This window comes from Arthrobacter sp. P4_F10, assembly GCF_056401435.1.
This window is the reverse complement of record NZ_JBFUJJ010000004.1, coordinates 115,344-228,967: the sequence shown is the minus strand read 5'-3', so window position 1 is coordinate 228,967 and position 113,624 is coordinate 115,344. Positions and strand designations below refer to the sequence as shown.

Sequence of the window (113,624 nt, the reverse complement as noted above, 5' to 3'; positions counted from 1 at the left end):
TCCAGGCCGCGCGGGGCGTCGCGGACGCCCCGGCGGAACCAGACGGTGAGGAACGCCGGCAGGGAGGCAGCGCAGGCCCCGGCCGTCAGCAGCCCGGCCGGAACCCAGCCCGGTCCTTCGGCGAGGCGCGCCTGCCCCGCCGCAGTGACGCCCAGGACGGCAAGGAATACGAGGAGCGCCAGGACAGCCGTGGTCAGCAGAGCGGGGCTGGCCGGTTGCCGAGGCCAGCCGCGCGGCGCTTCGGGACTTCCGTAGTTGCGCTGCAACAGGAACTCGCCGGCGGCAATGACCAGCAGTACGGAAGTGGCCGTCAGCGTCACGAAGCCTGCAAAACCGTAGCTGGCGGCAGCCATGAGGAGCTGGGAAAGGAAGGCGCCGGCGACCAGCGGCACAGCGGCCGCCAGCCCCAGCAGCGCCCCGAGGGAGGAGACCAGCCTGGCGGCCGGGTGTTGGCGGCCGGTGGCGAGCCCTGATTCCGGTCGGTTCCGGACGCCCAGCCTGGCGGCCGCGAGCCGCGGGGGCCGCCACCACCACATGACGAGGAGGACCACGGTTGCCGCGAGGCCGGCGAAGTTCGTCCACGACGTCATCCCTTGGGCGGGATCGGGACGGGACGCGAAGTTCCCCGCGATGACTGTCAGCCCGGCAGCCACCGTGGACACTGTGCGCAGCAGCCTGTTCATCGCGATGGTCCGCAGCAAAGCGTTGTCCGCCGGGTCGAGGGACTCCAGTTGGCGGCGGCGGGCGATCAGCCACAAAACCAGCCACGTCCCGGCGGCCAGCACCAGCAGGGCGCCGCCGAGCCAGGTGGCCGCTTCCGGTCCGGGGATGCGGCCGTCGCCTCCGCCGTTGTAATAGTTGTACTGATCGTCGCTGACCGTGGTGGGGGCCACGGCCGCGAATCCGGGCAGCGTGGCAACCCGGGCGATGGCCGCGGCGGCCGAGACGAAGATCGCGGCCGTGGTCAATGCCAGCCTGCGGGGCAGGAAGTCCTTGATACGCCGCACAGACAGCATGGCCTCCCGCCGCATTCGCCGCGGTCCCGGGTAGCTGACCTGGCCCAAGGCGTGCACGGCCAGGCAGCCCAGGACCGGCCACGCCAGGGCCGGGACGATCGACTCGGCGCTCACCAAGGAGACGGCCGCTGACGGATTGGCGGGGATGATGCCTAGAGTCATGGCGCCCTGGAGCGAGCTCGCCAGCCAGCCGATCACACCCACCCACAGCCCGTGCTCCGACACGCTCTGCGGCGAGGTTCCGGCCCCGGGGGCCCAGATCACCCATCGCAGCACGGCATAGACGAGCAGTGCTGCGATCGCCGGGCCGAGCAGCAGCATCGGCGGCAGGTAGAACAGGGCCGGCATGGAATCCCCCAAGATTCAGCAGTAATGTACCAAGCTATTGATACAAACTAGGCGTGGGGGCCCCGGGGGTCAACGACCTCAGTCGTCGAACGGCTTAAACCGCTCCACCGCAACTATTTTGTTCTTGCTATGGTGCGCCACGTGGCACACGATGATCTCGCCCGGCGCCAGAAACGGGTCCGAGGACGGCAGCAGATCCCGGAGGCGGGAGTTCATGTGCTTTGCGAGTTGCTTCAGGACGGTCGGCAGGGCCGGGCGGTGCGTACACACAGCCACGGCGCGCTGCTTGTCGAACAGCGCCTCGACGACGGCGGCCGTCTTCTGCGGGCTGCGGCCGTGCCGGTGCTCGGTGAGGGCCTCGTTGAGCTTTACCTTGGCGTCGGCCGCCTTTGCGTACGGGGCGATGGTGGCCACGCACCGCCGCCAGGGGCTTGAAACGATCCGCCCGGGCTTCCACGCCTGCAGGAGCCGCCCCACCGACTGCGCCTGCCGCATGCCGGTAGYAGCCAGCGGGCGGTCACCCTCGGCCTTGGACCACGAAGATCGGGGCTTGGCCTTCGCATGGCGCACGATCAGCAGCGGCCAGGTCTCCAGTTCCCCGCGGTCGTGGGCGTTCACGAGGTGCTGGAGTGGTTCGATGTCGCCCGGGTTGCTCAGGAGGCGGGCGGCCTTCTCGGGCGGGCACCACATGACGCTGTCGACTTCAGTGCCGTCCGGCAACAAGGCAGCGCCGTCGACGTCGACCGCCCAGTAGTGGACCACCTTCAGCCCGGCCGGCACATGGTAGTGGATGGGCGGAAGCGGGATCCCCAGGGGCGCGATGAGCCCGATCTCCTCCTCCACCTCGCGGACGGCGCACTCCGGGATGGTCTCGCCCGGGTCGATCTTGCCCTTCGGCCAGGACCAGTCGTCATACCGCGGGCGGTGAATCAGCAGGACCTCGAGCTGGTCCTTGGTTGCCGAATTGAGGCGCCACGGGATGGCGCCTGCCGCCGTGACGGCAACCTCTTCGCCGGGCTGGTCGGCCTGGTCCTCAACCAGTTCATCGCTGCTCACACTCACGGTCCCTACCGCAGGCTGGTCGAGCGCTGGCGGGAGCGGGAAGCGAGCAGCCAGGACTGGACGTCCTTGAGGTTCTCGCCGTCTTCTGCCAGGTGGTGGCGGGTCCATTCGCCCTGCTTGTCCAAGTGCCAGCTGGCGGTTTCGGGCACCATGTAGCGGTTGAGCAGGTCCAGGACATAGCTCGTGTCGTCGCCGCTGGTCAGCTGTACCAGGGCCTCCACCCGGCGGTCGAGGTTGCGGTGCATCATGTCGGCAGAGCCGATGTAGACCACCGGGTCGCCGGCATTGGCGAAGGCGAAGACGCGGGAGTGCTCCAGGAAACGGCCCAGCACGGAGCGGACCGTGATGTTCTCGCTCAGGCCGGGAACGCCGGGCCGCAGGGAGCAGATGCCGCGGACAATGACGTCCACCTGCACCCCGGCCTGGGACGCGCGGTACAGGGAATCGATGATGGCCTCGTCCACCATCGAATTGACCTTGATCTGGACGCGGGCGGCGATGCCGGCCCGGGCGTTCCTGATCTCGGTTTCGATCCTGTCGATCAGACCGGACCGCACCGAGCGCGGCGCTACGAGCAGCCTCTTGAACGTGGACTTCGGTGCGTAGCCGGAGAGCTGGTTGAACAGCTTCGAAAGGTCTTCGCCGACCTGTTCGTTCGCCGTCAGCAGGCCCAGGTCCTCGTAGTAGCGGGCCGTGCGCGGGTGGTAGTTGCCGGTGCCGATGTGGCAGTAGCGGCGCAGGCCGTCCACTTCCTGGCGGACCACGAGGGAGAGCTTGCAGTGGGTCTTGAGGCCCACGATGCCGTACACCACATGGACCCCGGCCTGTTCCAGTTTCCGGGCCCAGGAGATGTTGGCCTGCTCGTCGAAGCGGGCCTTGATCTCCACGAGGGCCAGGACCTGCTTGCCGGCCTCAGCGGCGTCGATCAGTGCATCGACAATCGGGGAGTCCCCGGAGGTGCGGTACAGGGTCTGCTTGATGGCCTGGACTTTGGGGTCCGCGGCCGCCTGTTCCAGGAACGCCTGGACGGACGTGGAGAAGGAATCATACGGGTGGTGCAGGAGGATGTCCCGTCGCCGCATGGCGGCAAAGACGTTGGCCGCCTTGGAGGTTTCCGATTCGTTGAGGTACCGCGAGGTGTGCGGGACGTGCTTGGGGTAGTGCAGGTCTGCCCGGTCGATCCCGGCAATCACCGAGAGCCCGCGCAGGTCCAGCGGTGCCGGAACGGAGTAGACCTCGGATTCCTCGACGCCGAGCTCGCGGATCAGCAGGGCACGGATGTTCGGGTTGATGTCGTTGGTGACCTCCAGCCGGACCGGCGGGCCGAACCGGCGGCGCAGGAGTTCCTTCTCCAACGCCTGCAGGAGGTTCTCGGCGTCGTCCTCTTCGACCTCGACGTCCTCGTTGCGGGTCACGCGGAAAGTGTGGTGCTCCAGGACCTCCATGCCGGCGAACAGCTGGTCCAGGTGCACGGCGATGACTTCTTCGAGCGCGATGAACCGGGCCACACGCCCTGGGACGGAGCCGGCGCGGGCGCCGTCGATGGAGATCAGGCGGGGGAGCTGGTCCGGGACCTTGACACGGGCGAAGAGTTCCTTGTCGCTGACCGGGTTGCGGACCACCACGGCGAGGTTCAGGGACAGCCCGGAAATGTAGGGGAACGGGTGCGCCGGATCCACGGCCAGCGGCGTCAGGATCGGGAAGACCTTTTCCGCGAACATGGCGCTGAGCTGGTCCTTGGCCTGCGAGTCGAGTTCCTCCCAGTGCATGAGGTGGATGTGCTCGTACGCCAGGGCGGGACGGATCTGCTCGGCGTAGACGCGGGCGTGGCGCTGCTGGAGCCGGTGGGCCTCCTCGCCGATCTGCTCCAACACCTGCATGGGGCTCAGCCCGGCGGGGGAGGGGACCGCGAGGCCTGTGGCGATCCGTCGCTTCAGGCCGGCCACCCGGACCATGAAGAACTCGTCCAGGTTGGAGGCGAAGATGGACAGGAAGCTGACCCGCTCCAGCAGGTACAGGTTGGGGTCCTCGGCCAGTTCCAGGACCCTGGCGTTGAAGGATAGCCAGCTCAGCTCACGGTCCAGGAACCGGTCCGGGCGGATGTCGCCTTCAGGTTCCAGGTTCGGCGCGAACTCCGGAATGTCGATCCGGTCCTGGGTGGCGCGTGAGGCCGGCACTTCGGAGGAGCCAAAGCGGGCTCGTACCGGACGCGCCCCCTTTTCCGACGTAGCTGGTTCAGACGTGGATGTCCGGGCAGTATCCCGTGGCATGGGGTCTCCTCAATGCTGGCGCGATGTAGCTTCAACCTTACAAGCAATCATGGCCGGATGACCCCAGATTTCGGCCCGGCCGCGGTGGTCATCCGCCGACTTGACTAACGCCGTCCGGCGCGGGAGTCACGGCCGGTGGTTGCTGCTGCGCCAGCGGCGCGTACATGACATCGACATCCCAGCGCGTGAATCCGAGGCGGCGGTAGAGGGCGACGGCGGGCGCGTTGTCGGCATCGACGTAGAGCATCACGGCGCGGAGCCCGAGGTCCTGCAGGTGCCTGATGCCGGCGACCGTGAGGACCTTGCCCAGCCCGGCGCCCTGGGCATCCGGGGTCACGCCCACCACGTAGACCTCGCCGATCGCGGGGTGATCGCCGTGCCGGGGGTGCACCTTGGTCCAATGGAACCCCAGGAGCCGGTCCGCCGGGTCCACGGCCAGCAGGAAACCCGCAGGATCAAACCAGGGTTCGGCCATCCGGGCGTCCAGATCGGCGCGCGTCATGTTGCCCTGTTCCGGGTGGTGGGCGAAGGCGGCCTTGTTTGCGGCCAGCCAGGCGTCCTCGTCCCGGCCCGCCACGAAAGTGCGGAGCTGTACGCCCTCCGGGAGTTGGACCTCCGGCAATGCCGCTGCCGCCGTCATCAGCCGCATCTTCCACAACTCGCGGACGGCGCCGTAGCCGTAGCGGGCCGCGAGGTCCGCCGCGGCCTCGTGGTTTCCGTGGGACCAGGCTTTCAGGCCTGTAAAGCCGCGGACGCTTTTAAGTTCGCTCACCAGGCGGTCGCCCACGCCCTGGTTGCGGTAGCTGGGGTGGACGGCAATCTCAAGGACCCCTGTGCCGTCGGGCTCCTCGATGACGACGGCGACGCCGGCGAGGTCCTGCGCCGTCGCGGGATCCAACTTGTCGTCCGGGGCGTAGAGGGCCAGGGCCAATACCGAATGCTCGCCCGCGTCGGCGGCGCGCAGCGTGACAAGGGTCTGTTCGGACAGCGGCGGATTGCCGTCGGACTCCTCCGCCGCGGCGACCAGGGCGGCGACGTCCCGCAGCAGCCTGCCGCCCACGGTTCCTTTGACGGCAAGTACGGGCCAGTTTTCCGGGTGCGCAGGGCTCATGGTGCAAGGCTATCGGGTGCATGGCTGTCAGCGGCCGATTTTGTTGAACTCCGGACAGCGGCGTATAGTCGTTATCTCGTCCGGCGTTGAGCCAGATGCGAGGGGGATCCACCGCTGGGGTGGCCTCGATACGTTCGACCCGTATGTCCTCCACTGAGAATATTTACTGAGAGTATTTGCGCCGATGGATTGGTGCACCACGAAGGCCCCGGACTCCAGAGTCCGGGGCCTTCTGTGTTTAGTGCTATTTGGGTTTCAGTGCTGCTGGGTTCGGGCGGCCTTGGTGCTCAGGCCTCGGTGAGTTCGTCCTCGGGCTGGCGGACCAGGGTCAGGCGGTAGCCGACGTTGCGGACGGTGCTGATCAGGTTCTCGTGGTCGGCGCCCAGTTTGGCGCGCAGCCGCCGGACGTGGACGTCCACGGTGCGGGTGCCGCCGTAGTAGTCGTAGCCCCAGACTTCGGTCAGCAGCTGCTGGCGGGTGAAGACCCGGCCGGGGTGCTGGGCGAGGTATTTCAGCAGTTCAAATTCCTTGAAGGTCAGGTTGAGCGCGGCGCCGTTGACCCGTGCGGTGTAGCTGGCCTCGTCAATTACGACGCCGGCGGCCCGGATTTCGGTCGGCACGTCCTCCTTCTCCGGAACGGCGCGCGCGACGCCGAGGCGGATCCTGGCTTCGACTTCTGCCGGGCCCGCGGATTCCAGGAGGATGTCGTCGACGGCCCACGCCGAGGAGACGGCGGCCATGCCGCCTTCGGTGAGGATGAGCATCAAGGGGGCGCTGAGGCCGGTGGCCTTGAGCAGCTGGGTGAGGGAACGTGCGCCGACCAGGTCCTTGCGGGCATCCAGCAGGACGATGTCGCAGGGGTCGGTCTCGAGCAGTGCGGTGGGCTCGGCCGGCAGGATATGCACCCGGTGGTTCAGCAGTTCCAGAGCAGGCAGGACGTCCACGGATGTTCCGGTGCTGTTCGTCAATAGCAGGATGTGCGACATTGTTCCTCCAAGGGGTGTCCGCGCATCGTTGGGCGTCTTGTTGCTGATCCCGAGTATACCTAAAGGCCCCATTCCGGCCATGGTCCCGTCACCTCCGCCCACTGCTTTTGCGACACAAATCGTTCATATAAGGCAGGATTGAACCGTCAGGGCCCGCGGCCCGTTGAAATTGAGCCGAGTCGAATTGGGGTCCGCAGTGAGCGAAGATACGGCCATGGTGGGTCTGCCGATGGCGAGTAGACCGTGAAGCCGTGGAGCGTCGGGATCATTGGCCTGGCCGGCCTGGCGGCCATTGTTGCCGGCGCCTATTCCTCGCCCGAGGTCCTCCTGGCCGTCGCGGCCCTCTTCGCGGCCGGCATCGGCATCGGCTGGCCCTACTTTCTCGGCATCCCCGCCAAGAAGACCCTCGCAGCCTTGATTGGCCTGCCAGGTGTGGGGTCGGCGGTGGCCGCAACCTATCTTCCGGCTCCCGGCTTCCTGGACTGGACGCCGTCGTTCATGGCGGTCGGGGTCATGGCCATCTTCGTCATGCAGCTGATCCGGGGCACCGGGCAGGCCCAGCGCCTCGAATCCACCCTGGGCTCCTGCGCGGGTGTCCTGCTGTCCTGCCTGGGCGCCGGCTGGATTGCGAGCTCGCGCTTCAACGGAGTCCGCGAAATGATCCTCGTGGCCGCCGTCAGTGCAGCCATCGCCCTGATGGCGGGGTTGATCCGTTTACCTGACCGGATCGTTGCGCCGCTGGGCATCGTCAGCGCGGGGCTCGCCGGGCCGCTCGCCGGCCTGGTGTTCTCCGACATTGCCGTGCTTCCGGCCGCCCTCGCCGGCGTCGTAGTGGGGGCGGTGCTGGTGAGTTTCCGCCGCCTCGTCATCCTCAGCGGTGAGAGCCTGAACGTTTTGGCGGCCGTGGGCATGGGGCTGGGGCCGGTGTCGGCGGTCGGTTCCCTGGCCTACTTCATAGACAAACTACTCATCTACTAAGGGTTAGGATGGCATCATGTCCGTACTTGCATATGAGATCTTTTTCCTTGTCCTGCTTGGCGTGGCCAGCCTGTCCATGGCGTGGTTTGCCGGCTTTGTCGTGTACCGCCTCTTCAAAGGCCAGAAGTAACACGTTCCAGACCCCGTAGCTTCCAGAGGTAGATGCTGTGCCGATTGAAATCCCTACTGATCTGACCCCCGAAATCGTTCCGCTGTCCTGGCTCATTGGTGAGTGGGAGGGCAGCGGCCGGTTGGGGGCCGGGGACGAGGACTCCGAGCACTTCCTGCAGCACGTGTCGTTTACGCACAACGGCCTGCCGTACCTGCAGTACCGTGCCGAGAGCTGGCTGACGGACGACGAGGGCACCAAGCTGCGTCCCCTGACCGTCGAGACCGGCTTCTGGGCCCTCGAGCGCAAGCAGCGCGAGGAGGACGGTGGCCCCGGCCTGATCCCGGCGGACATCGTCCCCGTGCTTAGGAGCGCCGACGAGGTGGAGGCCCTGCGTAACAGCGACGGCGGCTTCGACATCTCGGTCTCCATTGCCCACCCCGGCGGGATCTCGGAGCTGTACTACGGTCAGATCAAGGGACCCCAGATCCAGCTCAGCACCGACATGGTGATGCGCGGCAGCCACTCCAAGGAGTACACGGCGGCCACCCGGATCTTCGGACTCGTGGAAGGGAACCTGCTGTGGCGCTGGGACGTGGCCACCGGCAAGGATTCGGCGTCCGGGGGCGGCCTGGAAGCCCACGCATCGGCCATCCTCGCCAAAGTAGGCTAAAGGCGCGGTCTCACTGATTTTTCCATTGTCAGCATCGACCTAGGAGAAACGCCGTGACTGACGAAGTCAGCAACACAGTCACCAGCTCAGCCCCCAGCCAAGCCCCTGGTAGCACCAGCTACGCCGACCTCAAGGCCGTGTACTTCAACGGCACCCTCAAGAAGTCCCCGGACGTGTCCAACACCCAGGGCCTGATCGAGGTCAGCCGCCGGATCATGGAAAAGCAGGGCGTCACCACCCGCGTGATCCGCACGGTGGACCACGACATTGCCAGCGGCGTCTACCCGGACATGCGCGACCACGGCTGGGCGACCGATGAATGGCCGGAAATCTACCCGGTCGTCCAGGAAGCGGACATCGTCGTCGTCGCCGGGCCCATCTGGCTGGGGGACAACTCCTCGCAGACCAAGAAGCTCATCGAGCGCCTCTATGCCCACTCCGGGCAGCTGAACGCGAAGGGCCAGTGGGCTTACTATCCCAAGGTGGGCGGCTGCCTCATCACCGGCAATGAGGACGGGATCAAGCATTGCGCCATGAACGTCCTGTACAGCCTCCAGCACGTCGGCTTCACCATCCCGCCGCAGGCCGACGCCGGATGGATCGGCCCCGTGGGTCCCGGGCCGAGCTATCTCGACGAGGGGTCCGGGGGTCCGGACAGTGATTTCACCAACCGCAACACAACCTTCATGACCTGGAACATGCTGCACCTGGCCCGGATGCTCAAGGACTCCGGCGGCATTCCCGCCTACGGAAACCTCCCCGACGCCTGGAAAGCGGGCACCCGCTTCGATTTTGAAAATCCGGAATACCGCTAGGGCCGGCCGGCCCCACGGTCCGACAAAGGCCGGCCGGCACCGGCACTGGATGCCGGGGCCGGAATACGCGCAGAGCTAAGGACGTTCCTTTCAATATGACTATCAAAAGCCCCCTGTTGTCGCGCCCGGCCGCGGTTGAGGCCAGCGGTGCCGACGCCGGCGTCGCCGCCCACTACGGCGAGCCGCTTCGGGAGCAGCGGGCGCTGGCCGCAGGCACCGCCGTCGTCGATCTCTCAAACCGCGGCGTGGTCACGGTCAGCGGACCGGACCGCCTCAGCTGGCTGAACACCCTGTCCTCCCAGCAGCTCACGTCCCTGGCCCCGGGCCAGTCCACCGAACTGCTGTTGCTGAGCGTTCAGGGCCGGATCGAGTTCGACGCCCGGGTGGTGGACGACGGCGCCACCACCTGGCTGATTGTTGAGGGAGCCGAAGCCGGCCCGCTCGCCGAATGGCTTAACAAGATGAAGTTCATGCTCCGGGTCGAGATCGCCGATGTCTCCGCGGACTGGGCCGTGCTCGGCTCCACCCAGCCCATCCCGGAGTGGTCGGCGCTGCAGGTTTGGGAAGACCCGTGGCCGCATGTCGGTGCCGGCGGCTACTCCTACGCGGTGGTGGGCGAGGACGCCCACCCCGGACTGGAACGGCCGTGGTTCGAGTACCTTGTTCCCGCGCCTGAGCTGGTCGCAACGGTGGGCGAGCGTGCCCTCGCCGGCACCATGGCGTCCGAAGCGCTGCGGATTGCCGCGTGGCGGCCCCGGTGGGGCGCGGAAACCGACGACAAGACCATCCCGCACGAGCTCGACCTCCTCCGCACCGCCGTGCACCTGGCCAAGGGCTGCTACAAGGGCCAGGAGACGATCGCCCGCGTCCACAACCTGGGCCACCCGCCGCGGCGGCTCGTGTTCCTCCAGCTCGACGGCTCCCAGCACACCCTGCCCGCGCCCGGCAGCGAGGTGCGTGCCGGCGACCGTAAGGTGGGCACCGTGACGTCCGTGGCGCAGCATTACGAAATGGGCCCCGTGGCCCTGGCCGTGATCAAGCGCTCCGTCGCCCCGGACGATGTCCTGACCGTGGTGGACGGTGACGAGCCCTATGCCGCGGCCCAGGAAGTCATTGTGGCTCCCGACGCCGGCCAGGTAGTGGGCCGCCAGACCGGCTTCCTGCGGGGCACCCGATGAGCGGCGAGTCGCCGCTGGGTTCGTCCCCGCTGGAAGGTGGCGCCGCGCCCGACGACGAGACCCTGGCGCTTGCCCACGCGCTCTTCGACGCCGCCCGCGAGGGCAACTCCGCGCTGCTGGGCGGCTATCTCGCCGCCGGCGCGCCGGCCACGCTGACCACGGCCTCCGGCGACTCACTGCTCATGCTGGCGGCCTACCACGGTCACGCCGGCACGGTCCGGCTGATCCTGGAGCACGGCGGCGACGTTAACGCGCCTAATGACCGCGGCCAGACGCCGCTGGCCGGCGCTGTCTTCAAGGGCTACACGGACGTCGCCCGGGAGCTGTTGGAGGCCGGTGCCGACCCCGACGCCGGCACCCCCACCGCGCGGGCCGCCGCGGAAATGTTCGCCCGCACGGAGATCCTGGCCCTCCTCGGCTGACGAGACCCGGTCCGGGCCCGCTGGAGGCCCGGCCGGCGCGGATCCGGGACGATTGCCCCCAAATACTCCACGTGGAATAATCTTAAGTGGACTAATCGCAGTCTAGACCGAAGAGGACAGTTTTAGACCGAAGAGGACAGCGCCATGGCCCGGGCAACCGCACTGACACCGCTGGGTGTCGCCGCACTCTCCCTGCTCGTTGAAGAGCCGATGCATCCCTACGAGATGTACCAGCTCCTGATCGCCCGGCACGAGGACCGCCTGGTCAAGGTCCGGCCGGGAACTCTCTATCACGCCGTCGGGCGGCTCGAAGAGCAGGGTCTCGTCGCAGCAACGGGAACGGACCGGGGAGGCAACCGCCCGGAGCGCACCACGTACACGATCTCGGCGGCCGGCCGCGAAGCGTTCACGAAGTGGCTGCAGGACATGCTCGCGGCCCCGGTCAACGAATACCCGTCCTTCCCGCTGGCCATCTCCGAGGCCTACAACCTGCCCGCCGGCGTCGTCGTCGAACTCCTCGACCGCCGGCTCCAGGTGCTGCAGGAGCAGCTCGACTTCCTGGTCTCCGGCGAGGAACTGCTCAAGAAGAAGGGCGTGGAGCGCAAGTACTGGATCGATGTCCAGTACCAGCAGTGCACGCTGCAGGCCGAAATCGCCTGGATCCGCGGCCTTCAGGACCAGCTCCGCTCCGGCGAACTGCCGTGGTGAGCCCTTGCGCCCCCGGCCGGGACCCGGCCGCCCCAACACTTAGCCCGTCCAACGTTCACACCAGCCCCTAAGGAACCCCATGGAAAACGTAGCCCGGCCATGGCCGGCACTCTGGTCCCTGGTGATCGGCTTCTTCATGATCCTGATCGACACCACCATCGTCTCGGTGGCCAACCCGAGCATCATGGAGGGCCTGAACACCGACATCAACTCGGTGATCTGGGTGACCAGTGCCTACCTGCTCGCCTATGCCGTGCCGCTGCTTATTACCGGCCGGCTCGGTGACCGCTTCGGACCAAAGAAGCTCTACCTCTCCGGACTCGTCGTCTTCACCATGGCATCGCTGTGGTGCGGCCTCTCCGGCGACGTCCAGACCCTCATTGCGGCCCGCGTGGTCCAGGGCCTCGGTGCGGCCATGATGACGCCGCAGACCATGGCCGTCATTACCCGGATCTTCCCCCCGGACCGCCGCGGGGCGGCCATGGGCATCTGGGGCGCCACTRCCGGCGTCGCCACCCTGGTCGGCCCGATCCTCGGAGGCGTGCTGGTGGACGGCCTCGGCTGGGAGTGGATCTTCTTCATTAACGTCCCCGTCGGGATTGCCGGCTTCATCCTCGCCCAGCGTTTCGTCCCCTCGCTGACCACCCACCCGCACAAGTTCGATATTCCCGGGGTTCTGCTCAGCGCCCTCGGCCTGTTCCTCTTGGTCTTCGGCATCCAGGAGGGCGAGACGTACGACTGGGGCACCATCGCCGGCCCCATCACCGTCTGGGGCCTGATCATCAGCGGCATCGCCGTGCTGGTGGTCTTTGTCCTGTGGCAGAAATTCAACAAGGGTGAACCGCTGCTGCCCCTGTCCCTTTTCAAGGACCGCAACTTCTCGCTCGCCAACATTGCGATCACCACGGTGGGCTTCACCGTCACAGCGTTCAGCTTGCCGCTGATCTTCTACTACCAGATCGTCCGCGGCCTGACCCCGACCCAGTCGGCGCTCATGATGGTGCCCATGGCGCTAATCTCAGGCGGCCTCGCGCCCGTGGTCGGCCGGATCATTGACAAAGTCAACCCGAAGTTCATCACAGCGACCGGCCTGGTTCTGATGTCTGTGGCGCTGTTCTGGAACGCCCTGCTCATGCACCCGGACACCCCCATCTGGCTGTTCCTGCTGCCGAGCGCAGTGCTGGGCTTCGCCAATGCGGGCATTTGGGCGCCGTTGAGCTCCACCGTCACGCGCAACCTGCCGCCGCGGCAGGCCGGAGCCGGCTCGGGCGTCTACAACACGACCCGCCAGATCGGCGCCGTGCTCGGCAGCGCCGCCATCGCCGTGCTCATCCAGGCGCGGCTGGCGGCAGAGCTCCCCGCCCGGCCCGGAGAAGGCGCGGAGGCCAGCCCGATGGGCTTCGGCGGCGCCCTGCCCGAGGCACTTCATGAGGGATTCTCGACGGCGATGGGCCAATCCATCCTGCTGCCGGCGGCGGTCATCCTGCTCGGTGCTGCCGTGGCGCTCTTCTTCGCCAAACCCAAGCCGGTCCAGGGCTGGGGAGAACCGGGCCCCGCCGCAGCTGCCGGCGCGGACATGGACAAGGCCGCCGCGGAACGTGGCTAGCCTGGCGGGCATCCGGATCAGCCCAGCAGCACGCTGGTCTGGATGCCGCCCGCGGAGAAGCCCAGGCTCCGGGCCAGGGCCAGCGAACCCTTGTTGCTGACCTCTGAACGCCACTGCAGCGTCAGCCCGGCGGCGAGGGCCTCGTGGGCGGCTATCGATGCGGCCAGCTTGCCCAGGCCGCGGCGCCGCCATTCGGGCGCAACCAGCACGCCAAGATGGGCCAGGAGCCCTTCCCATTCGGCGTAGGCCCCGCAGGCCACGGGGGTCCGGCGGCCGTCTTCCAGATGCAGGACAGTGAAGCGGTGTGCCAGGCCGGCGAGGCCCACTTCATTGACGTCATCGGGCGGGCAGAACGTTTCCAGCTCGATCGCTTCCGGGTTCCCATGCGAGACGGTCAGCTCCTCGGAAGGCTGCTGCAGGGGGAGGTCGTCGGCGAAGAAGAGTGCGGCTGCGCCCAGGCCGTGGCCGCCGTGCCCGCGGGTGATGGTCAGCAGTGTCACGTGCTGGGCCAGTTCCTCGTCGGAGAGCCCGACGGCGGCGTCCAGCGCCCATTGCGGGCCCACCAGGGCGGAGTTGCCGAACAGGCGGACGAACTGCACCGCCCGGGCAGTCTCGTCCGCCCGGGTGAGCCGCACGCCGGCGGCGGCCGCGAAGGCGCCGTCGTCGAACCCCAAGCGGCGCGCCCAGGCAAGCTGGACTATTTCAGCGGAACCGGGCTCAAGAGTCATGAATCAACCCTACCCACCGCGCGGCCCACGGACCGCTTAGCCGAAGAGGCCTCTTAGCCGAAGAGTACAGCGGCCTCGTCATAGCGGCTCTGCGGTACGGATTTGAGGTTGCCGAGCGCGGCGTCGAAACCGACGTGCACAATGTCCGTGCCGTGCAGCGAGACCATCGTGCCCCAGCGCTTCTCCACCACCGAATCGATGGCCGCCATGCCCAGGCGGGTGGCCAGGACACGGTCAAACGCAGTCGGGACGCCGCCGCGCTGGATGTGGCCAAGGACGGTCGCACGGGTCTCGATGCCGGTGCGTGCCTCCAACTCGGGCGCCAGCATTTCGGCGATGCCGCCGAGGCGCGGGCGGCCAAAAGTATCGAGGCCGCGCTCCGAATGCGGGGACTCCTGGCCTTCGGGCACAAACCCCTCGGCGACGACAAGCAGCGGGGCGCGGCCACGGTCGTGGGCGGAGACCACCCACTCGGCGATCTGATCCATGGAGGCCTTCTGCTCCGGGATCAGGATGGCGTGGGCGCCCGAGGCCATGCCGGCGTGCAAGGCGATCCAACCCACATGCCGTCCCATGACCTCCGCAATCATGCAGCGGTGGTGGGACTCTCCAGTGGTGCGCAGCCGGTCGATTGCCTCGGTGGCGATTTCCACGGCGGTGTCGAAGCCGAAGGTGTAGTCCGTGGCGTCTAGATCGTTGTCGACCGTCTTGGGCACGCCCACGATCTTGAGGCCGGCGTCGGTAAGTCGCTTTGCGGCGGCCAGGGTGCCTTCGCCGCCGATCGCGATGATGGCGTCGATCCCGAGCCGGTCCATGTTGGCCTTGATGACCTCGGGACCGCCGCCGTTCTCGAACGGGTTGGTGCGGGACGTGCCGAGGATGGTGCCGCCCTGCTTGGCGATGCCGCGGACCATGGTGCGGGGAATTTCCACGATGTCGCCCTCGACAACGCCGCGCCAGCCATCCCTGAATCCTACGAACTGCTGGCCGTGGACCGCGATTCCCTTGAGGACGGCGCCACGGATGACGGCGTTCAGGCCGGGGCAGTCTCCGCCGCTGGTGAGGATTCCAATTTTCATATCTCGGCTCAAATCCTGGTTTGAAGGGGTACAGGCAGAGCGCCACGCTGAGCTCACCTAGAGTCTAGTGGCGCGTGTGGGGCAGGACACAAACGGTTACAAAAGGGTGCCCCCGCCGTGAAGGCAGGGGCACCCTTTTCGTGGTGTGGCGCTACTACCGGACGCCGAATGCCGCCCGGCCGGGACGGCCTGTGATGGCCGGCCTCTGTGATCGAGGTCAGGGCCGGGAGGAACGCTTCGAGAGGAAGCTTTCGAGGACGATTGCGTTGCGCTGGTCCGGGAGGAGCAGCCACGCCACGACGTAGAACACGAACGCCGGCCCGGGGAGCAGGCTCAGGAGCAGGTAGGCGATCCGGACATACGCCACATCAACATTCAGTTTGGCGGCAATTCCGCCGCAGACGCCGCCAAGCCAGCGCTGCGGACCACGTTTCAGGCCGAAGCCCCGGATGGTGTCGAAGAATTTATCCATGGTTCAAGACTTCCCTGTAGTTGACTTATTGTCACGCCTGCGCGCCGAGACCAGTCCGCCCACTATCAGGGCGGCCCCGGCCCCGATCATCAGGCCGATCAGGACGTAGGTGCCGTTGAGGGCCACAATGCCGAGCCCGGAAATGATGATCAGCGCGGCCAATGCCACCACTGTCAGCCCCCAGACCACTGTGCCCACCCGGGCGGGGGAACCCGCCTCGGGATCCTGCCAGGCCGCGGCGGGCCGCGAGTCGTCATAGCTGCTCATGTCAGTTGCCTTCCTTGATGGTCACGTTGCTGACGGTGCCGGAGATCTTCAGGACCAGCCGGGCGCCTGGCATCGAGGTGTTGTAGTCGCTTTGCTGCTTCGTGATGCCGCCGCGGTCCTGGTTGCCGTCGTGGATGTTGCCCATGGTCATGTCCGCCTGGACCTGGACCGGGACGGTGGCGGGGATGACGACGGTGAGGTTGCTGGCCGTCGCGTCGATCGGAACGACGACGTCGGAGCCCAGGGGCGGATTCAGCGCCAGCTTGGTCAGGTCCACGGTTCCGGCGCCGCCGGTGATCTCGAAGCCGCCATTGGCCTGTTCAATGCTCGTCGGCGTCCAATCGGCGTTCTGGAAGCGGAACCGGTCCCCATGCGGGACCACGCTGAAGATTGCGCCGATCAGCAGTGCGACGACCGCGAAGAAGCCCAGGATTCCGGAAGTCCGGCCCCGCAACCCTACGAACAGGATCCCGAGACCCAGGATGGCCGCGCCGAAGGCCCAGACCAGCGCGTTGCCGGCGTCGCCGAGATCGATCACATTGGCGGCGTCGAGGGCCTTGATGCCGCCGCCCACCAGGAGGGCGGAGCCGACGGTGACGAGGACAGCCGGAGTGCCAGGGCCAAGGTTGCGGGGCGCAGCGGGAGGAGGCGGGGTGGCCCCGGATCCCGGGCCATAGCCGCCGGGGGGAACAGGGCCGGGCGGGATGGGGCCGGACGGCGGGGGCGGACCCCAGAGCGGGCCGGTTCCGAAGCCGTCGTCGGGGTGGCCATAGGCCGGCCCGCCGCTCTGCGGGAAGCTTTCGGTGGACTGCTGCCCGTCACCGGTGCGGGAGCTACCCGCGAATGCCGCGGCGCCGGCCGGGCTGCTGGACTCGTAACGCGGTGGCATGGGAGTGGCTCCGTTCCGGATCTTATTGCGTTGGGTCAGGTAGTAGACGAGGTAGATGGCGCCGCCCACCCAGAAGACGGTCCAGACGAAGGCGCCAAAGCCGAACCGGTCCCAGCCCCAGACACCGTTGCCCAGACTGGGGAAACCGATAACCGAGGTGATGAGGGCGCCGGTCATGCCGGCCGTCCACCGCCCTGCGGCGGCCTCCTGGACGTGAATGCGGCCGTCAGGCTCGGGCAGCAGTGCCCAGGCCAGGCCATAGGCGAGAACGCCAATTCCGGCGAAAACGGTCAGGACGATCAGGACGCCGCGAATGATCAGGGGGTCGACGCCGAGCCGGTGCGCTATGCCACTGGCCACGCCACCGATCCAGCGGTCGCGTCCGCGGTAGATGCCCTGGCTGCGGATCCAGTCGAAGAAATTTTGCCCCTGTCGGCCGGGCAGCGGTCCATTCGGGTCGCCCGGCGCGTAAAGCGGCGGCGGCTCCGTCGGCAGCGGCTCCGTCGGCGGCGCTCCTGCCGGCCCGGAGCCGGCCGGAGAGGCATCGGACTGGCCTGTGCCTGGAAGTTCTGTGTCCGGAAGCTCGGTGTCAAGTTCTGAGTCCGGAGCTTTTGAGTCCGGAAGTTCAGGGTCTGGACGTTCTGTGTCCGGAAATTCTGCGGAGGGTCGATCCGTGGCCGGCCGGTCTGCGGAGGCCTGGCCTTCATCGGGGTGCGGAGTGTGCGGGTTCATACTTCGATCCTTCCCGTTCCAGGCGCCGGGCTCTACTGGGGAATACCCTGAACGGCCCCTGAGTGGCCCCCGGTTGGGCCCCCAAACGCGTCCGGGGAACCCCGATCCGTGCTTGGATTGATGCATGACAACCGTGCCCGCCCGCCCGCCGCTGGTCCGCAGCAGCGATCGCGTGATTGCCGGCGTTTGCGCGGGCCTCGCCAACCATCTGGGCTGGCCGGTGCGCATGGTCAGGATCGGCATGGTGGTGGCTGCGCTCGCGGGCGGCGCCGGAGTGGCCTTTTACGCCTGGCTCTGGATCATGGTCCCCACGGCGGATGAAAGCGCCCGGCGCAACGCCCGCCGCCCGGCGTCGCCCATCGCTCCGGCAGTCAGCTCCCCGGACATCCTTGGAGTCCCCGGCACCCCGGCAGCCCCCGGCGTTCCGGGAGGCCCCGGAACCCTTGGCGCGTCCGGGACCCCAGCCCCGGGGTCCTGGTGGTCCAAGGTGCCGGGCATGCCCTTCGGCAAGGAGATCCTGCTGGGCGCAGGCCTGTTGCTGGCCGCCGGGATTCTGATCGCCCGGCTTCTCGGCGTCGACGTGCCCCTCGGCACGCTGATCCCGGTTGCGGCGATCCTGGGCGGCGCGGCGATCGCCTGGATGCAACTGGACGAGACCCGCCGGGCGGGGCTGGTGGACAAGACCAAAGCGGACCAGGCCGGCGGCTGGGCGCGCCTCGCAGCCGGGCTCGCCCTCGTCGTGGCCGGCGTCCTGGTCATGGTGTCCGGCTCGGGGTCCTGGGAACAGACCTGGCTGGCCCTCCTGGCCTCGGTGGCCGTGCTCGGCGGCGTGGCCCTGGTGCTGCTGCCTTGGGGGCTGAAGTTCTGGCGCGACCTGGAAACGGAGCGAGCGGGGCGGGTGCGCGCCACCGAGCGTGCCGAGATCGCAGCCCACCTGCATGACTCCGTGCTGCAGACCCTCGCCCTGATCCAGCGCCGCGCCGGCAACGAGCACGACGTCATCCGGCTGGCCCGCGCGCAGGAGCGCGAACTTCGGGGCTGGCTGTACCGGGACGCCGACAAGGAATCCGGGCAGCTGTCCGAAGGCATCACGGCCGCCGCCGCAGAGGTCGAGGACGCACTGGGCCACGCGGTCGAAGTGGTCAGCGTGGGGGACTGCGTCATGACCCAACGCCACGAGGCCCTCGTCCAGGCAGCCCGCGAGGCCATGCTCAACGCCGCCCGGCACGGCGGCGGTGCCGTGTCCGTGTACCTGGAAGTCACGGACGCCGCCGCAGAAGTTTTCGTCAAGGACCGGGGCCCGGGCTTCGATCCGGATTCGGTCCCCCCGGACCGGCTCGGTGTCCGGGAATCGATCATCGGCCGGATGAACCGCCACGGCGGCACCGCCGCCATCATCAGCAGCCCGGACGGCACCGAAGTGCGGCTCCGGCTGCCCGCCGCCGCATCTGCCGGAACTGCGGCGGCTGCCGCCAACCACGCCAACGGAGAGGCCAAGCCGTGACCAGCCCAGCACCAGGAAACCAGTCACCAGGAAGCCACACACCAGGAAACCCTGCCCCGGTTCGGGTGGTGATCGTGGACGACCACGCCATCTTCCGCTCCGGGTTGAAGGCGGACCTGGACGCGGACATCGTCGTCGCGGGGGAGGCCGGAACCGTGGAGGAGGCAATCGCCGTCATCGCGGCCCAGCTGCCTGACGTCGTGCTGCTTGACGTCCACCTCCCAGGCGGCCGGGGAGGTGGCGGACGCGAGGTCCTGGCCGGCTCGGCGCCGCTGCTGGGCACCACACGGTTCCTGGCGCTGAGCGTCTCCGACGCGGCGGAAGATGTCGTGTCCGTGATCCGGGCGGGCGCGCGCGGCTACGTCACGAAGACAATTTCCGGCGCGGAGATCAGCGGTGCCGTCCGCCGCGTGGCCGGCGGCGACGCCGTCTTCTCGCCGCGGCTGGCGGGCTTCGTCCTGGACGCGTTCGGAACGGCCCCCGCGGACATCGCCGACGACGAGCTGGACAAGCTATCGGCGCGGGAGCTCGAAGTGATGCGCCTGATCGCCCGCGGCTACAGCTACAAGGAGGTGGCGAAGGAACTGTTCATCTCGATCAAGACCGTTGAAACCCACGTCTCGGCCGTGCTGCGCAAGCTCCAGCTCTCCAGCCGCCACGAGCTGACCCGCTGGGCCGCCGAGCGCCGCCTCCTCTAGCCAAGGATGCGCTATCACTTAGGGTCCTTATCGCACTGGAATAAGGACCCTAAGTGATAGCGCATCGGGGGTTGGGGGGTGCTACTTCGCTTTGCCGAGGAAGTCCTGCAGGCGGGCGACGCCCGTGGCCAGGTCGTCGTCGCCCAGCGCATAGGACAGGCGCAGGTAGCCGGACGGGCCGAACGCCTCGCCGGGAACCACAGCGACCTCGACCTCGTCCAGGATCAGCGCCGCGAGTTCGGCAGAGGTGGCCGGCCGCACCGGACCGTTTGCTGACGGGAACTCCTTGCCCAGCAGCGCGCGGACGTCCGCGTACACGTAGAAGGCGCCCTTCGGCGTCGGGCAGTCAACGCCCTCAATCGCGTTCAGGCCCGCGACGATTGCCTTGCGGCGGCGGTCGAATGCCACCTTCATCTCATCGACGGCGGTCAACGGCCCGGAGACGGCCGCGAGGGCGGCGACCTGGGGGATGTTGGAGACGTTCGACGTCGCGTGGGACTGCAGGTTGGTGGCGGCCTTGATGACGTCCGCCGGCCCGATCATCCAGCCCACCCGCCAGCCGGTCATGGCATAGGTCTTGGCGACGCCGTTGAGGATGACCACCTTGTCGCCGAGCTCGGGAACTGCGGTGGCGATAGAAGTGAACGGCACGCCGTCGTAGGTCAGGTGTTCGTAGATCTCGTCGGTGACAACCCACAGGCCCTTGGACGCTGCCCACTGGCCGATCTCCTTGACCTGCTCGGGCGAGTACACGGCACCGGTGGGGTTCGAGGGGGAGACGAAGAGGAGGATCTTGGTGCGCTCCGTGAGGGCCGCTTCCAGCTGGTCCACGGTGACCAGGTAGCCCTGCTCCGGGCCCGCGAAGACCTCCACCGGCACGCCGCCGCCCAGCCGGATGGCCTCGGGGTAGGTGGTCCAGAACGGGGTGGGAACAATGACCTCGTCGCCCGGGTCCAGGAGGGTGGCGAAGGTGTTGTAGACGGCCTGTTTGCCGCCGTTGGTCACCAGCACCTGGGATGCCTCGGCCTTGTAGCCGGAATCCCGGAAGGTCTTGTCCGCGATGGCCTGCTTCAGCTCGGGCAGCCCGCCGGCGGGGGAGTAGCGGTGGTACTTCGGCTGGCTGGCGGCCTCGATGGCGGCCTGCACAATGTAGCCGGGCGTCGGGAAATCGGGTTCCCCGGCACCGAAGCCGATGACCGGGCGGCCGGCTGCCTTCAGCGCCTTCGCCTTGGCATCGACGGCCAGAGTGGCGGATTCGGCTATGGCGGAAATGCGCTGGGAAATGCGGGCAGCAGACATGGGCGGGTCCGTTCTTCGCTGGCAGCTGGAAGGCTGGATGTGGGATTCGACGAAATCTACTCTATGCTGTTCAGCGGATCCCCCGGGGTGCCTGAACGCGAATATGACTGACGGCTGTCAGTTGATTTGCGAAGGCACGCAGGGGTCCGGAAGAGGGCCGGTTCGACGTAGGCGCAGTTGTTGCGTAGACTGGTTCTCCGGTGTTGAAAACACGATGATGGCCTGCGCCTCAGGGAAGCCTGGGGTTGCGTCGGCCGGAGCGGATTTTCTCCCTGAAGGGTAGTGGCGCAATTGGTAGCGCAGCGGTCTCCAAAACCGCAGGTTGCAGGTTCGAGTCCTGTCTGCCCTGCGCATGCTGTTCCGGGTCATCCGGAACAAGCGCAGCAACCATGGTTCAGTTCAGAGCCGGGTATCCGATCATTGCGAGGATGAGTGAGGACCAGGTGACCGAAACAGCTGCCAGCAGCTCCAAAGGCCGCCCCGCCAAGAATGCCGCCAAGCCCGGCTTCTTCGCTCGCATCGCGATCTTCATCCGCCAGGTCATTGGCGAACTGAAGAAGGTCGTCGCACCGACCCGTAAAGAACTGATCAATTACACGCTCGTGGTGCTGGTGTTCGTGTCCATCATGATGGTGATCGTCACCCTGCTGGACTTGGCCTTCGGGACCGCGGTCAGCTGGGTCTTCGGCGGCAGCGGCCCCACGGACAACTAAGGCGACCGGTCCGCAGACTGCGTGGATGCCCCGGGAAACCGGAGATTCCGCGGGGTGTGCGGAATTGAGTCATTTAAATAGGCATGTTAGGCAATGAGGAAGCAGGAGACCAAGTGTCTGAGCAGGAGCTCGAGGTAACTGAGACTGAGCTGGATAAGAGCCAGGGCGCCGCGGTGGAAGCTGCGGAAGAGTCCGAGGCTGTGTCTGCTGCGCCCGAATCCGACGTCACTGACGAGGCCGAAGCCACAGAAGAAGTAGCCTTGGAAGAAGACGCAGAGGCAGCAGTTGCCGAAGCCGTCGACGCCGAAGAATCCGACGCTGAAGATGCTGAAGACGCCGACGCGCTGGCAGCCGCGGCCGCCAAGGCCGACGTCGACCCCGCCGACGAGTTCAAGGCCAAGCTGCGCCGCCAGGAGGGTGACTGGTACGTCATCCACTCCTACGCAGGCTACGAGAACCGCGTCAAGGCCAACCTTGAGACCCGCATCCAGACCCTGGACATGGAAGATTACATCTTCGAAATCCAGGTTCCGATGGAGGAAGTCGTTGAGATCAAGAACGCTCAGCGCAAGGTCATCAACCGCGTCCGCATCCCCGGTTACGTCCTGGTCCGCATGGACCTGACGGACGCTTCCTGGGGCGCCGTCCGCCACACCCCCGGCGTCACCGGCTTCGTGGGCAATGCCCACAACCCGGTCCCGCTGCGCCTCGATGAGGTCTTCTCCATGCTCGCGCCGGTCTTCGAAGAAGAGCAGGCCGAGAAGGGCAAGCCGGTCAAGCACGCCGCAGCGCAGGTCGACGTCGACTTCGAGGTTGGCGAGTCGGTCATCGTCAAGGAGGGCCCGTTCGAGACCCTCCCCGCCACGATCTCCGAGATCAAGATCGATTCCCAGACCCTCGTGGTGCTGGTGTCCATCTTCGAACGCGAGACTCCGGTCACCCTGGCGTTCAACCAGGTCAGCAAGATCTAGCTTTTCCCTAAGAATTCGCCCCGGGCTGCCCGCTTAGCAGCCACGGAGCGGCAGGCCGCCTTGCCATGGCGGCCACCAACCTGAGGCACGCTCCTGTGCCCCAGGACGTATTTGAGAGAAGGACCTACATTGGCTCCCAAGAAGAAGGTCACCGGCCTCATCAAGCTGCAGATCCAGGCAGGTGCCGCTAACCCGGCCCCGCCGATCGGTCCTGCGCTCGGCCAGCACGGTGTCAACATCATGGAATTCTGCAAGGCGTACAACGCTGCGACGGAAGCCCAGCGCGGCAACGTTATCCCCGTGGAGATCACGGTCTACGAAGACCGTTCCTTCACGTTCATCACCAAGACCCCGCCGGCTGCAGAGCTCATCAAAAAGGCTGCAGGCGTCGCCAAGGGTTCGGCTACCCCGCACACCGTCAAGGTTGCCAAGCTGACCCAGGCCCAGGTCAACGAGATCGCCACCACCAAGATGGAAGACCTCAACGCCACGAGCCTCGAAGGCGCAGCGAAGATCATCGCCGGCACCGCCCGCTCCATGGGTATCACCGTCGAAGGCTAATAGCCTTCCCCGCCGGGCAACCGGCACCACCTAAACATTGAGATGTTGGGAACCCGGCACGGACAAACCGTTCGGAATCCCGACTGTGGCAGGGCCCAGCGCGGTCCGCAGACCACAACTGCACAAGGAGAAATAAGCAGCATGGCAAAGCGCAGCAAAGCATATGAGGCAGCCGCGGCCAAGATCGACGCGGAGAAGTTCTACGCGCCGTTCGAGGCAGTGACGCTCGCCAAGGACACCAACCCGTCCAAGTTCGACGCCACCGTTGAGGTCGCTTTCCGCCTGGGCGTTGACCCTCGCAAGGCTGACCAGATGGTCCGCGGCACCGTCAACCTGCCCCACGGCACCGGTAAGGTCGCCCGCGTCCTCGTCTTCGCAACGGGCGACAAGGCTGAGGCTGCAATCGCAGCCGGCGCCGACTTCGTTGGTTCCGATGACCTGATCGAAAAGATCGCAGCCGGCTGGACCGACTTCGACGCCGCCGTTGCCACCCCTGACCTCATGGGCAAGGTTGGCCGCCTCGGTAAGGTCCTGGGTCCGCGTAACCTGATGCCGAACCCGAAGACCGGCACCGTGACCGCTGACGTCGCGAAGGCTGTCAACGACATCAAGGGCGGCAAGATCGACTTCCGCGTCGACAAGCACTCCAACCTGCACTTCATCATCGGCAAGGTTTCGTTCGACGCCATCAAGCTGGCCGAGAACTACGCGGCAGCACTGGAAGAGGTCCTTCGCCTCAAGCCGTCCGCTTCCAAGGGCCGCTACATCCAGAAGGCCACCGTCGCCACCACGTTTGGCCCGGGCATCTCGGTTGACCCCAACGTCACCAAGGTCCTGACCGAGGTCTAGTCCACACCGGATCCACGGATCCTCGGCGTCGCCAGCAACACGGGCGTCACCGGTTTCCAGCGAAAGGCCGTCCCGCAACCGCGGGACGGCCTTTTCGTCGTCTCTGCGCCTGACATTCTTGGCGCCTGAATAGCGGATGCCCGTACATCATCGGCGTCCCGACGCCCCAAAGCCCCAAAGTCCCGAAGCCTTGGAGCCGCCGGACTTGCCGGTTAGGCTGTGCCGGTGACTACGCCGTCGTACCTCATCGAGCAACTCTCCCTGCCCGGCAGCCTTGATGCTGACGCAGCGGAGTTCCTGGAATTCATGGAACTCTGCGACGAACTCGAGTTGCAGACCTGGGGCAACCTTGACCGGGCTTCGTCCGCGGCGGCACGCCTTCAGTACTGGCGGGACACTGCCTACACCCGCACGCGGCTCTTCTTCGTCCGTGTCGACGGGCGCATGGCGGCCAGATCCTGGGTCCGCTGCGAATTGCAGGAGAATCTGGGCAGTGCGCTCTTGCACGTAAGCGTCTTGGATTCCTTCACCGGCGCAGGGATCGGCCGGGCCCTGCTGGAGCACGCCGAGGCGCTGGCCGCCGCCGACGGGCGGACCATACTGCAGACCTTCACTGAGCACCCGGCCGGCTTCGACGTCGACGCCCCGTTTCTCATCAAGCCCGCCACGGGAACCGGAGCGCTGCCAGCCGGCGCGCGCGGCGTCCGCTTCGCCGGTCTGGCCGGCTACCGGCTGGAGCAGGTCGAACGGTTTAGTTCGCTCGACATCCCGCCCGTTGCCGACCTCGACAGCCTGGAACGGGACGCCCTGGCTAAGGCGGGGGAGTACGAACTGCTGCACTGGACCGATTCATGCCCGGAGGACCTTGCCGCCCAGCTCGCGGTGCTGATGTCGCGCATGAGCACCGATGCCCCCGCTGGTGCCCTGAGCTATGAGCCGGAGATCTGGGACGTCGCCCGGGTCCGTCACGTCGAGGACACCTGGCGTCGGGCCGGCCTGTCCGCCCTGGTGGTCGCGGCACGGCACCTGGCCACCGGTGAACTTGCCGCCTATACCGTCCTCCAGACAACAGCCGACAAACCATGGTTGGCCAGCCAGGACGACACCCTCGTCGCGGCGGGCCACCGCGGCCACCGGCTCGGCATGCTTATCAAGATCCTCAACCTGCGCCTGCTGCAGGAGGCTTACCCGGCTGTGCGGCGCGTCCTGACCTATAACGCCGCCGAAAACGATCACATGCTCAGCATCAACATCGCGCTGGGCTTCAAGCCGGCGGGCTACGACGGCGAGTGGCAGCGGACCGCGGCCGGTGACGGCACCGTGAGTGACGGCACTGTGAACTGACGGCACCGTGAACTGACGGCCCTGTGAACTGGCGACCGTGTGAACAGGCGCCTGCGGCGCCAGGGCGCCGGACGGGGCGGAAACTGCCCGGCGTCACCAATGGAACAGCGGCCCAAACCAGCATATGCTGGCGGTTGAAAGCCCGGTTTGAGCCGGGCCGTACCGACGGTGGGTGGCACAACGGCTGAAATGATGCCCTCTATGGCAAACGATGTACGGATTGAGCAGGTGTGGATCCCCGATTCCCTTGACGCGCCCGATGCCGCCGATTTCCTCGCCGCCATCGAAGTGGGGCGGCGGGTCCGGATGCAGACCTGGGGCACGGACGATCTTGCCTACGCGCCGCAGGAGAAGCTACTTGAGATGGCGGACCCCTACGAACGCCAGGTGATCCTGGTGGCCAAGATCGACGGCGTGATTGTCGGGACGGCAGACATTGCCTTGCCGCTCGTGGACAACCTCGACCTCGCCGAATTCACGCTCGACATCCTTCCGGAATTCCGGCGCCAGGGCGTGGGCAGGCATCTGCTGGAGGCCGCGGAGCACTTCGCCCGGGACGAGGGCCGCCACACGATCCTGATCGACACCAACCATCCGGGATCAACCCTGACGGACCCGGATGCCGAACAGCTCGTGCCCGGCAGCGGCGTCGGGTTTGTTCCGATGGGAAGCCGTGACGTGGAATTTGCCCGCCACGCCGGCTACACGCTCCAGCACATCGAACAGTTCAGTTCCTGCGCACTGCCGCTGGACACCAAACTCGTCGCCGCACTTGAGGCCGAGGCCGAGGAAGCCAATGCCGGCCGCTACCGTCTGCACCACTGGACGGACCGGTGCCCTGACCGGTGGCTGGAGGCCGTCGCCGCCCTGGAGAACCAGGCAGGCGAGGACGAAGTGCCGGGACCGGATGCCCAGGAAATGGTGTTCGACGGCGGCATCCTCCGGGAGGCGGAGGAGGTCACCATTGCCCAGGGCCGGCGCACGGTGGTCACCGCCGTCGAGCACATCGCCAGCGGAACGCTCGCGGGCCTGACCACCATCAGTGTCCTTGCCCTGCGCCCGGACGTCGTCTTCCAGGACGACACCGTGGTGCTGCAGGAACACCGCGGCAACAAACTCGGGCTGCTGATCAAGGTCGCCAACATGGAACGGCTGAGCGAACAGTTCCCGGACGCCCGCGTCCTGTACACCTGGAACGCCCCTGAGAACCGCTACCTCCTGAAGGTCAACCAGCAGCTCGGATTCACCACGGCGGGCGTGACGGGTCTCTGGCAGAAAGAACTCCCCAACTTCGGCCCGGCGGTCAGCTGAGGGCTGTTCGCCTAACCCTGCCCGCTGGGCCCGATTTGGAACAGGCGCGCCGCGTCCCGTAAGCTTGAAGGACCAAAGACCGTCGGTTGTTGGAAATCCACTCTCCCAAGCAAGACTCACTTCTGCAGTCGCGCCGGGAGAGCGCAGTGGATTTCCGGACGAAGGACCCTGAACATAGGGCGGCCGGCGCAGGTGAACGAAGCAAAGCTCCGCGGTCATGGACCGCGTCGAGACAAGCCCCGTGCATCTGCGCGGGGCGTTTTTTAGTTTTAGCTCTTTTTGAGCGGGGACCCGGACACACCGGCACTATCCCCGGAAGGAGGGTTATGGCAACGCCTAGCAAGGTTTCAGCAGTAGCTGAGATCACTAACGATTTCAAGGAATCGAACGCCGCTGTCCTGACCGAATACCGTGGGCTCACCGTTGCACAGCTCAAGCAGCTGCGTGTTTCTCTCGGCCAGGAAACCAAGTTCTCGGTCGTCAAGAACACCCTGACCGCTATTGCAGCCAAGGAAGCTGGTGTCGAAGCATTCGACGGTCAGCTCGCCGGCCCCACTGCAATCGCGTTCATCAAGGGTGACGCAGTTGCCGCTGCCAAGAGCCTGACGGATTTTGCCAAGGCTAACAAGCAGCTGGTCATCAAGACCGGTTACTTCGAAGGCAAGGCACTGAACGCCAGCGAAGTTGCTGCCCTGGCAGCACTCGAGTCCCGTGAGCTGCAGCTCGCTAAGGTTGCAGGTATCCTCAAGGCTCCTGCTGCCGCTGCTGTACGCATCATCGACGCACTGCGCCTCAAGCTTGAAGAAGAGAACGGTGCCCCGGCAGCAGCCGAAGCACCCGCCGCTGAAGAAGCTCCCGCAGCAGATGCAGCAGCCGAGGCCGAAGCACCGGCCGAAGCCGCAGCCCCCGAAGAGAACTAGTCCTCTTCTCCATAAGACTCCGGTGCGACAGCGAGCCTCAGGGCCGCCGCGCACCACTATAGGAAGGACGCCACACCATGGCGAAGCTCACCAACGAAGAGCTCATTGAAGCTTTCAAGGAACTGACCATCATCGAGCTCTCCGAGTTCGTCAAGCTCTTCGAAGAGACCTTCGAAGTTACTGCTGCTGCTGTTGCCGTTGCCGGCCCCGCCGCTGCTGCAGAAGAAGCTGAAGAGAAGACTGACTTCGACGTCATCCTCGAAGCTGCTGGCGACAAGAAGATCGCAGTGATCAAGGAAGTTCGCGCCATCACCTCCCTGGGCCTCAAGGAAGCCAAGGACCTGGTTGACAGCGCACCCAAGGCTGTTCTCGAAGGCGCCACCAAGGAAGCTGCCGAGAAGGCAAAGGCTCAGCTCGAAGAAGCTGGCGCCCGCGTTACCCTCAAGTAACTCTCGCCGTCCGGATCCATCGCGATCCGCACTGCTCGAAGGAAACCCCGTCCACTCAGGTGGGCGGGGTTTCCTGCGTTCCCGGGACCGGACACCCGAAACCCCCGGGCCGGGAGCCGGCGCCGGTGAACGGTACCCAAGGATTCGGCAAAGTTTTTCTGATACCCCTGTCGCACTTGATGGCGCGACCCTAGACTTTGGATTTGTGCCCACCGGCCCCCAACGTTCAGGAGTTCACCCACAATGACGGACCCAAACACTTCCCCCTCCCGCCGCGCCATGCTCGCGGCAGCCCTCGTGGGCGGCGGCGCGGCCGCCGCCGCGCTGGCCGGAGCCCCGGCGGCGCAGGCCATCCCCGGCGAAGCCAGTGGCAGGGCGACTGCCAAGAAACAGTTCACCCTGACGGTGCTCGGCACCACGGATCTGCACAACAACGTCTTCAACTGGGACTACTTCAAGAACGTCCCCTATGCCGACGCCGCCGGGAACAAGATCGGGATTGCCCAGGCCGCGACCCTGATCAACGCCATGCGGGCCGAGCGCGGCGCGGCCAGCACCCTGACCATCGACGCCGGGGACACCATCCAGGGCACGCCCCTGGCCTACTACTTCGCCAAGATCAACCCCATCTCGGCAACCGTGAAACACCCCATGGCGCTGGCCATGAACGCGATCGGTTACGACGCCGTGGGGCTGGGCAGGGCTGCCCGTATTGTCCATTGCGGCGGCGTTCTCCCGTGCTGTGGACGTCAAGGCCGGACCGCTGACCATCCGCGATGTCGCAGGACTGTACATCTTCGACAACACCCTGCTCGCCATCAAGGTCACCGGCGCGCAGGTCAAGGCATACCTGGAGTGGTCCGCCCAGTACTTCAAGCCGGTGACCGCCACGACGGCCAGGGCCCAGGACGTCACCAACGCTGTGACGGCCAGGGCCCCGAACGGCACGCCCGACTACAACTACGACGTCGTCTACGGACTCGACGCGCCGCTGAACTATGAGATCGACCTCGCCCGGCCGGCGGGGGACCGGATCGCCAAGCTCAGCTACGGCGGCCAGCCGCTGGCGCCCGAGCAGGAATTCGCTTTGGCCATCAACAACTACCGGCAGAGCGGCGGAGGCAACTTCCCGGCCGTGAAGAGCGCGCCGGTGCTCTCGAACAGCCAGCAGGAGATCCGGCAGCGCATCATCGACTATGTCGTGGACCGCGGAACCCTGGACGTCGCCGTGTTCAGCCAGGCCAACTGGCGGCTCACCGTCAACGGGACGCCACTGACGGTCACCGCCTAACCCGACTCCAACAACAACGCGGGCAACAACAAAGACGGGGTCACTCAGGGCCCATCCCGGCCGTCGGGATGGGCCCGGGAGTGAGCCCGCGTTGCTTTTAACCCGGGCGGGCTAGTTTGGTTCGGTGATGTCGGCGACGACGGCGCCCAGGGCCGCCGTCAGGGCGTCCGCGTCCACGAACGCGCTGTAGCCATGTTCCCCGGCGCCCATGGAGATCCGCCGGCCCGTGATGGTCTGGTCGGCGTAGACAGGCCAGGGGCGGGTGCTGCCGAGCGGCGTGATGGTCCCGCGCTCGTACCCGGTGGCCTCGAAGGCGGTATCCGCCGCGGGCAGCGAGAGCTTGTTGACGCCCAGCAGCGCCCGCAGCTTGGGCCAGGAGATCTGACGGTCGCCCGGGACCAGGGCGAACAGGAAACTGCCGTCCTTGTGCTTGACCACGAGCGACTTCACGATGTCCGCGGGCCGGATCCCCAGGATTCCGGCCGCCTCCTCCAGGCTGCGGGCGGCGAGGCGTTCCACGATCTCGACGTCCAGGCCGCGGGCCGCGGCGTCGGCCAGGAACCTCTCGCGGCCACCGCTGGTTGCGCCCTGCTCCGTCATCCCCGTCAAACCTTTCCCTGGCTCCTCGTGGCAGCTCCTCGTTCCCTGTGCCGCGCGGTGTCGCGCGGTCCCCCCGGTTTCCTGTGTCGCGCGGTTTCCCGGTTCGCCGGGTGCCGGTTCAGTCGCGGTACAGCAGCAGCGCCTCGCCCTGGCCGCCGCCGCCGCACAGGGACACGGCCGCCTTGCCGGTGCCCCGGCGTTTGAGTTCGTGGGCCGCGTGCAGGGCCAGGCGGGCGCCCGAGGCCCCGATCGGGTGGCCCAGGGCGATGGCCCCGCCATGGATGTTGCACTGCTCCAGCGGATAGTTGAGGTCCTTCAGGGACTGCACCGCGACGGAGCCGAAAGCCTCGTTGATTTCGATGAAGTCCAGGTCCGCGGCGGACCAGCCGGCCTTGTCCAGGGCGTTCTTGATGGCGTTCGACGGCTGGGAGTGCAGTGAGTTGTCCGGCCCGGCGACCTGGCCCGGCTTGCCGACCACCGCCAGGTACTCGAGGCCGTTGTCCTCGGCGAACTGCCGGCTGGCCAGCACCAGGGCGGCAGCGCCGTCGGACAGGGGAGAGGAATTGCCCGCGGTGATGGTTCCGTCCGTGACGAATGCCGCTCGCAAACCGGCCAGCGATTCGACTGTCGTGTCCGGCCGGATGCCCTCGTCGGACGTGACGGCGATCGGATCGCCCTTGCGCTGCTTGACGTTCATCGCGGCGATCTCGCCGTCGAAAACGCCGTCCTTGGCAGCCCGGGCGGCACGCTGGTGCGACTGGGCCGCCACCTCGTCCTGGGAGGCCCGGTCGATGCCGAGGGTCAGGTTCTTGCTCTCGGTCGAGAGTCCCATGGACTGCCCGTCGAAGGCATCGGTCAGGCCGTCGTGCGCGGCCACGTCGAGGGCCTGGACCGTGCCGTACGCCCAGCCCTGCCGGGAACCGGGCAGCACGTGCGGTGCGCGGGTCATGGACTCCTGGCCGCCGGCGACCACCACCGTGGCGTCGCCGCTGCGGATCATCCGGGCGGCGTCGATCACCGCGGTGAGACCGGAGAGGCAGACCTTGTTGATGGTCACCGTGGGAACGTTCCAGCCGATGCCGGCGCCGATGGCGCTCTGGCGCGCCGGGTTCTGGCCCGCTCCGGCCTGCAGGACCTGGCCCATGATTACGCTGTCCACCTGGTCGGCTTTGACGCCGCTGGCGGCAAGGGCCGCCCGGATGGCGTGCGTGCCGAGTTCGACGGCGGTGAAGCTGGCCAGCTGTCCGTTCAGGCGCCCCTGGGGGGTACGGGCGGCTGCGAGGATGACAACATCGTTGTTGTCCGCGGGATTGCTCATGGTGTTTTCTTCCGATCTACTTTCGACTTATGTCTACGTTATCGTGAGCCCCGTCACCTATCCATTCGGCGGCCCCGGCCACGGTCTCGGTCAGGTTCCGCCCACTGTCTCGGGCGCCGTCCGGCGGGACTTCGCCAGCAGTCCAGCAGAACTCCGGCAGAACTCCAGAAAAACCCCGGCAGAACTTCGTGCTTGCAATCCCGCCGGAAGTGGGGTAGACAAGTAGGTTGCTTTGCCGTATCGTAGATATTTGCGTCTTCCCTGTTTACCTTCAGCCTTCATATAGCGGTGGGCTTAGCCTGACAGCTGTTCCATCAATGTGCCGTCTACAACGTGCACCAGCATGGACAGCGCGGGTCCCGGGTCATATAGCGGAACCGGACTGGTAGCGCTGCGGAGTCATTCTGCAGAGTGCATAACGGGGGAGATCTGACAACGCCTGAAGGTCTGTGGAAGGATCCCTCTTGGTCGCCTCGAGCACCTCTAATGTAAACAACGCTACCGCTATCAATGCCGACAGCACCGACGGTGCAACCCGCCGGCTCTCATTCGCAAAGATTCACGAACCTCTTGATGTTCCGAATCTGCTCGCCCTGCAAACCGACAGCTTTGACTGGCTGGTCGGAAACGAACGCTGGCAGGCGCGCGTTGCGAAGGCCGTCGAAGAAGGCGACCTCAGCGTCGCCACCTCCTCGGGTCTGTCCGACATCTTCGAAGAGATCTCCCCGATCGAAGACTTCCAGGGCACCATGTCCCTGAGCTTCTCCGAGCCGGAGTTCGCTGACCCCAAATACACCATGGCCGAGTGCAAGGACCGGGACGCAACGTACTCCGCTCCGCTGTACGTCAAGGCCGAGTTCATGAACAACAACACGGGCGAAATCAAGCAGCAGACCGTGTTCATGGGTGACTTCCCGCTGATGACCGAGAAGGGCACCTTCGTCGTCAACGGCACCGAGCGTGTCGTCGTCTCCCAGCTGGTCCGCTCGCCGGGCGCCTACTTTGAGCGCACCGCCGACAAGACCAGCGACAAGGACATCTTCACCGCGAAGATCATCCCGTCCCGCGGCGCCTGGTTCGAACTCGAAATCGACAAGCGCGACCAGGTCGGCGTCCGTCTTGACCGTAAGCGCAAGCAGTCCGTCACCGTGCTGCTGAAGGCCCTCGGCTGGACCGAAGGCCAGATCCTCGAGGAATTCGGCCAGTACGACTCCATGCGCGCCACGCTGGAGAAGGACGCCACCGAGACCCGCGAAGACGCGTTGCTGGACATCTACCGGAAGCTGCGACCGGGCGAGCCGCCCACGGTTGAGGCTGCCCAGTCCCTGCTGGACAACCTGTACTTCAACTCCAAGCGCTACGATCTGGCCAAGGTTGGCCGTTACAAGATCAACCGCAAGCTTGGCATCGACCGCTCCCTTGGCGACAAGGAAGCTTCGGTCCTGCACGTTGAAGACATCGTGGCCATGATCAAGTTCCTGGTTGCACTGCACGCCGGCGAGAAGACCCTCACGGGCAAGCGCGACGGCCAGGACCACGAGCTGCGCGTCGAGATCGATGACATCGACCACTTCGGCAACCGTCGCATCCGCGCCGTCGGCGAGCTCATCGAGAACCAGGTCCGCACCGGCCTGTCCCGCATGGAGCGCGTTGTCCGCGAACGCATGACGACCCAGGACGTCGAGGCCATCACGCCGCAGACCCTGATCAACATCCGTCCCGTCGTGGCAGCCATCAAGGAGTTCTTCGGAACTTCCCAGCTGTCCCAGTTCATGGACCAGAACAACCCGCTCTCGGGTCTGACCCACAAGCGCCGCCTGTCCGCGCTTGGTCCGGGTGGTCTGTCCCGTGACCGTGCCGGCATGGAAGTTCGTGACGTGCACCCGTCCCACTACGGACGTATGTGCCCCATCGAAACTCCTGAAGGCCCGAACATTGGTCTGATCGGTTCGCTGGCTTCCTACGGACGCATCAACCCGTTCGGTTTCATCGAGACCCCGTACCGCCTGGTCGCCGAGGGTGTCGTCTCCGATGAGGTCAAGTACCTCACGGCCGACGACGAGGCCGAGGTCCTGATCGCTCAGGCCAACGCCCCGCTCGACGAGAACAAGCGTTTCGCGGAAGAGACCGTCCTGGTCCGTGCCCGCGGTGGTGGAGGCGAGCCCGTGCTGGTTCCCGCCGCCGACGTCGAGTTCATGGACGTTTCCCCGCGCCAGATGGTGTCCGTGGCTACCGCCCTGATCCCGTTCCTCGAGCATGACGATGCCAACCGTGCACTCATGGGTGCCAACATGCAGCGCCAGGCCGTGCCGCTGGTCCGTTCCGAGGCACCGTTCGTCGGTACCGGCATGGAGCGCGCCGCTGCTGTCGACGCCGGTGACGTCACCATCGCCAAGAAGGCCGGTGTGGTCACCGAGGTCTCCGCTGAGCTCGTCATCATGCTTAACGACGACGGTACGGAAACCAACTACCGCATCAACAAGTTCGCCCGCTCCAACCAGGGCAACTGCTACAACAACCGTGTCCTGGTGAACGAAGGCCAGCGCCTGGAGGTCGGCGGCATCATCGCTGACGGCCCGGCAACGGACCAGGGCGAGCTCGCCCTCGGTAAGAACCTCCTCGTGGCATTCATGTCATGGGAAGGCCACAACTTCGAGGATGCCATCATCCTGTCCCAGCGCATCGTGGCCGAGGACGTCCTGTCCTCCATCCACATCGAGGAGCACGAGATCGATGCCCGCGACACCAAGCTTGGTGCCGAGGAAATCACCCGTGACATCCCCAACGTGTCTGAGGAAGTCCTGGCAGGCCTGGACGAGCGCGGCATCATCCACATTGGTGCCGAGGTTGAAGCCGGTGACATCCTGGTCGGCAAGGTCACCCCCAAGGGCGAGACCGAACTGACCCCGGAAGAGCGCCTGCTGCGCGCCATTTTCGGTGAGAAGTCCCGCGAAGTGCGCGACACCTCCCTGAAGGTGCCGCACGGYGAGTCCGGCACCGTGATCGGTGTCCGCGTCTTCGACCGCGACAACGACGACGAGCTGCCCCCGGGCGTCAACCAGCTGGTGCGCGTTTACGTGGCTGCCAAGCGCAAGATCACCGACGGCGACAAGCTCGCCGGCCGTCACGGCAACAAGGGTGTTATCTCCAAGATCCTTCCGATTGAGGACATGCCCTTCCTTGCCGACGGTACCCCCGTTGATATCGTCCTGAACCCGCTGGGTGTTCCGGGCCGTATGAACGTCGGCCAGGTGCTGGAAACGCACCTCGGCTGGGTTGCCAAGACCGGCTGGAAGATCGAGGGCGAGCCCGAGTGGGTCAAGCAGCTGCCGAACCTGCCGCGCGAGAGTGGCCAGACCACTGTGGCGACGCCGGTCTTCGACGGTGCGCGTGAAGAGGAAATCACGGGCCTGCTCGATTCCACCAACGTCACCCGCGACGGCGACCGCCTGATCAACTCCTCCGGCAAGACCCGTCTGTTCGACGGCCGCTCCGGCGAGCCGTTCCCGGATCCGATCTCGGTCGGCTACATGTACATCCTGAAGCTCCACCACCTGGTGGACGACAAGATCCACGCCCGCTCCACCGGCCCGTACTCCATGATCACGCAGCAGCCGCTGGGTGGTAAGGCACAGTTCGGTGGCCAGCGCTTCGGTGAAATGGAAGTGTGGGCGCTCGAGGCTTACGGCGCCGCTTACACGCTCCAGGAACTGCTGACGATCAAGTCGGATGATATCCACGGTCGTGTGAAGGTCTACGAAGCCATCGTCAAGGGCGAGAACATCCCCGAGCCGGGCGTTCCTGAGTCCTTCAAGGTCTTGATCAAGGAAATGCAGTCGCTGTGCCTGAACGTGGAAGTGCTTTCCACGGACGGAACCACAATTGAAATGCGTGACTCTGATGACGCAGTCTTCACGGCTGCGGAAGAACTGGGCATCGATCTGTCTCGTGCAGAGCCCAGTTCCGTAGAAGAGGTTTAGCAGGGGCCCGGAGAGAAGCAGGCGGCCCACCGGCCCAACCTGCTTTTCTCCGGCTCCTCCCTCTTCCCGTAACCCAAGACTTCAGAATTTAGAGAACAAGAGAGAACAGGGACCATATGTCCAGCGAATCCTCCTTCGGCCTCATGCAGATCGGCCTCGCCACCGCGGAAGACATCCGTGGCTGGTCGTACGGCGAGGTTAAGAAGCCGGAAACCATCAACTACCGCACGCTCAAGCCCGAGAAGGACGGCCTCTTCTGCGAGAAGATCTTCGGCCCGTCCCGCGACTGGGAATGCTACTGCGGTAAGTACAAGCGCGTGCGCTTCAAGGGCATCATCTGCGAGCGGTGTGGCGTTGAGGTCACCCGCGCCAAGGTCCGCCGTGAGCGCATGGGCCACATCGAGCTCGCCGCCCCCGTTACGCACATCTGGTACTTCAAGGGTGTTCCCTCCCGCCTGGGCTACCTCCTTGACCTGGCACCGAAGGACCTCGAAAAGGTCATCTACTTCGCCGCCTACATGATCACGAGCGTCGACGCCGACAGCCGCCACGAAGAACTGCCCAACCTCCAGGTTGAGCACGACATCGAGAAGAAGCAGCTGATCGACAACCGCGACTCCGACATCGCCACGATCGCCCGCGACCTTGAGAACGAGCTCGCCCGTCTCGAAGGCGAAGGCGCCAAGGCTGCCGACAAGAAGAAGGCCCGCGACTCCGCTGACCGCCAGATGGCGAACGTCCGCAAACGCGCCGACGCCGAAATCGAGCGCCTCGAGCAGGTTTGGGACCGCTTCAAGAACCTCAAGGTCGCTGACCTCGAAGGTGACGAAGGCCTGTACCGCGAACTGCGCGACCGTTACGGCATGTACTTCGAAGGCTCCATGGGTGCCGAGGCCATCAAGAAGCGTCTTGAGAACTTCGACATGCAGGCCGAGTCGGACATGCTGCGCGACATCATCGCCAACGGCAAGGGCCAGCGCAAGACCCGCGCCCTGAAGCGGCTCAAGGTGGTCAACGCGTTCCTGACGACCAACAACAGCCCGCTCGGCATGGTGCTGGACGCCGTCCCGGTGATCCCGCCGGAACTGCGCCCGATGGTCCAGCTGGACGGTGGCCGCTTCGCGACCTCCGACCTCAACGACCTCTACCGCCGCGTGATCAACCGCAACAACCGCCTCAAGCGCCTGCTTGATCTCGGTGCTCCGGAGATCATCGTCAACAACGAGAAGCGCATGCTTCAGGAAGCTGTTGACAGCCTCTTCGACAACGGCCGCCGCGGCCGTCCGGTCACCGGACCGGGCAACCGTCCGCTGAAGTCCCTGAGCGACATGCTCAAGGGCAAGCAGGGCCGTTTCCGCCAGAACCTCCTTGGCAAGCGCGTCGACTACTCCGGCCGTTCGGTCATCGTCGTCGGCCCGCAGCTGAAGCTGCACCAGTGTGGTCTGCCGAAGCAGATGGCCCTGGAGCTCTTCAAGCCGTTCGTGATGAAGCGCCTGGTTGACCTCAACCACGCCCAGAACATCAAGTCGGCCAAGCGCATGGTGGAGCGTTACCGTCCGCAGGTCTGGGACGTCCTCGAAGAGATCATCACCGAGCACCCGGTGCTGCTGAACCGTGCACCTACCCTGCACCGTCTCGGCATCCAGGCGTTCGAGCCGCAGCTCGTTGAAGGCAAGGCAATCCAGCTGCACCCGCTGGTTTGTGGCGCGTTCAACGCCGACTTCGACGGCGACCAGATGGCAGTTCACCTGCCGCTGAGCCCCGAAGCCCAGGCCGAGGCCCGCATCCTGATGCTGTCCTCGAACAACATCCTGAAGCCGTCCGACGGCCGCCCGGTGACCCTGCCGTCGCAGGATATGATCATCGGTCTTTACCACCTGACCACCAAGCGTGTCGGTTCAGCTGGCGAAGGCCGGATCTTCTCCTCGGTCGCGGAAGCCATCATGGCCTACGACCTCCACGAGCTGCACCTGAACTCCAAGGTCAAGATCCGCCTCGAGGGCTTCGTGCCCTACGCAGGCTGGGAAGCCCCGGAGGGCTGGGAGCCCGGTCAGACCGCACTGGTCGAGACCTCCCTCGGCCAGGTCATCTTCAACCAGACGCTGCCCGCGGACTACCCGTGGGTTGAGGATGTTGCCGACAAGGGCGAGCTGTCCCGGATCGTCAACGACCTCGCCGAGCGCTACCCGAAGGTGATCACGGCGGCAACGCTGGACAACCTGAAGGATGCCGGTTTCTACTGGGCCACCCGGTCCGGCGTCACCGTTGCCATCTCCGACATCGAGGTGCCCACGGACAAGCCGCGGATCCTCGCCGGTTACGAGACCATGGCCGCCAAGATCCAGGGCCAGTACGACAAGGGCCTGATCGACGACGACGAGCGTCGCCAGGAACTGATCGAGATCTGGAACAAGGCAACCAACGAGATCGCCCAGGCGATGCGTGACAGCCTCTCCCCGATGAACACCATCAACCGCATGGTGTCCTCGGGCGCACGTGGTAACTGGATGCAGGTCCGTCAGATCGCGGGTATCCGTGGCCTGGTGGCCAACCCTAAGGGTGAAATCATCCCGCGTCCGATCAAGTCCTCCTACCGTGAGGGCCTCTCGGTGCTGGAATACTTCATCGCCACGCACGGTGCCCGTAAGGGTCTGGCTGACACCGCCCTGCGTACCGCCAACTCGGGTTACCTGACCCGTCGTCTGGTGGACGTTTCGCAGGACGTCATTGTCCGCGAAGAGGACTGCGGCACCGAACGCGGCCTGATGACCGCCATCGCGGTGGCCGACGCCAACGGCGTCCTCGTCCTGGACGAGAACGTCGAGAACAGCGCCTACGCCCGCACCCTGGCCGTGGACGTCGTCGACTCCAAGGGCAAGGTCCTGGCAGCGGCCGGCACCGACTGCGGCGACGTCGTCATTGCCGAACTGTTCGCAGCCGGCATCACCGAGGTCAAGGTCCGCTCCGTACTCACCTGTGAGTCCAGCGTCGGCACCTGCGCCCTGTGCTACGGCCGTTCGCTGGCCACTGGCAAGACCGTCGACATCGGTGAGGCCGTGGGCATCATTGCCGCGCAGTCCATCGGTGAGCCGGGCACCCAGCTGACCATGCGTACGTTCCACACCGGTGGTGCTGTTTCCGCCAGCGGCGGCGACGACATCACCCAGGGTCTGCCCCGTATCCAGGAGCTCTTCGAAGCCCGTACTCCGAAGGGTGTCGCACCGATTGCTGAAGCAGCCGGCCGCATCACCATCGAAGAGTCCGAGCGCCAGATGCGCCTGGTCATCACCCCGGATGACGGATCCGAAGAGATCGCTTACCCGGTGCTGCGCCGTTCACGTCTCCTCATCGAAGACGGCGATCACGTCAGCGTCGGCCAGAAGCTCATCAACGGCCCGGTCGACCCCAAGCAGGTGCTGCGCATCATGGGCCCCCGTGCCGCGCAGAAGTTCCTGGTGGACGAAGTCCAGGGCGTGTACCGCAGCCAGGGCATCGGTATCCACGACAAGCACGTCGAGGTTATCGTCCGCCAGATGCTGCGCCGCGTCACGGTCATCGAGTCCGGCGAATCGGATCTGCTGCCCGGCGAGCTCGCCGAACGCAGCCGCTTCGAAGAGGCCAACCGCCGCGTTGTGTCCGAGGGCAAGACGCCGGCCTCCGGCCGTCCCGAGCTCATGGGCATCACCAAGGCGTCCCTGGCGACCGAGTCCTGGCTGTCCGCAGCTTCCTTCCAGGAAACCACCCGCGTCCTGACGCAGGCGGCCATGGAAGGCAAGAGCGATCCGCTGCTCGGCCTCAAGGAAAACGTCATCATCGGTAAGCTCATCCCGGCCGGCACGGGTCTCCCGCGCTACACCGAGGTCACCGTGGAACCCACTGAAGAAGCAAAGGCCAACCTGTTCACCGGCCCCAGCGCATTCAGTGACTTCTCCTACGACACGCTGGGCGGCGACGGAGCTCCCGAGTTCCACGCCATCCCGCTGGATGACTACGATCTCGGCAGCGACTTCCGCTGAACTGAGTGACTGACAGGCCCCGTTCCCACCTCGGTGGGGGCGGGGCCTTTCCAGTGGTAAACCCCGCCGATTAAGGGCTGGGAGCCGTCCGTGTTAGACTTGAGACTAATTGTTATTGTGGCAGTGGATGAGTGCGCCGGTTGCAGCTGAAAGGTTCAACCAGGACGACGTTTCCGGTTTGCAGGGTTCTTGTGCAACGTATGCCACATTTTCGCATGCCTAGGGGCAATTCAGGTCGAAAGTCCTTGGACCCCGGCGTGCGGTCCGACTATTAAGGCTTCGCCTCAGCTGCTCTGGAGAGAACTTCAAAGCTCGGGCGGCGAGGCGCAGCGACAAGAGAGCGGCCGCCAACGGCCGCTCCGGATAAAACGGAGAACACGAGAGTGCCTACGATTAACCAGCTGGTCCGCAAGGGCCGCACGCCTAAGGTCAAAAAGACCAAGGCTCCCGCGCTTAACGGCAGCCCGATGCGCCGCGGTGTTTGCACCCGCGTTTACACGACGACCCCGAAGAAGCCGAACTCGGCTCTGCGTAAGGTTGCTCGCGTGCGCCTCAACGGCGGCATTGAAGTCACCGCATACATCCCCGGTGTAGGCCACAACCTGCAGGAGCACTCCATTGTGCTCGTCCGCGGCGGCCGCGTGAAGGACCTTCCGGGTGTCCGCTACAAGATCGTCCGTGGCGCCCTCGATACCCAGGGTGTCAAGAACCGTAAGCAGGCTCGCAGCCGCTACGGCGCAAAGATGGAGAAGAAGTAATATGCCTCGCAAGGGTCCGGCCCCCAAGCGGCCGCTAGTTCTAGATCCCGTTTACGGCTCCCCGCTGGTCACCCAGCTCATCAACAAGGTGCTGGTTGACGGCAAGAAGTCCACCGCAGAGCGCATCGTTTACGGTGCACTCGAGGGTGCTCGCGCCAAGTCCGGCGGCGACCCCGTTGCAGCCCTCAAGAAGGCCATGGAGAACGTCAAGCCTTCGCTTGAGGTCCGCTCCCGCCGCGTTGGTGGCGCCACCTACCAGGTTCCCGTTGAGGTCAAGCCGGGCCGTTCCACGGCCCTCGCCCTCCGCTGGCTGGTTGGCTACTCCAAGGCCCGCCGCGAAAAGACCATGACCGAGCGCCTCCAGAACGAAATCCTGGATGCCTCGAACGGTCTCGGTGCCGCTGTGAAGCGTCGCGAAGACACCCACAAGATGGCCGAGTCCAACAAGGCCTTCGCACACTACCGCTGGTAATACTTCCCGGACGCCGCCGGCTCGACTGAGCCGGCGGCGAACGTGCAGTCCATCCGAAAGGGAGACACCGTGGCACAGGACGTGCTTACCGACCTTAGCAAGGTCCGCAATATCGGCATCATGGCCCACATCGATGCCGGCAAGACCACTACTACCGAGCGCATCCTCTTCTACACGGGTGTGAACCACAAGATCGGCGAAACGCACGACGGCGCTTCGACGACTGACTGGATGGAACAGGAAAAGGAACGCGGCATCACCATCACGTCTGCCGCCGTGACCTGCTTCTGGGAAAACAACCAGATCAACATCATCGACACCCCCGGCCACGTTGACTTCACGGTCGAGGTTGAGCGCTCCCTGCGCGTCCTCGACGGCGCAGTCGCAGTGTTCGACGGCAAGGAAGGCGTGGAGCCGCAGTCCGAGACTGTTTGGCGCCAGGCCGACAAGTACAACGTTCCGCGCATCTGCTTCGTCAACAAGATGGACAAGCTCGGCGCTGACTTCTACTTCACCGTCGACACCATCATCGGCCGCCTCGGTGCCAAGCCGCTGGTCATGCAGCTGCCGATCGGCGCCGAGAACGACTTCATCGGCGTAGTCGACCTTCTCTACATGCGCGCGCTGGTCTGGCCCGGCGACGCCAAGGGTGACGTCACCATGGGTGCGAAGTACGAGATCCGCGAGATCCCGGCTGACCTCCAGGCGAAGGCCGAAGAGTACCGCGCAACTCTCGTTGAGACTGTTGCCGAGGCCTCCGAAGAACTCATGGAGAAGTACCTCGAAGGCGAAGAGATCAGCATCGATGAGCTCAAGGCCGGCATCCGCAAGATGACGATCAACTCTGAGCTGTACCCGGTCTTCTGTGGTTCCGCATTCAAGAACCGCGGCGTCCAGCCGATGCTCGACGCAGTCGTGGACTACCTGCCGAACCCGCTCGACGTCCCGCCGATGATCGGTCACGATCCCCGCGACGAAGAGAAGGAACTTACCCGTAAGCCCTCCTCTGAAGAGCCCTTCTCCGCACTGGCCTTCAAGATCGCCGCGCACCCCTTCTTCGGCCAGCTCACCTTCATCCGCGTGTACTCCGGTCACGTGGAAGCAGGCTCGCAGGTGGTCAACTCCACCAAGGGCAAGAAGGAGCGCATCGGCAAGCTGTTCCAGATGCACGCCAACAAGGAAATGCCCGTCGAGGGCGCTACCGCCGGCCACATCTACGCAGCGATCGGCCTGAAGGACACCACTACCGGTGACACCCTGTGCGATCCGGCCAACCAGATTGTCCTCGAGTCCATGAGCTTCCCGGAGCCCGTGATCTCGGTTGCGATCGAGCCGAACACGAAGGGTGACCAGGAGAAGCTCTCCACGGCCATCCAGAAGCTCTCCGCTGAGGACCCGACCTTCCAGGTCTCCCTCAACGAAGACACCGGCCAGACCATCATCGCCGGCATGGGCGAGCTCCACCTGGACATCCTGGTGGACCGCATGCGCCGCGAATTCAAGGTTGAGGCGAACGTTGGCAAACCGCAGGTTGCTTACCGCGAAACCATCAAGCGTGCTGTAGAGCGTCACGACTACACGCACAAGAAGCAGACCGGTGGTTCCGGCCAGTTCGCAAAGATCCAGATCGCGATCGAGCCGCTGGACACTGCGGAAGGCGAGCTGTACGAGTTCGAGAACAAGGTCACCGGTGGCCGCGTTCCGCGCGAGTACATCCCGTCGGTTGACGCCGGCATCCAGGATGCGCTGAACGACGGCGTCCTGGCCGGCTACCCGGTTGTCGGCATCAAGGCAACGCTGATTGACGGCGCCTACCACGATGTTGACTCCTCGGAAATGGCGTTCAAGATCGCCGGCCGTATGGCTTTCAAGGAAGCCGCACGCAAGGCGAACCCTGTCCTGCTCGAACCGCTGATGGATGTCGAGGTCCGCACCCCTGAGGAATACATGGGTGAAGTTATCGGTGACCTCAACTCCCGCCGTGGCCAGATGCAGTCCATGGAAGATGCCCAGGGCGTCAAGGTTATTCGCGCACACGTCCCGCTGTCCGGCATGTTCGGCTACATCGGCGACCTGCGCTCGAAGACCCAGGGCCGCGCTGTGTACTCCATGACGTTCAACAGCTACGCCGAGGTCCCGAAGGCAGTTGCCGACGAGATCATCCAGAAGAACCGCGGCGAGTAGTCCCTAGGACGCATCGCAGCAGCAAGAACTCGGATGCGTCTCCGCCAACGGAGATTCATCTGGTGCAAGTGGCCGGGCTCCGGTCCAGACCGAAGTCCGGCCGCCTGCACGAACAGGCTCTAGGCACTAGCATTAGTACCTGAATCTGCAATTTCACCAATCCAAAGCCCCCCAAGTAGACTTACTGGAGTTTCTGCCGCGACAAGCGCGGCCGAAGGGTAAGTCATTTGAAAACGTTCTAGGAGGAACCTGTGGCAAAGGCAAAGTTCGAGCGGACTAAGCCGCACGTTAACATCGGTACCATTGGTCACGTTGACCACGGTAAGACGACGCTGACGGCCGCCATTTCCAAGGTGCTGTACGACAAGTACCCGACTCTCAACGAGAAGCGTGACTTCGCGTCGATTGACTCTGCTCCCGAAGAGCGTCAGCGCGGCATTACCATCAACATCTCCCACGTTGAGTACCAGACCGAGAAGCGCCACTACGCACACGTAGACGCTCCGGGTCACGCTGACTACATCAAGAACATGATCACCGGCGCTGCTCAGATGGACGGTGCAATCCTCGTGGTTGCCGCCACTGACGGCCCGATGGCTCAGACCCGCGAGCACGTTCTGCTCGCCCGCCAGGTTGGCGTTCCCTACCTGCTGGTCGCGCTGAACAAGGCTGACATGGTCGATGACGAGGAACTCCTCGACCTCGTCGAAATGGAAGTTCGCGAGCTGCTCAGCTCGCAGGGCTTCGATGGCGACGAAGCACCGGTCATCCGCGTTTCGGGCCTGAAGGCTCTGGAAGGCGACCCGGAGTGGGTCAAGTCCATCGAGGACCTCATGGAAGCTGTCGACAACTCGGTTCCGGACCCCGTACGTGACCGTGACAAGCCCTTCCTGATGCCGATCGAAGACGTCTTCACGATCACCGGCCGTGGCACCGTTGTTACGGGCCGCGCCGAGCGTGGAACCCTCGCCATCAACTCCGAGGTCGAGATCGTCGGCATCCGTCCGGTCCAGAAGACCACGGTTACCGGTATCGAGATGTTCCACAAGCAGCTCGACGAAGCATGGGCCGGCGAGAACTGTGGCCTCCTGCTCCGCGGTCTGAAGCGCGACGATGTCGAGCGTGGCCAGGTTGTCGTCAAGCCGGGTTCCATCACCCCGCACACCGACTTCGAGGCTAACGTCTACATCCTCTCCAAGGACGAAGGCGGACGTCACAACCCGTTCTACTCCAACTACCGCCCGCAGTTCTACTTCCGCACCACGGACGTAACCGGCGTTATCACCCTGCCGGAAGGCACGGAAATGGTTATGCCCGGCGACAACACTGAGATGACCGTTGCGCTCATCCAGCCGATCGCAATGGAAGAGGGCCTCGGCTTCGCTATCCGCGAAGGCGGCCGCACCGTTGGTTCAGGACGCGTCACCAAGATCGTCAAGTAATTACTTGCTGATCTGATGCTTGACCACTGATCGGCCGGCCGTCTGGCAGCTGTTCAGAGGACCGGGAACAGCCCCGCTGCACTTGCAGCGGGGCTGTTCTTTTTAAGTTCCTGATACCTTTGCAGGAAGGGAAAGGAGCTCACTATGGGCTGGTTCATTTTTCTACTGATCGTCGTGGCGGTTGTCGTCGCATTCTTTTGGGCGAAGAGGCACTTCCGCCAGGAGATCGAGCGCGCCAAGCGCATCAATCGGGCAAACCGGAACCAGTAGGCCCGGGCCGGGCGGGACTCAGGGCCGCCGGGCACGCGCGAGGGCCTGGTACCAGTAGTACGAGTCTTTCGGCGTGCGCTGGAGGGTCGTGAAATCCACATGTACCAGGCCGAAGCGCTGGGAATAACCGGCCGCCCATTCAAAGTTGTCCATGAGCGTCCAGACGTAGTAGCCGAGCAGATCGACGTCGTGGRCCACGCCCCCGGGGGCGGTGGCCTCCACCGCCTGGCTGAGGTGGGCGGCGAGGTAGCTGATCCGCCCGGCGTCGGGAATAGGACCGCTGACGTGGTCCGGTTCGGGGAAGCTCGCCCCGCTCTCGGTGATGTAGAGCGGGGGCAGTGACTCGCCGTACCTGTCCTTCAGTTCCCGGAGCAGGATCCCCAGATGGTCCGGGGCAACCGGCCAGCCGAATCCCGTGAGTTCGTACTCCGGGAACGCGGCCATGTGGAACGGGACTTTCAGCATCGCCGCCGCGGTTGCGGCAGGGCTGTCGATGCCGCCCCCCGTGGCCACCTTCACGGGGTAGTAATAGTTCAGGCCGTAGAAATCCAGCGGTTGGTGGATCGTGGCCAGGTCCGCGTCGGTAATCCTGCCCAGCGAACGAAACCATGGCCGGGCGATCAGAGGCGGCCGGGGAAAGCGGCCCAGGAGGATCGGGTCCGCGTAGAGCCGGTTCAGCACGAGGTCGAAAACCCCGGCCAGCAGCCTGTCGGTTAGCGAGCCGGACGCCGGGCGGACGGGGGAATGCAGGTTCGAGACGCCAACGGCGCCGGACACGCCCGCCGCCCGCAGCGCCTGCACCGCCAGGCCGTGACCCAGGAGCTGGTGGCGCACCGACGGCAGGGCCTCGAAGAGCAGGCCATGGCCGGGCGCGTGGACGCCCAGGGCGTAGCCGTTGAGGGTGACCGAGGCGGGCTCGTTCAGCGTCACCCACTGCGCCACGCGATCGCCGAACCTCTTGCCGGCGGCCGCGCTGTACTCGGCAAACCGTTCCGCCGTCGAACGGTTCATCCAGCCGCCGCGCTGCTCCAGGGGGAGCGGCGTATCCCAGTGGTAGAGAGTGGCCATGGGCGAGATGCCGGCGGCGAGCAGCCGGTCGATCAGGCGGTCGTAGAAGTCCAGCCCCGCCGCGTTGAAGCGGCCGGTGCCCTCAGGCTGGACCCGCGGCCACGAGATCGAGAACCGGTAGGAATCGATCCCGAGCTCGCGCATGAGCGCGATGTCTTCCTCCGCGCGGTTGTAGTGGTCGCAGGCCACTGCGGGGGAGTGTCCGTGCAGGATGTTGCCCGGCTTTTCGGCGAACGCGTCCCAGCCGGAGGGCCCACGGCCGCCGGCCGCGAGGTTCCCCTCGATCTGGAACGCCGCGGAGGCCACGCCGAGGGTGAATCCGGGGCTCAGGCGTGCGGCGAGGGCCTGAACTGTTACAGAGTCCTGCACAGTCATGCCCTAATCATCCATTCGACGGCGATTCAGGACAATGGGCCCACCGGCCCCTTCGGTGGGCTGATTCGCTTCTGCCCGCAAATTCCGGCATACTAGATGAGTTGTTCAAGCGCTCTTTCGCGTCCCGATCCGGATAATGCCGGGTGCCAGGGTCCAAGTGAGAGACCAAACATAACCCACTCCCCATGGAATTGCGGACGCGTACGTGTGAAAACGTACGACACGCCCGACCGCGGGGGTCGGTTACGTCGGCAGGTTGAGGAACCCGGATCCTTCCGGATTCAGCTTGTGCGGCGGGTGGTAGTCACGACTTCAAATGCTTCGGCAGCCACATACAACAGGCAAGTAAACAGAGCAGCATTTACTGAAAGAGAGTCAGGCGACATGGCGGGACAAAAAATCCGCATCCGGCTGAAGTCATACGACCACGAGGTCATTGACGTTTCAGCACGGAAGATCGTTGAGACGGTCACGCGCGCAGGCGCAACTGTAGTTGGCCCCGTGCCGCTGCCGACGGAGAAGAACGTTTACTGCGTTATCCGCTCTCCGCACAAGTACAAGGACAGCCGCGAGCACTTCGAAATGCGCACGCACAAGCGTCTTATCGACATCATCGATCCCACGCCCAAGGCTGTTGATTCGCTCATGCGTCTCGACCTGCCGGCCGACGTGAACATCGAAATCAAGCTGTAGGGAGGTGCTGAGAGACTATGACCGCAACCCGTAACGTAAAGGGCCTGCTGGGCACGAAGCTCGGCATGACCCAGGTCTGGGACGAGAACAACAAGCTCATCCCCGTCACTGTGGTCCAGGCTGACTCGAACGTCATCACGCAGCTGCGCAACGCAGAAACTGATGGCTATGTCGCCGTTCAGATCGGCTACGGCCAGATCGATCCCCGCAAGGTCACCAAGCCGCTGGCTGGTCACTTTGAAAAGGCAGGCGTCACGCCTCGCCGCCACGTCGTAGAACTGCGCACTGCAGATGCTGACTCTTACGAGCTGGGCCAGGAGCTCTCCGTAGAGCTCTTCGAAGCCGGCCAGAAGATCGACGTCGTTGGCACCACCAAGGGTAAAGGCTTCGCCGGTGTTATGAAGCGTCACGGCTTCCACGGCGTTGGAGCTTCCCACGGTGCCCACAAGAACCACCGTAAGCCCGGTTCAATCGGTGGCGCATCCACCCCGAGCCGCGTCTTCAAGGGCATGAAAATGGCCGGCCGCATGGGCGCCGTTCGTCACACCACGCTGAACCTCACGGTCCACGCGGTTGACGTCGAGAAGTCGCTGCTCCTGATCAAGGGCGCCGTCCCCGGCGCCCGCGGCCAGGTCGTACTCGTACGCACCGCCGTGAAGGGAGCCTAGTTCAATGACTAGCACTGTCAAGGTTGACCTGCCTGCAGAGATCTTCGACGTACAGACCAACGTGCCGCTGCTGCACCAGGTTGTCGTTGCCCAGCTCGCTGCTGCTCGCCAGGGTACCCACAAGACCAAGACCCGCGCCGAGGTTTCCGGTGCAGGTCGCAAGCCGTTCAAGCAGAAGGGCACCGGCCGCGCCCGTCAGGGTTCCATCCGTGCTCCTCACATGACCGGTGGTGGCGTTGTCCACGGCCCCACGCCGCGTGACTACAGCCAGCGCACCCCCAAGAAGATGATTGCTGCTGCACTGCGCGGCGCACTCTCGGACCGCGCCCGCAACGGCCGCGTCCACGTCATTGCTGACCTGGTTGCCGGCTCCAAGCCGTCCTCCAAGGAAGCACTGGCGACCCTGCGCGGAGTCTCCGAGCGCAAGAACCTGCTCGTTGTCATTGAGCGCGCCAACGATGTTGCTGCACTGTCCGTGCGCAACCTCGAGGAAGTTCACGTTCTGTACGCAGACCAGCTGAACACCTACGACGTTCTCGTTTCCGACGACGTAGTCTTCACCAAGGCTGCCTACGAAGCATTCGTTGCTGACAAGGTTGCAAAGAACGAGGAGGATGCCAAGTGAGTGCAGCCACCATCAAAGACCCGCGCGACGTCGTGCTTGCACCCGTCGTCTCGGAAAAGAGCTACGGCCTGATCGATGAGGGCAAGTACACCTTCCTGGTGGACCCCCGCTCGAACAAGACCGAGATCAAGCTGGCCGTGGAGAAGATTTTCTCCGTCAAGGTCGAATCGATCAACACCATCAACCGTGCCGGTAAGCGCAAGCGCACCAAATTCGGCTGGGGTACCCGCAAGAACACCAAGCGTGCCATTGTGAGCCTCAAAGAAGGCACTATCGACATCTTCGGCGGTCCGCTTTCATAAGCGGAGACCACTTTAACGAGGAAATAAATTATGGGAATCCGTAAATACAAGCCGACTACCCCGGGCCGTCGCGGCTCGAGCGTAGCGGACTTCACTGAAATCACGCGGTCGACGCCGGAAAAGTCGTTGGTACGTCCCCTCCCGAAAAAGGGTGGCCGTAACAACTCCGGTAAGATCACGACCCGTCACAAGGGTGGTGGACACAAGCGCCAGTACCGTCTGATCGACTTCCGTCGCCACGACAAGGACGGCGTCAACGCCCGCGTTGCCGAAATCGAGTATGACCCGAACCGTACGGCTCGGATCGCGCTCCTGCACTACGTTGATGGCACCAAGCGTTACATCATCGCCCCGAACAAGCTGTCCCAGGGCGACTTCGTAGAGGCCGGCGCCGACGCTGACATCAAGCCCGGCAACAACCTTCCGCTGCGCAACATCCCGGTCGGTACCGTAATCCACGCAGTCGAACTGCGTCCGGGTGGCGGCGCCAAGATGGGCCGCTCCGCCGGCGCATCGATCCAGCTCGTTGCAAAGGAAGGCCGTTTCGCCCAGCTGCGTCTGCCTTCCGGCGAAATCCGCAACGTTGACGTGCGCTGCCGCGCAACCGTCGGCGAGGTCGGCAACGCCGAGCAGTCGAACATCAACTGGGGCAAGGCCGGCCGTATGCGCTGGAAGGGCGTTCGCCCGACTGTCCGTGGTGTCGCCATGAACCCGGTTGACCACCCCCACGGTGGTGGCGAGGGTAAGACGTCCGGTGGACGTCACCCCGTCAACCCGAACGGTAAGCGCGAAGGCCGCACCCGCCGTCCCAACAAAGAGAGCGACAAGCTTATTGTTCGTCGCCGTCGTACTGGCAAGAACAAGCGATAGGAGCCTGGACACATGCCACGCAGCCTGAAAAAAGGTCCTTTCGTTGACCAGCACCTCTTTGTAAAGGTAGCCAGGGAAAACGAAAAGGGCACCAAGAACGTCATCAAGACCTGGTCCCGCCGTTCGATGATCGTCCCCGACATGCTCGGCCACACGATCGCCGTACACGACGGACGCAAGCACATCCCCGTGTTTGTCACTGAGTCGATGGTCGGGCACAAGCTCGGCGAATTCGCTCCCACGCGGACATTCCGCGGCCATGTCAAGGACGACCGTAAGGGCAAGCGCCGCTAGGCGCCTGCACTTACGTCAAAGACGAGAGAAGGAAAGCAATGGAAGCCAAGGCAATTGCGCGTCACATCCGCGTAACGCCTATGAAGGCCCGGCGCGTCGTCAACCTTGTTCGTGGTAAGCAAGCGAATGAGGCTCTGGCAATTCTGAAGTTTGCCCCCCAGGCAGCTTCGGAGCCGGTATTCAAGGTAGTTCAGTCGGCAATCTCCAACGCCCGGGTCCTCGCGGACCGCGACGGCGTTGCGTTTGACGAAGGTGACCTCATCATCAGCGAAGCGTTTGTTGATGAAGGCCCGACCATGAAGCGGTTCCAGCCGCGAGCCCAGGGTCGTGCATTTCAGATCAAGAAGCGCACGAGCCACATCACCGTGGTAGTCGCTACCCCGGAGAAAGAGGAGGCTCGCTAAGTGGGACAGAAAGTTAACCCGCACGGGTTCCGACTCGGCATCACCACCGATCACGTATCGCACTGGTTTGCTGACAGCACCAAGGCCGGCCAGCGGTACAAGGACTTCGTTCGCGAAGACATCCGTATCCGCCAGCTCATGTCCACGGGCATGGAGCGCGCCGGTATCGCCAAGGTCGAAATCGAGCGCACCCGCGACCGTGTCCGCGTGGATATCCACACGGCACGTCCGGGCATCGTCATCGGCCGCCGCGGCGCTGAAGCAGACCGCATCCGCGGCGAGCTTGAGAAGCTCACGGGCAAGCAGGTCCAGCTGAACATCCTCGAGGTCAAGAACCCCGAGATGGAAGCCCAGCTTGTTGCCCAGGGCGTTGCAGAGCAGCTGACTTCCCGCGTGGCGTTCCGCCGTGCGATGAAGAAGGCCATGCAGTCCGCACAGCGTGCCGGTGCCAAGGGCATCCGGATCGCTTGCTCGGGTCGACTGGGCGGCGCAGAAATGTCCCGCTCGGAGTTCTACCGCGAAGGCCGTGTGCCCCTGCACACCCTGCGTGCGAACATCGACTACGGCTTCTACGAGGCCAAGACCACCTTCGGCCGCATCGGCGTGAAGGTCTGGATCTACAAGGGCGACGTCACTGCCAAGGAACTGGCTCAGCAGGCAGCTGCTGCTCCGTCCCGCGGCCGTGCCGGCGACCGCCCGGGCCGCCCGGGTGGCGCCGACCGTGGTGACCGCCGCCGTCGTACCGACCGCCCCGCAGCTGAGGCAGCACCTGCTGCTGCCGAAGCTCCGGCTGTCGAAGCAGCTGCACCGGCAGTAGAAGGAGGACAGGCTTAAATGCTTATCCCACGTCGAGTCAAGCACCGTAAGCAGCACCACCCGGGTCGTTCCGGCGCTGCTACGGGCGGCACCCAGGTCTCCTTCGGTGAGTGGGGCATCCAGGCTCTGAGCCCGGCCTACGTCACGAACCGTCAGATCGAATCTGCCCGTATCGCGATGACCCGCCACATCAAGCGTGGCGGAAAGGTCTGGATCAACATTTACCCGGACCGTCCGCTGACGAAGAAGCCGGCCGAAACCCGCATGGGTTCCGGTAAGGGTTCTCCGGAATGGTGGGTCTCAAACGTCAAGCCGGGCCGGGTTCTCTTCGAACTCTCCGGTGTCAGTGAAGAGGTAGCTCGCGAGGCCCTGCGCCTGGCAATCCACAAGCTGCCGTTGAAGGCACGCATTGTGCGTCGCGAAGGTGGTGAGTAGAAATGGCAGTAGGATCCAAGGAACTTGCATCCGCACAGCTGGACGGTTTCGACAACGAGCGACTCGTTGAAGAACTCCGCAAGGCCAAGGAAGAGCTGTTCAACCTGCGTTTCCAGTCCGCCACCGGTCAGCTGGAGAACCACGGTCGTCTGCGCGCGGTAAAGAAGGACATCGCCCGCATCTACACCGTTCTCCGTGAGCGCGAGCTGGGCATTCGTGCCGAGGTTGCCGCACCGGTTGTGGAAGCCAAGGAAGAGAAGAAGTCCAAGAAGGCTGCAACCAAGAAGGCCGAGAAGGCTGAAACGGTTGAAACCGAGGAGGATGCCAAGTGAGTGAAAAGGACGAGAACGTGACGGAAACTGTTTCCGACGCAGCCAAGGCTGACGAGCGCGGTTACCGTAAGACGAAGCGCGGCTACGTCGTCTCGGACAAGATGGAAAAGACCATCGTTGTCCAGGTCGAAGACCGCGTGAAGCACGCCCTCTACGGCAAGGTCATCCGCCGCAACGCCAAGATCAAGGCTCACGACGAAGAGAACAGCGCCGGCATCGGCGACCTCGTGCTCCTCGCCGAGACCCGCCCGCTCTCCGCTACCAAGCGGTGGCGTCTGGTCGAGATCCTCGAGAAGGCCAAGTAACACCTGCACTTGTTGCCTGGTGATACAGCAGAAGCCCTCGTTCCCCTTTGGGGGAGCGGGGGCTTCCGCGTTGCCGGCAGCCGTACCAGCGGCGTCGCCCGTCACGCAGAGCAGTCTTTGGGGAGTCCTTCGACGCCGGCCGGCCGGGTTCCGCAGGTGCCCGGCGGCAGGCGGGCCCACAGCCTGTCCTGAGTGACGCCGCCGCCGGGAGATGCGGTCAAGTGGTGCGTGGCGCCGCCGTGTGATGCCACCGCGGGCGCGGGCTAACGTGTGCTGGCGCCAGGGCTGTGATATGGGTATACGCCCAAAACGTGCTAAGATTTTGAGTTTGTATGGCGCCTTTAGCGCGCCGTCATCAACCTCGTAAACAATCGTGCCACGGCATAGTGCCCCCTTGCGCCCCGACCCGTCGGGAACCGCCTGGGAAGCAAATGTTTTTGGCACGGGCGTTTAGGCCTGGTCTGGCAAAATCCAGGCAGGTCAAGAGACACCCCGATCAACCGTTCCGCAAGGCTCATTCCGTAGGAAGATTTTCGGTCTGAGAACCAGCGCGACGCAAGGAGTAAATAGTGATTCAGCAGGAGTCGCGACTCAAGGTCGCCGACAACACGGGTGCTAAGGAAATCCTTACCATTCGCGTTCTCGGTGGATCTGGCCGTCGCTACGCAGGCATTGGCGACGTAATCGTCGCTACCGTCAAGGACGCAATTCCGGGCGGCAACGTAAAGAAGGGCGACGTCGTCAAGGCTGTCATCGTCCGTACCAAGAAGGAACGCCGCCGTGCGGATGGTTCCTACATCAAGTTTGACGAGAACGCAGCCGTCATCCTGAAGAACGACGGTGACCCCCGCGGTACCCGTATCTTCGGACCGGTTGGTCGTGAACTTCGTGACAAGAAGTTCATGAAGATCGTTTCTCTGGCTCCGGAGGTGCTCTAGTCCATGGCTAAGATCAAAAAGGGTGACCTCGTTCAGGTCATCACTGGCGCCAAGGCTGAGCGCGGCGGCGACAAAGGCAAGCAGGGCAAGGTTCTGCGCGTATTCCCGGAGACCAACCGCGTGTTGGTTGAAGGCATTAACCGCGTAACCAAGCACACCAAGGTCGGTCAGTCGCAGCGCGGCACCAAGACCGGTGGCATCGAGGTCGTCGAGGCTTCGATCCACATCTCCAACGTGGCTCTGGTTGACCCGTCCACCAAGAAGCCCACCCGCGTCGGTTTCCGCACCGAGACCGTTGAGCGCGATGGCGTGAAGCGTGAAGTGCGCGTCCGCGTGGCCAAGAGCTCAGGGAAGGACATCTAATGACTGAGACTCTCGAGACTCCGGCAAGCAAGATCGTTCCTCGTCTGAAGACCAAGTACGCCGATTCCATCAAGAACTCGCTGACTGAGGAATTCAAGTACCAGAACGTCAACCAGGTTCCCCGCCTGGTCAAGGTCGTTGTGAACATGGGTGTTGGAGATGCCGCCAAGGACTCCAAGCTGATCGACGGCGCTGTCCGCGATCTGACCCTGATCACCGGCCAGAAGCCGCAGGTAACCAAGGCCCGCAAGTCGATCGCACAGTTCAAGCTGCGCGAAGGCATGCCGATCGGTGCACACGCAACTCTGCGTGGGGACCGCATGTGGGAATTCCTGGACCGTCTGGTCACGCTGGCTCTGCCGCGTATCCGTGACTTCCGTGGCCTCAGCGGCAAGCAGTTCGACGGCAACGGCAACTACACCTTCGGTCTGACCGAGCAGGTTATGTTCCACGAGATCGACCAGGATTCCATCGACCGCGTTCGCGGTATGGACATCACCGTCGTGACCACTGCCAAGACCGACGACGAAGGCCGTGCGCTGCTCAAGGCGCTTGGCTTCCCGTTCAAGACCGAAGACTAATCTAGCTACGTAAAAGGTCCGCCCGCTGGTTCCGAATTCTGTTCGGGACAACCGGCACGGCGGAAACCGTTATGAGGAAGGGCAAGAGCCCACATGACAATGACAGATCCCGTCGCAGACATGCTTACGCGTCTGCGCAACGCTAACTCGGCATACCACGACTCCGTGACCATGCCGTACAGCAAGCTCAAGGCACGCGTTGCCGACATCCTGAAGGCTGAAGGTTACATCGCCTCCTGGAAAGAAGAAGACGCTGAGGTTGGCAAGAAGCTGACCCTCGAGCTCAAGTTCGGTCCGAACCGCGAGCGTTCAATCGCTGGCGTTCGTCGTATTTCCAAGCCGGGACTGCGCGTTTACGCAAAGTCCACCAACCTGCCGCACGTGCTCGGTGGCCTGGGTGTCGCAATCCTGTCCACCTCTTCCGGCCTCTTGACTGACAAGCAGGCCGGCAAGAAGGGCGTGGGCGGCGAAGTCCTCGCTTACGTCTGGTAACGGGAAAGGAAGAGAATAATGTCACGTATTGGACGTCTCCCCATCACCGTTCCTGCCGGCGTTGAGGTCAAGGTTGACGGCTCTGTCGTCAGCGTCAAGGGTTCCAAAGGCGAGCTGAGCCACACTGTGGCCAGCCCGATCGAGGTTTCCCTGGAAGATGGCACCCTGACTGTCGCCCGCCCGAACGACGAGCGCGCCTCACGTTCGCTGCACGGCCTGACCCGCACCCTGATCGCCAACATGATCCAGGGTGTCACCGCAGGCTACGAGAAGAAGCTTGAGATTGTCGGTACTGGTTACCGCGTCCAGGCCAAGGGATCTGACCTGGAGTTCGCTCTGGGCTACAGCCACCCGGTCAACGTCTCGGCACCGAACGGCATCACCTTTGCAGTTGAGACCCCGACCAAGCTCTCTGTTTCAGGTATCTCCAAGCAGCAGGTCGGCGAGGTTGCTGCCAACATTCGCAAGCTGCGGAAGCCGGACCCCTACAAGGGCAAGGGCATCCGTTACGCAGGCGAAGTCATCCGCCGCAAGGTCGGAAAGGCTGGTAAGTAACCATGGCGATCGCAATTAACAAGAAGCGTACGAACAAGAGCAAGTCTGCCCAGCGCAGCCGCCGCCAGCTTCGTATCCGCAAGCGCATCTCCGGTACGGCTGTACGCCCGCGTCTGGTCGTCAACCGCTCCGCACGTCACGTATTCGTCCAGGTTGTCGATGACACCAAGGGCCTGACCGTGGCAAGCGCCTCCACACTGGAAGCCGACCTTCGTGCATTCGACGGTGACAAGACCGCCAAGGCCAAGCGCGTTGGCGAACTGGTCGCCGAGCGTGCCAAGGCTGCCGGTATCGAAGCAGTTGTCTTCGACCGCGGTGGTAACAAGTACCACGGCCGGATCGCCGCCGTCGCTGACGGCGCACGTGAAGGTGGGCTGGCACTGTGACCGAAAATAACGAAAAGGACATTCAGGTGACTGAAGCTGTAGCTGCTCCGGCAACTGAGACCGCTGCGCCTGCTACCACTGACGACCGCCGTGGTGGCGCCCGTCGTGGCGAGCGTGGCGACCGCGGCCAGGGCCGTGGCGACCGTGGCGGCCGTGGTGGCCGTGACGGCGGCCGCGAAGCCGAGAAGAGCCAGTTCGTAGAGCGCGTTGTAACCATCAACCGTGTTTCCAAGGTCGTCAAGGGTGGTCGTCGCTTCAGCTTCACCGCCCTCGTCGTCGTCGGTGACGGCAACGGCATGGTCGGCGTCGGCTACGGCAAGGCCAAGGAAGTTCCCGCCGCCATCGCGAAGGGCGTTGAAGAGGCCAAGAAGTCCTTCTTCCGCGTTCCCCGCATCGGCAGCACCATCCCGCACCGCGTTCAGGGTGAGGCCGCCGCAGGCGTCGTCATGCTGCGTCCGGCTTCCGCCGGTACCGGTGTTATCGCCGGCGGCCCGGTCCGTGCAGTACTTGAGTGCGTGGGCATCCACGACATCCTCTCCAAGTCGCTCGGTTCCTCCAACGCCATCAACATCGTTCACGCGACCGTTGATGCCCTGAAGCGCCTCGAAGAGCCGGCAGCAGTGGCAGCACGCCGCGGCCTCCCGCTCGATGAGATCGCTCCGCCGGCAATGGTGAAGGCTCTCCTGAACCAGAAGGCAGGTGTCTGAGTCATGGCTAAGAACGTGCTTGTCTCCGATGCAAAGTTGGAGATCACTCAGATCAAGTCCGCCATTGGCGGCAAGCAGAACCAGCGCGACACCCTGCGGTCCCTCGGCCTGAAGCGGATTGGACACACCGTTGTCCGCACCGCCGACGCCGTGACCGTCGGGATGCTCAACACGGTTCCGCACCTGGTAAAGGTAGAGGAGGCGAAGTAAATGGCAGAGAAGAACACCGCCGAAAAGGCACAGGGCGCCGCTGAAAAGCAGAACGCACTGAAGGTTCACCACCTGCGTCCCGCCCCGGGTGCCAAGACCGCCAAGACCCGTGTTGGTCGTGGTGAAGGTTCCAAGGGTAAGACCGCTGGCCGCGGTACCAAGGGTACGAAGGCCCGCTACCAGATCAAGGCTGGCTTTGCCGGCGGCCAGCTGCCGCTGCACATGCGCCTGCCGAAGCTGCGCGGCTTCAAGAACCCGTTCCGGGTTGAGTACCAGGTTGTAAACCTGGACAAGCTCAACGAGCTGTTCCCGGAAGGTGGCGCAGTCACCGTGGAGAACCTGGTCGAAAAGGGTGCCGTTCGCAAGAACCAGCCCGTCAAGGTGCTGGGCACCGGCGACATCACCGTCAAGGTTGACGTCACCGTCCACGCATTCTCGGCCAGTGCCGCTGAAAAGATTGCCGCAGCAGGCGGAAGCACCACCGCCCTCTAACGAGGCGGCGGGGCAGTTGCCCGTTGTTGAAAACTCCCGGCACCAGGGGCCCAGGCCCCCGGTGCCGGGAGTTTTTTTCATTTTCCTGGCCCTGCCGATTGTTCGCCGGGCGCATCCACCCGTTAGACTCGGTTGTTGGGTTTATTTGACCTGTCTCACACGACTTTACTTATTACTCAGGAGGACGCTTGCTTAGCGCATTTGGCCGGGCCTTTCGCACGCCTGATCTGCGACGCAAGTTGTTGTTCACGCTGGGAATCATCACAATCTTCCGCTTGGGTGCCTTCATCCCCTCGCCTGGTGTGAGCTACCAGAATGTCCAGCAATGCTTGCAGAACGGTCAGACCTCGGGCGGGATCTACCAGCTCGTCAACCTGTTCAGCGGCGGTGCATTGCTGCAGGTATCCATCTTTGCCCTGGGCATCATGCCCTACATCACCGCCAGCATCATCGTCCAGCTGCTCCGGGTGGTCATTCCCCGCTTCCAGCAGCTGTATGAGGAGGGCGCATCCGGGCAGTCGAAGCTGACCCAGTACACCCGGTACCTCACGATCGCGCTCGGCCTTCTCAACGCCACGACACTGGTGTCGCTGGCACGGTCCGGCCAGCTGCTGCCTAACTGCCAGCTGCCGATCATCCCGGACACCTCCATCGTCACCACGGTCCTGATCATCATCACGCTCACGGCCGGTACCGGCCTGATCATGTGGATGGGCGAGCTCGTGACGGAGAAGGGCGTCGGCAACGGCATGTCCCTGCTCATCTTCACGTCCATCGCGGCAGGCTTCCCGGGCTCGCTCGGTGCGATCTGGAAGGCCCAGGGCCCCGGCACCTTCTTCCTGGTCCTGGTTATCGGCCTGCTCACCGTGGCCCTCGTGGTCTTCGTGGAGCAGTCCCAGCGCCGTATCCCGGTGCAGTACGCCAAGCGCATGATCGGCCGCCGCACAGTCGGCGGGACCAGCACGTACATCCCGATCAAGGTGAACATGGCCGGCGTCGTGCCCGTCATCTTTGCCTCATCCATGCTGTACCTGCCGGGGCTGATCTCTCAGTTCAACCAGCCGAAGGCCGGCGAGCCGATGCAGCCCTGGGTTGAGTGGATCAACAACAACCTGACCAAGGGCGACCACCCGATCTATATGGCACTGTATTTCGCCATGATTGTGTTTTTCACCTACTTCTATGTTGCGATTACATTCAACCCCGAAGAGGTCTCGGACAACATGAAGAAGTACGGCGGCTTCATTCCGGGCATCCGCGCCGGCAAGCCGACCGCGGATTATCTTCAGTACGTCCTATCCCGGATCACCCTGCCCGGAGCCTTCTACCTCGGCTTCGTGGCATTGATCCCGCTGGTTGCACTTGTCCTGATCAACGCGAACCAGAACTTCCCGTTCGGCGGCACCTCGATCCTGATCATGGTGGGCGTCGGTCTGGAGACCGTGAAGCAGATTGATGCGCAACTACAGCAACGTCACTACGAAGGGCTTTTGCGATGACGAGAATGTTGATTATCGGACCTCCCGGCTCCGGCAAGGGAACGCAGGCGGAACGCATTTCCGAACGCCTCGGCGTCGTTGCGATCTCCACCGGAGATATCTTCCGCGCCAACGTCAAGGGTGAGACTCCGCTCGGCGTCGAAGCCAAGAAGTACATGGACGCGGGCGACTTCGTCCCGGACAGCGTCACCAACAAGATGGTGCGCGACCGGCTCAGCGAAGACGACGTCGAGGCAGGCTTCCTGCTGGACGGCTACCCCCGCACCACCGCACAGGTGGATTACCTCGATGAGATCCTCGCCGGCGCCGACCAGAAGCTCGACGTCGTGCTTCAGCTCACCGCGGACGACGAGGAACTGGTCACCCGCCTCCTGGGCCGTGCCAAGGAAACCGGGCGCAGCGACGACAACGAAGGCGTTATCCGTCACCGGCTGGACCTGTACCACGAGCAGACCGAACCCGTCGTGGCCAAGTATGCCGAGCGCGGCATCCTGACCCAGGTGGACGGCATCGGCGGCATCGACGAAGTCACCGAGCGTGTCATGGAAGCGATCAAGTCGGCCCAGGCCGCCTGAACCACGCTTGTGCACTGCAACTGAAGCAGTACAGAAGGGCGTGTTCCGTACCATCGTGTACGGGACGCGCCCTTCGCTGTTGGGCGGGCCCGCCCAACAGCCCGTTCCTGGCCACTGTGCCGGTGCGGGAGAATAGAGCTTGAAGACTTGGGTTGATGACCCATGGTGGAGGCCCGGGTTGAAGCGCCACCGGACCGCGAGAGAAAACATTGAGGTACAGATGGCATTCGGCCAGGCACGCATTGAATACAAGACCAACGCCCAGATGCGCACGATGCACGAGGCCGGGCTTGTCCTGAGCCGGGCACTGGACGCAGCGGTGGCCGCCGCGGCCCCGGGCGTCACCACGGCCCGGCTGGACGAGGTCTTCGCCGCCGTGCTCCAGGACGCCGGCGCCAAGTCCAACTTCCTCGGCTACCACGGATTCCCGGCCACGATCTGCACCTCGGTGAATGAAGAAGTGGTCCACGGCATTCCCGGCGGCCGGGTGCTGCAGGACGGCGACATCATCTCGATCGACGGCGGCGCGATCGTGGACGGCTGGCACTCCGATTCTGCGCGGACCGTGATTGTCGGCACCGCCGATCCCGAGGACGTGCGCCTGTCCGAGGTCACCGAGGAAGCCATGTGGCGAGGCATCGCAGCCCTGGCCACCGGCAAATTCGTGGGCGACGTCGGCAACGCGGTGGACGACTACGTCTCCTCCGTTCCCGGCAAGCCGCTGGGCATCCTGGAGGACTACGTGGGCCACGGCATCGGCTCCGAGATGCACATGGCCCCGGACGTGCTGAACTACCGCACCAGCCACCGCGGACCGAAAATCCGCCCGGGGCTGTGCCTTGCAATAGAGCCCATGCTGGTCCGCGGGAGCATCGACACCGCCGTCCTTGACGACGACTGGACCGTTGTCACCACTGACGGCAAGCGCTCCTGCCAGTGGGAGCACTCCGTCGCCGTGCACGAGAAGGGGATCTGGGTCCTCTCGGCGCCGGACGGGGGAGCGGCGAAACTGGCGCCCCTCGGCGTCGTGCCCGTCCCGATCCCCTAGGCCCATTGCACACGGCGACTCGCAAGTCTTCTGGATCCACGCAGAATCCCTGGCGACACCGGAATACCGGTAGCGCCAGGGATTTTGCGTGTCGCCAGCAAAGCTCAGGAACGTGGCGGCTGCGAGCTGGACTTCCTTGCTGACAAGGATGCGGGCAGTGGCCCGCACCCGGGCGCACAATAGAGCCATGGGAGCAACAGGAGCGATCACCGACGTCGCCGGGATCCGGATAGGACATGTCCAGAAATCCGGCGACGGCTGGCTGAGCGGCGTGACGGTGGTCCTCCCGCCACCGGGCACGGTGGGCTCGGTCGACGTCCGGGGCGGCGGGCCCGCGACGCATGAGACGGACGCGCTGGATCCCACCACGCTGTCCTCGAGAGTGGACGCCGTGGTCCTGACCGGGGGCAGCGCCTTTGGCCTCGCCGCGGCGCACGGTGCCCAGCGCTGGTGCGAGGAGAACGGCCGAGGCTTTCCCGTCCCCGGCGGGCTCGTTCCGATCGTGCCGGCGGCCGCAATTTTCGATCTGGGCCGCGGCGGCGATTTCTCCGCCCGCCCCGACGAGGCGATGGGCTACGCGGCGACCGCCGCCGCCGCCGCGCAGCCGGAAGGGCACGACGTCGAACGCGGCAATGTCGGCGCCGGCACGGGAGCAGCAATCGGCCGGGGAACCTACAAAGGGGGAGTAGGCACAGCCTCCATCACCCTGGAGAACGGGGTGACCGTTGGCGCCATTGCGGTAGTCAATGCGCTGGGACTCCCATTTGGCACTTCGCCTGATGCGGCGAAAGCCGCGCAAGTCTCCGAGCCGGCGCCGTCGCAAGCACCGCCCCCGCTCAACACCACCCTCGTTGTCGTCGCCACCGATGCCGTCCTGGACAAGGCGGACTGTAAGCGGACGGCCTCGGCGGCCCATGCCGGACTGGCCCGGGCGCTGGCGCCTAGCCACACCCTCGCCGACGGCGACACCGTGTTCGCCCTGGCGACGGGCGCCGTCGCGCTGGACCGCAGCACCCAGACGGCCCGGCAGATCAGCCTCATTACACTGCAGAGCGCGGCCGCCGACGTCGTCCGGCTTGCCATCCTTGACGGGATCTCGCGGGCGGAGGCAGTGACGACGGCGGCCGGGACGTTAGGTGCGTACGGGCGCTGAGTGCGCTACGATAGGCGGATTTAACTCCGGATTTAACAATCGGACCGCAATGGCGTAGTGTTGTCTGTTGGTTGTCTGCCCCGTTGTGCCCTTTTGTGGTCGGGTGGCACCAACCAACCAATCAAAAACGTCCGCGGTCATGACCGGTGCAAACCGGGAGGCTGCGGCAACAACAGTTAGCGGAGGGTATGGCCAAGAAGGACGGGGTCATTGAGATCGAGGGCGTTGTGACCGAGGCGCTGCCTAACGCGATGTTTCGCGTTGAGCTCACCAACAAGCACATCGTTCTGGCACACATCTCTGGAAAGATGCGCCAGCACTACATCAGGATCCTCCCCGAGGACCGCGTAGTGGTGGAGCTGAGCCCTTACGACCTGACACGTGGTCGTATCGTCTACCGCTACAAATAAACACTGGGCGGCCAGAGCAACAGCCGAGGGCCGGTCCAGCTGACCAACTGCAACACGCAAAGGAACGCCATGAAGGTCAAGCCGAGCGTCAAGCAGATCTGCGAAAAGTGCAAAGTGATCCGCCGTAATGGCCGGGTCATGGTGATCTGCGAGAACCCGCGCCACAAGCAACGCCAGGGCTAATTTCCCTCACGGGAAACCCTGGGTTGCTAACCCACGCAAGTAAATAAAGGCAGCACAAGCTGAACTGGGACGTATTGAGCCCGGACAGCTAACCCCCGGTCGGAGGCTGGGGCCGCAGTGAAACTGCGGGTGTACTGCCTACGACCTCCGGTTTATACAAGGAGTACTGCCAATATGGCTCGTCTCGCTGGCGTAGACATTCCCCGCGAAAAGCGGTTGGAAATTGCGCTTACTTACATCTACGGCGTGGGCAAGACCCGTGCACACGAAACCCTGACTGCCACCGGCATCAGTGCTGACGTTCGGGTCAAGGACCTGACCGACGCACAGCTGGTTGAGCTGCGTGACTACATTGAAGGCAACTACAAGGTTGAGGGTGACCTTCGCCGCGAAGTGGCCGCTGATATCCGCCGCAAGGTTGAAATCGGCAGCTACGAAGGTATTCGCCACCGCAAGGGCCTGCCAGTGCGCGGACAGCGTACGAAGACGAACGCACGTACCCGCAAGGGTCCGAAGCGCACCGTCGCAGGCAAGAAGAAGGCCCGTTAATCCCTGAGGGATTAACGAGGCTTTCCCCCAATAACTTTCTGTAGGAGAAAAAATGCCCCCGAAGACTCGTGGCGCGGTTCGCAAGCCGCGTAAGAAGGACAAGAAGAATATCGCGCTGGGCCAGGCGCACATCAAGAGCACCTTTAACAACACCATCGTGTCCATCACGGACCCGAACGGTGCTGTCATCTCCTGGGCTTCGTCCGGTGAGGTTGGCTTCAAGGGCTCGCGTAAGTCCACCCCGTTCGCTGCCCAGATGGCCGCCGAAGCCGCCGCAAAGCGTGCACAGGAGCACGGCATGCGCAAGGTTGACGTGTTCGTCAAGGGACCGGGTTCCGGACGCGAAACCGCCATCCGCTCGCTGCAGGCCGCTGGCCTCGAGGTTGGCTCCATCCAGGACGTCACCCCCAGCGCCCACAACGGCTGCCGTCCGCCGAAGCGCCRCCGCGTCTAAGGCTTTCCAGCGCCCAGGAGCTTGCCCGGACCCTCACCGGTCCGGGCAAGCCCGGCCGCGTTGAGTCTTCAGACCGATCTTTCCACCACCTGTGTTGCGTCATATAGCGGATGCTCGCCGAAAGGAAACCTAAGTGCTCATTGCACAGCGCCCCACCCTCTCCGAAGAGGTCGTCTCCGAAAACCGCTCCCGGTTCATCATCGAACCGCTGGAGCCGGGCTTTGGTTACACCCTCGGAAACTCCCTCCGCCGTACCCTGCTCTCCTCCATCCCCGGTGCCTCTGTAACGAGCATCCGGATCGATGGCGTGCTGCACGAGTTCACCACGGTTCCGGGTGTCAAGGAAGATGTCACCGAGATCATCCTGAACATCAAGAACCTGTCGGTTTCCTCCGAGCACGACGAGCCGGTTGTTGCTTACCTGCGCAAGCAGGGCCCGGGAGTCGTCACCGCCGCGGACATTGCTCCGCCGGCCGGCGTCGAATTCCACAACCCGGATCTGCACATTGCCACGCTGAACTCGAAGGGCAAGTTCGAACTCGAACTGACCATCGAGCGCGGTCGCGGCTACGTTTCGGCAGCTCAGAACAAGTCCGGCGACTCCGAGATCGGCCGCATCCCGGTCGACTCGATCTACTCGCCGGTCCTGAAGGTTACTTTCCGCGTGGAAGCTACCCGTGTTGAGCAGCGCACTGACTTCGACAAGCTCATTGTCGACGTCGAGACCAAGCAGGCAATCGCCCCGCGCGACGCCGTTGCTTCGGCAGGTACCACCCTGGTGGAACTGTTCGGTCTGGCCCGCGAGCTGAACACCGCAGCTGAAGGTATCGAGATCGGCCCGTCGCCGACGGACGCTGCCCTGGCAGCCGACATGGCCCTGCCGATCGAGGATCTGGACCTGACGGTCCGTTCCTACAACTGCCTCAAGCGTGAGGGCATCCACACCGTGGGTGAACTCGTTGCCCGCTCCGAGGCTGACCTCATGGACATCCGCAACTTCGGTGCGAAGTCCATCGATGAGGTCAAGGCCAAGCTGGTCGAACTGGGCCTGTCCCTCAAGGACTCCCCTCCCGGTTTCGATCTCGCAGCACGTGCCGCAGCCATCGAAGAGGACGACGCCGCGTTCAGCGACGACGAGCTCTAACCAACAGATCTTGGCCGGCTGGCTGGATGCACCCTGGTGTGCGCAGCCCAACGGCTTCCATATGAGGAGAAACTATAATGCCTACCCCCGCTAAGGGTCCGCGCCTCGGAGGCGGAGCGGCTCACGAGCGTCTTATGCTCGCGAACCTGTCCGCCGCACTTTTCGAGCACAAGCGGATCACCACCACGGTGACCAAGGCCAAGCGCCTGAAGCCGTACGCCGAGCGCCTGGTGACTTTCGCCAAGCGCGGCGACCTCGCTTCCCGCCGTCGTGTACTCGGCCTGATCAGCAACAAGGGCGTCGTCCACGAGCTGTTCACCGACATTGCACAGGCAGTGGAGAACCGCGATGGCGGCTACACCCGCATCACCAAGATCGGCAACCGCAAGGGCGACAACGCTCCCATGGCTGTCATCGAACTGGTTCTCGAGCCGGTTTCCGCGAAGCAGGCAGTCGTAGCCGAGGCTACCTCCGCCGCCAAGCGCGATGCAGACAAGAAGGACGCCGAGAAGGCCGAAGCAGCTCCGGTTGCCGAGACCGAAGAGGCTCCTGAGGCTGAGGTCACTGAGACTGAAGCTGCAGCTACCGAAGAGGCTCCGGCTGCTGAGGAAGCACCTGCTGAGTCCGAGAAGGACGCGAAGTAATTCGCTAAAACCTTCTTATAGACTTAAGTCTATGAACGAGCTCAAACCCGCTGCCCCCGTCTTGGGGGGCGGCGGGTTTTTGCGTATCCGGATGGATGTGGCCTACGACGGCGGACCGTTTAGCGGGTGGGCTGTCCAGCCGGGACTGCGCACCGTCCAGGGCGTCCTGGAGGAGGCCCTGGAACTGCTGATCCGCCGCGCCATCCGAGTCACGGTCGCCGGCCGCACCGATGCCGGCGTGCATGCCCGCGGCCAGGTGGTCCACCTCGACCTCCGCGAGGCGGAGTGGCTGGGCTTGAACCGGGGCGCTGAATTGGATCCCGCCGTTGCCCTGCTGCGCCGCATCCGTGGCGCCTTGAGCCGGGGCCTGGGCGAGCTAAGCGGGGCGATCGAGGTGCACAGCGTGAGCCTGGCCCCCGTTGGCTTCGACGCCCGCTTCTCCGCTCTCTGGCGCCGATATTCCTACCGGATCGCGGACGGCCCGGCGTTGTGGGATCCGCTGGGACGCGCCTCGACCTTGTGGCATAAGGAACGGCTCGATGTCGGGCTCCTCAACGAGGGCGCGGCACCGTTGCTCGGGCTGCAGGATTTCCGCTCGTACTGCAAGCCACGCGAGGGCGCCACGACCATCCGCGAACTGCAGCGCTTCGAATTCGCCCGCGGCAGCGATGGGGTAATTGTCGCCACCGTCCAGGCCGATGCGTTCTGCCACAACATGGTCCGCTCCCTGGTGGGCTCGGCGTTGTACGTGGGGGAGGGCGTGGAGGCCCCGGGCTGGCTCTATGAGCGGCTCCTCGCCCGGCAGCGCGACGCCCGCTCCGTGCTGGCAGCCCCGCATCCGCTGGTGCTTGAGGAAGTGGCTTACCCAACTGAGAGCGGCATGCTGGCCAGGGCCGAACTGACCCGGGCCATGCGCGCGTAGATCCAGAGCGGGAGTGCGGCTACGGGAATGCCTGCTGCGAGTAAGCCGGCGCGGCGCCTTCCGCGGGGAGCTCCAGCGTGAAGGTGCTTCCGGATCCCAGGTGCGTGTTGCAAGAGATGGAGCCGCCATGGCGCTCCACGATCGCCTTCGTGATCGACAACCCGAGCCCGGCCCCCGGGATGGAACCGTCCCGCACCGCCGGGCTTCGGAAGAACCGCGTGAAGACTTGTTCGGCGTCGGTGGCTGTCATCCCCAATCCGTCATCTTCCACGTGCAGCAGCACCCGGTCTCCCTCCGTGCTGGCGGAGACGCGCACACTGCCCCCGTTGGGGGAATATTTGATGGCGTTGGAAATGAGGTTATCCAGTGCCTGGTTGATCCGGAGCGGGTCCACGTGCGCCCATAGCGGCGCCGGCACTTCCATCGAGAGCGTGACCTGGGAAGCCTCGGCGTGGGCGTGGGCCGAACCGAGGCTCGCCTCCACAAGGCTCGCCAGATCGGTCCTCAGCGGATGGATGTGGACAGCCGAGTTGGCGGACATCAGCAGATCCGAGACAAGGGCGAGGAGCCGTTCGGCGTTTCGTTGCGCAACCTCGAGGCGGCGGAGGGCCTGGGCGGACAACTGTTCCGAGTCGCTGAGGGCTAGATCCAGATTGCCGATGATCGATGTGAGGGGGGTCCGGAACTCATGGGAGACGGTGGAGACCACGTCGTCCTTGGCCGCCAGGGCATCGATCAGACCGGACACCTCGTCATTGAGCAGCCGTTCGCGTTCACGGCCGGCGTGGAGCTGGGTTGCCAAGGGCCCAGTCAACTCCTGCCGCGCGAATCGCAGGACAACGGAGACGGCCAATGTGATGAACGGCAGGAGGACGGCGGCCGCGATTCGGTCCGGGGGGGAGCCGGCGTGGAGCAACCACGGCAGGCCGGTCAGCAACGGCCCGAAGAAGCTGATCGAGAGGATGGCCGGACCGGACAAACGTGAGACTGTGATCCAGAGGACCGGAAGAACGGCCAAGATGCCGAGGTCCGGCAGGCCTTCGACGCTGTCAGTGCGGATGAGGCAGATCGCGGCCAAGTCGAGCACGGGGATTGCTAGCGGAGCGAGCAGCCCGAATCGCTGCCAGGGCAACAGAAGGCAGGCGATAAAGAGTGCCAGTTGGAGCGCCAAGGCAGCCCGCCACAGGCCACTCTCGAAGAGGCCGGGCCAGCCCCAGGGCGCAGCAAGCACCACAGCAGTCATCGCCAGCGTGAGCGGGAGCTGGCATAGGGCCACCCGCACACGCCGCGGGAACCCCGCAAAGGTACCTTCCTGGTTCCGGACCAGTTGCTGTTTACTCAATGCAGCCGCGCCCCTTCCTCACTGCTCCAATTTAACGGCATTCGTCACGCTAACTTGACAAGTTACGAAATTATATTGCGGTGGCTGTGCCTAAACGGTCATTGGCGCTATAGCGTAGGTAATCTAGCAATGCTGGCGAATCATCATTGCACAGCAGTACCGACGCGGCAGCTATGGGGGTAGGTGCCGCATCAGATGTGAGGGGGGGCCATGACTGACTTGGGAGTCGCCGTCGTTGTGGAAGACGACGACGATGTGCGTCATCTCGTCGAAGCCGTGTTGAGCCAGGCGGGATTTGACGTCCACGGCGCAGCGAGCGGTCGCGAGGGGGTCGAGGTCGTACGGAATGAGAAGGCCAATGTTGTCACCTTGGACGTTGGCCTCAACGATATTGACGGCTTTGAAGTCCTGCGTCGAATTCGGCAGTTCAGCGATGCCTACGTGGTCATGCTGACGGCGAGGACGGACGAGTTGGACACATTGACCGCACTGCATACCGGCGCCGACGATTTCATGACCAAACCGTTCCGGCCGCGCGAGCTCCGAGCCCGGGTCTCTGCGATGATGCGCCGGCCTCGGCAGGACGGCCCCGCTGCCGAGTCCGTGGACCCGGGAACGGCTCCGTCGAAGGCCGTTGTCCTGTCCCACGATTCGGAATTCCGGCACAACGGCCTGGTATTGAACCCGCACACCCGTTCGGTCACCGTTGACGGCATTGCTGCCAGTCTCACGCGCAGTGAGTTCGATCTCCTGCATGCTCTGTTGAAGGGGGCGGGTGCCGTCCGGTCGAAGACCGATCTGGTGCGGGTAGTGCGGGGTGAGCATTACAGCGCGGATGCCTACATCAGTGAATCCGACGAGCGTGCCGTCGAAGTGCACATCGGCAACATGCGTCGCAAGCTGCGGGAGGATCCGCTGCACCCTCGTTGGCTCCAGACGGTCCGTGGCGTTGGGTACCGGCTCACGCCGGCCTCGGACTAGCTGTCCCCGAGGTTGTGCCTGAGCTGCAGTTCGTCCACTGTGTCGTTTCCACTCTCTGCAACTTCACGCAGGAGCAACCGCGCCAGGCGAGCGTCGCGGACGCGGATGGCGTCCTCAAGCTCTCTGGCGAGCTCGGCCAGACGGACGCCGCCGACCATCGCTGAGGACGTCTTCAGGCTCAGGACTGCGTCCAGCGCGGCCGTCTCGTCACCGCTATCAAGGGACGTCGCGAGGGATTGATAGCGATGGTCCCACATCCTTGCATAGTCCCTCGCGAATACTTTGGCCACTGCAGGGCTGTCCAGCTGTGATCCGAGTTCCTTGAGGGCGGAGGGGTCCACGAGGGACGTCTCCACTTTGGACGCGGCGTTGGAATCTCTGGCGTCTTCGGCCGCCGTTGCGGCCACGCCTGCACCGGACGGGGAGCTGTCGGCGGAGGAGCCAGTGTTTGCATCGCCGTCATCTGGCGCACCTTGGAAGGACATGTGCCCACGCTACTGCCTGGTCTGGCCGATGCCCGGCGCACCGTGTGATCCTGCGGAAACCTTTCGGCTATCCCGATGGCTTCCTGAGGGTTTGCCGTGAAGGCGCCATGGGCCGGGGTTACTGGCCGCTGAACGTCTCGATCGTGTTGATGACGGCGGGACCCAGGATGGCAATGAACAGGACCGGAAAGATGAAGAAGAGGAGCGGAAACAGGATCATCACGGGCAGCTTCATGGCCTTCTCTTCTGCCCGCTGCCGGCGCTTGACGCGCATCACCTTGGCCTGGACGCGCAGGACGCGGCTAATGGCGATGCCGTACGTATCCGCCTGCACCACTGCCTGGACGAAGCTCCGGAGTTCGGGGATGTTGGTGCGTTCTGCGAGGGCGAGGTAGGACTCGCGGCGGCTGCGTCCCACCTGCATGTCCTGCAGGGTGCGCACGAGTTCCTCCGCCAGCGGCCCTTTGCCGTTCTCGCCGGCGCGGGCCATGGCACCCTCGAAGCCGAGGCCGGCTTCCACAGAGATCAGCATCTGGTCCAGGGTGTTGGCGAGCTCCAGCTGCATGGCCTTCTGCCGTTCCTGCCCCTTGCTGTAGAGCATCAGATCGGGGATGAAGTAGCCCAGGAACACTACGAACACCCCGACCAGCTTGATGATCGGCGTCGACCCGATGGAACTGAGAAACAGTCCGAGCAATCCGCCCACAACACCCAGGGCAGGTTTGGCTGCCAGCAGCCGGCCCAGGGGCATGTTTGCCGGGCGGCCAGCCAGGGACAGCAGATGATCGAGTTTGAGCACGTAGGCGGCTGGCGTGAGGCGGTAGCCGATCTTCTCGATGAAGCCTGTACTGGACTTCTTCTCCTCCTCCGCACGGTGGTTTCCCCTAGTCAGGATGTCCCGGGCCACCCTCTCGCCCTTCCTGTCGGCGGACAGCAGGGTCCACACCAGGTAGCCGAGCGGCAGACAGATTAGGAGGAGGGCGAGGACAATCAAGGGATCCATGGCCGGCTCAGAACTTCAGGTCGATAATCTTGCGCATCCAGAGACCGCCAATGGTCATCAGGATGACGGACGCGACAACCATGATTCCGCCAAGAAGTGTGGTGAACATCTTGTCCATGTACCCGGGGCTGACCAACATCAGCATGGCCACAATGCCGAGCGGGAGGGCCATCAGGATGTAGGCAGAGAACTTGCCTTCGGCGGCCAGGGACTTGATGTGGCCCTTGATCTCGCTGCGTTCGCGGATGGTTTCGTTCACCTGGTCCATCACCTCGGCCAGGTTGCCGCCCACTTCGCGGTTGATCTGGATGGCCTGGGAGATCCAGACGAAGTCCTCGTTCTTCATCCGCTCCGCCGTGTCGTTGAGCGAGGCCAGCAGGTCACGCCCCAGGCTCGTCTCCGAGATGACCCGGCGCATCTCCTCGGAGGTGGGGGCCTGGGATTCATTGGCGGCGGCGTCGATGGCGCGAAGAATACTGTGCCCGGCGCGGAGGCTGCCGGAGAGCAGCTGCAAAGTATCGCCCAGCTGGGCATCGAATTTGGCGCGCCTCTTACCCGCAAGGAAACCGAGGACGAGGTGCCCCAGGAAAGGCGCAGCGAGCATCAGGAGTATCGCCAGAAGGGGGCCTGCCACCACGAGGCCCACGAGTCCGCCCACGAAGGAACCGATGATCACCAGGAACAGGAAATCCGCCTGGCTCAGGCGCAGGCCTGCGTTCTCGAGGGCTTCCCGGTTGAAGAACCGGACGTTCCGCTTTGCCAGGAAGCGCTCGATCAGCTCGACGGCGGAACCCGCGAAACGTGTCAGTTGCGAGTCCGATTCGGTCCGGTAGGGCCGACGGCGATCCAGYGGCACGGTGGGGGTGCGGGGGATGAGTACTGTCGCTCCGGCCAGGACGGCTGCCGCGACCACGAGTATGACGCTTATTATCAGGACCATGAGCGTCAGTGCCTTCCGCTGGAGGCCACGGGCGCCCCGAAGACGCCGGCCGAAACGTGGATGCCCAAATCCTCAAAACGGTCGATGAACCGCGGCCGGATTCCGGTGGGGACAGGTGTTCCCAGGAAGCGTCCGTGCTGGTCAACGCCGGCGGAATAGTCGAAGACAAAGGCATCCTGGAGGGTGACGATGTCGCCTTCCATGCCCTGGACTTCGGTGACATGTGTGATACGTCGGGTGCCGTCCCGGAGCCGGGAAATCTGGATAATCAGGTTGACGGCGGAGGCGATCTGTTCACGGATGGCCCGCAGCGGCAGATCCATGCCGGCCATGAGGACCAGCGTTTCCAGGCGGGCGACGGCGTCGCGCGGTGAGTTGGAGTGGACCGTGGAGAGCGAGCCGTCGTGGCCGGTGTTCATGGCCTGGAGCATGTCCAGTGATTCGCCGCCGCGGACCTCACCCACCACGATGCGGTCCGGACGCATGCGCAGGGAGTTGCGCAGCAGTTCGCGGATGGTGACTTCACCCTTGCCTTCTGTGTTTGGCGGCCGGCTTTCCAGCCGCACCACATGGGCCTGCTGGATCTGGAGTTCAACGGCATCCTCGATGGTCACGATGCGCTCGTTGGCCGGAAGGAAAGAGGAAAGCACATTGAGAAGCGTGGTCTTGCCTGTGCCCGTACCGCCGGAGACGATGATGTTCAGCTTGGCCTTGACGCAGGCGTTGAGCAGCTCGGCCATCTCCGGGGTGAGGGTGCCGAATTCGATCAGGTTCCGGACGGTCAGCGGCACCTTGCTGAACTTACGGATGGTCAGCGATGAGCCGCCGACGGCGAGCGGGGGGATCACGGCGTTGACGCGGGAGCCGTCTTCCAGTCGCGCGTCGACCAGAGGCGAGGATTCATCGATACGACGGCCCACCTTGGACACGATGCGTTCGATGACTTTGCGCAGGTGGTCCTCGGAGCTGAACATCGATTCGGTGAGCGTCAGCTGGCCCTTGCGTTCCACATAGATCTGGTCCATCCGGTTCACCATGATTTCCGTGACGTCCGGATCGTCGAGGAGCCGCTGCAGCGGTCCGTAGCCGAGCACGTCGTCGGCCACGTCCCGGACCAAACGGGAGCGTTCATCCGCCGTCAGCGGGACCTGCTCCGAATCGATGATGCGGGTGAGCTCCTCCCGGGCCGTGCTGCGCAGCTCGGCCTCCGTGATGGCAGAGTCGTTGAACCGGGCCCCCATCTTTTCGAACAGGGCGGTCGCGGCGCGCTGCTTGATCGCGGCAAAAGCGTCCACGGGCTGGTGTCCTTTGGCCTGGAAACCTTCGTGCTGGACGGACGCGCCCGGCGACTGTACCGGCTTGGCGGGCGCCGCCGGCCGTTCCCGGCGTGTTCCAGCTACGGAAGTGGGGACCGGCGGGCGCGGAACCGGGGGAGCGGTGTTGGCGGCAACGGAAGCCACAGCCATGGCCGGCGTGGCGGCAGGCTGGGTCTTCTCCTGCGCGGCCTGGATGCGTTCTGAAAGTTTCAGCTAGACCACAACCCGCCGGTGACTCTTACGCTGGGATTTCGTCCGCCCGGCCGGGCTGAACCGTTCCACGAGCTGGTTGAGGCCTTTGACGGCAGGGTCTTTTCGGGCTTCCTGCAGGACGGGAACGCCACGGTTTGTGGAGAACGCGACAGCACGGGAACGCGGGACACTGACATCCACGGGGGCGCCCAGGGTGGATTCGACATCCTGGACCGAGAGACCACACTTGGGATCGGCCATGTTGAGCACCACGTGCCGGCTTTCCGGCATGATGTCCAGCTGACGGAGGATATCGAGACCGGAGCGCAGGCCACGGACGCTGGGGATGTCCATGGCGCTCACCCAGACCACGTCGGTGCAGGCCTCCATGGCGGCCAACCCAATTTCCGGCAGGCCGGGTGCGGTGTCCACCACCACGTATTGGAACTCGTCCGCCAACTGCTCCAGCAGACGGGTGATTTGTTCGGGGGTGATGTAATCGGCCTCAACCGGGCTGACGGGGGCGCAGAGGGCGTAGATGCTGGACGGGTGAACGGTGAGAAAAGCCTTCAGCACTAGCGTGTCCTGGCTAGCGGCAGGGGAGACGGCATCCGTGACGGTATGCTCCGGATTGAGGTACAGCCCGGAGGCGACGTCGCCAAACTGCAGGTCCAGGTCCACGATCACCACGCTCATGGGCGCAATCTTCCCCAGGCCCACGGCGATGTTCGTGGCTATGGTGGTCTTTCCGACGCCGCCTTTGGGAGAGAACACGCCGATGACTGTGCCTTTGCCTCCTTCCGCCTGCTGAGGCTGATCCGTCCGGTGACGGCTGGCGAAGGACTGGCACGCCCGCTCTAAAAGCACCCGCATCTGCGCCGGATCGGCTGAAGGGCTGAGGATGTCCCGGACGCCGGCCCGCATGGCCTGCAGGATGAAAGCGGGATCCGGCTCGCTGACCAGGAGAACCGTCAGATCAGGGGCCTGGACGTCAAGCACGGTGGCGAGGCGCAGGGCCTCATCGATCGGCACGTCGGGCCCCAGCACGAGAACCTCCGGCCGCTCCTGGTTCAGCTGCGCGAACAAGTCGTAGGGCCCGGCGGGCAAAACCTGGGTCAGGAATGTCTGCACGCCGCCCTGAAGCCCGCCGGCAACCGCCTGCCGCAAACGGTTGTCAAAGTCCGCGTTCGGTGTGATCAGGACGAAGCGGCTCATTTGTAAACCTCAGGTTTCGTCATGATCCCGGGCTTTCCGCTCTCTGTGGCGTTAAGCGGTTCTTTGCTCAACCAGAGGCTGGCGAAGTCCTTGAACTCCGAGGCATAGACAATCTTTGTGGCGTCGACATCGTTGACGGCAACGGTCAAGAGCAGTAGGCCGGTGGGGAGCGACGTATACTCGGCTGGAGCCGAACCCTCCGCTGACGTCTGCGGCGAGGGAGTGGCCACCGGAGCCCGCTGTACGGCCGTGACCAAGACTTTGTGTATTGACAGCTGAGTCGTCTGCTTTTCCGGTTTGTCCTCGATGCCGCCATCGTTCAGGTTAATGAAGATTCCGACGTGGTCACCCGGAGCGATACGCCCACCGACTACGCGCTGAGGTTCCAGCTGGAAGGAGACTTCCTGCAGACCGGCCGGGATGTCTACCGACCCTTGGATTCTGAGGTTTTCGGGTTCCACCAGCCGTTCTTTCACGAGCTGCTCGCCGGGAATGAGGTCGACTGCGGCAACCTTGCCTTGGGACTCATCCAGCGACTTGAGGGAGGAAGCGGGCACGGCCGCTGCAGGCAGCTGTTCAGTAGCGAGGGAAGCGCTCATGGCTTCCACCGGCGTTCCCGCGGGGATCGCTGCCTTGACTACCAAGACGCTCACAGGCTCAAGGTTCTTGACAGCCCGTTGGTCCGCGCCCTGGGCGTAGGAAACAACTAGTAATGCGCCGATGATGGCGAGGACTACTGCCGCCGCTCCTGCCAACAACCGAGACTTCACGAACTGCTCCTGAGGGGTATTGAATCGCTGAACTTCATGGATCTAGTTGGTCAATTCGACGACGGTAGCGCCGTAGGGACTGACCGGGCCGAGCTTGTAGCCGTCGGACAAAGAGACGTAGTTGACGAATTTTCCGATAATTCCCCGGCAGTTGCCTTTGCAGTCCAACTTATTGTCGGAGGATGTATTGTGATACACCATCGGCAGCTTATCCGCGCCGCTGAACGCCCATCCTTGAACGCTAAAGGAGGCGAAAGCTAAGAGATCATAGGATGCCCCGGACCCCGTTCCGCTGACGTCCTCATATACTGGCAGCAGCAATGTGACAGGCCGACCTGCAGCCAGTTCCCCAGCCCATTTGTTCAGGGTCGCGTCGCAGTTCGAGGGCCCGTCATTACCGGTGTCGCTGCCGCTTTGGTTGATGGCAAGGTTTACGAACCCACCGCACTGCCCGATGCTCTGGACGATCCAGCCAAAGCCACCCTGCACCGTCTTGCCGGCGGGCCCCAGGGGGCAATCGGTATTGGCATTCGCGGAGTGGTTCTGGAGCAGCTGCGTTGCGCCGTCCACCATCCCAGAAACTTGGCAGATCGAAAACGCCAAAGGGAACGGTGTAGTGCCCTCAGTCGGGCTTCCCCACCGTACGGAAGAACTGGCGTTTACTGCGGCGCTGGTGATCCCCAGCGCTCTGGCAAAGAAGAGAGAAACCGTATTTGGAGCGCTACCGGTTTCGTACGCGCCGGTGGTCACGGTGACGGTGCGGGCAACCTTGTCGAGAGCRATCGTCTTGACGCCGCTTTTTCCATCCAGGGCGTTGCCGTTGGCGAGGCCGGGTGCGAGGGGGGCTGCAGTGGAGCAGTTTTCGTTGGCTGCGTCTTTGGCGCATTTCTGGGCCACCATCAGCGCCGCCGAGTCGGCGCCGTTCTGCAGCTGTGCCCGCTCGGAGTAGAGCATTGCGACATCGATGGCGATGGCCGCGAAGCCGAGCAGAACCACCATGAGGAGGGCAACAATAACCGCGATTCCGCCGCGTTCACTGTCAGCCGGTGCTGCTATCCGCCGCATTGCATCGTCCCTATGCCTTTCATGGCGAACGGCCCCGCGATTCCAGTCATCGTCGTGAGAGTGTACTCAATTGTCAAAGTGACCTGAACGTTCGCTGCGCAGGCCGGCAGTACGGGTGTAGTGGCAGGGGTCGTTTGATACTTGAAGACGATCTTTTCGTCTTTGATTGCCGGAGTGAGCGCAGAGGCAGCGCTCTGGACCGCTGCTTTGGCGCTGGGCGAGCTGTTGTTGATGGCCATAACGCGCACGCCCTCGCGGGCCGCGTTGGAGAGCGTGATTTGCACGTTATAGGCCCGGCCAAATTCCATGATGCCGAGTAACAGCATGATCAGGATAGGGGCCAGAATCGCAAACTCGACTGCCGCAGCACCGCGTTCGGATGCCCTCGACATGGCGGCCTCTCATCGAAACTGTTCAGACAGTTCGGCGGCGGCGGGTTTGCCGCTGCCGCCGAACTGAATTTGACTACCTGGGCTACTAATTACGCTGCGCAGGTCTGGGTAGCTGCAACCCAGTTCGGCTTTGTCGAGTCAGTGATTTGGCACTTGACGTCTCCGAACATGTCACCGAGCGTGGTGCCGAGGAGGGTCACTGCGGCGATGATTACAACAGCGATGAGGGCGACCATGATGCCGTATTCAACGGCGGTTGCGCCTTTCTCATCGCTGCGGAGACGGACGGAGAGGTTCGTGTAAAGAGCAAGCATTGTGGACTCCTGAGCGAGCGAAGGGAAGCTGGTCAGATGCCAGCTCTGCCAGAAAGCTAGCAACGCGATTCGTCAGAAGTTACGCTGCTTGCCACATCCTGCGGTAAGACTTCCCTAACTGCACATTTCCTGAGGATTTCCTGCGCGTAATCTGTGCTCAAGCTGCTCCGGGGCTCAGAGGATGGCACACGAAGGGACCCCCTCAGCTCTGGGGTCCAAGGGGGTCCGGTTCTGGATGGCAGGATACGGGCTGCGCTTTGCCCGTGAGGCGAGTTGCTTGCTAGGGGATGCCGAGGGCAGTTCTTACTCCTGTGCTGAGTTCTCCGAAGTAGAGATTCAGCGCCGTTCCGAAGGCCCCCACACCGGCAACGATGATGATGGCGATGAACCCTGTCAGGATGCCGTATTCCGTGGCGGTGGCGCCGCGCTCATCCGGGCTGAGCCTCCTGAGATTCCGGAACCAGGCCGGGAGGCCGCATGAAGTGTTTGCCATGACTCCTCCTAGGAGAACGCAGCCATGATGCCCATGACCGCGGGCCCCATCAGGATGATGAATAGCGTGGGGAAGATGCAGAAGATCAGCGGGAAAAGGATCTTGACCGGAATCTTCATGGCATGCTCCTCTGCAGCCTGGCGACGCTTGGTCCTCAATTCCTGGGCTTGCGCCTTGAGGACCTTGGCGATCGCGATGCCGTAGGCATCGGCCTGCACGACGGCCCGGATGAAGCTGCGGAGATCAGTTGAATCAACTCGCCCTGCGAATGCAAGGTAGGCATCCTTCCGGCTGCGCCCCACTTGTATGTCTTGCAGGGTCCGGGTGAATTCGTAGGCGAGTGGGCCGGTGCCGTTCTGGGCGCTCCGTGCCATGGCCGCTTCAAAGCCGAGGCCGGCCTGGACGGAGATCAGCATCTGGTCCAAGGCATTCGGCAGATCAAGGCGGATCGCTTCGCGGCGCTTCTCCGCCTTTGTTCGGATTAATAGGTCGGGAACGAAGTAGAGGAAGACGACGAAGGCAAGAGCGATGAGGATGCGCTGCGCCGAGGGCTCGACCATGAAGCCAGCCAGGCCCAGTCCGGCGCCGGCCAGCGCCAACAGCGGCTTGACCATGAGAAGCCGCCCTAGCGGCCAGTCCTTAGGCCGTCCTGCTCCGGCGAGTTGCTTGTCCAGCCAGGCAACGTAGCCAACCGGAGCCAGCTTCTTGCTGAGAGCTGCAATCTGCCCGCCTGTCATGGAGCGCCCCGCGGCGGCCCCCGAAGATTTCGTCCCCAGGTTAGCTCGGATATTCCGCAGACCGTTGCGGTCTCCTGTGAAGGCCAGCCAGACCATGCCGGAGACTGGTGCAATGATGGCCAGCACGGCGGCCATAGCGATGGGTTGCATGTGTTCCTCCTCAGAACTTCGGCTTGATGAGACGACTGAGCCAGAAGGCCCCAAGGCTGAGCATGACGGCGGCAGCCGCAATCATGAGGTATCCGGGAACCGTTGACGAAAACGTCTTGGCATAGACCGGATTGATGAACTGCAGCACGATGAAGAGCAGGATCGGCAGAGAGATCAAAACCAGGGCAGACACTCGACCTTCGGCGCTGAGAGCCTTCACCTGACGCCTGATCTGGTTGCGGTCGCGGATGGTCTCACCCACATGGTCAAGTACTTCGGCCAGATCTCCGCCGACCTCACGGTGGATTTCTATGGCCTGGGCGATCCAAGCGAAGTCCTCGTTCTTGGTGCGGTCGGCGACGTCAAGGAGCGATTCGCCGGGGTCACGGCCGATGCGGGTCTCGTTGACAACGCGACTCAGTTCGTCCGCCATTGGGGCGTCACTTTCCTGGCCCGCAGCGTCCAGCGAACGCAGCAGGCTATGACCGGCACGCATCCCGCCAGCGAGCATCCGGAGCGTGTCCGGAACCTGCTCATCGAACTTTGCCCGGCGGCGCGAGACGAGCAAGTTCAAACTCAACGCGAGCCCAACCGGTGCGGCAATGATCAGGAGAATCGCCGGGAACATACCTCCCAGCAGAAATCCGACGACCCCTGCCAGCACGGTGATGATGCCAGCCAGGAGCAGGTAGTCCGCGGGCTGTTTCTTGAGGCCGGCGCTGTCCAGCCGGCGCCGGGACAGAATGCCCGAAGGCTGGGGCTTGAGTCGGGCATCGATCACGCCCAGCGTCGCGTCTGTCAGCTTTGACAGGGCGGATGAGTGAGCGACGCTGTCCGGCCGGCGCCGTTCCGCCGAAATGACGTTTCGAGACTTCAGGATGACCCAGAAAACGATAACAAGGGCCAAGTAGACCAGCGCCAAGCCCAGCACCATGACCGCAGGGGAGGCATCGTCGGGGATCATCGGACACTCCCAGCATACGCCCCGAAAACGGCAGGTGAGATCTGAATGCCGAGTTCCACGAACCTGTCCGTGAACCGCGGACGGACGCCGGTGGGCACCGGCTTGCCGAGGAACCTGCCGTTGGCATCCACCCCGGCGGAATAGTCGAAGACAAAGGCGTCCTGGAGGGTGACAACGTCGCCTTCCATGCCCTGCACCTCGGTGATGTGCGTGACCCGGCGGCTACCGTCACGGAGCCTCGTGATGTGCACGATGAGGTTCACCGCGGAGGCGACCTGTTCGCGGATGGCCCGCAGCGGCAGGTCCATCCCGGCCATCAGCACCAGCGTCTCCAGCCGGGCCACCGCATCCCTAGGGGAGTTGGCGTGCACGGTGGAGATTGACCCGTCATGGCCGGTGTTCATGGCCTGGAGCATGTCCAACGATTCGCCGCCGCGGACCTCGCCGACGACAATACGGTCCGGCCGCATGCGGAGCGAGTTGCGGACGAGTTCGCGAATTGAAACCTCGCCGCGGCCCTCGATGTTGGCCGGCCGACTTTCCAGCCGCACCACATGTTCCTGCTGCAACTGGAGCTCCACGGCGTCCTCGATAGTCACAATGCGGTCTGTCTCCGGTATGAAGGAAGACAGGACATTGAGCAAGGTGGTCTTGCCGGTGCCGGTACCTCCGGAGACGATGATGTTCATTCGCGCCAGGACACATGCCTGCAGGAGTTCAGCCATTTCCGGGGAGAGACTGCCGAACTCGATGAGCTTGTTCACGGTGAGGGCTTCGCGAGCAAACTTTCGGATGGTCAGCGAAGGACCATTGACGGCCAAGGGCGGAATGATGGCGTTGACACGCGAGCCATCGGCAAGCCGCGCGTCAACCAACGGCGAGGACTCATCGATCCGTCGACCCACCCTGGAGACGATCCTTTCAATGACCCGGCGGAGCGCTTCGTCCGAACTGAACTTGGCATCTGTTTTTTGCAGGTGGCCATACCGTTCCACGTAGATGCTGTCATGTCGGTTGACCATGACTTCCGTGACTTCGGGATCATCGAGGAAACGTTGGATCGGACCGTGGCCCAATACGTCGTCGATGATTTCGCGGGTTAGTCGCTGCCTTTCAAGCGAGGAAAGAGGGACCTGCTCCGCATCTACGACCTCCTTGAGTTCATCCTTGACATGCTGGTGCAGCTCGGATTCATCCATCGAGGAGTCCGAGATCCTGGAGCCGAGCCGCTCGTAGAGGGCCAAGCTTGCCCGCTCCTTGAGCCCGCGGAGGGCCTCGCTGGCCATGCCGGCGTTGGGACCGACTTCTTCGACCACGAGTGCCGCGCTGGCAGCATCGGCGGCTTTGGCTTCCTGAATTCGGCCAAGGGTCGAGGGGACGCCCGGGCTCGTCTGGGCTTCCGACGGCGTGGCCGTTTCGCCGTCCTGGCTGCCGTGCCGCAATTGTTCAAATCTCCTGGTGAGACTCACTGGACTACCGCCCTTCGGTGGAGCTTGCGATGTGTTCGGTCCTGCCAATTCGGCTGGAAACGTTCTACGAGTTGACGAAGGCCCTTCGCTGCGACATCCCGGCGGCCGTCCTGAAGGATGGGAACGCCTTTGTTGGTCGAAAAGGGCAGGGTCCGGGAGCGCGGTATGGCGATGTCGACCGGCACACCAATGGTTGCTTCCACGTCGGGGACGGAGAGCCCGCTCCTGCCGTCGGCCATGTTCAGCACAACATGCCGGCTTTCCGGCATGAGGCCGAGCTCGTTGAGGATGTGGAAGCCGGTGCGGAGCCCGCGGATGCTCGGCACGTCCATGCCGCACACCCAGACGGCATCCGTCGCCTGCTCCAGCGCAGCAAGGACATGCTCGCCGAGTCCAGGCGCGGTGTCGATGACCACGTACTGGAACTCATGCCGCAACTGCTTCAGGAGGTTGGTGACGTGCGCCGCCGTAATCCCCTCCATTTCCACGGGATCCCTCGGCCCACACAGTGCGTAGATGTTTGCGGAGTGCAGCGCAAGATACGTCTTGAGCACCATGGAGTCCTGGCTGGCTGCGCCGGTAACTGCGTCCGTTATCGTATGCTCCGGGTCCAACAAGAGGCCGCTGGCGACATCCCCGAACTGCAGATCCAGGTCGACAATGACGACCCCCATCGGCGCCACTTTTCCGAGTCCGACGGCGATGTTTGTCGCGATGGTGGTCTTGCCCACGCCGCCCTTTGGCGACATAACGGCGACGACCCGTCCTCCGGTACCTCCAACTGGCGACCCTGCGGTGCTTGGGTTCAGGCCCCTCCGGCGGCCGGCTGCGGCCAGGCTGGAACGTTCGACCATCGCCCGGATGCCGTTGCTATCGGCCGCGGGAGAAAGGATGTCCCGCACTCCCGAACGCATTGCAGCCAGAACGAGCTCCGGGGTCTGCTCCGCGGCCAGGAGGACGCTGATCTCCGGATACTGAAGGTCCAGGAGCGCTGCGTGCTTCAGAGTGTCGTCCAAGTCCAGACCGGGGCCAAGGATAAGGACTTCCGGCGGCTCTCCGAGCAATTTGCTCAGGAATTCGTCCGGACCTTCCGGCAGGTAATCTGCCTGGAACCATTGCAGGCTGCCACTCATGCCGGCGGTGGCGGAGCGGACCTTTCGTTCGAAGTCGACGCTGGGCGTGATCAGTACGAAGCGGCTCATTGGAATACCCTGATGCGTTCCATGACGCCGGTGTTAGTCGTCGTCGAGCTTGCCGATTCCTTGCTGAGGTACACCTTGCCGAACTCGATGGCGTGGACGATCTTCTCTACGTCGATCGAGGGCCGGGCCAAGGTGACGAGGTATCCACCGTTGGCCTGCGCGGCGCTTGACGTGGAACCGAGGGCCCCGTCGGAAGTGGTTTCCGTCGTCGTTGTTGACTGATCCTGTGCCACGGCGCCCAAGGAGTTCTGGACCGCCGTCACCAGCACCTTATGGAACACCAGCTGAGACTGGTCCGGGACGTTCAGCTTGTCGTTCGCCGCATAGGACAGAATCACGCCGACGGTGTCGCCGGCCTTCAGGCTGCCACCGACGATTCTGTCGAGGGTCAACTTGACCGCGACTTCCTGAAGTCCGCTGGGGACGGCCACGCGGCCCGCGCCGACCAACTGTGTCGGGTCCACCATTCGGGTGGCCAGCAGCTGTTCGCCGGGGACCAGTCCGACGGCGGAGACCTTCTGGCCGAGTTCAGCCAGGGTGGTGACGCTGTTACTTGCCACCGCTGACTTGGGTACAGATTTCTTAACGACTGAATCACCGAAGTTTGCTGCGGACGTTCCGGCAGCAATTTCTTTTTGAACCACATAGACCTCAGCGGTTTCGGTGTTTGCCAGGGCGCGCCGATCGGCGCCTTGGACGTAGGACACAAGCAGAACTGTTCCGATGATGGCCACAACGAGTGCGGCGATGCCTCCCAGCAGGCGAGCTTTCAATTCTTCCACCCCTTTAGAAATGAATCAGTTTTTATTTAATGAGACCGAGAATCTTGATGTTTCCGGTAGGAGTGGAAGAACCACCCGTGAATACACCCGGATCAGCGAAATATCCGACAAATGTGCCATAAAGGCCTTTTTGGCTCGTAGTAAAGACGTTGGTGGGATCATAGGAGTTGCCAGGAAATTTCCAACCCTGGACTTCGAAACCCGCCCATTTCACGATCATGTACTGCACGTTGCTGCCGCTGCAGGGCGAGAACATGTCTTTGCAGGTGTAGGAGTACACCGGAATTGCAACGGTCTCCCCGACGAGGGTGCTGTTGAAGAGGGCGTCGCAGCCGTTGGGCACTGATGCGCCGGCACTGGTCTTGCTCCACTGACCAATTGCCGCGGTCACCACGCAGCCGGTACTGCTATCCGGGTTCAGCCAGGCGAAGCCACCCGGGATGATCTGGTTGGAAGGGTTTCGACCGTTGCAGTCAACGGCTCCGCCACCACCGCCCTGGGTCAGGATTTTGTGGGGGAGACCGTCATCGATGAACTCGCACGGCGCAAAGGTCAGCGGAAGTATGCTGCGGCCCCGAGTCGGATATTCCCATTTCGCGGTAGCCGTTGCCCCAACGCTGACGTCGGGCGTGCTCAGTGCGTTGGCAAAAAGCTTGCTCAGGAAACCGGAGCCGTTGGAACCGTTAATTGTCGACGTACTGACTGTCACTTCGCCGGCAACGCTGAGGTCAACGAAACGGACCCTGGAGACTCCGTCCTTGGAATTTTGGTTGGCCAGCAAGGCGGCGACGGCGTTCGCGTCGCCCTGGGCGCAGCCTCCCGTTTCGGAGCAGATCTGTGCACCCGCGAGGGCGCCGGCGTCTGCTGCGCTCTGCAGTTCGGCCCGTTCCGCGTAGATCTGGCCGACGTCTACGGCGATGGCGCCGACGCCGATGAGGACGAGCATCATCACGGCGACGAGAACGCCCGCTGCGCCTTGTTCGTTGTCCGGGTGCTGCCCGCCCTTCATTAGCGCTCGCATCGCATGGCCCCTTGTCCGGTGACTGTTACCGTCGGGCCGAAGAAGCCCGTGAGGGCCGGCCGCGTGAGATTGACTGTGGCAGTGACGGTGGCCCCTGGAGTGCAGGCTCCGGAGAAGGCGAAGTTCCCCGGAGCAATGGCGACTCCCGGGGCCCCGGCTACCCCCTTGGCTGCGGCCAGGCCTGCATTGTTGGTGACTGCCATTTCGCGGGCTGCCTCACGTGCCGCCTGGGTCACCGAGATCTGGAGATTGTAGATACTCGAAAACTCCACGATCGCTACGACGATGCCCAGGAGGATGGGCGCCACGAGGGCGAACTCCACGGCGACGGCGCCGCGCTCCCGCCCCGGCTTGATTCTGTTGCGTTTCACGGTTTCCCCCCGAGGAAAGTGACGCTGGAACTAATGGAAAGTGCCGCGTCCGCGCTTGGCGGACGCGGCACTCTTTGATGCTGAGACCTGATGAAAAGGGCGGTCTACCAGCCCGCGACAACGCCTTGGAGCCGGAGGAAGAAGGCGTTCAGGGCGCCGCCGAAGAGGCCGACGCCTCCGACGAGGATGATGGCGATGAGACCCACGAGCAGACCATATTCCGTGGCGGTCGCGCCCTTTTCAGATTCGAGCTTGTTCTTGACGCCGGCAACAAAAGCGAGCATTGAGACCATGAGACCAGTCATTTTATTTGTCCTTTTCCAGAGTTTTGAGTAATGAACGAATTTCCAGTAAATCCCCGATTGCTTATTTGCTGGAGCTTCGTTGAGACAACATTTGCACGGCCACAAACGGCGCGGCAATGATGTCCGATACTCGACTTTTGGAGGGAAAAAATGGGTATCACCTGCCCTCAAACGGGGGTGTACTCAGTTTCTAAGTTGGGGTGGGGCTTCCACTACTTGGTTTGATAAGCCGTCTTACTTAATGCGCGCCCGGGTGAAGGCGGAGACCACTTAGGGGAGCAGCAGGATGATGGCCAGGCCGGCAGCAAGCATCGAGGGGCCGTAGGGCACTTCTTTCGGCTTGTTTCCGCGGTTTTTGAGGACCAGGAGCAGGGAGGCGACGCCACCTGCGACGAATCCCAGGGCGCCGCCGTAGAACAAGTGGGACCAGCCTAAGTAGCCCAAGTACAGGCCAAGTGGTGCCGCAAGCTTCACATCGCCCATTCCGAGGCCGTTTCGGCTGGTCAGAGCGAGAAAAAGGTACAAAACGAACATTATTGAGGCGCCGGCGACCCCGCGTAGCAGGCTACCTGCCTCGCCGGACACTCCCGCGGCGGCCCCGAGTAGCACAATTCCGGCCCCTAATAGGGGGAGGACCATCCGGTTAGGCAGCAAGTGGTGCTGCAGGTCGATCCGCGCCAGCTGCACGCCGGCCACGGCCAGCAGGACGTACGCGGGGAGCTCGGGGGAGAGCCCAAAGCGCCAGGCCAGCAGGGCGGACAACGCGAAGGTGGCCGCCGCCGTCGTAAGTCTTATGCGTACTGTCAGTGGTCCGCCCAGGCGGGGGAGTGCGCGCCGGATGAGGAGCTCGGCCAACAGGGACAGGCATGCGCCCGCGAGGCCAACGCCGGCTATGAACAGGACCCCGGTGAGTGATCCGGCCGGTTGTGCGAGCAGCAGGGAGATGGAGCCGGCGGCGGGATCGGACACTGTTCCTCCAAGGATGCGACGGGCCGGCACGGGGCAGTCTGCGAAACAGAGAGCAGACAGGATGCATCCGGACACCCCATTTTGACCCAAGAGGCCGCGATCGGCTATTCTTGGTAGTCGTTGTGCGTGTCCTATCTCGATGGTGCGTGCCCGCTTGAGAATCCGGTTGCAGGATAGCTACTCAACGTGCACATTCGAGACTTCAGGATGACTGGTTACATAGAGCCCTCACCTCTGTTCCGGTAGCGCATAGATAGTAGGTGCACCGTAAGAGTGACGCCTAAAACAAGAACGCCAGAACAAGAACGAGGCAAACACCGTGCGTACGTACACCCCGAAGCCCGGCGATATCAACCGCCAGTGGCACGTCATTGACGCCACCGACGTTGTCCTTGGTCGTCTTGCCAGCCAGACCGCAATCCTGCTGCGCGGCAAGCACAAGGCCACCTTTGCGTCCCACATGGACATGGGCGACTTCGTCATCATCATCAACGCTGAAAAGGTTGCCCTCACCGGCGCCAAGCTGGAGCAGAAGCGCGCATACCGCCACTCCGGTTACCCGGGCGGCCTGACCTCCGTCAACTACGCGGAGCTGCTTGAGTCCAACCCGGTTCGCGCCGTGGAGAAGGCCATCAAGGGCATGCTCCCGAAGAACTCCCTCGCTGCACAGCAGCTGGGCAAGCTGAAGGTGTACCGCGGTGCAGAGCACCCCCACGCCGCCCAGCAGCCCAAGACTTTCGAAATCACCCAGGTCGCCCAGTAGTCCTGGCCACCAACCAACTTTTTATCAAGGAGAATCGTGGCTCAGAACGAAGAACTGACCACCGAAGCCGTTGAGGCTGAGGAAAACCTGACCAGCTACACCTCGGAGAGCGGTGCTGCGGAAGCAGCTGCGCCGAAGAAGGAACGCCCGGCACTGACCGTTGCCGGCGCTGCAGTTGGCCGTCGTAAGGAAGCCGTTGCACGCGTTCGCGTTGTGCCGGGCTCCGGCAAGTGGACCATCAACGGCCGCGAGCTGGCGAACTACTTCCCGAACAAGCTGCACCAGCAGGACGTCAACGAGCCCTTCAAGATCCTCGATCTTGACGGCGCCTACGACGTCATCGCCCGCATCCACGGTGGCGGCATCTCCGGCCAGGCCGGTGCCCTGCGCCTCGGCATCGCCCGTTCACTGAACGAGATCGACACCGAGAACAACCGCGCCACCCTGAAGAAGGCCGGTTACCTGCGCCGTGACGCCCGCGTCATCGAGCGTAAGAAGGCCGGTCTCAAGAAGGCCCGTAAGGCTCAGCAGTACTCCAAGCGCTAAAAATGCGCCTACCCAATCGTCGGCCGCTGGCGCGACCGGCGATTGGGGCCCTCGGCGCTTTTTAGCGCTCGGATTCACAAGCGCTAATCCCGCTTCCAAGCGCTTTTGGCGCTTGCACGAAAGCCCGTTCCGCCACCCGGCGGGGCGGGCTTTCGCCGTTAAGGCCGGACTTGCTCCGGCCATCGACTAAACTTGGTCCGATGTCTAGATTATTTGGAACCGATGGAGTCCGCGGCCTGGCGAACGGGTTGCTGACCGCCGAGCTCGCGTTGCAGCTGGCCCAGGCCGCCGCCGTCGTGCTGGGCCATGACCGCAACACGACCGGGAAGCGGCCGATCGCCGTGGTTGCACGCGACCCGAGGGCCAGTGGCGAGTTCCTCGCGGCCGCCGTGGAGGCCGGCCTCTCAAGCTCGGGAATCGACGTCTACGACGCCGGAGTTCTCCCCACCCCGGCTGCCGCCTACCTCGTGGCGGACCTCGGCGCCGACTTCGGCGTCATGATCTCGGCCTCCCACAACCCTGCGCCTGACAATGGCATCAAATTCTTCGCCCGTGGCGGCCAGAAGCTGCCCGACGACGTCGAGGACGCCATCGAAGTGCAGCTCGCCAAGGAGCCCTTCCGGCCAGTGGGCGGCGAGGTAGGACGGATCCAGCGCTTCTCCGACGCCGAGGACCGCTACATCGTGCACCTGCTCGGCACGCTCCCGCACCGCCTGGACGGCCTGAAAGTGGTGCTCGACTGCGCCCACGGCGCAGCTAGCGGCTGTTCCCCGCAGGTCTTCAAGGACGCCGGCGCCAGCGTGATCGTCATTGGCGCCGAACCGGACGGACTCAACATCAACGAAGGGGTGGGCTCCACCCACCTTGGCCCGCTCAAGCGGGCCGTGCTGGACCACGGGGCGGACCTCGGTATCGCCCACGACGGCGACGCCGACCGTTGCCTCGCGGTGGACCACGAAGGCAACGAGGTGGACGGCGACCAGATCATGGCCATCCTGGCCATAGCCCTCAAGGCCTCCGGAAAGCTCAAGGACGATGTCCTGGTGGCCACAGTCATGAGCAACCTCGGCCTGAAGCTCGCCCTGCGCGACGCCGGGATCAGCCTACGTGAAACCGGCGTGGGGGACCGCTACGTCCTCGAGGAAATGCGCAACGGCGGCTTCAGCCTTGGCGGCGAGCAGTCCGGGCATGTGATTTTTGCCGACCACGCCACCACCGGCGACGGCGTGCTGACCGGGCTGCAGATTGCGGCCCAGGTGGCCCTCACCGGGCGCCCCCTCAAGGAACTGTCCACGGTGATGACCAAGCTGCCCCAGGTCCTCATCAACGTCAAGGGCGTGGACCGTAGCCGGGTGAAGGGCGATGAAGTGGTGGCTGCAGCCGTGTCGATCGCCGAAGCCGAACTCGGCGACACCGGACGCGTCCTGTTGCGTCCCTCCGGCACCGAGCCGGTGGTACGTGTGATGGTGGAGGCCGGAGACCACAAGACCGCCCAGGGCGTCGCCGAGCGGCTGGCTCAAGTGGTACGGACCGAACTGGCCCTGGAGCTTGTGGCCGAATAGCCAGACTCAAACGGTTCCGTCGGCCGGTCCCTGTGGCCGGCGCCGCCGGTTTTCCCCACCTACGAGGGCGCCCGACGGCGTGTCGGCCGATTGCGCCGGGGTGTCCCGTCGTCGTGGTGGCAAAGGTGGGGAAAATCCGCGCAGGCCGCTGACGCCTTACAAGTACGCCGGCGCCGGCTCCAGACCGAAGTACTGTTCCAGCGTGCCGATCCCGCGGGCGGACATGTCCGTGGCCGCCGCGGTACCGATGTAGCGCAGATGCCATGGCTCGTAGAAATAGCCGGTGATTTCGTGCAGCATCCACGGGTAGCGGACCACGAAGCCGAAGCGGTGGGCGTTCGCCTTCGCCCAGATTGCCGCCGGCCGGTCCTTGAACTGTGGGGTAAAAGCGTCTGCGCCGCTGCCATCGCCAATGTCGAACGCCCAGCCCGTCTGGTGCTCGGAATAGCCCGGCCGTGCGGAGGCAGTGTCGGCCCCGGCCTGCCCTTGCGCGCGAACCCAACTGCCGTAGGTCGCCGTCTGCGTCGCGAATGAACGGTACCCGCTGGCCAGGGTGATGATGACGCCATCCCCTGCCGCCGCCGCGAACATCTTCTCCGCCGCGGCCGCCGTCGTGCTGTTCAGCAGTGCCGCCTCGCCGGAGGTGGCCAGGCGGACGGCCGGCCGGACCAGATCCGGCGGCACAAAGGTGGCGGGGGCCAGCGGCCGGTGCTTGTTGACGATCACCCAGGCACTGGTGGGGTCCGTGAGTGAATGCTGCGGCCCCGGCGCCGCGGCCGAGGGAGGGGGTGCCGCGGCCGACGGCGGGACAGCCGCCGCCGCCGCGGGCGCCGGGGTCGCAGATGGTGAGCTGGCCGGCGGGCCAGACGCCGCGGCGGCTGCTGCCGGCGTCGCACTGCCCATGCCCGGGGTCGGGTCCGGCGTCGGCCCCGGCGTGCCGGACGGCGTGAAGGACTGGGCCGGGGTGCAGGCTGAGAGCGCCGCGAGGCCGGTGCCTGCCAGCAGGAGGCGGCTGAAGGCCCGGCGGCTCGGCGAATCCGGGCTGGCAGGCTGCCGCCCGAACGCTCCGTCCGCGTTGTCGTAGCACATCTGTGCTAGACCTTCCTCAGCAGCATCCGGCGGATGGAGTGGTCGGCGTCCTTGGTCAGGACCAGTTGCGCGCGGCCCCGGGTCGGGAGGACGTTCTCCTCGAGGTTGGGCTCGTTGATGCGCTTCCAGATCTCACGCGCGGTTTGTTCGGCCTCGGTATCGGAGAGTGTTGCGTAGCGGTGGAAGTATGATTCCGGCTGGGCGAAGGCCGTGGTCCGCAGTTTGCGGAACCGGTCCACGTACCACTCCTCGATATACGAGGTTTTCGCGTCGACGTAGATGGAGAAGTCGAAGAAGTCGCTCAAGGCCAGGCCCTGCCTGCCGTCCTGCCGCGGCCGGGCCGGCGCCAGGACGTTCAGTCCCTCGACGATCAGCACGTCCGGCCGGCGCACCACCACTTCCTTGCCGGGGACGATGTCGTAGGTGACGTGGGAATACCAGGGGGCACGGACTTCCTCGGCGCCGCCCTTGATCTCGCTCACAAAGCGCAGCAGGGCGCGGCGGTCGTACGACTCCGGGAAACCCTTGCGTTCCAGCAGTTGCCGGCGCTTGAGCTCGGCGAGCGGGTAGAGGAATCCATCCGTGGTGATGAGCTCCACGTTGGGGGTGCCCGGCCAGCGGCGGAGCATTTCCCGCAGGACGCGGGCGATGGTGGACTTGCCCACGGCCACCGAACCGGCCACGCCGATGACGAACGGCGTGCGCTGTGTGGTTTCGCCGAGGAAGGTGGTGGTGGCTGAGTGAAGCTGGCCCGCGGCTTCCACGTAAAGGTGCAGGAGCCGGGACAGCGGCAGGTAGACCTCGCGCACTTCCTTGATGTCGAGGGGGTCCCCGAGTCCGCGAAGGCGGAACACATCCTCTTCATTAAGGGGCTGTTCCATCTGGGCAGCGAGCCGGGACCAGGTCTGCCGGTCCAGCTCCACGAATGGGGAGACACCTTCCCCGTTCGCTTCATTGCGTTGCAAAGTCACCCTAGAGATTCTGCCCTTCCCAGCGCCGAGAGCGAAATGGACTGGCCGGTGGGAGCCCGGGCAGGCCCTCACCAGCCCCCGCGCCGGGGCGCCCGCGCGCCGCCGTCCCACGTCCTCCCTCCCGGAAACCCGCTAGGCTTATGACCATGTGTGGAATCGTTGGATATGTGGGCCACTCAGATGGCCGGGTAAATGCTGGACACAATGCCTTGGACGTTGTCCTTGAAGGATTGCGGCGCTTGGAGTACCGGGGCTACGACTCCGCGGGCATTGCGGTGGTTGCCGACGGCACCATTTCGTCCCGGAAGAAGTCGGGCAAACTGAGCAACCTCATCGCGGAACTGGACACCCGCCCGCTGCCGGAATCCCTCACGGGAATCGGCCACACGCGCTGGGCCACACACGGCGGCCCGACGGACCAGAACGCGCACCCGCACCTGTCCGACGGCGGCAAGCTGGCCCTGATCCACAACGGCATCATCGAGAACTTCGCCGAGCTCAAACTGGAACTCCAGCGCAAGGGCGTCATATTCGAGTCCGAGACCGACACCGAAGTAGCGGCTGCCCTGCTCGGGGACATCTACCGGAACCAGCTGGGCGGTGACGCCACCAATGGCGGCCTCACCCTGGCCATGCAGCTCGCCTGCCAGCGGCTCGAGGGCGCGTTCACGCTCCTCGCCGTCCATGCCGACCAGCCTGACGTGGTGGTCGCGGCCCGCCGGAACTCCCCGCTCGTCGTCGGCCTCGGCGAAGGCGAGAACTTCCTCGGCTCCGACGTCTCCGGCTTTATCGACTACACCAGGCGCGCCGTGGAACTCGGCCAGGACCAGATCGTCACGATCACCGCTGACTCCGTGGAGATCACGGACTTCTACGGCGCCCCCGCCGAGGGCAAGGAATACCACGTCAACTGGGACCCTGCCTCTGCCGAGAAGGGCGGCTTCCCGTCCTTCATGGAAAAGGAAATCCACGACCAGCCGGACGCCGTGCTGCAGACCTTGCTGGGGCGCTCCGACATCCACGGCAAGCTGACGCTTGATGAGCTCCGTGTCGATCCGCAGCTGCTCAAGAACGTCGACAAAATCATCGTCCTGGCCTGCGGCACCTCCGCCTACGCCGGCCAGGTTGCGAAATACGCCATTGAGCACTGGTGCCGGATCCCCACCGAGGTCGAACTCTCGCACGAATTCCGCTACCGGGATCCGATCGTGGACGAGAACACCCTGATTGTCTCCATCTCCCAGTCCGGCGAGACCATGGACACCCTCATGGCGGTCCGCTACGCCAAGGAGCAGGGCGCCAAGACGGTCTCCATCTGCAACACCAACGGGTCCACCATCCCGCGGGAATCGGACGCCGTGCTCTACACGCACGCCGGACCGGAGATCGCCGTCGCCTCGACCAAGGCGTTCCTGGCCCAGATCACGGCCGCCTACCTGCTGGGCCTTTATTTGGCACAGCTGCGCGGCAACAAGTTCCAGGGCGAGATCAAGGACATCCTGGCAGACCTGGGCAAGATTCCCGCCAAGATCCAGCGCATCCTCGACAACGAGGCCGAGATCAAGGAACTCGGCCGGTCCATGGTTGACGCCAAGTCCGTGCTGTTCCTGGGCCGCCACGTCGGGTTCCCGGTGGCGATGGAAGGTGCGCTGAAGCTCAAGGAGCTCGCGTACATCCACGCCGAGGGCTTCGCAGCCGGCGAGCTCAAGCACGGCCCGATCGCCCTGATCGAGGAAGGCCAGCCCGTCTTCGTGGTGGTCCCGTCTCCGCGTGGCCGCGACTCGCTGCACGCCAAGGTGGTCTCCAACATCCAGGAAGTCCGTGCCCGCGGTGCCCGGACGATCGTGATCGCGGAGGAAGGGGACGAGGCTGTGAAGGCATACGCCGAGCACGTCTTCTACATCCCGGAGACCCCCACGCTCCTGGCACCGCTGCTCGCAACGGTTCCGCTGCAGATCTTCGCCCTCGCACTCGCCTCGGCCAAGGGCTATGACGTGGATCAGCCGCGCAACCTGGCCAAGAGCGTGACCGTAGAATAACGCCATGATCGTTGGCATTGGCGTAGACGTCGTAGACATTGAGCGGTTCGGCCGGCAGCTCGAGCGCACCCCCGGGCTGCGCGACAGGCTGTTCGTCCCCGCCGAACGGGAACTGAACACGCGCTCCCTCGCCGCGCGGTTTGCGGCCAAGGAGGCCGTTGCCAAGGTGCTGGGGGCGCCGGCCGGCATGAACTGGCAGGACTGCTGGATCGGGCTGGACCAGAACGGTCCCACCGTGCAGGTCAAAGGCACCGTGCTGGCTGTGGCGGAGTCGAAGGGCGTCAAGCGCTGGCACTTGTCCATGAGCCACGACGGCGGGATTGCCACCGCGACAGTTGTCGCCGAAGGCTGAGAGAGCCGTCCAGGCCGAACCGGCCTGAGCGCCAGGCATTTCCCAGCGACCGCGAATGGACTGAAACCATGATCAGCGCCTACACCGGAACCCAGGTACGAGACGCCGAGAAGCCATTTCTCGACGACACCTTGGGTTCCGGTGCGGGCGCTGTTCTCATGCAGCGGGCCGCCTACGGCCTCGCCAACGCTGTCATCAGCGGCCTGCGCGGGCGCGGGCAGCGGCTGTACGGCTCCAGCGTGGCCGTGCTGGCGGGCAAGGGCAACAACGGCGGGGACGGGCTCTTCGCCGCCGCGCTGCTGGCCCGCCGCGGCATGCGGACGACGGCGGTGCTCACCGCCGGCGCGGCCCACGACGCCGGGCTGGCGGCGTTCCGGAAGGCGGGCGGGCATGCCGTGGCCCTCACCGGGGACAACGTGGCCGAACTCGCCGCGATGGCCGGCGGCGCCGACGTCGTGATCGACGCGGTCCTCGGGACCGGAGCGCAGGGTGGGCTGCGGGGGCCGGCCGCAGAACTGGTCGCGGCGCTGGAGCGCTCCCGGCCGGCCCTCGTGGTGGCCTGCGACATCCCCAGCGGCGTCGACGCGGACACCGGGGAGGCACACGCGCCGGTGCTGACCGCCGACATGACGGTGACCTTTGGTGCCGCCAAGGCAGGCCTGCTGGCAGACCCCGGCGCCGACTTCGCGGGCCGCGTGCAGGTCATTCCGATCGGCATCGAAGGAGCGCTGCCATGGCCGGCCCTGCGACGGCTTGAGGCCGGAGACCTTTCCGCACTGCTGCCACGCCCGGAGCGGCGGGCGCACAAATACTCCAGGGGGGTGCTTGGCGTGGTCGCAGGCTCCGGCGCATATCCCGGCGCCGCCGTGCTGGCCTGCAAGGGTGCCCTGGCCGCCGGCGTCGGCATGGTGCGTTACCTTGGGCCGCCGGACGTCGCCGACCTCGTCCGGCAGGCCTGCCCCGAAGTCGTGTGCAGCGACGGCACCGTGGCCGAGACGCACGTTCAGGCCTGGCTCGTGGGCTGCGGGCTGGATGACTCCAATGAGCAGCAGTTGCAGCGCGCCCGCGACGCCGCAGACTCGGGCCTGCCGACGATCGCCGACGCCGGCGCGCTGCCGGCCCTGCCCGACGTGCTGGCCCCGCAAGTGATCCTGACACCCCACGCTGGCGAACTGTCGGCGTTGCTTCAGCGCCTCGGGGTCGCATCAGAGCGCTCCGCGGTAGAGGCATCCACGCTCAGCGCGGTGCGGGTGGCTGCGGGCCTGACCGAAGCCACGGTGCTGCTCAAGGGCGCCACGACCCTCGTGGCCTCCCCCTTCCAGGACTTCTTCAGCCAGGCCGAAGGCACGCCCTGGCTCGCCACGGCAGGCAGCGGCGATGTCCTGGCAGGAGTTGTCGGTGGGCTGCTGGCCCAGTTGGGTGCCGACGTCGGGCGCTTCGGTGGACACGACATCGATCCCGACGCCAGATGGGCGGCGATCGCGGCGATGGCAGCCAGCCTCCACGGCCGCGCCGGAGTCCTGGCCTCCCGAGGGGGACCGGTGACCGCAACGGCCATCGCCGGTGCCGTTCCGGAGGTGATGCGGGAACTGTAATAAACGGCCGCGCTCAGTGCGCCCGAACAAATGCTAACCCTACTTACAAGTAGTCTGTCTAGAGAATAATTCGTCACGCACGAGGAGTACACATGGAAGTCTGGCCCGGAACGGCTTACCCGCTGGGAGCCACTTTTGACGGCACTGGCACCAACTTTGCCCTGTTCAGCGAACGCGCCGAGCGCGTGGAACTGTGCCTCCTGGCTGACGACCTGTCCGAAACCCGGATCGAACTGACCGAGGTGGACGGCTATGTCTGGCACTGCTACCTGCCGCAGGTCCAGCCCGGCCAGAAGTACGGCTACCGTGTCCACGGACCCTACGCGCCGGACAAAGGCAACCGGTTCAATGCGAACAAGCTGCTGATGGACCCGTATGCCAAAGCTATCCAGGGCCAGATCGACTGGGACCCCGCGCTCTTCTCCTATAACTTCGGGGACCCCGCGTCCCGCAATGACGCCGATTCAGCTCCGCACACCATGCACGGCGTGGTCATCAACCCGTTCTTTGACTGGGACGGCGACCGCCAGCTGCGCATCCCGTACCACGAGTCCGTCATCTATGAAGCCCATGTCAAGGGCCTGACCGAGCTGCACCCGGAGGTCCCGGAGGAGCAGCGCGGCACCTACGCGGGCGTGTCACACCCCGCCGTCGTGGAGCACCTCAAGAAACTCGGCGTTACCGCTGTGGAACTGATGCCCGTGCACCAGTTCGTCAACGACGGCACCCTCGTGGAGAAGGGCCTCAACAACTACTGGGGCTACAACACCATCGGCTTCTTCGCCCCGCAGAACACCTACAGCTCCTCCGGAGACGTCGGGCACCAGGTCCAGGAATTCAAGGCCATGGTCCGCGAGCTGCACAAGGCCGGCATGGAAGTGATCCTGGACGTGGTCTACAACCACACGGCCGAGGGCAACCACCTGGGCCCCACCCTTTCCTTCAAGGGCATCGACAACGCCGCCTACTACCGGCTGGTGGACGATGACCTGAAGCACTACATGGACTACACCGGCACCGGCAACTCGCTGAACGTCCGGCACCCGCACTCCCTCCAACTGCTCATGGATTCCCTGCGCTACTGGGTGACGGAAATGCACGTGGACGGGTTCCGCTTCGACCTCGCCTCCACCCTGGCGCGGGAGTTTTACGACGTCGACAAGCTCTCTACCTTCTTCGAACTGATCCAGCAGGACCCGATCGTCTCCCAGGTCAAGCTGATTGCCGAGCCGTGGGACGTGGGTCCCGGCGGCTACCAGGTGGGCAACTTCCCGCCGCAGTGGACCGAGTGGAACGGCAAGTACCGCGACACCGTCCGTGACTTCTGGCGCGGCGAACCGTCCACGCTCGGCGAATTCGCCTCGCGCCTGACCGGATCGGCCGACCTCTACGAGAGCTCTGCCCGGCGTCCGGTGGCATCCATCAACTTCGTCACCGCCCACGACGGCTTCACCATGCGCGACCTCGTGTCTTACAACGAGAAGCACAACGACGCCAACGGTGAAGGCAACAACGACGGCGAATCGCACAACCGCTCCTGGAACTGCGGCGCGGAAGGCGATACCGAGGACGACGCCGTGCTGACGCTGCGCGCCCGCCAGCAGCGGAACTTCATTGCCACCCTGCTGCTCTCGCAGGGCGTTCCGATGCTGCTGCACGGCGACGAGCTGGGCCGCACCCAGCAGGGCAACAACAACACGTACTGCCAGGACTCCGAACTCAGCTGGGTGCACTGGGACGCCATAGACCAGCCGCTCGTGGAGTTCACTGCCGTGGTCAACAAGATCCGCCGCGACCACCCCACCTTCCGGCGCAGCCGCTTCTTCGACGGCCGCCCGGTACGCCGTGGCGAGGGCGAGAAGCTGCCGGATATCGTCTGGCTCAATACCGACGGCAAGGAAATGCTGCCGGAGGACTGGGGCAGCGGATTCGGCCGGACCATCGGCGTGTTCTATAACGGCCACGGCATCCAGGAACAGGATTCGCGCGGACGCCGTATCACCGACGACAGTTTTCTGCTGGCGTTCAACGCCCATGACGACAGCGTCGATTTCTTGCTCCCGGCCGAGGAATATACGCCGTTTTGGGATCTCCTCGTGGACACCGCCGACTCGGCGGACACCGGCCAGCCGCTCAAGGCCGGGAGTGTCCTGAAGCTGGCGGCAAAGTCCCTCGTGGTGCTGCGCGCCTACTCGGGCCCGGAGGTGGAGGTGGACTACTCCGCCGCAGCCTCCCTGGCGGCCCGGGCCGAAGCTCCCGCGGAAGCGGTCACCGCTGCGCCGGCTGAGCAGGTTGCCAAGGTTACCGAGGTTCCTGCCGCTCCGGCCGAGCCGGCCGAGGAGGCTCCGGCCGAGCCGGCCGAGGAGGCTCCGGCGGAGGCAGCCCCTGCGGCTGAGCCTCAGGCTGAGCCTGAGCCCGCTCCGGCGAAGCGTGCCCCGGGCAAACGCGCCCCGGCCAGGGCTGGCAAGAAGCCGCGGTCCAAAAAGGGCCCGGCCTCATGAGGACCCCGGTCTCGACGTACCGGCTGCAGATCCGTCCCGGCTTTACGCTGCAGGACGCCGCGCAGACCGTTCCGTACCTGAAGTCGCTGGGCGTGGACTGGATCTATCTTTCGCCGATCCTGACGGCGGAGCGGGGTTCGGACCACGGTTACGACGTCACCGATCCCTCTGTCATTGATCCGGACCGGGGCGGCGCGGAAGGCCTGCTGGCGGTGTCGACGGCCGCGCGGGAAGCCGGCATGGGCGTGCTCGTTGACATCGTGCCCAACCATGTCGGCGTCGCTTCCCCGGTCCAGAATCCGTGGTGGTGGTCGCTCCTGAAGGAGGGGCGGCAGTCCCGCTACGCGCAGGCGTTCGACGTCGACTGGGACTTCGGCGGCGGCCGCGTGCGGATCCCCGTGCTGGGCGCAGACACGGACGTGGACGCGCTTGAGATCCGTGACGGGGAACTGCGCTACTACGACCACCGCTTTCCGCTTGCAGAGGGCACATATACCGCAGGTGACTCCACTGCCGATGACCCCCGTGAGGTCCACGACCGGCAGCACTACGAGCTGATCGGCTGGCGCCGGGCGGACACGGACCTGAACTACCGCCGGTTCTTTGCCGTCAACAGCCTGGCCGGAATCCGGGTGGAGCTTCCCGAGGTCTTCGATGAAGCCCACGCAGAGGTTGTGCGGTGGTTCCGGGAAGAACTCGTCGACGGGCTACGGATCGACCACCCGGACGGCCTCGCCGATCCGGAGGGATACCTGCACCGGCTGCGCGAGGTCACGGGCGGCAGTTACCTGCTCATCGAGAAGATCCTGGAACCGGGTGAGACCCTGCCCGCCGGCTTCGAGTGCGAGGGCACCACCGGCTACGACGCGCTCGCGGACGTGGACAGGGTGTTCGTCGACGCCGCCGGCCAGGGCTCGCTCGACGCGCTCGACGCCGAACTGCGCGGCGGCGCGGCAGATTACGACGACATGATCCGCGGCACCAAACGACGGATCACGGACGGAATCCTGCACTCGGAAATGCTTCGCCTGGCACGGCTGGTCCCGGCCGGGGCAGGGCTGGCTGAGGGCGCCGCGGCGGACGCGCTGTCTGAGATCATCGCCGCGTTCCCGGTCTACCGCAGCTACCTGCCGGAGGGTGCAGACGTCCTCAAGGAAGCCTGCGAACTCGCTGTCCGCCGCCGCCCCGAACTCGAAGGCGCCGTCGGCGTGCTCCTGCCGCTCCTGCTCGACGCGGAGGCCGAACTGGGCATCCGCTTCCAGCAGACCTCCGGGATGGTCATGGCCAAGGGCGTGGAAGACACCGCGTTCTTCCGCTACACCCGGCTGGGCACCCTGACCGAAGTCGGCGCCGATCCCACCGAGTTTGCCGTGGCGCCGGAGGAATTCCACACCCGGATGGCCCGCCGCGAGGCCGGTCTGCCGTTGTCCATGACGACCCTCAGCACCCACGACACCAAGCGCAGCGAGGACACCCGCGCCCGGATCTCGGTCCTCGCGGAGCTCGCGCCGGAATGGCAGGCCTCCCTCCAGCGGCTGCAGAAGCTGGCGCCCCTGCCGGACGGACCGCTGGCAAACCTGCTGTGGCAGGCCATCGCGGGCGCCTGGCCCGCGGACCGCGACCGGCTGCAGTCCTATGCACAAAAAGCCGCCCGGGAGGCCGGGAACTCGACCAACTGGATCGATCCGGACGAGGCTTTCGAGGCGAAACTTTCATCCGCCGTCGACGCCGCCTTCGACAACCCGGAGGTGACGGCAGAGCTCGAGTCCCTCGTGGCCCTGCTGGAGCCATACGGGGCCGTCAACTCACTCGGCGCCAAGCTCGTGCAGCTCACCATGCCCGGCGTGCCGGACGTTTACCAGGGCACCGAATTCTGGGACCGCTCGCTGACCGACCCGGACAACCGGCGGCCGTTCAACTTCGGCGCCCGACGGCGCGCCCTCGCCGCGCTCGACGCCGGTGAGCGTCCGGCGTCGTTCCTGGACGAGACAGCGAAACTCCTCGTCACCTCGCGGGCCCTGCGCCTGCGGCGGGACCGGCCGGAGCTGTTCACCGGGTACACGCCGGTCCCGGCCACGGGCAGCGCCGCCGCGCATGTCCTCGCCTTTGACCGCGGAACCCCCTCAGCCCCGGGCGCGCTGACGCTCGCCACCCGGCTGCCCCACGGCCTGGAGCAGCGCGGCGGATGGCAGGACACGACCATAGTGCTGGCCGCGGCCATGTCCGATGAACTGACCGGCTCCACGCACGGTCCGGGCACCGTACCCGTGGGGGAGATCCTGCGGAACTACCCGGTGGCCCTCCTGGTGCCAACCGCCTAAGCAGTCCTTGACGTACCGACACTTGGGGAACGGAAGAATGCCATGACCTTGCCTGCACACGGAAACGACCGCTTCGATCTCTGGGCTCCCGAAGCGCAGGCGGTCACGCTCCTCGCTGACGGCCGGAAGTATGACATGACCCGCCGCGGCGGGGAGGCGCCCGGCTGGTGGACTGCCCCCGGGGCGCCCGCCTCCGGGGAGGCGGACTACGGCTACCTGGTGGACGGGGACCCCACCCCGCTGCCGGACCCGCGGTCCCGGCGCCAGCCCACGGGCGTCCACGCCCTCTCCCGCACGTTCGACGCCGGACGCCACCAGTGGGCTGATGGCCAGTGGGCGGGACGGGAGCTCAAGGGCGCCGTCATCTACGAACTCCACGTGGGCACCTTCACGCCGGAGGGAACACTGGACGCCGCGGCAGGGAAGCTGCAGTACCTGGCGGAGCTGGGCATCGACTTCGTGGAGCTGCTGCCGGTCAACGGGTTCAACGGCACGCACAACTGGGGATACGACGGCGTCCTCTGGTACGCCGTCCACGAAGGCTACGGCGGGCCCGCCGCATACCAGCGCTTCGTCGACGCCGCCCACACCGCCGGCCTTGGCGTCATCCAGGACGTGGTCTACAACCACCTCGGCCCCAGCGGCAACTACCTTCCGCGGTTCGGGCCCTACCTGAAGTCGGGGGAGGGCAACACCTGGGGCGACTCCGTCAACCTGGACGGACCGGAGTCGGACGAGGTGCGCCGCTACATCCTGGACAACGCCGCCATGTGGCTGCGGGACTACCACGTGGACGGCCTGCGGCTGGACGCCGTGCACGCCTTCAAGGACGAGCGCGCCGTGCACCTGCTGGAAGACTTCGGCGCCCTCGCGGACGCCGTCTCGGCGGAAACGGGCCGCCCGGCGACCATGATCGCCGAATCGGACCTAAACAACCCGCGCCTGCTCTACCCGCGGGACACCAACGGCTACGGGCTGGCCGGGCAGTGGAGCGATGACTTCCACCACGCCGTCCACGTCAACGTCAGCGGCGAAACCACCGGCTACTACGCCGACTTCGACTCGCTCGGGGCCCTCGCCAAGGTCCTGGAGCGCGGGTTCTTCCACGACGGCAGCTACTCCAGCTTCCGCGCCCGCCACCACGGCCGGCCCATCAACCCGGCCCAGGTCCACCCCGCCGCGCTGGTGGTGTGCAGCCAGAACCACGACCAGATCGGCAACCGGGCCACCGGGGACAGGCTGTCGCAGTCCCTGGGCTACGGGCAGCTCGCGCTCGCCGCCGTCGCCACCCTGACCGCGCCGTTCACGCCCATGCTGTTCATGGGCGAGGAATACGGGGCCACCACCCCGTGGCAGTTCTTCACCTCCCACCCCGAACCGGAGCTGGGCAGGGCGACGGCCGAGGGCCGGATCAGGGAGTTCGAGCGCATGGGCTGGGACCCCGCCGTCGTGCCCGATCCGCAGGACCCGGCGACCTTCACCCGGTCCAAGCTCGACTGGGCCGAGGCCTCCGGAGGGGACCACGCCCGCCTCCTGGAGCTGTACCGGGCGCTGATCGCGCTGCGCCGCAGCACGCCGGACCTGACGGAACCCGGCTTCGAGGACACCGTCGTCGACGTCAGCGAGGACGAGGGCTGGCTGCTGCTGCGCCGCGGCCGCACCGAGGTGGCGATGAACTTTTCCGCCGGGGAGCGGCGGCTCCCGGTCCGCGGCGCCACTCTGGCCCTGGCCACGGACGACGCCGTCCGGCTGCACCCGACTCCCGGCGAAGAGCCGGTTCCCACCGGTGAGCCGTCCGCCAACCGGCTCGAGCTCCCCGGTCACAGCGCCGCGATTCTCACCAACTAAGGCAGGATATGACGTATGACATATTTGGCATCTGATACCCGCTACGACTCCATGCCCTACCGCCGCGTGGGGCGCAGCGGCCTGAACCTCCCGGCCATCTCGCTGGGCCTGTGGCATAACTTCGGCGACGACAAGCCGTTCGAGATCCAGCGCGCCATCCTGCGCCGCGCCTTCGACCTGGGCGTCACCCACTTCGACCTCGCCAACAACTACGGCCCGCCCTACGGCAGCGCCGAGACCAACTTTGGCCGTCACTTCAAGGACGACTTCGCCCCGTACCGCGACGAACTGATCATCTCCACCAAGGCCGGCTACGACATGTGGCCGGGCCCCTACGGCAACTTTGGCTCCCGCAAGTACCTGCTGGCCAGCCTGGACCAGTCGCTGGGCCGGATGGGCCTGGACTACGTGGACATCTTCTACAGCCACCGCCCCGACCCCGAGACGCCGATGGAAGAGACCATGGGAGCCCTGGACCAGGCCGTGCGCTCCGGCAAGGCGCTGTACGCCGGCATCTCGTCCTACACCCCGGAACAGACCCTCGAGGCGGCCCGGATCCTCAAGGAACTCGGCACGCCGCTGCTGATCCACCAGCCCAGCTACTCCATGCTCAACCGCTGGACCGAGAACGGCAGCCCCAACCTCTACGAGGCGCTGGAGCAGGTGGGCGCCGGATCCATCGCGTTCTCGCCGCTGGCGCAGGGCATGCTCACGGACCGCTACCTCAAGGGCATTCCGGCCGACTCCCGCGCCGCCCAGGACAAGTCCCTGGACGAATCCATGATCACCGAGGACAACCTGGACCGCGTACGCGGGCTCAACCGGATCGCCGAGAGCCGCGGACAGTCCCTCGCGCAGATGGCCATCGCCTGGATCCTGCGCGAGCAGGGCAAGGGCTCCTCCGTCACGTCCGCACTGGTCGGCGCCTCCAGCGTCCGGCAGCTCGAGGACACCCTGTCTGCGATCAACAACCTGGGCTTCACGGCCGACGAGGTCGACGCGATCGATGAGTTCGCCGTCGAATCCGACATCAACCTGTGGGCCCAGAAGTAGCCAGGACCCGCACTTAACCCGGACTTAACACAAGAGCCGGGGCCGCCGGGGAACAACCGCGGCCCCGGCAGTGTTGACTAGACTACTAAGGGCGCCTCACGGCGCCGTGTCCGCCTGCCGCCGCCGCACAACAGAGTGCGGCCGCGCCGGTCACCCTTGTTCTCAAAAGGAGTTCCGTGTCTTCACATCCGATTCGTGTTGCAATCGTCGGCGTAGGTAACTGCGCCACTTCGCTGGTCCAGGGCGTCCAGTACTACAAAGACGCCGACCCCAAGGCCACGATTCCGGGCCTGATGCACGTGGAGTTCGGCCAGTACCACGTCGGCGACGTCGAGTTCGTTGCCGCGTTTGACGTCGACGGCAAGAAGGTGGGCCAGGACCTGTCCGCCGCCATCCTGGCCAGCGAAAACAACACCATCAAGATCGCCGACGTCCCGCCGACCGGTGTCACCGTCCAGCGCGGCCACACCCTGGACGGCCTTGGCAAGTACTACCTCGAGACCATCGAGCAGTCCCCGGAGGAACCGGTCGACGTCGTCCAGGCCCTCAAGGACGCCAAGGTTGACGTCATGGTCTGCTACCTGCCGGTCGGCTCCCAGCAGGCCGCCGAGTTCTACGCCCAGTGCGCAATCGATGCCGGTGTGGCATTCGTCAACGCCCTGCCCGTGTTCCTGGCCGGCACCAAGGAGTGGGCGGACAAGTTCACCGCGGCGGGCGTGCCGATCGTGGGCGATGACATCAAGAGCCAGATCGGTGCCACCATCACGCACCGCGTCATGGCCAAGCTGTTCGAGGACCGCGGCGTCACCCTGGACCGCACTTACCAGCTGAACGTCGGCGGCAACATGGACTTCAAGAACATGCTCGAGCGCGACCGCCTGGAGTCCAAGAAGATCTCCAAGACCCAGGCCGTGACCTCCAACGTCGAGGCCGAGCTCGCCGCCAAGGACGTCCACATCGGCCCGTCCGACTACGTCCAGTGGCTCGATGACCGGAAATGGGCGTTCGTCCGCCTCGAGGGCCGCAACTTCGGCGACGCCCCGGTGTCCCTCGAATACAAGCTCGAAGTCTGGGACTCGCCCAACTCCGCCGGCGTGATCATCGACGCCATCCGCGCCGCCAAGATCGGCCTGGACCGCGGCATCGGCGGCCCTCTGGTGTCGGCGTCGAGCTACTTCATGAAGTCCCCGCCGGAGCAGTTCAACGACGACCTCGCCCGTGAAAAGGTCGAGGCCTTCATCCGCGGCGACCTGGAGCGCTAACCGCCTCTCCTCTCCCCGGTTGCCCTATCACTTACGGTCCCTAAACCTCTGGTTTGGCCGCTGTAAGTGATAGGGCAACCGGCGTTTAACGGGGACGAAGGGCGGACCGGACTCTTTGGGCCGCGCCGCGGAAGTCATCTGCCAGATCGTCGGCGTTGAATTTGAAATAGCGCCAGCCGGCCGCGTTGAACGATTCGTCGCGTCGGTTGTCCCGGGACTGCTGCTCGCGTGTCAGGTGGTGGCCGCCGTCGTACTGGATGGCCACCCGCTGCGCGCGGTAGCCGAGGTCCGCGGCGGGGGAGTAGGGGTCTTCCGGCACAATCCGGAGCTGCAACTCCGGCTCCGGCAACCCCGCTGCGGTCAGCGCTAGGCGCAGGAATGTCTCGGGGGCCGAGTCGGCACCGGGCCGGATCAGTGCCGTCGCCTCGCGCGCTTTCACGATTCCCTTCAGCTTTGGGTGGCGCTTCAACATTGTGTTCAGCTCGGGAAGGGTGGTCCATGGCTCCGTGCGGCTCTCCAGTCCAGGGCGGGGCCGCCGCACGAGCTGGTCGCCCATCGCCACGAGATCGTCCAGCGGCAGGATACGGGCTAGGTCCAGCCAGGTCCGGGCAGGTGTTGACATCCGGATTCCGTCCAGGACCATGAGCTCGTCGTCGAACGCGAGGACGGTATGCCCCACCACGCCCTCTCGCCGGACCGGCGGCAGGGTCCGGCGCTTGCTGAGATGCAGTTCGCGGCAGCCGCGATACCACGTCGGGAGCCACAGCCCCAGCAGCACGGCGGCCGTGAGGTGCGAAATCCACGCGCCCGGCGTCGCGGCCGACAGGGCACGGGCCAGGCTCCGGATTTCAAACTCCCAGCCCACAGGCACATGGATCAGCCGGCCCGCCGAGGCGAGGTCGGAGGAACGGAGCCGGGCACTGCCCAGGCTCGCAGCCCGCGCCTCGTAGACCGTGAACGGGGCCGCGGAAAGGTGAGCCGGCAGGGGTGCTGGTGGGTGCATGCGGACCATTCTTGTCCGAACGTATGGTCCCCGCTCCGGTTATCCACAGGCCCCTGGTTGCGCTATCACTTGGAGCGGCCAAAGGACCGGAATGGCAACCAAAAGTGATAGCGCAACGGGAGGGGACAGGGGGCGGGGGCGGGAGTTAGAAGAGGCCGACGGGGTTGCCGGCGTCGTCCACGTCCATCCGCATCGCTGCGGGAACCTTGGGCAGGCCGGGCATGGTCATGACCGCGCCGGTGAGGGCCACGATAAAGCCCGCGCCGGTCTTGGGGATCAGGTCCCGGACGTGGATGGTGAAGCCCTTGGGGGCGCCGAGCCGGGCGGCGTCGTCGCTGAAGGAGTACTGGGTCTTCGCCATGCACACGGGCATCCCGGACCAGCCGTTCTTCTCGATCTCCGCCAGCCGTTTGAGCGCGGGCACCGAGAAGTCCACGCCGTCGGCGCCGTAGACCTCCTGCACGATGGTCCGGATCTTGTCCTCGACGGACATGTCCAGCGGGTACAGGTGACGGAAGCTGTGCGGGGTGTCGATCGCGGCCGCAACCTTCGCCGCGAGCTCGTCCCCGCCGTCGCCGCCACCGCCGCGGCCCCAGACATCGGCCACCGCAGCCTGGACCCCCTCCGCGGCGCACCACTGAAGCAGCCAGTCCAGCTCCTCGGCGGTGTCCGTGGCGAATTTGTTGACCGCCACAACCGGGATGATGCCGAACTTCTCGACGTTGCGGATGTGGCGCTGGAGATTGGCGACGCCGGCGGCCAGCGCCCCCACGTTGGGCTCCGTGAACCGGTCTTTCGGCACGCCGCCGTGCATCTTGAGCGCCCGGACGGTGGCCACGAGGACGACGGCGGACGGGGCGACGTCGGCCATCCGCGACTTGATGTCCATGTACTTTTCGGCACCGAGGTCCGCGCCGAAGCCGGCCTCGGTGACCACGATGTCCGCGAGGCTGCGGGCCGTCTGCGTGGCGATCAGGGAGTTGCAGCCGTGGGCGATGTTGGCGAAGGGCCCGCCGTGCACCAGCGCCGGGGTGCCGGCGATGGTCTGTACGAGATTCGGCTTGATCGCGTCTTTGAGCAGCATGGTCAGGGCGCCCTGGACGCCGAGGTCGGCCACCGTGACGGGCTGCCGGTCGTAGGTGTAGCCGAACGTGATCCGGCCCAGCCGTTCGCGCAAATCGTTCAGGTCCGTGGCGAGGCAGAACACGGCCATGATCTCCGATGCCACCGTGATGTCGAAGCCGTCCTGCCGCGGGGTGCCCTGGGCCGGCCCGCCCAGGCCGATCACCACCTCCCGGAGGGACCGGTCGTTCATGTCCAGGACCCGCTTGAACGTCATCCGGCGCGGATCGATGTTGAGCTCGTTGCCCTGGAAGATGTGGTTGTCCACGAGGGCCATGAGGGCGTTGTTCGCCGAGGTGATGGCGTGGAAGTCGCCGGTGAAGTGCAGGTTGATCTGGTCCATCGGCAGCACCTGGGAGTAGCCGCCGCCGGTGGCGCCGCCCTTCATGCCCAGGATGGGGCCGAGCGAGGGTTCGCGCAGCGCGATCATCACGCGGTGCCCGGCACGGGCCAGGGAATCAGCGAGCCCCACCGTGGTGGTGGACTTGCCCTCGCCGGCCGGGGTGGGCGACATCGCGGAGACCAGCACCACCTTGCCGGGGGCCCGCATGGGGGCGCCCGCCGGAACGGTCAGCTTCGCCGGATCGATCTTGGCCTTGTAGGGTCCGTACAGTTCCAGCGCGTCCGGGTTGATGCCGGCGGCCGCCGCAATCTCCCCGATCGGCTTCATGACTGCCCGCTGGGCAATCTCCAGGTCACTGGGCACGTTGTTCCCGGCAGTGGTGGTCTCAGACATCGTTGTCCTTCGGCTCGTGGCGTCGGCGGGTTGGTCCCGGCCCGGTGTTGCCGGGCGGGGGCGGGGCGGATCCGGTTCAGGGCGTGTGGCCCACCGGGATGGTCAGGCTTCCAAAATACTGGCTCACGGCGGTGTGGTAGCTGTCCAGCGTGATGGCGGCGGTGTGCTGCCAGCCGAAATCCTCCGCGTGGAGCGCCGCGGTGTGCCCCATGTCGGTGCGCGTTTGGGGGTCGTCGAAGAGCTCTTCGAGGGCGTCCGCCCAGTCGCTGGCCTTGTGACCCTCGATCAGCATCCCCGTCCGGCCGTCCTGGACGGCGCGGGAGAGGCCGCCCACTTTCGTGGCGAGGACGGGCGTCCCGCAGGCCTGCGCCTCCAAGGCCACCAGACCGAAGGATTCGCTGTAGGAGGGCATCACCACGACGTCGGCCGACCGGTACCAGCCGGCCAGCTCCGGGGCGTTCACCGGCGGATGGTGGGTGGCGACGTCGTCCATTCCGGCGGCGGTGATCAGCGCCTTGAGATTGAAGTCCTTGGCGCCGCTGACGGCCCCCAGGATGGTCAGCTGCAGGTCGATGTCCGGACGCCGGGAACGCAGGAGCGCGGCCGCCTTGATCAGGATCTGCGGGCCCTTGAGCCGCTGGATCCGGCCCGCGAAGAGCAGATGGAACTTGCCCGGGACGACGCCGTGCTGGGCCCGGGCGCGGTTCCTGAAGGACGGCGTGAAGACCGCCAAGTCCACCCCCGGCGGCGCGACGTCGATGCGGTCGATGTCGGCGTTATAGTGCGAGACCAGCTCGGCCGCTTCGGTGCCGGTATTGGCGATCAGCCGGGTTGCGCCGTCGACAATCCGGTGCTCGCCGTCCTCACGCCGCCGCGGTTCGGGCTGCTCGCCGGACTCGAGGAGCTGGTTCTTGACCTTCGCCATCGTGTGCATGGTGTGGACGAGAGGCAGCCGCCACAGCTCTGCGAGCTCCAGCCCGGCCACCCCGGACACCCAGTAGTGGGAATGGATGACGTCATACCGGCCGTGCGGCTGGAGCTGGCGGATCCGGTCGATCTCGGCGACCATGCTGTGCAGCAGCCCTGGGAGCTCCTCCTTGGGCAGCTTCCGTGGCGGGCCGGCGAGGACGTTGTGTACGCACACGCCCGGGGACGGGTGTTCGACGGCGGGCTGCGTGGCCGAGGTGGACCGGGTGAAGATCTCCACTTCCACGCCGGTCTCGGCCAGGGCCGCGGCCAGTGCCCGGACGTACACGTTCATTCCGCCGGCGTCGCCGGAGCCGGGCTGCTCCATGGGCGAGGTGTGCAGGGAAAGGAAAGCGACGCGGCGGATCAGCGACACGGTTCCCCTTTCCTCTGCAGACTGCATGTCGATAAAACATTACTCCTGAAGTGCCGGCTGGTTCACGGCTCCGTTCCCGGACCGCGCCACGGGTCCGTTCCCAGACCAGGGCTTACTGCTAACGTGGCCGCTGTGAGCGCAACGACAGAACCTGAACGTGCAGCCGGCTGGTCAATCCGGGAGGCCCGCGCGGAGGACTGGCCGGGGATCTGGGCGATCCTGGAACCGGTCATCCGGGCCGGGGAGACTTTTACCTGGGACCGGGACACCGCGGAGGACGAGGCCCGCGGGCGCTGGTTCAAGCAGGCGCCGGGCCAGACGTTCGTCGCTGTCGCCGACGGGCCCGGCGACAGCGACAGTGACCGGACAGGGGGTGCCATCCTTGGCACCGGCGAGCTGCACCCCAACCAGGGCGGCGGCGGCAGCCATGTCGCCAATGCGGGCTACATGGTCCATCCCGCCCAGGCCGGCCGCGGACTGGCCCGGGCCCTCTGCGCCTATTCGCTCGAGGCCGCGCGCGACGCCGGCTTCCGGGCCATGCAGTTCAACGCCGTGGTGGAGAGCAATGTCCGGGCCGTTGCCGCCTGGAAATCCATGGGTTTCGAAGTGCTCGCGACCATTCCCGAGGCGTTCAACCACCCGGAACTGGGCTATGTGGGCCTGCATGTGATGTACCGAAAGCTGTAGGGGTTCTGGCCCGCTGGCCGCGGATCGTTACCGCCGCGGGTCGTTACTGGCCGCGAGCGTTCCTGCCCCGGGCCGTTACTGGCCGCCGTGCCAGAGACGGCCCAGCTCCGGGAACGCGGCTTCATAACCGGCCAGCAGTTTGCCGGCGAGGACCTCCGAATCCACCAGCGGATGCCTGGCGAACGCGGCGAGGGCTGCCTCCCGCCGTCCGGCCGTCGCCGCCTCCACCACGAGCCGTTCGACTTCCTTGACGCGCCGCATCAGCTCCAGTTGTGCCGGTGCGGGACGATCCTGCGGGACCGGCACAGCGCCGTCGGGCGTCACCGTGCACGGAACTTCGACGACGGCGTCGGCCGGCAATCCCGGCACCGCCGGCACCGCCTGCGCCGCTGACCCGGCGGCGCCCGCTTCCGGTGCCGCGGACCCGGCGGCGTTGACAGTGTTGCGCGTGTTGAGGATCAGGTCCGCCGCGCCGCCTCCGGAGAGGGCGCGCATGGCCGCCAGGGCCACCCGCTCGTAGCCGCCGCCCGCGAGGTCGGTCTCGTCACGGCGTTCCCCGGAGGCGCGGGCTTCAGCGAGATAGCCTTCCTCGCGTGAGAGCCGGGCGGCGTCCCAAAGTGCAAAAGCATCCGGTCCGGCGGCAGCCAGCCGGGGATAGAGCTCGGCCTGCTGCCGGGCGATGGATTCCCCTCGGGTCTGCTCTGCTGCGCGCATGCCGGCCACCGCTCGAGCGGTGTCGTAGTAGTAGAAGAGGTATTCGTTCGGCAGGCAGCCGAGCTCGGCCAGCAACCCGGGCGGGAACAACCGGCCTTCCTCGAATCCTGACAGCGCTGCAGGGTCCGCGAGCAGCTCCGGGAGGGCGTCCCGGCCTCCGTCCTCCAGCCGGTATAGCCAGCCGAGGTGGTTCAGGCCGTAGTAGCCCACGCCGTCGAGCGTTCCTTCCGGCAGGGCGACGCCGGCAGCCCGCGCCGCGCGGTGCACCAGGCCGCTGGCGGAGTCGCAAATTCCGATCACCTTGGGCCCGAGCACCGGGGCCAGGGCCTCGGTGACCATGCCGGCGGGGTTGGTGAAATTGAGCAGCCACGCCGCGGGGCAGCGGCTCCGCATTTCCTCCGCGAGCCGCAGCATCGGCGGAATGGACCGCAGAGCGTAAGAGATGCCGCCGGGGCCTGTGGTTTCCTGGCCCAGGAGTCCGAGGTCCAGGGCGATCCGCTCGTCGGCGGTCCGCCCGGCCGTGCCGCCGGGCCGGATGGCGGCGAAGACCATGTCTGCGCCGTCGAGGGCCTCGGGGAGCGAGGACACGGCACGGACCTGAGGGCCGGAACCCGGCGGACCCTGCTGGGCCAGGGAGGCCAGGACCGCCTCGATGGCCGCCAGCCTGGCGGGATCGACGTCGTAGAGCACCAGCTCCCGCACCAGCCCCGCGAAAGGGCCGGTAGAGAGCGCCCGGTAAACCAGGGGGACCCGGAACCCGCCCCCGCCGGCGATCGTGAGCCGCATGCGGACAGTCTATTCCCCGCAGGCCAGGGCCCCGGTTCCTGCGGTTTCCCTCGACGGCGGTACAGCGTAGTGTGCCGTATATGGACGCGACCCCGGCGCGGCGCTTTGATCCGCTCTCTGCCGTCCGCAGCCCGGCCGCGGACGGGTTCGACCTGCTCCTGACCGGGACGGTGTTCCAGGACATTATCTTCACCGGGCTGCCCCACGCGCCGCAGCCCGGAACGGAAATCTGGAGCGACGGGATGGGCAGCTGCCCCGGGGGTGTCGCCAACCAGGCGATCGCCGCGTCCCGGCTGGGACTGCGGACCGGTCTTGCCGCCGCGTTCGGCGATGACGGCTACGGCGACTACAACTGGAAGATCCTCGCCGCCCAGGAACATGTGGACCTGTCCCYGTCGCGGCGTGTGCCGGGCTGGCATTCGCCCGTCACGGTGTCCTTGAGCGTGGAGAAGGACCGGTCCATGGTGACGCACGGGCACCCGGCACCGGTGACCTCCACCGAGCTGGTCGGATGCCCGCCGCCGGCGATCGCAGCCGTTGCGGAGCTGGGGGAGGAACTCGAACCGTGGGCTGTCGACGCGCACAAGAACGGCGTCCTGCTGTTTGGCGATGTCGGCTGGGACCCCACCGGCGCGTGGTCCTCGACCCGGCTGGACAACCTGAAGTACTTCCACGCCTTCATGCCGAACCAGCATGAGGCTATGAACTTCACCGGCCGCGACGACCCCTGGTCCGCGCTGTACTCGCTCGCAGAGAGGGTTCCGGTGGCGGTGGTCACCCTCGGCGCCCAGGGGTCCATGGCCGTGGATTCGGAAACGGGGGAGGAAGAGTGGGTCCCGTCCCTGCCTGTCCGGGCCTACGATCCCACCGGTGCCGGTGACTGCTTCGGTGCGGCATTCATTGTCGGTTCCCTGGCCCGCTGGCCGCTGGGAGACCGGCTCCGCTTCGCCAATCTGTGCGCCGCCCTGGCCGTCCAGGAGGTTGGCGGCTCACTTGCCGCACCCGGCTGGGGGGACATTGCCGACTGGTGGCAGCGGGCCAACGCCCGGAAGGAACGGCAGGGCAGCCAATGGCTTCGCCGCTACCGCTTCCTGGAAGAGATCGTGCGCGATGTCCCGCCCGAGGCGCAGCGGCGGGCGACGGCGACCATCGCCCACCTGTCCGACGCGTAGACGGGCCGGGGGGCCCTGGGCGGGGCCGTTGCTGTTACCACTGGACATGTCCTCCGTTCAAGCCAAATGCGTGGACCCGTGCCCGTTGTGCGCATTCGTGGGTCGTCGAGCGCGACAAATCCGTGCGATCGCGAATATGTCGACCGCGAGTCCAGCGACGAGGAGACCCGGCCGAGACCTAGCTGGCGGGGTCGTATTGGAAAGCGCGCACTTCCTGCGCGCAACGGCAGGCGACCGCGATCGTCGCGGCCCACTCCAAGGCCGCATCGTACGAGGGCAGCTCCAGCACCGAGTAGCCGCCTTCGAGCTGTGTCGTCTGCGGGTGGGTGCCCTCGCTCACCGTCCCATCGCCGTCGACCATGACGGGCGGGATGCTCTCATCGATGCCGCCGCCGAACACCCAGACGCCGGCGTCCTTCGCCTCCTGAACGACCGCATGCGCCGCATCCGAAACGGCCTGCAGGTCTTCGTCAGGAAAGACCATGGCGGCACTCGGAAACGAGATCAGATACTTGGTCATCGCGTCGACTCCTTCCTCACAGCACGGGCGATCACATTCATCCTCGCCGATGCCATCGTGCCGCGCAAAGATCTCGGCGGTCCCGCGGATGCCGGTGCCCGCTCACGGATCCGCCTCAACATCGGAGGTTTCTAACGATCCGAATCGTGTGCTTATAGGGCCCCTTCACCGGCTGCTGGACCGGAACCCAGCTTTGCGCCTATCCGCGTCGGCCGTCACGGGGATCGGCGCGCTACGCACGTGCGTTCTGACGTCCGGGCAGCACGTCGTCGCGTTAGATTGGTCCCAGCACATCTGACCAGGAGGCCCGCATGCCGTACATCGTTGACTTCGAGAACGTTTCTACTGTCGGCTTGGAATCGTCTCCTGTCGCCGAGGCCTTGGCCGGGTTGCGCGCCAACGAGGGCCGCTATTACCGGAACAAGTACGGCCACGTCTTCACCGTGAGCCCTGCAGACGAGGTGCCTGAGGTGGTCGACAGGGTGAGCCGCATCCTCAGGGACGAGCGTGACATCGTCATCGGCTCCCGCCCGCTCGAAGCGACCGCGTTCGAAGTCGACGGTTTGCGGATGGCTTATGTGTTCTACGAGTCGGGGCTGTCGATCAACGTCATGTACAGCATCGAGGAAGGCGGGAAGCGAGCGGTCGGATTCAAACTTGCCGAGGGCATGGAGATTCCGGAGGAACTGGCCTCACGCTTCAAGTTCGCTCGCCAGAAGTCGAAGCTGGCGGGCGTTATCCGCGGCTCTTACTTCGTCATTAAGGGCGAGTACTGACCGGGCTCACCGCCGCGTCTTGGGCGACGCCGCGACCGCTGCGGGCTGGCGTCCCGCACCGGCGGGACTCAGGCCAGCATCGCGGTGTTTGTCGGAGAAGGGGCAGTCTGCCAATCCTTCGGATTGTTCAATCAGGGCGCCGGAAGGATTTCGCCGATGATTGTGTTGGGAATCCCCGTCGGCTCCGTCCCTTCGGACGGATCGACAAGATGAGCACCGGAGGATGGACCTCATGTCACATGTACGACGTTTCGATCATGTCGGTATCACTGTTGCCGATCTCAACGCGGTGACGGCGTTCTTCGTCGGGCTGGGTCTCGAGGTCGAGGGCACGCGGATGTTCGTGGAGGGCGAGTTCCTCGACACGGTCATCGGCATCCCCGACTCCCGCACCGAGATCGTCATGCTGCGGCCGCCCGACGGAGGTACCCGGGTGGAGCTCTCGAGCTTTGTCCGGCCCGACCACCAGCCCGGATCGCCCGCGGCGATGGCCAATGAGTTGGGGCTGCGCAACGTGGCCTTCGAGGTCGACGACCTCCAGGGGACCGTCGACCGGCTGGCCGCGGACGGCTACGGGCTGGTCGGCGGCATCGGCCAGTACGAGCACATCTGGCGCATGGCCTATGTGCGCGGTCCGGAGGGGATTATCGTGTCCCTGGCCGAGCGGATCGGCTGACCGCTGTCCGCCAAACCAGCGATGCAGCACGAAGGGGCGATGCAAACCCTGTGAATCTTAAATCAGCCAGTCTCGCAATCGTTCGTTCGCCGTGAACGGCCCACAATAAACACCACGTTCAGGTAGGTGTTGCGACGTTCACGAGAGAGCACTCTGTACCCGTTGTGCATTCGTGGGCGTGAAGAATGGGCATGTCCCGCGGTGGGTGCCGGTCCGGGTTGCTGCCACCTGTGGGCATGTCCTCTGCTGGGGCCGAGGCGTGGGCCTGTTCCCGTTGTGCGCATTCGTGGGCGTGAAGAATGGGCATGTCCCGCGGGGAGGAAGGGCATGTCCAGTTGTGGCCGGGGCCTCCGATTATTTGGCCCGCGGCGCCGCGCCTAGAATCGTTAAGTGACTTACCAAGCAGCAACAGGCGATCTCCTGCCCGGATCGGCGGCAGTGCCGGCCCACGCTGAGGAGCGCTCGGCCGTAATCGACCTCGACGCCATCCGGCACAACGTCCGCCGCCTCGCAGCCGTGGCCTCACCCGCGCAGGTCATGGCCGTGGTCAAGGCCGACGCCTACGGGCACGGTGCCGTCCAGGTGGCCCGGGCGGCCCTCGGTGCGGGGGCCAGTTGGCTGGGCGTGGCCCACATCTCCGAGGCCCTCGCCCTGCGCGCCGCCGGGATCGAGGCGCCGCTGCTGGCCTGGCTGCACACCCCGGACAGCAACTTCGCCGCCGCAGTGGCCGCCGGAATCGACATCGGCTGCTCGGGCTGGGAACTGGACCGGATCGTGGCCGCCGCCCGCGAACAGGAACGGCCCGCCCGCGTTCATCTGAAGGTCGACACCGGGCTCGGCCGCAACGGCGCCACCCTCGACGCCTGGGACAGCCTGGTGGGTGAAGCCATGGAACACCAGGACCAGGGCCTGCTCCGGGTCGTGGGGATCTTCTCCCATCTGGCCGTCGCCGACGAACCCGAACGGCCCGAAACCGACGAGCAGCTCGCCGCGTTCCGTCAGGTCCTCGCAGTTGCCCAGGACGCCGGCGTGGACCCCGAGGTCCGCCACCTGGCCAACACCCCGGCCGCCCTCTCCCGGCCGGACACCCACTTTGACCTGGTCCGCGTGGGCCTGGGCCTGTACGGGCTGTCCCCGTTCGAAGGACAAACCCCGGCCGAGCTCGGTCTGCGCCCGGCCATGACGGTCCGCACTGTGGTTTCGCACTGCAAGGACGTGCCCGCCGGGCAGGGCGTTTCCTACGGCCTGAATTACCGCACGGACGGCGTCAGCACCCTCGGGCTCATCCCGCTGGGCTACGCCGACGGCGTGCCGCGCATTGCCACCGGCGGTCCGGTCCGGGTCGAGGGCGTGAACTATCCGGTCGTAGGGCGCATCGCGATGGACCAGATGGTGATCGACCTCGGCCCCCGCCATGTGGCGGCCGGAGGCCCGAGCATCCTCGGGGCCGAGGCGGTGCTGTTCGGCGACGGCGCCGACGGCGGACCCACGGCCGATGACTGGGCCAGGGCTGCCGGCACCAACAACTACGAGATCGTCACCAGGATCAGCCCCCGGGTGCCGCGCCGCTACCTCAACGAAGAACCCTCCGCCGGCGAAGAGCGGCCGTGAGCGGGCCCGCGTGGGAACGGAGCCTTGAGGTCCGGACGGCGGCGCAGACGCACGCGCTCGCCGCGGCCCTCGGCGCCGTGCTGGAAACGGGCGACCTGCTGGTCCTGACCGGCGAACTGGGTGCGGGCAAGACCACCTTCACGCAGGGGCTGGGGGAAGGACTGGGCGTGCGGGCAGGCATCATTTCGCCGACCTTTGTCCTGGTGCGGATCCACCCCAATCTGCCCGGAGGACCCCGGCCGGGCGGGCCGGACCTGGTGCATGTGGACGCCTACCGGCTGGAGTCGGCCGCCGAAATCGATGACATCGATCTCGAAAACACCATGGACAGCGCCGTGACGGTGGTCGAATGGGGCCGCGGCCGGGTTGAGCACCTGAGCGACAGCCGGCTTGAGGTGGAACTCCACCGGCCGCGCGGGGGCGCCGCGGGCATAGGCGCCGCGGGCATGCCCGCCGTGGCCCAGCCCGCCGGGGCACCGCGCGCGGCGGCCGATTCCGCTGCCGATCCCGGCGTGCTGGATTTCGACACGGACGACGACGACGAGCCGCGGTCCGTGGTGATCCGCGGCTTCGGCCCGCGCTGGGCCGAAGCGCCGGCGCTGCCCGGCGTCGTCGAGCCCGTGCCCGCCAGCGGATCCGGGCCCGCCACCGCACCCGTGCCCGTCACCGCACCCGGACCCGTCACCGCACCCGGGCCCGCCACCGCACCCGGGCCCGCCACCGAGCCCGTGCCCGAGACCACGCCCCAGACCCCGGAACGGAACTCCTGATGCTGATCCTCGCCATCGACACCTCGGCCGTCGCCAGCGCCGCGCTGGTCTCCGATGACGCGCCGGAATCCGTGCTCGCCAGCTTCGCCACCGCAGACACGCGCACCCACGCGGAGGTCCTGGCCCCGGGGATCGACGAGCTCCTGGCCGAGGCCGGCGTCAGCGGCCGCGACGTCGACGCAATCGTCACCGGCGTCGGCCCCGGACCGTTCACGGGACTGCGTTCCGGGATCGTCACCGCCCGCACCCTCGCCTTTGTCTGGGGCAAGCCGCTGTACGGCGTCATGAGCCTGGACGCGATCGCCCTGGAAGTAGCCGAATCCACCGACTCGGCCGCGGAGTTCATTGTCGCCACCGATGCGCGCCGCAAGGAAGTGTACTGGGCCCGGTATACCCTCTCCGATGCCCAGCTGCCGCACCTGGCGGACGGGCCGCACG

116 protein-coding genes and 1 tRNA gene (2 of these 117 cut by a window edge) are annotated in these 113,624 nt (G+C 65.2%); 76 read left to right on the top strand and 41 right to left on the bottom strand.

Going from position 1 to position 113,624, the window contains the following annotated elements; translation table 11 throughout:
* The 5 genes from AC1DR1_RS07190 to AC1DR1_RS07170 all read right to left on the bottom strand — a co-directional run.
* Positions 1–1,364, bottom strand: the 5' portion of a protein-coding gene (locus tag AC1DR1_RS07190) for a hypothetical protein (RefSeq protein WP_476992396.1). Its footprint begins 292 nt before the window's first position; the window shows 1,364 of its 1,656 coding nt (coding positions 1–1,364); it begins with the start codon at positions 1,362–1,364; its stop codon lies beyond the left edge, outside the window.
* Between the two features lie 78 nt (positions 1,365–1,442).
* Positions 1,443–2,420, bottom strand: coding sequence for an NUDIX hydrolase (locus AC1DR1_RS07185; protein ID WP_476992395.1), 978 nt, complete (start codon positions 2,418–2,420; stop codon positions 1,443–1,445).
* 11 nt (positions 2,421–2,431) lie between these two features.
* Positions 2,432–4,696 (bottom strand): RNA degradosome polyphosphate kinase, encoded by a 2,265-nt coding sequence (locus tag AC1DR1_RS07180; RefSeq protein ID WP_229995668.1) that lies wholly within the window; start codon positions 4,694–4,696, stop codon positions 2,432–2,434.
* Between the two features lie 88 nt (positions 4,697–4,784).
* A complete protein-coding gene (gene mshD / locus AC1DR1_RS07175) occupies positions 4,785–5,807 on the bottom strand; it encodes a mycothiol synthase (protein ID WP_229995667.1) in 1,023 nt (340 codons plus the stop codon).
* A gap of 287 nt (positions 5,808–6,094) precedes the next feature.
* A complete protein-coding gene (locus AC1DR1_RS07170; protein ID WP_028276526.1) occupies positions 6,095–6,793 on the bottom strand; it encodes a winged helix-turn-helix transcriptional regulator in 699 nt (232 codons plus the stop codon).
* Between the two features lie 243 nt (positions 6,794–7,036).
* Between AC1DR1_RS07170 and AC1DR1_RS07165 the strand changes: the two genes are divergently transcribed.
* The 7 genes from AC1DR1_RS07165 (at position 7,037) to AC1DR1_RS07135 (ending at position 13,282) form a co-directional block, all read left to right on the top strand.
* Positions 7,037–7,771, top strand: coding sequence for a permease (locus AC1DR1_RS07165; RefSeq protein ID WP_229995666.1), 735 nt, complete (start codon positions 7,037–7,039; stop codon positions 7,769–7,771).
* Between the two features lie 167 nt (positions 7,772–7,938).
* Positions 7,939–8,553: a nitrobindin family protein gene (locus AC1DR1_RS07160; RefSeq protein ID WP_229995665.1), complete on the top strand. Its 615-nt coding sequence runs from the start codon at positions 7,939–7,941 to the stop codon at positions 8,551–8,553.
* 137 nt (positions 8,554–8,690) lie between these two features.
* Positions 8,691–9,368: a flavodoxin family protein gene (locus AC1DR1_RS07155; RefSeq protein ID WP_476992405.1), complete on the top strand. Its 678-nt coding sequence runs from the start codon at positions 8,691–8,693 to the stop codon at positions 9,366–9,368.
* Positions 9,369–9,463: 95 nt separating this feature from the next.
* Complete coding sequence (ygfZ, locus tag AC1DR1_RS07150; protein ID WP_476966158.1) at positions 9,464–10,546, top strand: CAF17-like 4Fe-4S cluster assembly/insertion protein YgfZ; 1,083 nt, start codon at positions 9,464–9,466, stop codon at positions 10,544–10,546.
* Positions 10,543–10,968: an ankyrin repeat domain-containing protein gene (locus AC1DR1_RS07145; protein WP_476992394.1), complete on the top strand. Its 426-nt coding sequence runs from the start codon at positions 10,543–10,545 to the stop codon at positions 10,966–10,968. Before ygfZ ends, AC1DR1_RS07145 begins: the two co-directional genes overlap by 4 nt.
* Positions 10,969–11,112: 144 nt before the next feature.
* Positions 11,113–11,676: a PadR family transcriptional regulator gene (locus AC1DR1_RS07140; protein WP_476966156.1), complete on the top strand. Its 564-nt coding sequence runs from the start codon at positions 11,113–11,115 to the stop codon at positions 11,674–11,676.
* A 79-nt stretch (positions 11,677–11,755) separates the two neighbouring features.
* Positions 11,756–13,282, top strand: coding sequence for an MFS transporter (locus AC1DR1_RS07135; protein ID WP_476992393.1), 1,527 nt, complete (start codon positions 11,756–11,758; stop codon positions 13,280–13,282).
* A 17-nt stretch (positions 13,283–13,299) separates the two neighbouring features.
* Here the strand turns inward: AC1DR1_RS07135 and AC1DR1_RS07130 are convergent, their stop codons facing one another.
* From AC1DR1_RS07130 to AC1DR1_RS07110, 5 genes are all read right to left on the bottom strand, one after another.
* Positions 13,300–14,010 carry a GNAT family N-acetyltransferase gene (locus AC1DR1_RS07130; RefSeq protein ID WP_229995659.1) on the bottom strand — a complete coding sequence of 237 codons (711 nt, stop codon included), beginning with the start codon at positions 14,008–14,010 and terminating at the stop codon, positions 13,300–13,302.
* Positions 14,011–14,063: 53 nt separating this feature from the next.
* Positions 14,064–15,089, bottom strand: coding sequence for a 6-phosphofructokinase (locus AC1DR1_RS07125; RefSeq protein ID WP_229995658.1), 1,026 nt, complete (start codon positions 15,087–15,089; stop codon positions 14,064–14,066).
* 217 nt (positions 15,090–15,306) lie between these two features.
* Complete coding sequence (locus AC1DR1_RS07120) at positions 15,307–15,561, bottom strand: PspC domain-containing protein (protein ID WP_364745484.1); 255 nt, start codon at positions 15,559–15,561, stop codon at positions 15,307–15,309.
* Positions 15,562–15,564: 3 nt separating this feature from the next.
* Positions 15,565–15,828 (bottom strand): hypothetical protein, encoded by a 264-nt coding sequence (locus AC1DR1_RS07115; protein WP_476992392.1) that lies wholly within the window; start codon positions 15,826–15,828, stop codon positions 15,565–15,567.
* A 1-nt stretch (position 15,829) separates the two neighbouring features.
* Positions 15,830–17,449, bottom strand: coding sequence for a PspC domain-containing protein (locus AC1DR1_RS07110; RefSeq protein ID WP_476992391.1), 1,620 nt, complete (start codon positions 17,447–17,449; stop codon positions 15,830–15,832).
* Positions 17,450–17,573: 124 nt separating this feature from the next.
* On the opposite strand from AC1DR1_RS07110, the gene AC1DR1_RS07105 reads away from it, so the two are divergent.
* Positions 17,574–18,953 (top strand): ATP-binding protein, encoded by a 1,380-nt coding sequence (locus AC1DR1_RS07105; RefSeq protein ID WP_229996006.1) that lies wholly within the window; start codon positions 17,574–17,576, stop codon positions 18,951–18,953.
* A 65-nt stretch (positions 18,954–19,018) separates the two neighbouring features.
* Positions 19,019–19,651 (top strand): LuxR C-terminal-related transcriptional regulator, encoded by a 633-nt coding sequence (locus AC1DR1_RS07100; RefSeq protein ID WP_229996008.1) that lies wholly within the window; start codon positions 19,019–19,021, stop codon positions 19,649–19,651.
* 81 nt (positions 19,652–19,732) lie between these two features.
* On the opposite strand, the gene AC1DR1_RS07095 is transcribed toward AC1DR1_RS07100, so the two are convergent.
* Entirely contained in the window at positions 19,733–20,950 is a 1,218-nt protein-coding gene (locus AC1DR1_RS07095; RefSeq protein WP_364745491.1) for a pyridoxal phosphate-dependent aminotransferase, read from the bottom strand.
* 276 nt (positions 20,951–21,226) lie between these two features.
* Here AC1DR1_RS07095 and AC1DR1_RS07090 point away from each other — a divergent pair.
* The 10 genes from AC1DR1_RS07090 to AC1DR1_RS07045 all read left to right on the top strand — a co-directional run bounded on the left by AC1DR1_RS07090 (position 21,227) and on the right by AC1DR1_RS07045 (position 29,359).
* Positions 21,227–21,299: transfer RNA gene (locus tag AC1DR1_RS07090), tRNA-Trp, on the top strand.
* Positions 21,300–21,378: 79 nt separating this feature from the next.
* Entirely contained in the window at positions 21,379–21,663 is a 285-nt protein-coding gene (gene secE / locus AC1DR1_RS07085) for a preprotein translocase subunit SecE (protein WP_229996004.1), read from the top strand.
* A 113-nt stretch (positions 21,664–21,776) separates the two neighbouring features.
* A complete protein-coding gene (gene nusG, locus AC1DR1_RS07080) occupies positions 21,777–22,634 on the top strand; it encodes a transcription termination/antitermination protein NusG (RefSeq protein WP_476992390.1) in 858 nt (285 codons plus the stop codon).
* Positions 22,635–22,763: 129 nt separating this feature from the next.
* Positions 22,764–23,195: a 50S ribosomal protein L11 gene (gene rplK, locus AC1DR1_RS07075; RefSeq protein ID WP_018773647.1), complete on the top strand. Its 432-nt coding sequence runs from the start codon at positions 22,764–22,766 to the stop codon at positions 23,193–23,195.
* 141 nt (positions 23,196–23,336) lie between these two features.
* On the top strand, positions 23,337–24,044 hold the full coding sequence (gene rplA / locus AC1DR1_RS07070; protein WP_091251962.1) for a 50S ribosomal protein L1: 708 nt from the start codon (positions 23,337–23,339) through the stop codon (positions 24,042–24,044).
* A 225-nt stretch (positions 24,045–24,269) separates the two neighbouring features.
* On the top strand, positions 24,270–25,388 hold the full coding sequence (locus AC1DR1_RS07065; RefSeq protein ID WP_476992389.1) for a GNAT family N-acetyltransferase: 1,119 nt from the start codon (positions 24,270–24,272) through the stop codon (positions 25,386–25,388).
* A 201-nt stretch (positions 25,389–25,589) separates the two neighbouring features.
* Positions 25,590–26,699, top strand: a complete 1,110-nt coding sequence (locus AC1DR1_RS07060) for a GNAT family N-acetyltransferase (RefSeq protein WP_476992388.1) — start codon at positions 25,590–25,592, stop codon at positions 26,697–26,699.
* Between the two features lie 326 nt (positions 26,700–27,025).
* Entirely contained in the window at positions 27,026–27,619 is a 594-nt protein-coding gene (gene rplJ, locus AC1DR1_RS07055; protein ID WP_028276542.1) for a 50S ribosomal protein L10, read from the top strand.
* Positions 27,620–27,696: 77 nt separating this feature from the next.
* The gene (gene rplL, locus AC1DR1_RS07050) at positions 27,697–28,068 is read left to right on the top strand and encodes a 50S ribosomal protein L7/L12 (protein ID WP_028276543.1); all 372 of its coding nucleotides are present in this window, start codon (positions 27,697–27,699) and stop codon (positions 28,066–28,068) included.
* Between the two features lie 712 nt (positions 28,069–28,780).
* Positions 28,781–29,359, top strand: a complete 579-nt coding sequence (locus AC1DR1_RS07045) for a 5'-nucleotidase C-terminal domain-containing protein (protein ID WP_476992387.1) — start codon at positions 28,781–28,783, stop codon at positions 29,357–29,359.
* Positions 29,360–29,470: 111 nt separating this feature from the next.
* On the opposite strand, the gene AC1DR1_RS07040 is transcribed toward AC1DR1_RS07045, so the two are convergent.
* Complete coding sequence (locus tag AC1DR1_RS07040) at positions 29,471–29,959, bottom strand: aminoacyl-tRNA deacylase (RefSeq protein ID WP_229992783.1); 489 nt, start codon at positions 29,957–29,959, stop codon at positions 29,471–29,473.
* 118 nt (positions 29,960–30,077) lie between these two features.
* Complete coding sequence (locus AC1DR1_RS07035) at positions 30,078–31,277, bottom strand: acetyl-CoA C-acetyltransferase (RefSeq protein WP_476992386.1); 1,200 nt, start codon at positions 31,275–31,277, stop codon at positions 30,078–30,080.
* A gap of 464 nt (positions 31,278–31,741) precedes the next feature.
* Here AC1DR1_RS07035 and rpoB point away from each other — a divergent pair, with 464 nt between their 5' ends.
* The 7 genes from rpoB to AC1DR1_RS07000 all read left to right on the top strand — a co-directional run bounded on the left by rpoB (position 31,742) and on the right by AC1DR1_RS07000 (position 44,399).
* The gene (gene rpoB, locus AC1DR1_RS07030) at positions 31,742–35,257 is read left to right on the top strand and encodes a DNA-directed RNA polymerase subunit beta (protein ID WP_090575285.1); all 3,516 of its coding nucleotides are present in this window, start codon (positions 31,742–31,744) and stop codon (positions 35,255–35,257) included.
* Positions 35,258–35,373: 116 nt separating this feature from the next.
* Positions 35,374–39,273 (top strand): DNA-directed RNA polymerase subunit beta', encoded by a 3,900-nt coding sequence (locus tag AC1DR1_RS07025; RefSeq protein ID WP_229992785.1) that lies wholly within the window; start codon positions 35,374–35,376, stop codon positions 39,271–39,273.
* A 383-nt stretch (positions 39,274–39,656) separates the two neighbouring features.
* Positions 39,657–40,031, top strand: coding sequence for a 30S ribosomal protein S12 (rpsL, locus tag AC1DR1_RS07020; protein WP_018773658.1), 375 nt, complete (start codon positions 39,657–39,659; stop codon positions 40,029–40,031).
* Position 40,032: 1 nt separating this feature from the next.
* Complete coding sequence (gene rpsG / locus AC1DR1_RS07015) at positions 40,033–40,503, top strand: 30S ribosomal protein S7 (protein ID WP_011692813.1); 471 nt, start codon at positions 40,033–40,035, stop codon at positions 40,501–40,503.
* Between the two features lie 69 nt (positions 40,504–40,572).
* A complete protein-coding gene (fusA, locus tag AC1DR1_RS07010; protein ID WP_364745505.1) occupies positions 40,573–42,687 on the top strand; it encodes an elongation factor G in 2,115 nt (704 codons plus the stop codon).
* A gap of 251 nt (positions 42,688–42,938) precedes the next feature.
* A complete protein-coding gene (tuf, locus tag AC1DR1_RS07005; RefSeq protein ID WP_090575294.1) occupies positions 42,939–44,129 on the top strand; it encodes an elongation factor Tu in 1,191 nt (396 codons plus the stop codon).
* A gap of 144 nt (positions 44,130–44,273) precedes the next feature.
* Complete coding sequence (locus AC1DR1_RS07000) at positions 44,274–44,399, top strand: hypothetical protein (protein WP_290369328.1); 126 nt, start codon at positions 44,274–44,276, stop codon at positions 44,397–44,399.
* Between the two features lie 18 nt (positions 44,400–44,417).
* On the opposite strand, the gene AC1DR1_RS06995 is transcribed toward AC1DR1_RS07000, so the two are convergent.
* Positions 44,418–45,842 carry a GH1 family beta-glucosidase gene (locus AC1DR1_RS06995; protein ID WP_476992385.1) on the bottom strand — a complete coding sequence of 475 codons (1,425 nt, stop codon included), beginning with the start codon at positions 45,840–45,842 and terminating at the stop codon, positions 44,418–44,420.
* A gap of 384 nt (positions 45,843–46,226) precedes the next feature.
* Between AC1DR1_RS06995 and rpsJ the strand changes: the two genes are divergently transcribed.
* The 31 genes from rpsJ to AC1DR1_RS06840 all read left to right on the top strand — a co-directional run bounded on the left by rpsJ (position 46,227) and on the right by AC1DR1_RS06840 (position 64,891).
* A complete protein-coding gene (gene rpsJ, locus AC1DR1_RS06990) occupies positions 46,227–46,535 on the top strand; it encodes a 30S ribosomal protein S10 (RefSeq protein ID WP_003803825.1) in 309 nt (102 codons plus the stop codon).
* A 17-nt stretch (positions 46,536–46,552) separates the two neighbouring features.
* A complete protein-coding gene (gene rplC / locus AC1DR1_RS06985) occupies positions 46,553–47,203 on the top strand; it encodes a 50S ribosomal protein L3 (RefSeq protein WP_003803812.1) in 651 nt (216 codons plus the stop codon).
* Positions 47,204–47,207: 4 nt separating this feature from the next.
* Positions 47,208–47,828 (top strand): 50S ribosomal protein L4, encoded by a 621-nt coding sequence (rplD, locus tag AC1DR1_RS06980; protein ID WP_090575302.1) that lies wholly within the window; start codon positions 47,208–47,210, stop codon positions 47,826–47,828.
* The gene (gene rplW / locus AC1DR1_RS06975) at positions 47,825–48,130 is read left to right on the top strand and encodes a 50S ribosomal protein L23 (RefSeq protein WP_018773664.1); all 306 of its coding nucleotides are present in this window, start codon (positions 47,825–47,827) and stop codon (positions 48,128–48,130) included. Before rplD ends, rplW begins: the two co-directional genes overlap by 4 nt.
* Positions 48,131–48,160: 30 nt before the next feature.
* On the top strand, positions 48,161–49,000 hold the full coding sequence (rplB, locus tag AC1DR1_RS06970; protein ID WP_026266473.1) for a 50S ribosomal protein L2: 840 nt from the start codon (positions 48,161–48,163) through the stop codon (positions 48,998–49,000).
* 12 nt (positions 49,001–49,012) lie between these two features.
* The gene (gene rpsS, locus AC1DR1_RS06965) at positions 49,013–49,294 is read left to right on the top strand and encodes a 30S ribosomal protein S19 (RefSeq protein ID WP_018773666.1); all 282 of its coding nucleotides are present in this window, start codon (positions 49,013–49,015) and stop codon (positions 49,292–49,294) included.
* A 38-nt stretch (positions 49,295–49,332) separates the two neighbouring features.
* On the top strand, positions 49,333–49,698 hold the full coding sequence (gene rplV, locus AC1DR1_RS06960) for a 50S ribosomal protein L22 (RefSeq protein WP_003803798.1): 366 nt from the start codon (positions 49,333–49,335) through the stop codon (positions 49,696–49,698).
* Positions 49,699–50,532 carry a 30S ribosomal protein S3 gene (gene rpsC / locus AC1DR1_RS06955; RefSeq protein WP_229992788.1) on the top strand — a complete coding sequence of 278 codons (834 nt, stop codon included), beginning with the start codon at positions 49,699–49,701 and terminating at the stop codon, positions 50,530–50,532. It begins immediately after the preceding gene.
* A complete protein-coding gene (gene rplP / locus AC1DR1_RS06950; protein ID WP_018773668.1) occupies positions 50,533–50,949 on the top strand; it encodes a 50S ribosomal protein L16 in 417 nt (138 codons plus the stop codon).
* 2 nt (positions 50,950–50,951) lie between these two features.
* The gene (gene rpmC, locus AC1DR1_RS06945; protein ID WP_066436863.1) at positions 50,952–51,281 is read left to right on the top strand and encodes a 50S ribosomal protein L29; all 330 of its coding nucleotides are present in this window, start codon (positions 50,952–50,954) and stop codon (positions 51,279–51,281) included.
* A complete protein-coding gene (gene rpsQ / locus AC1DR1_RS06940) occupies positions 51,278–51,586 on the top strand; it encodes a 30S ribosomal protein S17 (protein ID WP_051628707.1) in 309 nt (102 codons plus the stop codon). The genes rpmC and rpsQ overlap by 4 nt, the downstream gene beginning before the upstream one ends.
* A gap of 569 nt (positions 51,587–52,155) precedes the next feature.
* Positions 52,156–52,524 carry a 50S ribosomal protein L14 gene (gene rplN / locus AC1DR1_RS06935; protein WP_003803789.1) on the top strand — a complete coding sequence of 123 codons (369 nt, stop codon included), beginning with the start codon at positions 52,156–52,158 and terminating at the stop codon, positions 52,522–52,524.
* 3 nt (positions 52,525–52,527) lie between these two features.
* On the top strand, positions 52,528–52,887 hold the full coding sequence (gene rplX / locus AC1DR1_RS06930; RefSeq protein ID WP_024366125.1) for a 50S ribosomal protein L24: 360 nt from the start codon (positions 52,528–52,530) through the stop codon (positions 52,885–52,887).
* On the top strand, positions 52,887–53,468 hold the full coding sequence (gene rplE / locus AC1DR1_RS06925) for a 50S ribosomal protein L5 (protein WP_091563108.1): 582 nt from the start codon (positions 52,887–52,889) through the stop codon (positions 53,466–53,468). The genes rplX and rplE overlap by 1 nt, the downstream gene beginning before the upstream one ends.
* A 93-nt stretch (positions 53,469–53,561) precedes the next feature.
* Positions 53,562–53,960, top strand: a complete 399-nt coding sequence (gene rpsH, locus AC1DR1_RS06920; protein WP_018773673.1) for a 30S ribosomal protein S8 — start codon at positions 53,562–53,564, stop codon at positions 53,958–53,960.
* Between the two features lie 18 nt (positions 53,961–53,978).
* Positions 53,979–54,515, top strand: coding sequence for a 50S ribosomal protein L6 (gene rplF / locus AC1DR1_RS06915; RefSeq protein WP_011692797.1), 537 nt, complete (start codon positions 53,979–53,981; stop codon positions 54,513–54,515).
* A gap of 2 nt (positions 54,516–54,517) precedes the next feature.
* Positions 54,518–54,901: a 50S ribosomal protein L18 gene (rplR, locus tag AC1DR1_RS06910; RefSeq protein ID WP_018773674.1), complete on the top strand. Its 384-nt coding sequence runs from the start codon at positions 54,518–54,520 to the stop codon at positions 54,899–54,901.
* A 26-nt stretch (positions 54,902–54,927) separates the two neighbouring features.
* Positions 54,928–55,608, top strand: coding sequence for a 30S ribosomal protein S5 (gene rpsE, locus AC1DR1_RS06905; RefSeq protein ID WP_173403037.1), 681 nt, complete (start codon positions 54,928–54,930; stop codon positions 55,606–55,608).
* A 3-nt stretch (positions 55,609–55,611) separates the two neighbouring features.
* Positions 55,612–55,818 carry a 50S ribosomal protein L30 gene (rpmD, locus tag AC1DR1_RS06900; protein ID WP_018773676.1) on the top strand — a complete coding sequence of 69 codons (207 nt, stop codon included), beginning with the start codon at positions 55,612–55,614 and terminating at the stop codon, positions 55,816–55,818.
* The gene (gene rplO, locus AC1DR1_RS06895) at positions 55,819–56,310 is read left to right on the top strand and encodes a 50S ribosomal protein L15 (protein ID WP_091563112.1); all 492 of its coding nucleotides are present in this window, start codon (positions 55,819–55,821) and stop codon (positions 56,308–56,310) included.
* Positions 56,311–56,498: 188 nt separating this feature from the next.
* Complete coding sequence (secY, locus tag AC1DR1_RS06890) at positions 56,499–57,809, top strand: preprotein translocase subunit SecY (RefSeq protein WP_229992790.1); 1,311 nt, start codon at positions 56,499–56,501, stop codon at positions 57,807–57,809.
* Between the two features lie 5 nt (positions 57,810–57,814).
* The gene (locus AC1DR1_RS06885; RefSeq protein WP_229992791.1) at positions 57,815–58,384 is read left to right on the top strand and encodes an adenylate kinase; all 570 of its coding nucleotides are present in this window, start codon (positions 57,815–57,817) and stop codon (positions 58,382–58,384) included.
* Positions 58,385–58,604: 220 nt separating this feature from the next.
* Complete coding sequence (gene map / locus AC1DR1_RS06880) at positions 58,605–59,432, top strand: type I methionyl aminopeptidase (protein ID WP_229992792.1); 828 nt, start codon at positions 58,605–58,607, stop codon at positions 59,430–59,432.
* Positions 59,433–59,619: 187 nt separating this feature from the next.
* On the top strand, positions 59,620–60,585 hold the full coding sequence (locus tag AC1DR1_RS06875) for a P1 family peptidase (RefSeq protein WP_229992793.1): 966 nt from the start codon (positions 59,620–59,622) through the stop codon (positions 60,583–60,585).
* 188 nt (positions 60,586–60,773) lie between these two features.
* The gene (gene infA, locus AC1DR1_RS06870; protein WP_009358723.1) at positions 60,774–60,995 is read left to right on the top strand and encodes a translation initiation factor IF-1; all 222 of its coding nucleotides are present in this window, start codon (positions 60,774–60,776) and stop codon (positions 60,993–60,995) included.
* 69 nt (positions 60,996–61,064) lie between these two features.
* Entirely contained in the window at positions 61,065–61,178 is a 114-nt protein-coding gene (gene rpmJ / locus AC1DR1_RS06865) for a 50S ribosomal protein L36 (RefSeq protein WP_009358722.1), read from the top strand.
* A gap of 174 nt (positions 61,179–61,352) precedes the next feature.
* The gene (gene rpsM, locus AC1DR1_RS06860) at positions 61,353–61,727 is read left to right on the top strand and encodes a 30S ribosomal protein S13 (protein ID WP_229992794.1); all 375 of its coding nucleotides are present in this window, start codon (positions 61,353–61,355) and stop codon (positions 61,725–61,727) included.
* A gap of 52 nt (positions 61,728–61,779) precedes the next feature.
* Positions 61,780–62,181, top strand: a complete 402-nt coding sequence (gene rpsK / locus AC1DR1_RS06855) for a 30S ribosomal protein S11 (RefSeq protein WP_476992384.1) — start codon at positions 61,780–61,782, stop codon at positions 62,179–62,181.
* Between the two features lie 133 nt (positions 62,182–62,314).
* Positions 62,315–63,325, top strand: coding sequence for a DNA-directed RNA polymerase subunit alpha (locus AC1DR1_RS06850; RefSeq protein ID WP_018773683.1), 1,011 nt, complete (start codon positions 62,315–62,317; stop codon positions 63,323–63,325).
* A gap of 77 nt (positions 63,326–63,402) precedes the next feature.
* Entirely contained in the window at positions 63,403–63,969 is a 567-nt protein-coding gene (gene rplQ / locus AC1DR1_RS06845) for a 50S ribosomal protein L17 (protein ID WP_476992383.1), read from the top strand.
* Positions 63,970–64,000: 31 nt separating this feature from the next.
* Complete coding sequence (locus AC1DR1_RS06840) at positions 64,001–64,891, top strand: tRNA pseudouridine synthase A (RefSeq protein ID WP_476992382.1); 891 nt, start codon at positions 64,001–64,003, stop codon at positions 64,889–64,891.
* 19 nt (positions 64,892–64,910) lie between these two features.
* Here the strand turns inward: AC1DR1_RS06840 and AC1DR1_RS06835 are convergent, their stop codons facing one another.
* Positions 64,911–66,233: a sensor histidine kinase gene (locus tag AC1DR1_RS06835; RefSeq protein WP_476992381.1), complete on the bottom strand. Its 1,323-nt coding sequence runs from the start codon at positions 66,231–66,233 to the stop codon at positions 64,911–64,913.
* Between the two features lie 210 nt (positions 66,234–66,443).
* Between AC1DR1_RS06835 and AC1DR1_RS06830 the strand changes: the two genes are divergently transcribed.
* The gene (locus AC1DR1_RS06830) at positions 66,444–67,214 is read left to right on the top strand and encodes a response regulator transcription factor (protein WP_229992798.1); all 771 of its coding nucleotides are present in this window, start codon (positions 66,444–66,446) and stop codon (positions 67,212–67,214) included.
* Here AC1DR1_RS06830 and AC1DR1_RS06825 read toward each other — a convergent pair.
* The 19 genes from AC1DR1_RS06825 to AC1DR1_RS06735 form a co-directional block, all read right to left on the bottom strand.
* Positions 67,211–67,699: an Hpt domain-containing protein gene (locus AC1DR1_RS06825; RefSeq protein WP_476992380.1), complete on the bottom strand. Its 489-nt coding sequence runs from the start codon at positions 67,697–67,699 to the stop codon at positions 67,211–67,213. The genes AC1DR1_RS06830 and AC1DR1_RS06825 overlap by 4 nt on opposite strands.
* Before the next feature lie 118 nt (positions 67,700–67,817).
* A complete protein-coding gene (locus AC1DR1_RS06820; RefSeq protein ID WP_476992379.1) occupies positions 67,818–68,702 on the bottom strand; it encodes a type II secretion system F family protein in 885 nt (294 codons plus the stop codon).
* A gap of 7 nt (positions 68,703–68,709) precedes the next feature.
* The gene (locus AC1DR1_RS06815; RefSeq protein WP_476992378.1) at positions 68,710–69,642 is read right to left on the bottom strand and encodes a type II secretion system F family protein; all 933 of its coding nucleotides are present in this window, start codon (positions 69,640–69,642) and stop codon (positions 68,710–68,712) included.
* Between the two features lie 5 nt (positions 69,643–69,647).
* Positions 69,648–71,171: a CpaF family protein gene (locus AC1DR1_RS06810; RefSeq protein WP_476992404.1), complete on the bottom strand. Its 1,524-nt coding sequence runs from the start codon at positions 71,169–71,171 to the stop codon at positions 69,648–69,650.
* Complete coding sequence (locus AC1DR1_RS06805; protein WP_476992377.1) at positions 71,172–72,365, bottom strand: CpaE/TadZ family protein; 1,194 nt, start codon at positions 72,363–72,365, stop codon at positions 71,172–71,174.
* The gene (gene cpaB / locus AC1DR1_RS06800; protein ID WP_476992376.1) at positions 72,362–73,135 is read right to left on the bottom strand and encodes a Flp pilus assembly protein CpaB; all 774 of its coding nucleotides are present in this window, start codon (positions 73,133–73,135) and stop codon (positions 72,362–72,364) included. Before cpaB (AC1DR1_RS06800) ends, AC1DR1_RS06805 begins: the two co-directional genes overlap by 4 nt.
* 42 nt (positions 73,136–73,177) lie before the next feature.
* The gene (locus tag AC1DR1_RS06795; protein WP_476992375.1) at positions 73,178–74,200 is read right to left on the bottom strand and encodes a pilus assembly protein TadG-related protein; all 1,023 of its coding nucleotides are present in this window, start codon (positions 74,198–74,200) and stop codon (positions 73,178–73,180) included.
* A complete protein-coding gene (locus AC1DR1_RS06790) occupies positions 74,188–74,592 on the bottom strand; it encodes a TadE/TadG family type IV pilus assembly protein (RefSeq protein ID WP_476992374.1) in 405 nt (134 codons plus the stop codon). The genes AC1DR1_RS06795 and AC1DR1_RS06790 overlap by 13 nt, the downstream gene beginning before the upstream one ends.
* An 89-nt stretch (positions 74,593–74,681) precedes the next feature.
* Entirely contained in the window at positions 74,682–74,906 is a 225-nt protein-coding gene (locus tag AC1DR1_RS06785) for a Flp family type IVb pilin (protein WP_476992373.1), read from the bottom strand.
* Positions 74,907–75,186: 280 nt separating this feature from the next.
* Positions 75,187–75,399, bottom strand: coding sequence for a Flp family type IVb pilin (locus tag AC1DR1_RS06780; RefSeq protein WP_476992372.1), 213 nt, complete (start codon positions 75,397–75,399; stop codon positions 75,187–75,189).
* A gap of 8 nt (positions 75,400–75,407) precedes the next feature.
* Complete coding sequence (locus AC1DR1_RS06775; RefSeq protein ID WP_476992371.1) at positions 75,408–76,286, bottom strand: type II secretion system F family protein; 879 nt, start codon at positions 76,284–76,286, stop codon at positions 75,408–75,410.
* Between the two features lie 10 nt (positions 76,287–76,296).
* On the bottom strand, positions 76,297–77,217 hold the full coding sequence (locus AC1DR1_RS06770) for a type II secretion system F family protein (RefSeq protein WP_476992403.1): 921 nt from the start codon (positions 77,215–77,217) through the stop codon (positions 76,297–76,299).
* Positions 77,218–77,246: 29 nt separating this feature from the next.
* The gene (locus AC1DR1_RS06765; protein ID WP_476992370.1) at positions 77,247–78,719 is read right to left on the bottom strand and encodes a CpaF family protein; all 1,473 of its coding nucleotides are present in this window, start codon (positions 78,717–78,719) and stop codon (positions 77,247–77,249) included.
* Entirely contained in the window at positions 78,716–79,921 is a 1,206-nt protein-coding gene (locus AC1DR1_RS06760) for a CpaE/TadZ family protein (RefSeq protein WP_476992369.1), read from the bottom strand. Before AC1DR1_RS06760 ends, AC1DR1_RS06765 begins: the two co-directional genes overlap by 4 nt.
* Positions 79,918–80,703, bottom strand: coding sequence for a Flp pilus assembly protein CpaB (gene cpaB / locus AC1DR1_RS06755; protein WP_476992368.1), 786 nt, complete (start codon positions 80,701–80,703; stop codon positions 79,918–79,920). Before cpaB (AC1DR1_RS06755) ends, AC1DR1_RS06760 begins: the two co-directional genes overlap by 4 nt.
* 22 nt (positions 80,704–80,725) lie before the next feature.
* Positions 80,726–81,712: a pilus assembly protein TadG-related protein gene (locus AC1DR1_RS06750; RefSeq protein WP_476992367.1), complete on the bottom strand. Its 987-nt coding sequence runs from the start codon at positions 81,710–81,712 to the stop codon at positions 80,726–80,728.
* On the bottom strand, positions 81,712–82,095 hold the full coding sequence (locus tag AC1DR1_RS06745; protein ID WP_476992366.1) for a TadE/TadG family type IV pilus assembly protein: 384 nt from the start codon (positions 82,093–82,095) through the stop codon (positions 81,712–81,714). Before AC1DR1_RS06745 ends, AC1DR1_RS06750 begins: the two co-directional genes overlap by 1 nt.
* A 104-nt stretch (positions 82,096–82,199) precedes the next feature.
* Positions 82,200–82,400, bottom strand: coding sequence for a Flp family type IVb pilin (locus AC1DR1_RS06740; protein WP_476992365.1), 201 nt, complete (start codon positions 82,398–82,400; stop codon positions 82,200–82,202).
* Between the two features lie 270 nt (positions 82,401–82,670).
* On the bottom strand, positions 82,671–83,369 hold the full coding sequence (locus AC1DR1_RS06735; RefSeq protein WP_476992364.1) for a prepilin peptidase: 699 nt from the start codon (positions 83,367–83,369) through the stop codon (positions 82,671–82,673).
* A 319-nt stretch (positions 83,370–83,688) separates the two neighbouring features.
* Between AC1DR1_RS06735 and rplM the strand changes: the two genes are divergently transcribed.
* The 3 genes from rplM to glmM all read left to right on the top strand — a co-directional run bounded on the left by rplM (position 83,689) and on the right by glmM (position 86,240).
* Complete coding sequence (rplM, locus tag AC1DR1_RS06730) at positions 83,689–84,132, top strand: 50S ribosomal protein L13 (RefSeq protein ID WP_015937805.1); 444 nt, start codon at positions 83,689–83,691, stop codon at positions 84,130–84,132.
* A gap of 36 nt (positions 84,133–84,168) precedes the next feature.
* On the top strand, positions 84,169–84,678 hold the full coding sequence (gene rpsI, locus AC1DR1_RS06725; protein ID WP_018773707.1) for a 30S ribosomal protein S9: 510 nt from the start codon (positions 84,169–84,171) through the stop codon (positions 84,676–84,678).
* Positions 84,679–84,878: 200 nt separating this feature from the next.
* The gene (gene glmM, locus AC1DR1_RS06720) at positions 84,879–86,240 is read left to right on the top strand and encodes a phosphoglucosamine mutase (protein WP_476992363.1); all 1,362 of its coding nucleotides are present in this window, start codon (positions 84,879–84,881) and stop codon (positions 86,238–86,240) included.
* A gap of 156 nt (positions 86,241–86,396) precedes the next feature.
* On the opposite strand, the gene AC1DR1_RS06715 is transcribed toward glmM, so the two are convergent.
* A complete protein-coding gene (locus tag AC1DR1_RS06715) occupies positions 86,397–87,329 on the bottom strand; it encodes a M15 family metallopeptidase (RefSeq protein WP_476992362.1) in 933 nt (310 codons plus the stop codon).
* A gap of 5 nt (positions 87,330–87,334) precedes the next feature.
* Complete coding sequence (coaA, locus tag AC1DR1_RS06710; RefSeq protein ID WP_229992818.1) at positions 87,335–88,300, bottom strand: type I pantothenate kinase; 966 nt, start codon at positions 88,298–88,300, stop codon at positions 87,335–87,337.
* Positions 88,301–88,446: 146 nt separating this feature from the next.
* Here coaA and glmS point away from each other — a divergent pair, with 146 nt between their 5' ends.
* The 8 genes from glmS to AC1DR1_RS06670 all read left to right on the top strand — a co-directional run bounded on the left by glmS (position 88,447) and on the right by AC1DR1_RS06670 (position 101,271).
* Positions 88,447–90,339: a glutamine--fructose-6-phosphate transaminase (isomerizing) gene (gene glmS, locus AC1DR1_RS06705; protein WP_476992361.1), complete on the top strand. Its 1,893-nt coding sequence runs from the start codon at positions 88,447–88,449 to the stop codon at positions 90,337–90,339.
* A gap of 4 nt (positions 90,340–90,343) precedes the next feature.
* Positions 90,344–90,691, top strand: a complete 348-nt coding sequence (locus tag AC1DR1_RS06700) for a holo-ACP synthase (RefSeq protein ID WP_018773713.1) — start codon at positions 90,344–90,346, stop codon at positions 90,689–90,691.
* 68 nt (positions 90,692–90,759) lie between these two features.
* Positions 90,760–92,286 carry an NAD(P)H-hydrate epimerase gene (locus tag AC1DR1_RS06695; protein WP_476992360.1) on the top strand — a complete coding sequence of 509 codons (1,527 nt, stop codon included), beginning with the start codon at positions 90,760–90,762 and terminating at the stop codon, positions 92,284–92,286.
* Between the two features lie 92 nt (positions 92,287–92,378).
* Positions 92,379–94,787 carry a glycogen debranching protein GlgX gene (gene glgX, locus AC1DR1_RS06690; protein WP_229992821.1) on the top strand — a complete coding sequence of 803 codons (2,409 nt, stop codon included), beginning with the start codon at positions 92,379–92,381 and terminating at the stop codon, positions 94,785–94,787.
* The gene (gene treY / locus AC1DR1_RS06685; RefSeq protein ID WP_229992822.1) at positions 94,784–97,108 is read left to right on the top strand and encodes a malto-oligosyltrehalose synthase; all 2,325 of its coding nucleotides are present in this window, start codon (positions 94,784–94,786) and stop codon (positions 97,106–97,108) included. The genes glgX and treY overlap by 4 nt, the downstream gene beginning before the upstream one ends.
* Positions 97,109–97,150: 42 nt before the next feature.
* On the top strand, positions 97,151–98,956 hold the full coding sequence (gene treZ, locus AC1DR1_RS06680; protein ID WP_476992359.1) for a malto-oligosyltrehalose trehalohydrolase: 1,806 nt from the start codon (positions 97,151–97,153) through the stop codon (positions 98,954–98,956).
* A 15-nt stretch (positions 98,957–98,971) separates the two neighbouring features.
* Positions 98,972–100,009, top strand: a complete 1,038-nt coding sequence (mgrA, locus tag AC1DR1_RS06675) for an L-glyceraldehyde 3-phosphate reductase (protein WP_229992824.1) — start codon at positions 98,972–98,974, stop codon at positions 100,007–100,009.
* A 176-nt stretch (positions 100,010–100,185) separates the two neighbouring features.
* Entirely contained in the window at positions 100,186–101,271 is a 1,086-nt protein-coding gene (locus AC1DR1_RS06670; protein ID WP_090575433.1) for an inositol-3-phosphate synthase, read from the top strand.
* A gap of 85 nt (positions 101,272–101,356) precedes the next feature.
* Here the strand turns inward: AC1DR1_RS06670 and AC1DR1_RS06665 are convergent, their stop codons facing one another.
* The 3 genes from AC1DR1_RS06665 to mshA all read right to left on the bottom strand — a co-directional run bounded on the left by AC1DR1_RS06665 (position 101,357) and on the right by mshA (position 105,474).
* A complete protein-coding gene (locus AC1DR1_RS06665) occupies positions 101,357–102,274 on the bottom strand; it encodes a DUF559 domain-containing protein (RefSeq protein ID WP_229992825.1) in 918 nt (305 codons plus the stop codon).
* 145 nt (positions 102,275–102,419) lie between these two features.
* Positions 102,420–104,132, bottom strand: a complete 1,713-nt coding sequence (locus tag AC1DR1_RS06660; protein WP_476992358.1) for a formate--tetrahydrofolate ligase — start codon at positions 104,130–104,132, stop codon at positions 102,420–102,422.
* A 76-nt stretch (positions 104,133–104,208) separates the two neighbouring features.
* Positions 104,209–105,474, bottom strand: a complete 1,266-nt coding sequence (gene mshA, locus AC1DR1_RS06655; protein ID WP_229994818.1) for a D-inositol-3-phosphate glycosyltransferase — start codon at positions 105,472–105,474, stop codon at positions 104,209–104,211.
* A 123-nt stretch (positions 105,475–105,597) separates the two neighbouring features.
* Here mshA and AC1DR1_RS06650 point away from each other — a divergent pair, with 123 nt between their 5' ends.
* Positions 105,598–106,161 carry an N-acetyltransferase family protein gene (locus AC1DR1_RS06650; RefSeq protein WP_476966111.1) on the top strand — a complete coding sequence of 188 codons (564 nt, stop codon included), beginning with the start codon at positions 105,598–105,600 and terminating at the stop codon, positions 106,159–106,161.
* A 75-nt stretch (positions 106,162–106,236) separates the two neighbouring features.
* Here AC1DR1_RS06650 and AC1DR1_RS06645 read toward each other — a convergent pair whose 3' ends face one another.
* Positions 106,237–107,661, bottom strand: coding sequence for a family 4 glycosyl hydrolase (locus AC1DR1_RS06645; RefSeq protein ID WP_364745604.1), 1,425 nt, complete (start codon positions 107,659–107,661; stop codon positions 106,237–106,239).
* A gap of 80 nt (positions 107,662–107,741) precedes the next feature.
* Between AC1DR1_RS06645 and AC1DR1_RS06640 the strand changes: the two genes are divergently transcribed.
* Complete coding sequence (locus AC1DR1_RS06640; protein WP_476992357.1) at positions 107,742–108,833, top strand: carbohydrate kinase family protein; 1,092 nt, start codon at positions 107,742–107,744, stop codon at positions 108,831–108,833.
* A gap of 178 nt (positions 108,834–109,011) precedes the next feature.
* Here AC1DR1_RS06640 and AC1DR1_RS06635 read toward each other — a convergent pair whose 3' ends face one another.
* Positions 109,012–109,353, bottom strand: a complete 342-nt coding sequence (locus tag AC1DR1_RS06635) for a YciI family protein (RefSeq protein WP_476992356.1) — start codon at positions 109,351–109,353, stop codon at positions 109,012–109,014.
* Positions 109,354–109,664: 311 nt separating this feature from the next.
* On the opposite strand from AC1DR1_RS06635, the gene AC1DR1_RS06630 reads away from it, so the two are divergent.
* From AC1DR1_RS06630 to tsaB, 5 genes are all read left to right on the top strand, one after another.
* Positions 109,665–110,129: a phage tail protein gene (locus tag AC1DR1_RS06630; RefSeq protein ID WP_229994810.1), complete on the top strand. Its 465-nt coding sequence runs from the start codon at positions 109,665–109,667 to the stop codon at positions 110,127–110,129.
* 232 nt (positions 110,130–110,361) lie between these two features.
* Positions 110,362–110,805: a VOC family protein gene (locus AC1DR1_RS06625; RefSeq protein ID WP_364745610.1), complete on the top strand. Its 444-nt coding sequence runs from the start codon at positions 110,362–110,364 to the stop codon at positions 110,803–110,805.
* 390 nt (positions 110,806–111,195) lie between these two features.
* A complete protein-coding gene (gene alr, locus AC1DR1_RS06620; protein WP_364745612.1) occupies positions 111,196–112,416 on the top strand; it encodes an alanine racemase in 1,221 nt (406 codons plus the stop codon).
* Positions 112,413–113,186: a tRNA (adenosine(37)-N6)-threonylcarbamoyltransferase complex ATPase subunit type 1 TsaE gene (tsaE, locus tag AC1DR1_RS06615; RefSeq protein WP_414645484.1), complete on the top strand. Its 774-nt coding sequence runs from the start codon at positions 112,413–112,415 to the stop codon at positions 113,184–113,186. The genes alr and tsaE overlap by 4 nt, the downstream gene beginning before the upstream one ends.
* Positions 113,186–113,624, top strand: partial view of a tRNA (adenosine(37)-N6)-threonylcarbamoyltransferase complex dimerization subunit type 1 TsaB gene (tsaB, locus tag AC1DR1_RS06610; RefSeq protein ID WP_229994806.1) — the 5' portion only. It continues 233 nt past the right edge of the window; only the first 439 of its 672 coding nucleotides appear in the window; it begins with the start codon at positions 113,186–113,188; its stop codon lies off the right edge, out of view. Before tsaE ends, tsaB begins: the two co-directional genes overlap by 1 nt.

What these genes read in the sequence shown, in the direction of transcription:
- AC1DR1_RS07180 (WP_229995668.1), bottom strand. Translation starts at nt 4,696, where the DNA reads ATGCCACGGGATACTGCCCGGACATCCACGTCTGAACCAGCTACGTCG.
- mshD (WP_229995667.1), bottom strand. Translation starts at nt 5,807, where the DNA reads ATGAGCCCTGCGCACCCGGAAAACTGGCCCGTACTTGCCGTCAAAGGA.
- AC1DR1_RS07170 (WP_028276526.1), bottom strand. Translation starts at nt 6,793, where the DNA reads ATGTCGCACATCCTGCTATTGACGAACAGCACCGGAACATCCGTGGAC.
- ygfZ (WP_476966158.1), top strand. Translation starts at nt 9,464, where the DNA reads ATGACTATCAAAAGCCCCCTGTTGTCGCGCCCGGCCGCGGTTGAGGCC.
- AC1DR1_RS07145 (WP_476992394.1), top strand. Translation starts at nt 10,543, where the DNA reads ATGAGCGGCGAGTCGCCGCTGGGTTCGTCCCCGCTGGAAGGTGGCGCC.
- AC1DR1_RS07140 (WP_476966156.1), top strand. Translation starts at nt 11,113, where the DNA reads ATGGCCCGGGCAACCGCACTGACACCGCTGGGTGTCGCCGCACTCTCC.
- AC1DR1_RS07130 (WP_229995659.1), bottom strand. Translation starts at nt 14,010, where the DNA reads ATGACTCTTGAGCCCGGTTCCGCTGAAATAGTCCAGCTTGCCTGGGCG.
- AC1DR1_RS07125 (WP_229995658.1), bottom strand. Translation starts at nt 15,089, where the DNA reads ATGAAAATTGGAATCCTCACCAGCGGCGGAGACTGCCCCGGCCTGAAC.
- AC1DR1_RS07120 (WP_364745484.1), bottom strand. Translation starts at nt 15,561, where the DNA reads ATGGATAAATTCTTCGACACCATCCGGGGCTTCGGCCTGAAACGTGGT.
- AC1DR1_RS07115 (WP_476992392.1), bottom strand. Translation starts at nt 15,828, where the DNA reads ATGAGCAGCTATGACGACTCGCGGCCCGCCGCGGCCTGGCAGGATCCC.
- AC1DR1_RS07110 (WP_476992391.1), bottom strand. Translation starts at nt 17,449, where the DNA reads ATGAACCCGCACACTCCGCACCCCGATGAAGGCCAGGCCTCCGCAGAC.
- AC1DR1_RS07105 (WP_229996006.1), top strand. Translation starts at nt 17,574, where the DNA reads ATGACAACCGTGCCCGCCCGCCCGCCGCTGGTCCGCAGCAGCGATCGC.
- AC1DR1_RS07095 (WP_364745491.1), bottom strand. Translation starts at nt 20,950, where the DNA reads ATGTCTGCTGCCCGCATTTCCCAGCGCATTTCCGCCATAGCCGAATCC.
- secE (WP_229996004.1), top strand. Translation starts at nt 21,379, where the DNA reads ATGAGTGAGGACCAGGTGACCGAAACAGCTGCCAGCAGCTCCAAAGGC.
- rplA (WP_091251962.1), top strand. Translation starts at nt 23,337, where the DNA reads ATGGCAAAGCGCAGCAAAGCATATGAGGCAGCCGCGGCCAAGATCGAC.
- AC1DR1_RS07060 (WP_476992388.1), top strand. Translation starts at nt 25,590, where the DNA reads ATGGCAAACGATGTACGGATTGAGCAGGTGTGGATCCCCGATTCCCTT.
- rplJ (WP_028276542.1), top strand. Translation starts at nt 27,026, where the DNA reads ATGGCAACGCCTAGCAAGGTTTCAGCAGTAGCTGAGATCACTAACGAT.
- rplL (WP_028276543.1), top strand. Translation starts at nt 27,697, where the DNA reads ATGGCGAAGCTCACCAACGAAGAGCTCATTGAAGCTTTCAAGGAACTG.
- AC1DR1_RS07040 (WP_229992783.1), bottom strand. Translation starts at nt 29,959, where the DNA reads ATGACGGAGCAGGGCGCAACCAGCGGTGGCCGCGAGAGGTTCCTGGCC.
- AC1DR1_RS07035 (WP_476992386.1), bottom strand. Translation starts at nt 31,277, where the DNA reads ATGAGCAATCCCGCGGACAACAACGATGTTGTCATCCTCGCAGCCGCC.
- AC1DR1_RS07025 (WP_229992785.1), top strand. Translation starts at nt 35,374, where the DNA reads ATGTCCAGCGAATCCTCCTTCGGCCTCATGCAGATCGGCCTCGCCACC.
- rpsG (WP_011692813.1), top strand. Translation starts at nt 40,033, where the DNA reads ATGCCTCGCAAGGGTCCGGCCCCCAAGCGGCCGCTAGTTCTAGATCCC.
- AC1DR1_RS07000 (WP_290369328.1), top strand. Translation starts at nt 44,274, where the DNA reads ATGGGCTGGTTCATTTTTCTACTGATCGTCGTGGCGGTTGTCGTCGCA.
- rpsJ (WP_003803825.1), top strand. Translation starts at nt 46,227, where the DNA reads ATGGCGGGACAAAAAATCCGCATCCGGCTGAAGTCATACGACCACGAG.
- rplC (WP_003803812.1), top strand. Translation starts at nt 46,553, where the DNA reads ATGACCGCAACCCGTAACGTAAAGGGCCTGCTGGGCACGAAGCTCGGC.
- rplD (WP_090575302.1), top strand. Translation starts at nt 47,208, where the DNA reads ATGACTAGCACTGTCAAGGTTGACCTGCCTGCAGAGATCTTCGACGTA.
- rplB (WP_026266473.1), top strand. Translation starts at nt 48,161, where the DNA reads ATGGGAATCCGTAAATACAAGCCGACTACCCCGGGCCGTCGCGGCTCG.
- rpsS (WP_018773666.1), top strand. Translation starts at nt 49,013, where the DNA reads ATGCCACGCAGCCTGAAAAAAGGTCCTTTCGTTGACCAGCACCTCTTT.
- rplV (WP_003803798.1), top strand. Translation starts at nt 49,333, where the DNA reads ATGGAAGCCAAGGCAATTGCGCGTCACATCCGCGTAACGCCTATGAAG.
- rplP (WP_018773668.1), top strand. Translation starts at nt 50,533, where the DNA reads ATGCTTATCCCACGTCGAGTCAAGCACCGTAAGCAGCACCACCCGGGT.
- rpmC (WP_066436863.1), top strand. Translation starts at nt 50,952, where the DNA reads ATGGCAGTAGGATCCAAGGAACTTGCATCCGCACAGCTGGACGGTTTC.
- rplX (WP_024366125.1), top strand. Translation starts at nt 52,528, where the DNA reads ATGGCTAAGATCAAAAAGGGTGACCTCGTTCAGGTCATCACTGGCGCC.
- rplE (WP_091563108.1), top strand. Translation starts at nt 52,887, where the DNA reads ATGACTGAGACTCTCGAGACTCCGGCAAGCAAGATCGTTCCTCGTCTG.
- rpsH (WP_018773673.1), top strand. Translation starts at nt 53,562, where the DNA reads ATGACAATGACAGATCCCGTCGCAGACATGCTTACGCGTCTGCGCAAC.
- rplF (WP_011692797.1), top strand. Translation starts at nt 53,979, where the DNA reads ATGTCACGTATTGGACGTCTCCCCATCACCGTTCCTGCCGGCGTTGAG.
- rplR (WP_018773674.1), top strand. Translation starts at nt 54,518, where the DNA reads ATGGCGATCGCAATTAACAAGAAGCGTACGAACAAGAGCAAGTCTGCC.
- rpmD (WP_018773676.1), top strand. Translation starts at nt 55,612, where the DNA reads ATGGCTAAGAACGTGCTTGTCTCCGATGCAAAGTTGGAGATCACTCAG.
- rplO (WP_091563112.1), top strand. Translation starts at nt 55,819, where the DNA reads ATGGCAGAGAAGAACACCGCCGAAAAGGCACAGGGCGCCGCTGAAAAG.
- AC1DR1_RS06885 (WP_229992791.1), top strand. Translation starts at nt 57,815, where the DNA reads ATGTTGATTATCGGACCTCCCGGCTCCGGCAAGGGAACGCAGGCGGAA.
- map (WP_229992792.1), top strand. Translation starts at nt 58,605, where the DNA reads ATGGCATTCGGCCAGGCACGCATTGAATACAAGACCAACGCCCAGATG.
- AC1DR1_RS06875 (WP_229992793.1), top strand. Translation starts at nt 59,620, where the DNA reads ATGGGAGCAACAGGAGCGATCACCGACGTCGCCGGGATCCGGATAGGA.
- infA (WP_009358723.1), top strand. Translation starts at nt 60,774, where the DNA reads ATGGCCAAGAAGGACGGGGTCATTGAGATCGAGGGCGTTGTGACCGAG.
- rpmJ (WP_009358722.1), top strand. Translation starts at nt 61,065, where the DNA reads ATGAAGGTCAAGCCGAGCGTCAAGCAGATCTGCGAAAAGTGCAAAGTG.
- rpsM (WP_229992794.1), top strand. Translation starts at nt 61,353, where the DNA reads ATGGCTCGTCTCGCTGGCGTAGACATTCCCCGCGAAAAGCGGTTGGAA.
- rplQ (WP_476992383.1), top strand. Translation starts at nt 63,403, where the DNA reads ATGCCTACCCCCGCTAAGGGTCCGCGCCTCGGAGGCGGAGCGGCTCAC.
- AC1DR1_RS06840 (WP_476992382.1), top strand. Translation starts at nt 64,001, where the DNA reads ATGAACGAGCTCAAACCCGCTGCCCCCGTCTTGGGGGGCGGCGGGTTT.
- AC1DR1_RS06830 (WP_229992798.1), top strand. Translation starts at nt 66,444, where the DNA reads ATGACTGACTTGGGAGTCGCCGTCGTTGTGGAAGACGACGACGATGTG.
- AC1DR1_RS06825 (WP_476992380.1), bottom strand. Translation starts at nt 67,699, where the DNA reads ATGTCCTTCCAAGGTGCGCCAGATGACGGCGATGCAAACACTGGCTCC.
- AC1DR1_RS06820 (WP_476992379.1), bottom strand. Translation starts at nt 68,702, where the DNA reads ATGGATCCCTTGATTGTCCTCGCCCTCCTCCTAATCTGTCTGCCGCTC.
- AC1DR1_RS06805 (WP_476992377.1), bottom strand. Translation starts at nt 72,365, where the DNA reads ATGAGCCGCTTCGTCCTGATCACACCGAACGCGGACTTTGACAACCGT.
- AC1DR1_RS06790 (WP_476992374.1), bottom strand. Translation starts at nt 74,592, where the DNA reads ATGTCGAGGGCATCCGAACGCGGTGCTGCGGCAGTCGAGTTTGCGATT.
- AC1DR1_RS06785 (WP_476992373.1), bottom strand. Translation starts at nt 74,906, where the DNA reads ATGCTTGCTCTTTACACGAACCTCTCCGTCCGTCTCCGCAGCGATGAG.
- AC1DR1_RS06780 (WP_476992372.1), bottom strand. Translation starts at nt 75,399, where the DNA reads ATGGCAAACACTTCATGCGGCCTCCCGGCCTGGTTCCGGAATCTCAGG.
- AC1DR1_RS06775 (WP_476992371.1), bottom strand. Translation starts at nt 76,286, where the DNA reads ATGCAACCCATCGCTATGGCCGCCGTGCTGGCCATCATTGCACCAGTC.
- AC1DR1_RS06760 (WP_476992369.1), bottom strand. Translation starts at nt 79,921, where the DNA reads ATGAGCCGCTTCGTACTGATCACGCCCAGCGTCGACTTCGAACGAAAG.
- AC1DR1_RS06750 (WP_476992367.1), bottom strand. Translation starts at nt 81,712, where the DNA reads ATGAAGGGCGGGCAGCACCCGGACAACGAACAAGGCGCAGCGGGCGTT.
- AC1DR1_RS06740 (WP_476992365.1), bottom strand. Translation starts at nt 82,400, where the DNA reads ATGACTGGTCTCATGGTCTCAATGCTCGCTTTTGTTGCCGGCGTCAAG.
- glmM (WP_476992363.1), top strand. Translation starts at nt 84,879, where the DNA reads ATGTCTAGATTATTTGGAACCGATGGAGTCCGCGGCCTGGCGAACGGG.
- AC1DR1_RS06715 (WP_476992362.1), bottom strand. Translation starts at nt 87,329, where the DNA reads ATGTGCTACGACAACGCGGACGGAGCGTTCGGGCGGCAGCCTGCCAGC.
- glmS (WP_476992361.1), top strand. Translation starts at nt 88,447, where the DNA reads ATGTGTGGAATCGTTGGATATGTGGGCCACTCAGATGGCCGGGTAAAT.
- AC1DR1_RS06700 (WP_018773713.1), top strand. Translation starts at nt 90,344, where the DNA reads ATGATCGTTGGCATTGGCGTAGACGTCGTAGACATTGAGCGGTTCGGC.
- AC1DR1_RS06695 (WP_476992360.1), top strand. Translation starts at nt 90,760, where the DNA reads ATGATCAGCGCCTACACCGGAACCCAGGTACGAGACGCCGAGAAGCCA.
- glgX (WP_229992821.1), top strand. Translation starts at nt 92,379, where the DNA reads ATGGAAGTCTGGCCCGGAACGGCTTACCCGCTGGGAGCCACTTTTGAC.
- treY (WP_229992822.1), top strand. Translation starts at nt 94,784, where the DNA reads ATGAGGACCCCGGTCTCGACGTACCGGCTGCAGATCCGTCCCGGCTTT.
- treZ (WP_476992359.1), top strand. Translation starts at nt 97,151, where the DNA reads ATGACCTTGCCTGCACACGGAAACGACCGCTTCGATCTCTGGGCTCCC.
- mgrA (WP_229992824.1), top strand. Translation starts at nt 98,972, where the DNA reads ATGACATATTTGGCATCTGATACCCGCTACGACTCCATGCCCTACCGC.
- AC1DR1_RS06665 (WP_229992825.1), bottom strand. Translation starts at nt 102,274, where the DNA reads ATGCACCCACCAGCACCCCTGCCGGCTCACCTTTCCGCGGCCCCGTTC.
- AC1DR1_RS06660 (WP_476992358.1), bottom strand. Translation starts at nt 104,132, where the DNA reads ATGTCTGAGACCACCACTGCCGGGAACAACGTGCCCAGTGACCTGGAG.
- AC1DR1_RS06645 (WP_364745604.1), bottom strand. Translation starts at nt 107,661, where the DNA reads ATGCGGCTCACGATCGCCGGCGGGGGCGGGTTCCGGGTCCCCCTGGTT.
- AC1DR1_RS06635 (WP_476992356.1), bottom strand. Translation starts at nt 109,353, where the DNA reads ATGACCAAGTATCTGATCTCGTTTCCGAGTGCCGCCATGGTCTTTCCT.
- AC1DR1_RS06630 (WP_229994810.1), top strand. Translation starts at nt 109,665, where the DNA reads ATGCCGTACATCGTTGACTTCGAGAACGTTTCTACTGTCGGCTTGGAA.
- AC1DR1_RS06625 (WP_364745610.1), top strand. Translation starts at nt 110,362, where the DNA reads ATGTCACATGTACGACGTTTCGATCATGTCGGTATCACTGTTGCCGAT.